The organism is Sinobacterium caligoides (genome assembly GCF_003752585.1).
In the GTDB taxonomy this organism is placed as follows: domain Bacteria; phylum Pseudomonadota; class Gammaproteobacteria; order Pseudomonadales; family Sinobacteriaceae; genus Sinobacterium; species Sinobacterium caligoides.
In genome coordinates, this window is the sequence record NZ_RKHR01000004.1 from 288358 (window position 1) to 403700 (window position 115343).

A 115343-nucleotide genomic window follows, 5' to 3' on the forward strand; every position below is an offset into this window, starting at 1 on the left:
AGCTGGACTGAGTAGAAAATAGCAGCACACCGTAATCTGCTGCCTGTTGATAGCGTTGTGTAGCACTTTGTAGGGACTCATTTTTGCGAGGTAAACTCGCCTCTAGTGGCTGTCGTAGGCGCCTTTGCGAAAACTCCCAGGCGAAGTAATCACCGTATTCAACACAGGCCCAGGCGCCTAGCCAACGACTTCTGTCGGTGCGCAGGTTACCGCCCTTGCGATCGCCATCAATAACCCTGCGTAACCAATAAAGATGCTTAATTTTATCACCGACTTTTTTATAACTGGTTGCTAGGTGATAGCGCGCCTCCATCCGTGTCTCAAATGGCTTTTCGTACGCGTGTGCATAACGCTTGAACAACGTAATGGCCGTCTGATAATCACCGCTATCCTCATACAACTTGGCGGCAATAAACAGCGCTTCACGCCTAACCTCTGCATCGGCATCTTGCTTGCTTAGTCTTAGGTAGCTGCTAGCAGCTTCACTGCTGCTGCCACTCTTCTCATAAGCGTAGGCGAGCTTGCGAGGGAACTCAGTCGCCAACTCGTGTCGAGGGAACTCATCGCTAAGCTGTCGGAGCAGCTCTATTGCCTGTGGCCACTGGGCCTGAGCCAACAACATCGTTGCCGCATCATACTGCGCCACCACACGCACAGAGCTAGTAGGTGCTAACTGACGGATGCTCAGCAACAACTCCAGCGCCGCATCATCGTTGTGCTCACTCTGCTGTTGTTCCGCCTGCTTGTAAACAACCGTTGCTAAACGCTCTGTGACACGCTGATACTGTTCACTGCCAGGCGTAAGCATGTCACGCTGCAGCTGATAGTGAGTACTCGCCTTAGGATAATCATGTAATTGGAAGTAACAGTGCGCGGCAATGCCATAAGCCGTCTGTTGTAACGCATTATCGGTGGCCGTATTGCTATTGAGTAACGAGGCTGTCACATCTAGGGCTCGCTGATACTCATTTAAGGCAAAGAGTAATTCAGCCGCGTTAGTCAGCACGGCAGCAGATCGCTGATCACCGGGGAAGGTTTCGGCAAAACGCAACATACTACTCACCGCCGCCGCCTGTGCTCGCTTTCCTTTTCGAGAATCAGCGCCTAGGGCCTCAACATTCTTTTGGTGGGCAATAATCGCAGCATAACCAGCGTTAGCGGCATACTCACCGCGAGCATCACTCTTATTTTCATCTTCGGGTCGCTCATAGGCAACCTGTTCGTAATGACTGATCGCTTTTTCGTACTGCCCTGCCGAGAAGTAAGTTTCCGCGGTCAAGAAGGTAAACTCGGCGACTTTCTCCCCTGCGGGATAATCATCAATATAGCGCTGATAAAAGCTCGCGGCGGCTGCAAAAGCCTCTACCGCCCGCTGCTCGGTTTGTCGATATTGCTTGCTATCGGTCTTGTTTGCTGCAGTTAACTTCTCCAGTTCTGCTAACTGCGTCTGGCCATCGGCATGGTAACTTGTTGCTAACTGTTCGATATAATCGGCAATATTGCTGTTGATCTTCGCGGCGAAAGCGGTATTACCGGTAACATCATAAGAGGAGCCAACACCATAGTAATCTATGTAATTCGCCTTCTCTAACAATGCCTGCTGAGGAAAGCCTGCGGCAATATAAGTCGCTATTAATTGTTCGTGTAACTCTGGTGCTTTCGTCGTCTTGCGATAATGATCAATATAACGGCGTAACGTTGCCGCTGAGTCCTCAAAACGCTCCTTCTCTAGGAAGTATTCCCCTAGATCCTGATAGATCATCCAGACATAGTCTTGCTTAGCGAGGCCGGGTACATCATCGATAGCCTCACTGCCACCCAACTGCGCTAAGGCCAACGTCATCGAATGGATGGTATCTTTCAACAGTGCCTCATCGGCCTTGCTGGCAACATCACCGTTGCCCTGTAGCACTGCTTTTAACACCACATAGAAAGCGTTAATTGACTCTGTGTAAGCCCCCTGCTTATACAGTGACCAACCCAGCATATAGTGGGCGTTAGCGGCGAGCTTTAGGTCTTCACCTAGCGTCACCTTACGATAGAAGGCCTCCGCCTGACGGTAGTCTTGATCGTTAAAATAAATATCACCTAACCGGAAGTAGGCCTCGGCATTATAGCTAAATGCAGGATGCTTGGTGGTAAGGCGTAGCAGCATATCTCTCGCCTTATACGCATTCCCGTCCATATCATAAGCCTTCGCAAGCTGGTACAAAACCTCAGCGTTATCCGGCGAGTTGGGGTATTTTTCCAGCACCTGTTGATAAGATAGAATCGCTTCTTGGTAATAACTCTTATGCTGACCTGCCGTTACCGCTTGTTGATGAGAGCCTTCGAGCATATAGACATCAGCAATCCGGCGCTCTATTTGTTCTTTCAACTCCTCGTCTTGAAACAGGTCGAGTAACTGTTGATACTCCTCTCTCACCTGGCCGTGATTGAGCTGCTGAAAAGTGATTGGCTGCTCTTTTTCAGCCTTATAATCCAACCCTGCCAGTGTTCCGCCACCACTACAGCCCGCCAAAGCCGAGACAACGGCAACCGCTAATAGGCCTCTATAACTGAATCGATGATTTATCATGCTCAAGGTTCTGGATGTGTAAAGCTGTTTCATTAAGGCTGCTCCCCATTACGCTGCTTTGCCTGATCCAGTGTCATCAACGTGGTATCAAACAATCTTGCCTTCGCTAACCGAGCCTGAGCCCAGTAGTAATTCATACGCTCCTCATGCTTGCTTAGCTCCGCATCGACAAGACCTCTCATCACTGGCTCTAAGTAGGCGATATAATCATTGGTACGCCCGAGTAGGCGCTCTATTTGCCGATGTGTTTGCTCTACTTGCTGCTTCGCACCTGCCGGCTGCAAATAAGGCTTTTTAACCTCTGACAAATGTTTCAAACGATCAGTAAGTAGTGTCATTTCACTATCGACACTCTGCTCTAGAGCGGCAAAACGTCGCTGCTGCTCAGGCTGGAAACTCAGGCTATAAAGGTGTAACTCAGCAAACTGATCCTGCAATTGATCTGTCAGCGCCTCCCCTTGTTCGACAACCTGAGCAATGGATTTATAGGCCTGTAAAGAAGCCTTATTGTTAACCACTAGACGATGCTGTTGACGCTGGCTATGCCAGTAATAAAGGTTATTCTGTATGGCATAAAGATCGGCCAACTCACGCAGTGTTTCCTGAAAAGCATTGCTCGCCATTAAATCAATCAGAAAAGGTGTTAGCTTTTTATAATCCACCGATGGTTGCGACCCGTACCAATCTGACTCATCCATAATCGCTTTGAGGTTAGTCACAAATTCACGGGGAACGTCTTGCCCTGCAATCACCGCCCTAGCCTGTTTCACCATGGCAATACCACGTTCAAACTCCTGCTCCGCAAGGAGGTAGTGCTTTAACGCGCGGCGCGGCGCTTGCTGCTGCTCAAACAAGTAACCGAGTAAAACCTTGGCCTCTTGTACCTCGGCAATAGCAATAGAACGACGGTCAAGCGCCATCAAACCAGCAATGGCGTGCTTAAAGTCTTTTCGTTTAATTGCCGTCCAGGCGTAGCTCAATAAGCCGCGATTGGAGTAGAGGCCAGTGGTACGAATATTTTGTAACGCCAGCCAAGCGCCGCTGAAACTTCCCTGCTGAATGGAGACCTGGGCTATTGCATGTTTCGCTCTATCCGCTAATACCAGTAGCTCATCGCTTTGACCGGAGTAGGCGGCCACAGTCATAAGTTTCTGTAACCCAGCTTCTTGCTCACCCTGCTTGAGTTGCGCTATCGCCAAATTAAATAATAAATAGGGGTAAAACGGCGTCCCCTGCAAGCTCGACTGCAATAACGACTCAGCGGCTACAAGATGCTGTCCCGAAATATTAAGCAGGCTCGCTAGGTAGTGATATTCTGGATGCAGATCTGCCGGTATCTCGCCCTGTACTCGCAACAGCGACGCCAAGGCCTGCTGTGTGTTGCCCTTGTGATATTGCAACTTTGCTAAATAATACCAGGCTCGATTAGCAGTAGATTCTGGCTGTGTCGACGCCAACACCTGATCAAACAAAAGTGCCGACTCACGTGGTAGACCATACGACAACAACATCCCACCTTCGAGTACACGTCCCTCGGCGGAAGTCGCCATGGTGTTGTTCTTACTCGCCACGAAACGCTGACTCACCAATGCGTTGAAGTAATCCTGGCTATAGTAGTCAAACAACACTTCGCCGTAATCCAGTTGCTGACTACGAGGCACCGCAAGCTCACCAGCTACAGCCAGCGGCAACCACACAGCAAGCGTGAGCATGACAGCCATCAGTAACTTTCGCATAACAACCAACAGGGAGGGCAATATTAATAACATACTTATTACCATTGCCGCAGGGCAAATATCGGCTCTTGTATATTCGCATCATCGGCAATAGATATTTCTAGATACTGACCTGCTGGCGACTTCTCAAACTCAAGACTTTTCGCTCTTTTATAGGCGCGCCCGTCAGGTCCAACACCGGTAAAGAAAGCAGTAGCGCTGTGCTTGCCCTGATTAAGATTCGTCACATAGAGCTTCTGTATACCGCCCCGACTAAGCGCCATACGTTGTTTTTCTGAATACAAGTGCGTTGTCACTAATTTTCCGTCTATTTTAAGCTTCACGCTTTCAATCTTAAAATATTCACCGCCAGAAATAGACAAAAACACTGAGTACTTTGTCGTCGTAGGAAATAGAATCCTCTCCTCCATGAGGCGAACATCTTTATTTAAATCTATCACCTCATCTTTTAGCCCTTGAATATCCTCAGATAGTTTTTTAATCGCTACTCGAGCATCCAGCTCAACGCTCTGCACCTTCTCCTTACCAAACTGAAGAGCATCACCATCATCAGACCAACACAATGACGGCAGAAAAAAACAAGCAATTAAAAAACCACCAAGACACAGCCTTAGTAGCATTAACAAGGGAGTTACACCAGACATACCACGCCATCCAAGATCATAATTTGCAACGAGGATTTTCCACAAAACCAACGAAGTTAGATTTATTATTTTCTAATTATGCAAAAAACAAACAGCCCAGTGTTAGAAAACACTGCGTTTTACCAACCTGCTCACAATAAAAACAAAAACAATCAGCCAAAGCATCGACGACGACACAGTTTCGGAATTATATCGCCCACAACAATAGCGACAAGAGCAAAACAGCTTGTTTAGTGAACGAGTTATCAATATCTCTCACTACCAGTTCGCTGAGAAAAAACATTTAACCCTCTACAATGTCTTCATCAAAATTATAAGCACCTCCTGGACAATATAATAATGAACTGTCGCCGCTTTACGCCCGCACTATTTCTAATGCTAACTAGCACCTACTGCATCGCCGAGGAAGGCATAAAAGAGCAAACTATTACCATTATCGAGCCCAAGGAAAGAACACCAAACAAACGAGCTGCCGCCATTGATAGCGAACAATTTGAGTTCGGCATAAGCGTCGGCGCACAATCGGTCGAAGATTTCAGCCCTGCTATCTCTTACGGCCTTAACTTTAGCTACCACCTAACTGATAAAATAATCACTCAGCTAAACTTTTCTCGCGCAAACATCAGCAAAGCTGACTTCGAGACAAACCTCGACAGGGACTTCCTCGAAAAAAAGGATCGAGACTTTCAACAAGCCAGCCTACTAGGCGGCTACAAAATTTTGCCTGGACGCAGCTATCTAAGCAGCAACTACAAATTCAACTCCGCTATCTACCTGCTTGCTGGCGCAAGCTTTGTAGAGTTTGCAGGAGATAAAGGCACTGCAGCCGTGGTAGGCGGAAGTTATCGTCTAGTGCTAACAGACAGCATTACCAGTAGCCTCGACCTAAAAGACTACATCTACGAGCGCAATTTCTTATCAGAGAAAAAACTGAGCCACAATATCGAAGCCAGTATAACAATCAACGCACTTTTTTAGACAGTCAACACTCCGAGTTAGACGACCCAACACAGAACTTTAGCCGATCTAACCAAGCATTTTAGATAGCCAAAATAAAGACGCTCTAGTAAAGTAAGGACGGAACGATGTTTTTATGTAACAAAAAAACGCCCAACGACGATAGATTAACAGCGAGACGAAACGCAGCGCTACTGCTATTTAGCACTCTCGCAAGCCTGCATAGCCCACTTCTCTTTGCTGAAGATGATTTCGGCGAGGCCTGCGAATGCAAATTTAACCACAGCGGCACCAGGACTATTCCAGTAATCATACGTGACTTTAAAAGCTCACATCCTGACTTTGAAACCAACACCGTGATGGATGTAGGTATCGTTGAACCTATTCTTGGTGCCGACGGGCGGCCGATCTACGGTCAACACGGCCCCAACGGCACCGCCACCACCTCCGGAAAAGCTAACTTCGATCAGTGGTACCGCAACAGCGAAGGCATCAATATAGCCGTCCCCCTTTCCATAGAGCTAACTGAAGTATCAACCAATAAATGGCAATACAGTAACTCGTCCTTTTTTCCTATCGACAACGCCGGCTGGAATGCTCCCGATCTAAAAACTAACAACGACGACAACACAAGAAGACAAAACTCCCGCAGAGGCGGCTGGTGGGACTGGCTAAAACCCGACCCCAACAATAACAACAAGCCAGTCGATCCGTCAGACGACCCGATTATCATCGATAACGGCCACAACTATCACTTCACACTTGAGACTCACCTGAAGTTTGACTACAACGGAGGGGAGGTTTTTACTTTCACCGGCGATGACGACCTGTGGGTTTACATCAACGGCGTTCTTGCTATTGATATTGGCGGCATTCACTCCGCCATAAGCCGTACCATTGATTTCGATGAGATGGCCGACGAACTGGGCATCGAAGTAGGAAATAGCTACAGCTTCGACCTATTCTTTGCCGAACGGCATACCACAGAGTCTAACTTCAAGTTCCAAACTAGCCTCAACCTGCAGTGCCTTTAAGCTTAAAGGCGCTTACAGCGATACATAAAACGCGGTAACAGAGAGTCTCTCCGCTACCGCCATGATCACCGCAGAAAAACGTACTAAAACAGATAACTCAAGCCCAACGTCAATTGCATATTATGCTTGAGATCATCCTCCTCCAATAGATCTGAACGATAGAGCCTATCACGCCAATCCAAGCGAACAATATAGCGCCGCACCAACTCTATTTGATAGCCGACACCATAACTGTAAGTGAAATTGGCCTCCCCACCAAACTCACTGTTACCGACACCGGTCAATAGATAGAGCGCGCTCAGGCTTGCGTAATCGTCAGTAACAAAGACCTCACCCTGCAACAGCTTATAGCCCAACAAAAAATCATAATAGTAATAATCACGATCATCATTGACAAACAGAGCCCCCTGACTTTCCTCATAGGATGACAGCTCAACATCGGCAGCGATCGCAGCATTGAACTGTAAAAAAAAGTCTTCCGAGGCCTGAAAGTTAGCCGATAGGCCTGTTAGCCATGCACTCGACGCATTATCAATATTAACCACACCACCGACAACACCAATATCAAACAACTCTTTATCGATATTTGATGGGGTGATTTCGTCACTATCACCAAAGGACAAGGCACTCGCGATACCCGCAGACACTGAGGGTACAGAGGAGAAACCAAGACAAGCCGTTAAAAGAAAGAGTTGAAACCTATTTTCCATGATTCTAAATCCATCGCTTCTGAATCTTCAAATGAGTACCAACGATACTCGGCTCTTATTAGAAAGTTACGCCCTAGATAGTAGTTTGCACCGATACCATAGAGCGCGTAGCGCCCATTATCAGTTAACAGCGGCGTCAATTTCGGCTGTTCTTGCAACCTCATCTCACCGTAGCCCGCAATCAAAAGCGGCGAAAAACGCCATACAGAAAAAGGCTCTAGCAACAAAGAACCATGATAGTAATCACCCTCGACGTCAGCGTTAAACAACTTCCCCCACTCGATCTCTGCAGCCAACCAGTCCATGGCACGATAACCCGCGACAACACCAAAGCTATCGGCAGCATCCAACTTCCCTTTGCTGAGCTGGCCAGCATTAAAGCCTATTCTCAGACGATTTTGTAAGTAATCACCATAACTAACGGTCGGAAGGTCTACCGGCTCCCCTGTCGACTGTAAAGTCCTCGATAACTCTCTAGCACTAATCCAACCATGGCGACCACCGGCATCTCGCACCTCATACCAATCAGGCCGTCTCGTCAACACCTGCACCGTCTCTCCCTGCTCAATCACATTGATAACAGGAAAAGCCTCTGCCGGACCGGTATGCACATCAGCATAAGCATCGATCACCTCCAACAGAAGAAAGGATTCTGCCGACGAACTGCTCAACGAATTGTCCTGCAACACTTCTTGAGCCGTTGCGACAACGGGTAACACAGACAACAGTGCCGCTACCAGCACACGCTTTTCTAACATCATAAGTAAGTATCGGGTAAATTTATTATATAGAGAGAGGTAAAAAGCAAGGCCAAATAGACAAAGCTTTTACTCTTCATAATTTTTATATTAATCGACAATTATAAAGACAAAAAAAATAACTTCAGAAAATGATGGCATTTCTGTGAGAGAGAACCTAACAAAACGAGACCTATCACTCGTTACACAAAATTGGCGAGGAGGTCAGCCCCCTCAATCTACAGAAAGAACATAGGACAGCTCAACCAACACAGAGACAACCCAAAAATACGACTGACCAATCGCCTTTTATTACCCCTCTAACAATCAGTTTCTAAAGTCGAGCGAACAGCCAACAACTGCCACACCTCCCGAAATTAGTCACTTAATGGAGACCTTTCCTCACTGTGAGGCGACTATTTTTGAATAATAGGGACAGCTTGGTAACAGTTGTTACCTATCTGCACGACAAAACCCTCCCCAAGCCACCCTACGCACACTTATCAAAACAATATCGTGAACCAGTACTATTTTTTGACAGAAGACGATAATTGACGCAACATGACATTCATAAGAAAAAAAATACTTCTCTCGTTAGTTATGAAAAATAACGATAAGAATGGAAATCGACAGGGGGTTATGTATGAGTGCAGTACTTGTAGTTGATGCGGGTTGCGATCTACCTAAAAGCTATCTCGACGAGAATAACATTCAAGTTTTACCCATTACCGTGCTCATTGACGGCAAAGAATTTGTAGACAATAAGGACCCAGAAGTACTAAAGAATTTTTTCTCTGAAAAACTGACCAGCCGCGACAGGAAGGGCTACAGCGTCGCCTGGGACAGCGACGAGATGAGCCAGTTCGTACTCGAAAAGCTTGTTCCAAAACATGACTTTGCACTCGTAGAAACCATAACAAAAAGTCGCAGTCCTCTATTTGACAATGCTCGAGAGGCATCTTTTAAAGTGCTTGGTGCATATAAGAACCACCAACCTGATCGACGCATCCCCTCTTTCGCCATGCGCGTCATTAATACTGGCACCCTCTTTGCTGGCCAGGGCTTACTCGCAGTAAAGACCAACCAGCTGATCAAGAGCGGCGTCACCAAGTGTGAGCTAAGACGTAGCGTCGATAAATTTAAAGAGCAGGTTTACAGCTACGCCGTACCACCCGATGTCGCCTATCTGCGTAGCCGAATTAAACTGCGTGGAGACACCAGTATCAGCTGGGCAGCAGCGACGATCGGCAAGGCCCTACATGTCACTCCTATTCTCTGTGGCCGTGAAGATGATACCTTCCCTGTCGCGAAAGTACGCGGACACGCCAAGGCCATCAACCTCATGTTTGACGTCGCCTGTAAACGGATACGCGAAGACAGCCTAACAATGAACACCGTCGTATTAAGCATCGCCGATGAAATCGAGAAACTCGAACAGTTTGAAGGTTACGCTCGCCTCAAGTCCTGCTGTGAACAACATGACGTCGAACTGATCACCTGCATGATGGGGCTTACCGGCTGCGTTAATTTGGGCCCTGGCACCATTAGCATATCAGTCGCCTGTGAAAAGGCACCTCACGAAGAATAACCGGCGGCTGAATACCTCATAGATATTATCGTTAGGCCGATGAAGCAATAATCGCACCACTCAAAGCTCAGTATTGAGCGGCGCGATTAGTCTTTTGTTGTCACGAGTCTCGCGCAACCCATCTCTTTTCAAGCCAGTCCGAGCAACACTGTGGTGCAGTAGAAGTAAATCAACATGCCGCTGATATCGACAATAGTCGTTATGGCTGGGCTTGCCACTACGGCTGGGTCTTTATTGCAGTACTTGGCTAAAATCGGCAAAGAAGCCCCTATCACCGTCGAGCTCACCACCTGAAAAAATAATGATATCGCAATAGCGAAGCCAAGCTGACCAAGCGTTAAGCCCATTGGCAACTCGACGCCATATGAGAGGAGAGTTACCTTAGCCATCGTTGCTACAGCTAACCCCAAGCCAATTAACAACGACACTCGAAACTCTTTCCACACGACCACAAGCCAATCCGATGTTTTAACATTGCCGAGCGCCAGCGCCCGGACCACCACCGTAGCAGCCTGGCTGCCAGCATTGCCCCCTGTATCCGCCACCATCGGCAGATACAGCGCAAGAATTGTCAGGGCGGCAATAGCATCTTCGTAACTTTGAATTATCATGCCAGAAATAATCCCGACAGCCGCCAAGCCAATAATCCATAAAATACGCCCGCGAACATGCGCCAACACCGAGGTTTCGAGGTAGCCTCGTAGATCACTCCCGCCTTGCCGCTCCCCCCTCAACAACGCCTCGCCCTCACTCTGCCCCTGCAGCCTAATAGCAACAGCATCCCTGTACTCCAGTATCGCCGCAGGCTGACCGACAGAGTTAACAACAACCAAATAATCAACATCTTGCTTGAGCAGCATCGAGACTGCCTTTTTGCAATCAAGGCTTGCTTCACAACTCAAGGAAGGCTCTAGAATATCACTAAGTGACTGCTGCTCATCAGCCATCATCAAACCATTTAGCGTCACTACACCCTCGTATTGCTTATCATCATTAAGAACAAAAACGACATTTTTGCGGGCATCTCGATTCATTCTAAAGTAACGCAGCACATCAACCACTTTGTCGTCGGCACAGAACGATACAGGTACCACAGGTGAAGCCATCTCGATAACAGGAGCGCTCATCGCTTCCAGTATTTCTATCTCCCGATATAACGATGGCGGCAAAAGGGATAATAAGCTGATCTTTAACTTCTCTGAGATACTGTTGAAATACTGATAAGACTCCTGCAGTGAGCAATTATCAAACCACTGTTTTATTCCAGAATGATTTCTTGAAACAATTAATTCCGAGAAACGATCAACGTCCTTATCGGGGAAAATATTGCCTAGCGGGAGGTAAATACTATTATCTTTCAACTCTAAATTTTTCATACAACTTACCCTCAAACCATTTAAACGGTTCGATAAAATAAAAACTATAATAAGTTTTTAACTTGTAACTAACGGAAAGATCGAATCTATCAATATTATTAATCGACAGAAAAGCATCAGTCCACATGTGGGCACATTGGGCGATCAGCGAATTGGCACATGTATATTAAGCTATATGCGCGACACAGAATCAGTAAGAAACATTTGTTTCAACGACTTAACAACAAGTTAAACCTGATCAACATGCAGATGTTAAAGTTGATAAAAAAGAGAGAGAAAAGGCAGGAGGGGGAACAGCTTTAGGAAAGTGTTTTTTTAACAGAAGCCCTCACTTTCACCACTCTAACTTTATCAACAAACTACTTCGACTATCTTCATCCATTGTTATTCTCCTAGAAATTTCGTTAGCGAATATTTTACAGACAAAGCAAAATACATTGCAATATTTACTTCTCAAATATGACTAACAACAAAATATAATCAAGCACGCACAATGAGTCCCACCAGCCTCCCCCTCCCTCTAACACCTCACTTACCGCCTTAGCCAACAAGCCTGTCTGCTCACAAATAAAACGACTAAAACATTACACCCACTAGGCAGCACGCCAAGCATGCTCTACGCTTAAAAAAAATGACAGCGCAGCCTTATTGCCGACTTAACACACTGCTGTCTCTTGCCGCTCTATATCAGCGGGGATATCAATATCATGCTACAACAGCTCCGACTGCTAACCATCACACTAGCACTATTACTATCTGCATGTTCAGAGCATACCAACAAGCCATCCGATAGCGACGGCCCTCCACCGAGCGCCTTAAACGATGACCAAGAGAACAACCAACCCTCACACTACACAATATTGCAAACAGAACACATCAGACCGGGCCAGCCGATGAGCCCTTTGGCACTACTCTCTGTTGCACAGTATCAGGTGATCCAGCGTCGATACCTCAGCCAACTTGATATTGATGAGAGCCTCTATGGCGATAACAGCGCTAGCCGGGCCATCCAGCGTGAGATTCAGCGCTCAAGCAACAACAAACAACAGCCTCATAGCCAACCCATCGCTAGACTGCCCTCCTCCTCTCCCCTGGCCTCCAGCTCTTCTCTACCCCAGCACTCTTCTTCCCCCCTCACTGCTCCTTCACCCCGCCCTCTCAAGCTAGAGGCATCGACAAAGCTCACGATTGAAGAGGAGGAAGAGGAGGAACAGAGCCTTACCAACTCCGCCCTGCCAAGTTGGGCCGACCGTAGCGCACTGACTGGCGGCTACAGTGGCGAGCTATCCTGCAGCTACTGCGAGAAGCTTTCCTATGTCATCAATTTATACGATGACTATAGCTATCTACTGAAACTGAACAGCCAACTCAACAACAGCAACCGAGAGACGTTTTCTGTCGGCCTGTGGTCGCACTACCAAGACCTGCTAAGGCTAGAAACCGATGATGAGGCTCCGCTACGCTTTCGCATTCAATACCAGCCAACGTCTACGAATAAGCAGCCTGCAACAGTAGCGCTTTTACTATTAGATCCCGGCGGCCTGGTTATCAATGACCACCGCCTGGTCAGGGAAAACACCTTCCACTCCATGCAAGCCTCTGTTGTGCGCACGGGGCTCTTCAAACCCAACGGCCATGGCGAAGGTGAGTTCATCGACTGCCTAACCGAACAACGCTATCGCGTCAGCGGGGGCTTCGATAGCTGGCGCCTCAACAAGACCTATCGAGCGTTGCAAATACAGGGGGAGCACCCTATCTTGATCAGCATTCGCCTAGTCATCGAGCAGTCACCCTCAACCGCACCGCCACCACAACAAGTACTCGCCGAGCATCTGCTCGCCGCAACCGACACCATACTTTGTCCATACTCAATTCTCTAAGCCTAAGTCATTCTCCGCTCTTGCAATGCTACCGAGGCCCCCTACAATAGCCGGCACGGAACGATTCCCCCACGCCCTCTACTGATGCAGCACTATGAAATCACTCAAACTCACATCGTGTATGGCGAGCAATGCTGATGGCTTTGTAACAGCCTTAACAGAGTATCTTCGCCAGCACCTGTCGCTGCCGCTACAACTGGTGGATGACATTCCCTGGCAACAACGCGAACAAGGCTTCGACAACGGGGATATCCAAATCTGCTGGATCTGTGGCCTTCCCTACGCCTGGAAGAAAGATCGTCCGGGCAGTGCTATCGAATTATTGGCAACACCGGTACTCGAAGCTCGGCGCTACGCCGGCAAAGCCGTCTACCTCTCGGATATTGTGGTTCATCGCGACAGCCCTTTTCAGTGCTTTGACGACCTCGCCGACAGCCGCTGGGCCTACAACGAGCCGCACTCCCACTCCGGTTGCTACGTCGTGCGTAACCACCTCGCTAAACTGGGTAAAGACGGTGACTTTTTTGCTGAGATTATCGAGTCTGGCGCCCACCAAAACTCGCTACAGATGATTCTAGCGGGGAAAATTGACGCCGCCGCAATCGACAGTTGGGTACTAGAGCTGGAACTGCAAAAAATGCCTGAGCAGCGGGAGAAGATCCGCATTATCGATACCCTAGGCCCCAGTGCCTTCCCTCCGTTTATCATCTCTAAGCAAGTACCGCTGCCGCTGCGTCAACAATTACGCAACGCACTACTGGACATGCACAACAACCCGCAGGGCTTGGCGATCCTCCAGGCCGTACAAATCTCCCACTTTGCAGAGAGCCACGACCGTGACTATGACGGCATCCGTCAAATGGCTAAGCAAGCACAGCGTGCGCACTGGACTCAAGACAAGCGTTAGGCGCTATAAGGGCCTCAAACTAAGGCCCTACCTCCCCTGGCTAGGTCACTCGGCCGATCGTTGCCGCCAAAACTCCCTCACCAACATTGCCGCCTGAGCTAGCAATATCAATGTAAAGGGCAAGGCGCCAAAGATAGCGATCTGGTTATTCAATAACACATTATTTTTCAGCACCAGCGCGGTGGTGATCGCCACCAAAGTGACACTCCATATCAACTTAGAGCGCAGGCCTTCACTGCCGGTCAACATTCCCGTCACATAGATCGCCGAGTCCGCACTGGTAATCACAAAGCTCACCAGCAACACCACCGCTAACAATGACAACCATTGACCAAAAGGCAGCACATCAAAAAAGGTGAACAGACCCAGCGTGAAATTATCACCGACGGCGGCAATCACATCATTCAATACCGGTGAGTTAAATACGGCTCCGGCAAAACTGCTGAACCAGATAATCGTCGCCAGCGTAGGAATCAACATGGTGCACAATAAAAACTGTCGCACCGTGCGACCACGACTAATACGAGCAATAAAAGGCCCAACAAAAGGTGCCCAGGCAATCCACCAGACGAAATAAATCACACTCCAAGACTCGCTCCAGCCCCGCGAGGCATTATCAATCGTGAAAGAGAGGCTAGGCAGCATTTCAACATAGCGGGCGCTAGAGGAAGCAATCGTCTCAACGATGGTCAGCGGGTTGGCAAAACTGATGACCAGCACCAAAACCAGCACCATCAACAGTAGGTTGCACTGACTCATATACTTAATACCTGTCTGCAGCCCCGACGCAGAGGACAGGGTAAAAGCCAGCGCGATAAGCAGTAACAAGCCTAGACGAAACCCCACCCCACCAATACCTGCAGCAAAACTATGCTCCACCCCAGTCTGCACAAGCGCAATACTGTTTGCTAACGTGCCTGCCACGCCAAAAATCACCGCGACCACCGCCAGAAAGTCGAAAACCTGCAACTTATTCAGCTGAGTCTTACCGGTAAAGCTCGCCGAAATAGTCATCTGTCGCGAGCGATTGAAGGCAAACCACGCCATGACAAGACCGGATATCGCGTAGATTGCCCAGGCATGTAGGCCCCAGTGAAAGTAGGTCAGTGCCAGCGCTGTATCTGTCGTGTTAGCCGCCGCGACAAAAGCGGGCGGGTTCGCATAGTGCGATATTGGCTCCGCGATTCCCCAGAAAACCAAGCCCGAGCCCATCCCCGCGGCAAACAGCATCGCCGTCCAGCTGACAAAGCTAAACTCCGGTACAGCCTCTGCGCCACCGAGACGCAGACGGCCGAAGGGACTAAAGGCGATAACAAACACCAGCAGCATCAACACCGAGGGTATAACAATAAACGCCAAGCCAAACTGATGGACGGCGTAGCGGGTCACACCGGCAACAAAATTCACCAGCTGATCGGGAAAAATAAGAAACAGGGATGCGGCAACAAGACAGCAGACGAGACCAATGGCCTGTTTAGAGAAGCGCCCCGACGTGGTTTCTGCGGGACTAGATTGTGTGTTCATAAAAGAAAGTCACTACTTAGGTGCCATCGATTATAACACTGCCGATAGTGCAACAATCAACCCTCGGTTTCCTGCCGCATAGCGTGTCGGCAGCGCCCCGGCGAAGGAGCGCTAGCAAAAGCCGCCATCTAGAACACAGCTCGACAAGGTCTACACCTATGCCAAGCCGGCCATCCGCACAACAAAGACTCAGCCCTCGTCGTCGTGATGGCGTACGTTAAACTCGAGGTCATAGGTTTCCTGTGTGTTGGCGTTAACACACAACAACTGCAGTACACCGATATCGGTAAAGTTAGAGCGTAAATCGATCTCAGCCACCTCACCCTTGCGCTCACCGAGCGCCGTCTCGACCGGGTTATGCTCGATCAGCTCCCCCTCATCAAACTCGATTAACTCGCCAGGCTTATCACCCGTCCGAACAGTACTGGAGTAAAACTGAAACTCACCGGGCTCACCGGTATAGATACAGAGGCCTGCCTCGGCACCCGAGATATCGATACTCGTGCCCTCCTCCATTCCATGAGGAACCACACACATCGCGTGCATGGGCGGCTCGAAGCCCGGCACCGCCGGCTCCGCGCTCTCTATGCCAATGTAGTAACTCCGTGCACTACCGCCGCGAATGCGAATGCCCTCGCCTGCCCGCGCTAAACCAAGATAAGCGGCCCCATGCGCTACCGCTAGGTCTAACTTACCCTGCTCCAGCGCCCTCGGCTCCTGAGCACCGACATCTTCCGCCCAGCTGTAAAGTGTCTCCATGACTCTATCGCGTAATACATCGGCGTTGAATACGCCGCCATTGAACAGCACCGCCGTTGGCAGCACGGGCTGGCCTGGCTCCGGCGTCAGCTCCGGCAGCAATTCTGTCACCGCATCGGCATGCTGGTTGAGGAACTTAGCCAGATGGCGTGTAATCCCGGCATCACTAGCGTAGGGCAGCCCCTGCTCTCTAAAGCCGCGGCGTCTGGGCCGCGCCGGCATCTCGTCAGCACTAATCTCCGGGAAGAACCCCTCTAGCAATACCTGCTGTAGCGTCTCTCGCTGCAACTCAATCTTGAGCGCACCACCGATCACCGAGGAGCCTCGCCCGAGGATCGTCAGCTGCTGTGAGGCGATACTGCTATCGGCCAACATCACCTCTTTCGCTTTACGACACTGCTGAACCAGGGCCGCCATCTGCCAATCGTCGAGTTTTTTCGACTTCTCCTGCTTCAGCCTCTGTGCAACGCCATAGGCCAGCGCCAGATCCATGTTGTCGCCGCCGAGCAAAATATGCTCACCCACGGCCACACGACGCAGCTGTAACTCACCCGCTTCTTCTGTAATAGCCACCAACGAAAAGTCACTGGTACCACCGCCAACATCAACAACCAGTACTAGGTCGCCCTTTTTCAATTCTTTGCGCCAGCCATCACCCAGCGCCTCGATCCAGCTATAGATAGCTGCCTGTGGCTCCTCTAATAGATGAAGGTTTTTAAAACCCACGGCCTCGGCCGCGGCGACCGTCAGGTTTCGCGCATTCGCGTCAAAGCTGGCCGGCACACACAGCGTCACCTCTTGATCGATAAGGTCGGCGCTTGCGTCATCGCTTGCAAACTCATGATTCCAAGCCTCGCGGAGATGCGTGAGCAGCATCTTCGCCACCTCGGTCGGCGCGCGCTTGGCATCCTGTTCTGGCGAATTCGCCGGCAGAATGGCACTCTCAGGATCGATACTGTTGTGGCCAAACCAGCTCTTCGCCGAATGAATGAAGCGCGTCGGCACCTTAGCACCCTGATCGCGAGCAAAAGCCCCCAATACAACTTTATCTTCCGAGCGCCACGGTAGGTTCAGCGCACCCGCAACCAACTCCGTACCGGCGCTGATATAGGCCGTCGATGGCAACGTCTTTCTCGCCTCCACGCTCCCCGATGCCACAACTTGCGTAATGGCAAAGGGCTGCACACGCTTATCATCAGCGGCATTATCAACATAGGCCAACGCCGTATTGGTAGTCCCAAGATCGATACCGACGGTATAACGACTCATGCGCCCACCTCAACCTGTGCAGGTGCAACCACCTTTTCATCGGCGCCCTCAGCGACTGTTGGTAATTCCACCTTGCTCGCCAGCCAACCGCCATGCAACAGCGCGCCAGACAAGCTAGCACCACTCTTAATCTCACCTTGCAACTCTATTCTCGACGGGTCGAAGTCGGCGGCGACACTGACCATGCAGCCCTCCTCCTCACTCATGATTCGCTCTAACGCAAAGTGCTTATCAAGCACACCTCGGCAGCCGGCGTGAATATCTCGCACCGCCGCACCGATATCATCATCGCCATAGGCGGCAATGTCTTCTTGCAGGAAGTCGATCAGGCGCCCCTCACTCTGCAACAACGCAAGCACTTGTATGGCTGGCGCCGTGGAGACATGAAATACAGGCTTACTCTCAACCGGTGCCTGCTCTACGGTAGCGACCTCCGGCTCATCCTTCGCGAGCGCCTTATCGCCCATCAATAAAATTTTAAAGAAGTATAGAAAGGCAGTATAGATTCTCATTTTAGGCTCTCCTGGAGGGTCACTGTGCTCAATGCGTGATGCTGGCGCATGATAAGCAAATTACATCGATTTATCGACCGCTCATTACAGCTAAAGCCCACCTAAAACACCCTATCATCAAGAATTTCACCCCTGCCGCTTAACTCCCCCCCTCTGCAAGCTTTAGAAACCCATGGGCACTCTTCCATCAACCGACCAGCCGCACGATAGACAAAACCTATCGCATAAATAAAATCAAACGATTTAAGCAATAGAAAGACTCTCTCTATACTGGCTGCAATTGAACAGATACTGCCTAGGAGCACCGACATGCTAACCGCCGCCATGAAAGAACAACTCAAAACCTACCTTAACAATCTGCAGTCAGATGTCGAGCTACTGGCCTTCACTGATGACGGCCCCAAGTCAAAAGAACTCAATACCCTCGTTAACGACATTGCCACACTATCAGACAAAGTACAGGTCAAAGATGAGGCTCGCATCGATGAGCGTGTGCCCAGCATGATCGTGCGCTCCGCCACGACTGGCACCGAGATTCGCTTCGCTGGCCTGCCCATGGGGCACGAGTTCACCTCACTGGTCCTCGCCCTATTGCACAGCGGCGGACACCCAATGAAAGTGGAGCCCGAGCTCATCGAGCAGGTACGCAACCTCAGCGGCAACTATCGCTTCGAGACTTTTGTCTCCCTGAGCTGCCAGAACTGCCCCGATGTCGTACAAGCCCTCAACATGATGGCCGCCATCAACCCGCAAATCACCAACGTAATGATTGACGGCTCACTCTTCCAAGAAGAGGTCTTCAGCCACGACATTCAATCCGTACCGACGGTACTGCTCAATGGCCAGCCCTTTGCACAAGGCAGAATCAGCCTGCAGCAAATTCTTAACAAGATCGACAGCGGTGCTGAACAACGCCAAGCAGAAGCCCTAGCCGATAAAGCGCCCTACGATGTCTTGGTCGTCGGCGGTGGTGCCGCCGGTGCCTCAGCAGCCATCTACGCTGCGCGTAAAGGTGTACGCACCGGTATCGTCGCCGACCGCTTCGGCGGCCAGATGCTAGACACCGTAGGCATTGAGAACTTCATCTCGGTGAAAGCCACCGAAGGCGCCAAGCTTGTCGCCAATCTGGAGGAGCATGTTCGCGACTACGATGTCGACATCATCACCGACCAACTCGCCAACGACATTACCGAGGCTACCGAGGAAGGGGAAATGGTTACCGTCGAGCTCGCCTCAGGCGCGACACTTTATAGCCGCAGCGTCATCGTCGCCACTGGCGCTCGCTGGCGTAAGATGAACGTTAAGGGCGAAAGCGCTTACCTCAACCATGGCGTGCACTTCTGCCACCATTGCGATGGTAACTTCTATACCGGTAAAAAGGTCGCTGTCATCGGCGGCGGCAACTCTGGCATCGAAGCCGCTATTGATTTGGCCGCTATCACGGAACACGTGACGGTGCTTGAGTTTGCCGACACACTGCGTGCCGATGAGGTGTTACAGCAGCGGGCTAACGATACCGCCAACCTCACTATTATTAAGATGGCCCTCACCACAGAAGTCATCGGCGATGGCAAGAAGATGAACGGCCTACGCTACGAGGACCGCAATAGCGGTGAACAACATCAACTCAATGTTGACGGTGTCTTCGTTCAGATCGGGCTGCAACCCAACAGTGAATTCTTAGTAGATAAGATCGAACGCAACGGGCGCCAGGAAATAATCACCGACAAGAAGGGAGCGACCTCAATGACAGGCGTCTTCGCGGCAGGAGACGTCACCGACAGCCCCTACAAACAAATCATCATTGCCATGGGCTCTGGATCAACAGCAGCACTGACAGCCACCGACTACCTTGTGCGCTTCCCCGCTTCAAAAAAAGAGGTGCAAACAGAGGCGGCATAAGCTGCTGTACGCATGACTAGGGCTGACTCATAGCGAGCCAGCCCTAGCCACCTATCACTCTGACTAGTAGATCCATACGACCCAACGAAAAGCTATGCCACCCTGCTTTATAACGCCCACCAACAAAGTCTCAAAGCCCGAGGCGCGATACTGTATTCAAAGCCATCATATCGGGATGGCCAGCCAGAGCACCAAAAAGTGACGGCCAGCATATAATAACCAAAGAATCGCCCCAACGTTCAAACAAAGTTTTAAGAAGTAAAAACAAATAAAAATCGGCTGATCAACAAACCTACAACAATCCAAAATCACGACAAAAACAACTAAAAAGAGCAAGCCGCAGTAACACTGGACAGGTTATGGCTTGCATATAAACTAACAAACCGTCGGCAGAAGTCAAAACTACTATACGACAACCTGCAAATATAAAATTTATCCCGAGATATTTCCAACCCAACACACAAACCTTAAATCAAGGTTAGCAGAATAAAAATAATATTAGTATTTTTGAATAATCGAAAAACACTCAAGTGATTAGATATAATCATATTCTCCGGACATATAAACAAAGCTATTATTAGCTGGCAATCATACTTGTGACAACAGAGGGGACTCTAAATCTCGCAAGAAAATCTGCCGCCGCTGACGTAAAACGATTCGTTATTATAAGCAGTATTGGTGTGTACGGTTGCAACAGTAAAACACACCATTCCACCCTAATTCCACAGAAAACCCTCATAACACTTATTCAGAGCCAAAATATCAGACTGAGATGGGTTTAAAGTATATCGCTGACAAAACAGGTAGAGGTTGTTATCGTTAGACCGCCTTTCGTTTACGGGCATAATGCTCCGTAAAACCTCTCATCTATCTATGCGCCTGATAAAAACCTCGTCCCTCTTCCTTTTCAGCTAGTAAAAAATAAACGAAACTTCATCGCAGAACGAAGCCTTGTTGACATATTGCTGTGCCGGGCACAAAAATGCACCGGGGCATATTTTTTAGCATCAGACAGCCCAGCAATATCTACTAAATGCTTTACAAACCTAATAGCTAAAGTCTTCGACAAACCAATTATACAACACCCAGTTCCGTTACAAGCATTAAGGTGGTTTTCTTACATCACAGGAAAATCTTCAATGGCAACTCAGCCACTTGATAACCTATAGGTTGAGAGATCAAATCTAAAAATGATTTTAAATCCCCCCCTTATACAACCGAAGAAAGCATAATAACAATAAATCAATAATGTATATTTTTAAAATTCTTCGATCACCTTAGTTATCATCCTTTATATTCCATAACCTACTATTCACGCAGAAGCTATCAAACCATTTTCCAATGATATATAATCGCCCTATCGAATTCATTGTTACATTCACTCCTTTAGCACCTACCATCTACATTAGATTAACCTCAGTGCAGCTAGCTAAGCTTTCTATTAATTAGAGAAAAACAAATGATCCGCATTATCGACTTTTTGGCAGCTCTCTTTGGCCTACTTTTTCTTGGCCCTATTTTACTAATCGTTACCATTATAGGCCTATTCGACACAGGCTCTCCTATATTCATCCAAACCCGCGTCGGAAAAAACCAAAAGCCTTTTAAACTGATCAAGTTTCGCACTATGTCTGTCGAAACCAAATCTGTTGCAAGTCATTTAGCCAACAACGCCTCGATCACTACACTGGGTAGCTTTCTTCGCAAGACTAAAATCGACGAGCTTCCACAGCTAATCAACGTACTCAAGGGTGAAATGAGTCTCGTCGGCCCACGACCGAACCTGTTCAATCAAGAAGAGCTAATCCAGGAGCGTGATTCACTCGGCGTCTACAATGTACTGCCAGGCATCACCGGCTTAGCCCAGGTTCAAAACATCGACATGTCGACTCCGAAGCTGTTAGCTGAAACGGATAAACAAATGATCGACAGACTGAATATCAAAGACTACTTCAAATACATCATCATGACCGCCACGGGCAGCGGATCTGGAGATGCTGTGAAGTAAGCGTTATATTGCCAAGCCATAGCAAAGCCCACTAACCTCAGGCTCTGGGCTTTTTTTCTTTTAAATGACACTACCATACATTCTACCCTCTTCCCCATCCCGTCATTGCCGGGACATTATCTTAGATCCAGCACTAGCACCGGCCGCTTAGCTATGGCAAGCTTTTACTATTGATAACATTTCTATTTAGGCACAACTCATGACCAGTACCGACGACCTCCGGATAAAAGAGATTAAAGAGCTCATCTCACCGGAACAGCTCATCGAACAACTTCCCGTCGACGCCAATGTCGCCGCCGTGGTCGAAGATGCTCGCAGCACCATCCACAACATCCTTCATGGCAACGACGACCGTGTTCTCGCTATCGTCGGCCCCTGCTCTATTCACGACCCCGCCGCCGCGATCGATTACGCTAAACAACTCAAGGCGCTGCGTGACGAGTTAAAGGACGATGTGTTTATCGTCATGCGTGTCTACTTTGAGAAGCCACGCACTACCGTCGGCTGGAAGGGCTTGATTAACGACCCCGATCTCGACGATAGCTTTAAGATTAACAAGGGATTACAGCTCGCCCGCAACCTGCTCCTTGAGCTCAACGCTATGGGCCTGCCCGCCGGCAGTGAGTACCTTGATCTAATCAGCCCCCAATACATAGCCGACCTCATCAGCTGGGGCGCGATCGGCGCACGTACGACCGAAAGCCAGACACACCGCGAGCTCTCCTCCGGCCTGTCCTGCCCCGTTGGCTTCAAGAACGCTACCGACGGTGATATCCAGGTTGCCATCGATGCCATTAACTCCGCCTCACAACCACATAACTTTCTCTCCGTCACCAAGGGTGGTCGCTCCGCTATCTTCACCACTGGCGGCAACGAGGACTGCCACATCATCCTGCGAGGCGGTAAGCACCCGAACTACGACATGTTCTCCGTCGACGATACCTCGGCAATGTTGGAGAAGTCAGGCCTCAAGGCGCGCATCATGATTGACGCCAGCCATGCTAATTGCCGCAAGATCCCTTCGCGCCAAATCGACGTGGCTAACGACATCGCCAGCCAAGTCGCCAAGGGCAGCGAGGCGATCTTCGGCATCATGATTGAAAGCAACCTTGTTGAAGGCCGGCAGAATGTCATTGAGGGTAAGCCCTTGACCTACGGTCAGAGCATTACCGACCCCTGTATTAACATCGATGACACAGCTATCGTATTGCGTCAACTAGCCGCCTCCGTGCGTCAGCGTCGCCAGCGCTAAGCCGCTAATCTTCGCTAGCGCCCTGCGTTAGCGAGATATCCCCCCCTCCACCAAGCTTTTTTTCATATATTTATCGCAGTTAGCCATCTGTTAATATTCTCGACAAACATTCCTAAACAACTGATTGAAAAGGGAATTAGCTGACACCCTCAAGCTATCATTGAGTCTAGGTCAGGCTTTATAGCCCCTGAGTTGCTCTATAGGTAAAAAAAACGATAATAATGTGACGCTACAATTGGTACAATCTGCGCCGAATTTTCTGTATCCAATTTATGAGTAAAACAATGGCTGATTTATCCCTTTATAGAAACATTGGTATCTTCGCCCACGTTGATGCCGGTAAGACGACAACAACTGAGCGTATCCTGAAGCTTACAGGTAAAATCCATAAGACCGGTGAAGTACATGACGGTGAGTCAACCACTGACTTCATGGAACAGGAAGCCGAGCGCGGTATTACTATCCAGTCAGCGGCGACAACCTGCTTCTGGAAAGACCACCGCATGAACATCATCGATACTCCTGGCCACGTTGACTTCACCGTTGAAGTTTATCGTTCGCTGAAAGTATTGGACGGCGGTGTTGGTGTCTTCTGTGGCTCTGGTGGTGTTGAGCCTCAGTCTGAAACCAACTGGCGCTACGCTAACGACTCTGAAGTTGCCCGTATCATCTTCGTCAACAAGCTTGACCGTATGGGTGCTGACTTCCTTCGTGTCGTTGGACAGATTGAGAACGTATTGGGTGCCAACCCAATGGTAATGACGCTACCTATCGGTATCGAAGAGAACTTCACGGGTCTTGTTGACCTGCTTTCTCGCACCGCTTACCAGTGGGATGACTCGGGCCTACCTGAGAACTTCGAGATCATCGATATCCCTGCTGATATGGCTGACCAAGTTGAAGAGTACCGCGAGAAGTTGATCGAGATGGCTGTCGAGCAAGACGACGACCTGATGGAAGCTTACATGGAAGGTGAAGAGCCTTCTATCGATGACATCAAGCGCTGCATCCGTAAGGGTACTCGCACCATGGACTTCTTCCCGACTTACTGTGGTTCTGCTTTCAAGAACAAGGGTGTTCAGCTCATTCTTGACGCTGTTATCGATTACCTTCCTTCACCAACAGAGGTTGACCCACAGCCACTGACTGATGCAGAAGGTACACCTACCGGTGAAGTAGCAAATGTTACTGTCGATGAGCCTTTCCGCGCACTTGCCTTTAAGATCATGGATGACCGTTTCGGTGCCCTGACCTTTATCCGTATCTACTCTGGTGTATTGAACAAGGGTGACACCATCCTTAACTCTTTCACCGGTAAGACTGAGCGTATCGGCCGTATGGTTGAAATGCACGCCGATGAGCGTACTGAGCTAAGTACCGCTCAGGCTGGCGACATTATCGCTATTGTCGGCATGAAGAACGTACAGACAGGTCACACCCTTTGTGATCCAAAGCATGAATGTACACTTGAGCCAATGGTCTTCCCAGAGCCTGTTATCTCTATCGCCGTAACACCAAAAGACAAGGGCGGCGTTGAGAAAATGGGTATCGCTATCGGTAAGATGGTTGCTGAAGATCCTACCTTCCTCGTTCACACCGACGAAGAGTCTGGCCAGACTATCCTCCGCGGCATGGGTGAGCTTCACCTAGACATCAAGGTTGATATCCTGAAGCGTACCTACGGTGTTGATCTTGAGGTTGGCGAGCCAATGGTTGCCTACCGTGAAACCATCACCCTCGAAGTTGATGACAGCTACACACACAAGAAGCAGTCTGGTGGTTCTGGTCAGTTCGGTAAGATCGACTACCGTATCAAGCCCGGCGAGCTGGGTTCTGGTTTCACCTTCGGCTCTAAGGTTGTCGGTGGTAACGTACCTAAGGAATTCTGGCCTGCTGTTGAGAAAGGCTTCAAGAGCATGATGGATACCGGTCCTCTAGCTGGCTTCCCTGTTCTCGATGTTGAGGTTGAGCTTTACGACGGTGGCTTCCACGCCGTTGACTCCTCGGCTATCGCGTTCGAAATCGCTGCAAAAGGTGCCTTCCGTCAGTCTATGCCTAAAGCCGGTCCTCAGTTGATCGAGCCTATCATGGCTGTTGATGTATTCACTCCAGACGACCACGTTGGTGACGTCATCGGCGACCTTAACCGTCGTCGCGGTATGATCAAGGACCAAGAAGCTGGTGTTTCTGGTGTTCGTATCAAGGCTGATGTACCGCTATCTGAGATGTTCGGTTACATCGGACACCTACGTACTATCACCTCTGGTCGTGGTCAGTTCTCTATGGAGTTCGCACACTACAGCCCTTGCCCTCAGAACGTAGCCACCAAGGTTATCGAAGACGAGAAGGCACGTCAGGAAGCTAAGCGTAAGAAGTAATATTCTTACGACTTAATGCTTTACTAAAAAGCCCGCTGGCTCAACCCAGCGGGCTTTTTTGTGCACGCTAGAAATATCTTTATACTATATATACACCTTTATTTGCGCGCCTAAGTCAAAGTGGTATAAAAAACCGACAGTTGCCCGTCTTTTCTAAACGGTGTATTTTATACCAGTCAGTTTTGCGACTATTAAAGGAATAATTAGTATGATTAAAAGACAATTGACCACTCTTACGCTACCCGTTGCCCTCAGCCTATTAATATCAGGCTGTGAATCAATACCGACAATGAGTAAAGATGACAGCAGTAAGAAAAGCAATACAGAGACCGTACAGCAAGAGCAGGCTAAAGCACCCGCTGGAAGCAAATTTGCCAAACTCAGCGTAGGCATGAGTAAAACGCAAGTTACCGACTTGATCGGTATCTGGAGCGACTACGAAGTTTACAGTACTGGCAAAGCCTACATCCCTTTCTATCACGGTAAAGATAAGGTGCGTACAACGCTCTACTACAAGAACGAAGGCATCATTGTTATTGGTGGCAACGATCGTGTTGTGTCAATCAACTATGACGCCAAGGAAGACGGCTACAAATAAAAAGCAAGTTAGCTAAGCACTAGCCCGCCCCAACGCACTCTGCTGGAGCGGTCTTTCTTATCGCGCAAACCTCACCTTCATCTGACTAAAACCACGTACATTGCCAGAGTGCACGCGCACTAATGAATCCTCATCGATGCGGTAGCTTCGATAAGCTTTGAACAACTCCTCCATACAGACCCGCCCCTCTAGTCGCGCCAATGCCGCCCCCAGGCAGAAATGCACCCCTTTGCCAAAGGCAATATTATTACGGAAGTCACGGTCAATATTATATTGCTCAGGCCGCTCAAAAAATGACGGATCGCGATTCGCCGCACCGATCAACAGCGCGACCTTCACTCCTTTGGGGATGGTGACGCCATGCAGCGTGGTATCTTCCATGGTCAGGCGATAGAGGATCTGCGAGGAGCTATCAAAGCGTGTCGTCTCCTCGATCCAGTTCGGTATATTGCCATGGTCCACCTGTACTTTAGAGAATTCACTAGGGTACTTCTGCCCCCAATACAAAGCGTTAGCCAGAAGCTTCGTTGTGGTCTCATTGCCAGCGACACTCATTAAAAACAAGAAGCTGACAATCTCTTCATCGTCTAAACGCTCCCCGTCTAGCTCAGCCGTTAGCATCGAAGTCGTTAGGTCGTCGCCATGACCAGTCTTACGTCGCTCCTTCACCATGTCGCCAAAATATCCCAGTAAGCCGAGAGAACCCTCGATTGCCTTAGGGGGGATATCTGGGGAGCCGTCAACACGCTCAATTAAGTCATTCGCCCAGCCGCGAATCATATCTCGGTCGCAAGCAGGCACACCGATCATTTCGCTGATAAGATCCATAGGGACTTTACCGGCAAACTGCTCGATAAAATCAACCTCACTATCCTCAGGGAAGTCGGCGATATATTGCTGGCACATGCGCTGCAATATCGGTTCCTGTTCGATAATACGGCGTGGCGTGAAGACTTTCCGCACAATGCCTCGAACCGCCTGTTGCCGCGGTGGATCCTGCCCCAGCATCGAGAACACCTTGCTCACATCCGCACTCACATTCTCTAGGGCGACACCGGCGCTGCTTGAGAAGACCGGCCAATTCTTAAAGGCATTCACCACATCTTCATATCGTGACAACGCATAGAAGTTTAACGACGGGTTATGGTAGACCGGGTGCTCTTCACGCAACTGTTGATAGATAGGGTAAGGGTCATCATGAAAAGCCCAGTCATACGGGTTAAATAGTTCAATATTGCTCATAAGACACCTATTGCTCCTTAAATTCTTTCGCTAGCCCCATCAGCGACATCCGCAGCCTGGATGCCTTGGGGTAACCAACATATTGCGTCATGAAACGAATGCCTTCCTCGAGCTGCTCATAACTAAGCTCGCCCCGTGTCATCGCACACTTCGCTTGAATGGTGAAAGTCATCTCCTCTCCCTGGGCAATAATGGCTCCCAGTAACATCAAGCGTCGCTGCTCTATCGATAACGTACTATTAGCCCATAACTCTCCAAACAAGTTTTCTAACATTGCATCGAAGAAACTGTCTTCCCCCTCTGCTGGCGGCTCCGGCAAGGTATTGCAGTAAACCGTTTTATACATCTCCAAACCTATCTGACGTTTCGACACTTGCGCCTCTCCTGTTTTATTTATCTCTGTCGCCACCAACGGATAGCAAATTGCAGCCCAACGCTACACTCTCATATACTGACCGCCATCAACACTCATCACCTGCCCTGTCACCCAGGACGCCTCATCAGAGAGCAAAAATAGCACGGCCTCCGCCAAATCCTCCGGCGTACCTAAACGAGAAATAGGCATACCCTTGGCAATTTCGTCAGCATAATCACCCGCGACATTGCGTAGCGCTTTTGTTTCAGTAGGCCCCGGCGCAATTGCGTTAATACGGATTTTTCGCCAGCCAAGCTCACGTGCTAACGAGCATGTAATACCATTGACGGCGAGTTTAGCTACCCCATAAAACCCCATGTTCATCCAAGCCGCTGTAGACGACTGATTAACAATCGCACCACCACCGCGTTTATCCATATGCGATACCACGGCACGCGTCATAATCAGGCAACCATGGGCATTAACACGCATAAATTTCTCAAGGTAGTCCATGTCCACATCGAGATAACCTTGGACCTTCATCTCACCAAAAATAGCTGCATTATTTACCAGGTAGTCAATGCCACCAAAAGCTTTCACCGCCTGTTCACAGCAAGCCGCTGCCGAGTCTTCACAGCCGACGTCGGTTTTAACAAAAATAGCCTGGCCACCAGCAGCAATAATTTCATCGACGACACGCTGCCCTTCCTCGACATTGAGGTCAGCAACGACAACCTTCATGCCGCGCTGGGCAAAACACCTGGCATAGCCCTCACCAATATCACCACCGGCTCCGGTCACCACGATAACTTTATTATTAAAGTCCATGTTCATTCCTGTATGTATTAAGCAAGGTGATAGTTATTTAAAAAACCACTTTATCGATGCGATGGCTCGGGCGTATTTCCAACAAATCGATAGAGACGCCCTTTGGGCTAGACAGGCAATACAGCACACTCTCGGCGACCTGCTCCGGCGTCATGCCGTCGTAGGTGTACGGGCCAAAATCTTGCCACTCCTTTAACGCCTCACCTAAGTGATCAAAATCAATGCCTGAAGAAAAGTCTGTCTCCATCGAGCCACCTGGCCGCACAATACTGACACCAATATCATCCCCCTGAAGCTCTCGTCTTAAGTCTCGCGAGTAACGCTCAACAGCAGCCTTCGTCGCCGCATAGACAGACATGTGCACCATCTCATCGTGATGGTAAGCTGTCGCCGAAGAGACATTGATAATACGTGCGTTTGCTGCATGACGTAAAAAAGGAATCGCCGCGCGGGTGCAATACACCGTGCCTAGCAAGTTAGTGTTGATCTGTAGTTTGATATCGTCATCGCGCATCTTTTCAGTTTTCGCAACACGGCCTAAGCCAGCATTGTTAACCAGCCCATCAAGCCCGCCAAAGTGCTCGGCAACCTCGGTCACTGCCGCATTCACTTCCTCACTTTCTGCCACATCAGCCCTTGCAGTAAAAAGCCGACCTTGGCGCGAGGAATCTTGTGCACACAAAGCATTAACAGCTTCCTTCATTGCCTCCTCTCCACGCCCCAAAACCCCCACCTTGGCTCCTGCATCCAGCAGCATGGTTGTCATCGCCAAACCAAAGCCCTTCGAGCCACCTGTAACAATAAAGATTTTATCCTGTAATACTCCTTGCACAGCACTCTCCTCAATGTGTCTTTTTATTTTTTAATCGAATCAATACGACATTACGCGCCGATGGCAATCGTCTTCGTCTCTAAGTATTCAGCAAACCCCTCTGCACCCATTTCACGACCGATACCGCTTTGTTTATAGCCACCAAAAGGTACATCGGGAGCCAGAAAGTTACCGTTATTAACGTTCACGATACCGGCACGAATGCCTCGAGCAAATGCGATCGCACGCGCCTCGTCGGCAGAGTTAACCACCGCGCCTAAACCATACTGACTATCGTTGGCAATACGCAGTGCATCCGCTTCGTCGGTATACGGTATGATCGTCAACACCGGCCCAAACACCTCTTCGCGCGCCACACAAGTCGTCGCCGTTTCATCGACGAAGATCGTGGGCTGTACATAGAAGCCCTGCAGTAGTTCGTCTGGAGTTCCCCCGCCTTTAATCAATCGCGCCCCCTCTTGCTTCGCCTGCTCGATCATCGATAGCACACGCTGACGCTGACGCTCATTAATCAACGGCCCCATAATCGCCCCCGGTGCCTCCGGGTCGCCATAACTAATAAAATCGAAGTAACTGCACAGCAACCCTTCAACCTCTTCGAGACGCTGCTGCGGTACAAGCACACGCGTGGCAATCACACAGCCCTGGCCCGCATGAAAACACACGGCGAGACAATTCAATAATGCCGAAGAGAAATCGGCATCGTCTAATAAAATATGCGGTGACTTACCACCAAGCTCTAAAAAGACTCGCTTAACACTACCACTGGCATCACTCATCACCTGCTTGCCGACCGCCGTCGAGCCAGTAAAAGACACTACGTCGATGCGCGGGTCTCGGCACAACAAGCCTCCTAACGTCTTTGCATTATTGGCCGTCAAAACATTAAACACGCCGGCAGGCAGTCCACACCCATGTGCAATACGACCCAACAATGCCGCCGACCATGGGGTATCCGGTGCCGCTTTCAACACCACGGTACAACCCGCCGCCAACGCCGGCATAACCTTAGCGAGAATAATTTGTAGCGGAAAATTCCATGGCGTGATCGCCGCAACCACCCCCGCAGCCTCCTTGCAGACAAGCCGGCGGCTCGTGCTACCGAGCGAGTTCAACGTATACTCACCTAAGTCTTGCTGCCACTCAAATTGCTCCAGGTAATCGAGACACCAAGTTGCCATCTCGACCGGGCCATTGACCTGTACCGTCTCGGCGTTATGGCGTGTCGACCCCGCCTCCGCTACGACTGCATCCTGTAGTGGCTTCAGCTGCCGCAGCATCGCCCGCTGAAAACGACGTAGACACTGTAGGCGAAAGGCGTGGTTCGTCGACCAATCTGTCTGATCAAAAGCGACTCTCGCCGCGACGATGGCAGCCTCGCAATCCTGCGCACTTGCATCTGCAGCAATACCGATGACCTTGCCCGTAGCGGGCGAAATGTTGCTGTAGTGTGAGTCAGCAAACTGCATTTGACCGTTGATATACAGTCTCGCTTCGCCATATAGCGGCTGCTCGACATTACCATCCCTACTGTCCACGCCCATTTTTTTACCTATTCATTAGGTTAATTTTTTATTCAACACTAATCTGTATCGTTAGCAACGTTCTATTCCCGCAAAAAGGTCGCGCGTATCTTCTCTCGTACGAGTTGTGTTGCCGCCAATGGCTGCGAGGATTGTTCCGCGAGGGTTAAGGCATGCTCAAGATCTTTCTCCGCAAGCCCCGCAAACGGGCCCATCAACGCAGCCATATCCTCATCGCTACACCCCTGAGCTAACATCTCTCGATTACTAATAAAACGCTGCATCTGTGCTGTCACCACACCGTTGATTTCACCCACATGCAATAGTTGCTCAAGTTTCAAGCCGTTTGCCTCAACCAGCGCTAGGGCTTCATCAACGGCCACGAAAGCTGCGTAAGTCATCAGGTTATTAGCAAGTTTCAACACGATGCCGCTCCCTACCGGGCCCGCATGCAGAACCTCTTTCGCTGCCGCACCATAGCAACGAGCAAGCAGCCGATAACCCTCCTCCGATGCTCCGACCATATAACATAAGGTGCCATTCTGTGCTCCCTCGGCACCACCGGTGACCGGGGCGTCGACCAGAACAATCCCTCGCTCGGCTGCCTGTGCACTCCATCGTAAAATATTGTCCCGTGTTACCGTGCTGTGGATCGCGATAACAGCGCCCTCGGCTAGGACCGACAGTAAGCCCGACTCCTTCGCTGCGCCATGCAGAAGCGCATCAACATCATCGTCATCGCGAACGCAGACACCCACTAACTGGCAACTAGAAAAGTCTGTTATTCCATCACAAGCTGTTGCGCCCTGTGCTGACAGCGACTTCATTGGTTTAGCTATATAGTCGTAAACCCGTAAGGCCGCGCCTTGCTCAAGCAATGTCTCATGTAATTTTAGTGCCATCGGCTTGCCGATATTACCTAGGCCAATAAAGCCTATTTCTGGGAGCGACTGATTATTCTGCCCTGACATCATTCGATCTCTTATTTATTTTAATGCGTAGCAGTGTAATCAGTCTGCGGGAAATTAGTCAATAAATACTTATTGTCAAAAAGCGTGTTTTCTGTACACTCACCCATAGACTCTAAGCGGCATCCCCAATGACGACAAAACAGCGACAAACACAACAACTCATCGAACTTGATCATCTTTATCGCTGTAATTATATCCGCCATTTATTGGCTCTATCCCACCACTTTCGCTCACAGCTGATGCACCACCTGCGCGAGCAATGCGGTTTCAGCGCCCTGCGCATAAACTGGGAGCCAATGCTTAGCCTTCCCGGGCGCGAAGGCATACAGATAGGCAAGCTGGCCAAAAGCATTGGTATCTCTAAACAAAACTGTGATCAGCAACTACGCGCCATTGAACGGGCGGGATTTTTACGTCGAAGCCAAGATCCAAACGACCGGCGCGCAAAACGTGTAACGCTCACTCAAACTGGCCGCGCCGTCGTCGATCAGGCGCAGCAACAGCTTCACCAACTCGACGCCCAGCTCAATGCGTTACTTTGCAAAGAGCAGCGACAACAACTATGGGACAGTCTCTACGCACTGAACCTTTACTACTTAGAAACAAGCCCTGCCCCCAGAGCAGAAAAACAACTCGCCACTGTCGCACTGTTAATCCGCCTCGCCAGCCACAGCCAGCGCCACCTAATGCAACTGACTCAAGCTGCCGGACACAATCAGCTACAGCTCTCCTACGAGCAAGTACTGAACCATATTGGCTTACAGGGCGCCACCATCACTCAGCTCGCTGAGGTTAACGATGTCAGCCAGCAAGCTATCGTACGCATCGTCAATGAGCTCGAAGGGTTGAGCTATGTCGGACGCATCGCCCACCCCCAACGTGCACGCAGCAAGCTCATCGTGTTAAGTGATCGTGGATTAACACTGCTACGCGATGCGAATAACGCCATGGAGCAGATACAACAGCTATGGCAAACTCGTATCACTGCAACAGACTTTAATAATTTGCAGCAATGCCTACTCAACGGCTATCGCCAGCTCGCACCAAAAGATCTCATCGAGGGCGACGACCATGACATCAATATCTTCGTTAACGACAAGACCAACAGCAATAGCAGCCAACAGCAATTACTCGCCGCTATCCAGTCGATCATCAGCACAGATAGTCCAGTCGATGAAGAGGGTCAAAACTTATTATTACAGCACCTCGGCCACCGTGATGGCCAACAATTTATTCGCCTGCTAGGTCGACTTAGAGACAACAGCAGAGCTGGGTAATAGAATTAAATAACACCGTTCAAATGTCATTTTAATAATGATCGATTACAGGCTAGCACGGACTCTCACTCCGCCTTCAACGCCACCAATACAGCGCCTTCCTCGACCTGCTCACCGACAACAGCATAAAACTGATCAAGCCAACCATCACAATCAGCCTTAATGGTGTATTCCATTTTCATTGCCTCCATCACGAGCAAGCGCTGCCCTTTACAGACGGCCTCGCCAGCCTCAACCAAACACTCAATGATACGCCCCGACATCGGCGCACAGAGCCCAGAAGCCTCCGGCGAAGACACTGCTCCGTCACGCATCAACGGATCAGATAACAAGAAACAATAACTCTCCGTAGCGGCAAATAACTGAATTTTATCAGCCTCAAAAATCAGCTCAATACTCTCAATCACGCCATCGAACGAAGCCTGCAGCCTTGCTTCCGCCCCTTGCCGCCTTGTCCATCGCCCACTCACCAGACAGGGCGTTCCATCCTCCTCTGTAGCCATCAAATAACCGTCATCTCTCTGATCGACCCTTACCACAAACTGCTTTCGCTGCCACCACAGCGAAATTAATTCTGGCTCAGTTCCACCTAACCGAAAACGATCATAACGCTGCCAAGGGTCTGATGACGAGCTCTCTCGGCGCAACATAATCGCCAACACCGCCATAAAAACAATGCGTTTCCAGGCAGTATTATCACGAGCTAACAGCCTTGCTAAATTATCCTCAATAGTATGCGTACTCATCTGCTCATCAACAAAGGCCGGCAAACACAGCAGGCGAGCCAATAGCCGCTTATTATTCTCGACGCCAATCACCTGCCATTCGGCCAACGCCCTTTTCGCTATGCTAATCGCCTGCCTACGATCACTTCCCCAGCAGATCAGCTTCGCCAATAACGGGTCGAAATCACTAGTCACCTCATCACCCGCCTCGACACCGCTGTCCAAGCGCACCCTGCGCCCCAGCGATGGCGGCCGCCAACGGTGCAGCCGACCACAGGCGGGCAGGAATTGTTGCTCGATCTGCTCTGCATACAGCCTCAACTCAACAGCATGCCCCTGATGACTTATCGATGCCTGAGAAAAACCCAAGCACTCTCCCTGTGCAATGCGCAATTGCCATTCAACAATATCGACGCCGGTGATCATCTCTGTCACAGGGTGCTCTACCTGTAATCGCGTATTCATTTCCATAAAATAGAACAACGTCTTGGCGCCACCCTGGTGCATTAAAAACTCCACCGTGCCGGCACCAACATAGCCTACTGCTTCGGCGACGCGCAACGCCGTCTCACCCAACGCTTTCCTCACCGCTGATGTCAAACCCGGCGCCGGCGCCTCTTCGATGACCTTCTGATAGCGACGCTGTAGTGAACAATCACGCTCATAGAGATAGCGACCATGGCCTAACTGATCAAACAGCACCTGCACCTCGACATGGCGAGGGGCTGGTAAATATCGTTCTAGCAACAAGCGATCGTCTGCAAAGCAAGCGCCTGCGACACGTCGAGCCTCCGCCGCCGCCGTCAAGAAATGTTCGAATGAGGTAACAATTTGCATCCCCTTGCCACCACCACCGGCGACGGGCTTGATCAGCAATGGTAAGCCAATGCGTCTCGCCTCAGCCAACAGCCTACGATCAGACTGATCATCACCGTGGTAACCCGGTAGAAGCGGAATGCCCGAGTCCGCCAACAATGCCTTAGCGCGAGACTTATCCCCCATACTGTCGATCGCCTGCGCCGTCGGGCCGATAAAGATTAATCCCGCCGCGCAGACCGCATCGGCAAACGCTGAGTTCTCACTCAACAAACCATAGCCAGGGTGAATTGCATCGGCGCCGGAACGAACCGCCGCAGCAACCACCGCTGCAATATCAAGATACGCAGCAAGCGGAGCTGTCTGCTGCTCGACAATTAACTCTATCGCCTCATCGGCACTGCGCACATGTAGCGCCCCCGCGTCACTGGGGCTGTAGACAGCGACACTAACGACTCCCATTTCTCGCGCTGTTTTCATGATTCTGACCGCAACTTCACCGCGGTTAGCAATCAATAAACGTTCAATTCGTCGGTTACTCACGACGCTCTCCTGCAGCTTGGCGTGATTTTCTATATTCACTGCTCCGGTCAAACTGCGCTGAACGCCCTTCAAGAAAGGCGCTCAACCCCTCTTGCCCCTCCGCCGATACGCGCAGTGTCGCAATCAGCTGGCAACTCTGTTGTGCGTAATTTCTTGCTTCAGTCACCGGATAACGGCCAAGTAATTGCTTCGTCGCGGCAATAGCCTGTGGCCCGCAAGCCAGTATCTGCTGGCAGTAGCCAGCCACCACCTGCTCCAACTCCTCCTCCGCAGCCAGCTGGTGAACCAACTGTAGTTGAAGCGCCTGCTGGGCGTCGATCACCTCCGCACTGAGGCAATAACGCCGCGCCTGGCGCAGGCCGATCGCCTCGATAACATAGCGCGATATCATTGCGGGGCTAATACCCAGCTTCACCTCACTCATACAGAAACGACTATGGTCACTCGCCACCACCATGTCGCAGCAACAAAGTAGACCTAGCCCACCACCATAGGCTGCCCCCTGCACACGGGCGATAGTCGGTACGGGAAAAGCGTTTAACTGTGCTAGCAACGCCGCCAAGCTCTCCGCTACAGCGAGGTTTTCATGGCGCTCTGCGTGTAGCTGCTCACGCATCTCGACAAGGTCTGCACCACTACAAAAGTGACGTCCCTCCCCTTGAAGCACCAAAACACGCACCGTCTCGTCAGCCGCCAGCATCTTCAAGTGCTCACTAAGCTGTTTGACCATCTGCCGGTTCAACGCGTTGTGTTGTGCCTGTCGGACCAAGGTCAAACGCGCCACACCTGTGGCCTCCATATCAAGCCTCACCTCTGCGCTACTCATCAACACTCCCTCCAGCCAACAAAGCTACATACCTACATGCGAAACACGCCAAAGCGGCTTTGCACGCTGTCTCGCCCGCGTGTTGCTGCCAGCGCCAATGCCAGCACCCGACGCGTATCTGCCGGATCAATAATGCCATCGTCCCATAACCTTGCGCTGCTGTAGTAAGCGTCGGACTGCGCAGTGTATTGCTGCTGCAGAGAATCTTTATAGCTCTCTTCCTCAGATTCCCCCCACGCCTCACCACGGGCTATCATCGCCTGGCGCCTAACCAATGCCAACACCCCCGCCGCCTGCTCTGCCCCCATCACGCCGATGCGCGCATTGGGCCACATAAACAGAAAATCCGGATCATAAGCCCTGCCACACATACCGTAATTACCGGCACCAAAACTGCCTCCGATCACCAACGTAATCTTCGCTACTTTCGCGCAGGCAACCGCCATCACCATTTTCGCGCCGTGCCGAGCGATTCCTTCCGCCTCATATTTTGCCCCGACCATAAAACCCGTGATGTTCTGTAAAAATATAAGCGGCGTATTACGCTGCGCACAGAGCTGAATAAAATGCGCACCTTTCTCTGCAGACTGAGCAAACAGCACCCCATTATTGCCGACGATGCCGACCTCCATACCGTGCAAGCGAGCGAAGCCACAGACCAAAGTCGAGCCAAACAATTGCTTAAACTCATCAAAAACAGAGTCGTCGACAAAACGCGCAATCACCTCACGGACATCCAGCGAGCGGCGTAACTGGCGAGGGATCAAACCATAGAGCTCAATAGCGGGGTAACGTGGTGGTTCACTACTCGAAAAGGTTGAGTCACCTTCAGAGGGTGGTAATCTCGCCACCATCCCCCTCAGCAGCTCAAGTGCATGCGCATCATCTTCTGCTAAGTGATCGGCAACACCCGATTCACGGCAGTGCAGCTCACCACCACCGAGTTGCTCCGCACTGACCTCTTCACCCGTCGCCATCTTAACCAGCGGCGGCCCAGCCAAGAAGATTGTGCCTTGGCCACGAACAATAATTGCTTCATCGGACATCGCTGGCATATAAGCTCCACCGGCGGTGCAGGAACCGAGCACCGCCGCCAATTGAGCAATGCCCTTCGCCGACATGTTGGCCTGATTATAAAAGATACGTCCAAAATGCTCTCGGTCCGGAAACACCTCATCCTGACGGGGCAAATTGGCACCACCGGAGTCAACCAGATAGAGGCAAGGTAAACGGTTCTGTTCGGCAACAGCCTGGGCACGAAGATGCTTCTTCACCGTCAAGGGGTAGTAGCTGCCGCCCTTTACCGTCGCATCGTTAGCGATGATCATACACTGTCGACCACAGACTCGGCCGATACCGGTAATTAAACCAGCGCAGGCGACCTCTTCATCATAAACTCCTAGCGCTGCTAAAGCCCCTAGCTCAAGAAAGGCGCTACCGTCATCGAGTAATGTATCGATGCGCTGGCGTGGTGGTAACTTACCCCGCTGTCGATGCCGCCGCATCGATGCCTCACCGCCACCTAACGCAATCCTCGCCAACTTAGCTCGCAGCTCATTAACCAACTGCCGCATAGTTTCTCTACGTTCATCGTAGTGCAGCGGGGGCTGCTGTTCATTCAATTCACTCTTTAATATTGGCATCAGCTAACCCTCCAGGTTAAGCTCGCGACCAATTAACATACGACGTATCTCTGACGTACCGGCACCAATCTCATACAACTTCGCATCGCGTAACAGCCGTCCTGCAGGATAGTCGTTGGTATAACCGTTACCACCCAACAGTTGAATTGTATCGAGGGCGCACTGCGTTGCCTGTTCCGCACAATACAAGATCAAAGCCGCGGCATCTTTACGACTGACACTACCGCCGTCACAGGCTCTTGCCACTGCGTACAGGTAGCTGCGGCAGGCTGAGCAGCGTGCGTAGAGGTCTGCCATTTTGCCTTGCACCAACTGAAACTGCGCAATAGGGCGATCGAATTGACGCCGCTGGTTAACATAGGGAAGAGCAACATCGAGACAAGCTTGCATGATACCAACGGGCCCACCGCTAAGTACCACTCTTTCATAGTCCAACCCGCTCATCAACACGCGGACACCGGCGCTTAACTCACCTAATATTTGCTGCTTAGGTACCCGACAATTTTCGAAGATTAATTCACAGGTATTAGAGCCACGCATACCCAATTTATCGAGCTTATTACCACAACTAAAGCCCGGCATATCTGCGGTAATGATGAAGGCACTGATCCCCTTAGCGCCCCTCCCCGGCTCAGTCTTGGCATAGACAATAAGCACATCGGCATCGGGACCATTAGTAATCCACATCTTCGCACCGTTTAACACATAGTGATCGCCAACGGCTTCTGCCCGTAGCTGCATACTGACCACATCGGAACCAGCCTCTGTCTCACTCATCGCCAACGCACCGACATGTTCACCGCTAATCAACTTTGGCAAGTAGCTGTGGCGCTGCTCCTCGCTGCCATGGCGATATAGCTGATTCACACAAAGATTAGAATGCGCACCATAGGAAAGCCCTACCGAAGCAGAGGCGCGGCTGATCTCTTCCATCGCCACACTGTGGGCCAAATAACCCATGCCAGCGCCACCATATTGCTCATCAACCGTGATACCCAGCAAACCTAACTCCCCCATGCGCCGCCACAGGTGGCGCGGAAAGTCATTTTGTCGATCAATCTCTACTGCCAACGGTGCCAGCTCGGCACTCGCGAAGCGTCGTACCTGCTCCCTCAGCAGATCGGTAGTTTCACCCAGGCAAAAATCCATCTCCCTCATGCTCTCCCTCCGCTCAGTCACTCCCTCAAATTATCGGTTCACCAATTCTACTTACATTGCATACGCTTAGTATCAGCATAGCAGGCCCAAGACACTTGTATGCATCCTGTCTTAAGCAATCGTCACCGATTGCCAGTCACAATGAAATATGCTCTAGTAAGACACTCATCAAGACTGTTTCTATAGGGAAAGTTCATGGATCTAAGTACCATTATCACTCTCGTGATCATTGCCGCGATCGCCTTCTATATTGCCGGCATTTATAACAAGTTAGTCACGCTAAAAAATCGCTATCAAAATGGTTTTGCACAAATTGAAGTGCAGCTAAAGCGACGCTACGACCTCATTCCCAACCTCATCGAAACCGCCAAAGGCTATATGAAACACGAGAGTGAAACGCTTGAGGCCGTTGTTCAGGCTCGTAACGAAGCGGCCTCTATATTAAAAACCGCTGCCTCAGACCCTTCCAACACACAAGCCATGGGTAAGCTTGCTGGTGCCGAGGGCGCATTACAAAGTGCCATGGGCAAACTCAACGTGGTCATGGAAGCCTATCCCGACCTCAAAGCAAACCAAAATATGATGCAGCTTTCTGAAGAGCTCACCAGCACCGAGAACCGCGTCGCTTTCGCCCGCCAAGCTTTCAACGATGCCGTTATGGGTTATAACAGCTATCGTCAATCTTTCCCCCCTGTCGTCTTTGCCACACGCTTTGGTCACCCAAGCGATGCTCAACTACTAGAGTTCGACGATAGCCCACAAATACAAGCTGCACCGAAAGTGTCCTTCTAAAGGGCTCTTTCTATTTTGTTTGTGACAAAGCCAACTTTTTAGCCCAAAAAATCATAATAACGACCAGAAGTACTATGGATTTTTTTACCCAACAAGATCGGGCACGCCGCCACAGTTTTAGGCTAGTGGGTCTGTTTGTGCTCGCCGTTCTTGCCCTCATTCTCATCACTAACCTCGCTGTTGCAGCCACCTTTGGCATGCTGCTAAATAACACCAATAGCGCTACCAACTTTTATGATTACTTTAATTGGCAAAGTTTCATTAATATCAGCCTTGGCGTCAGTGGCGTCATCGGTTGCGCTATCGCTTTCAAGTGGTGGCAGCTAGGTAGTGGTGGTAGAGCTGTAGCTGAGTCCCTTGGCGGCGAACGGATTGCCCCCAACAGCAATGACGATCAACAACGTCGTATCCTCAATGTCGTTGATGAAATGGCCCTCGCCGCCAACATGCCAGTACCACCTGTCTACCTGCTCGCCCACGAGCCCGGCATTAACGCTTTCGCCGCCGGTAATACACCAGCTGATGCTGTTATAGGCATCACCGCAGGTGCCCTACAGCAGTTCAACCGAGACCAACTCCAAGGCGTCATTGCCCACGAGTTTAGCCATATACTTAACGGCGATATGCGACTCAATATCCGCCTTATTGCCCTATTACACGGCATCCTCTTTATCGGTATGATGGGCGAGTTCCTTATTCACGGCAGTGCCTTCAGCTCACGCAATCGCGACAGTGATAACAAAGGCGCACAACTCGGTTTAATATTCATTGTCATCGGCTGGCTCGGCGGCTTCTTCGGACGACTCATTAAAGCCGCAGTAAGCCGTCAACGTGAATTCCTTGCAGACGCCTCGGCGGTACAATTTACACGTAACCCTGATGGTATAGCGGATGCGCTCAAGATCATCGGCGGCTACAGCCCTGGCGCAGAACTCAATAACCCGAACTCCGAACAAGCCAGCCACCTTTTCTTTGGCCAAGCCTTGAAAAAACTACGCCCCAGCTTCGCCACCCACCCCAGCCTCGACGAGCGTATCAAACGTATTCAACCCTACTGGGATGGCCGCTTTATTATCAGAGCGAGCGATACTATTTGCAGTCATGCCGAGAACACTGACAAGAGTAACAGCCATACCGAGAACAGTGGCAAAAGCAGCGATGCCAGTGATCTCATGGGGGGGGCAGCAACATTCATAGTCAACACCGCAGCTCACCAAGCCGGCACTACGGCACAATTGCGGCACCAACTACGGGAACCCTTACACGCGTGCGCTTTCGTCTACGCCCTGTTACTTGACGATAATGCCGATCTCCGACAACAACAACTCAACTACATTCCACGAGCGAATATCGTCGGCCTCGACACGCTTGCTTTACAGCTCAAACCGATTATCAATGCCCTGCCACAGGCCTCGCGCCTACCGTTGATCGAGACTGCCATGCCCGCACTTAAGTGTATGTCACCGGAACAATACCGCACCTATAAAAAGGTCATGCTGCTATTAATCCGCTGTGACCAGCAGTACACAATGCTGGAATGGTGCCTCTTTCAGCTAGTCAATCATTACATGGAAAGTGAGTTCAACAGCAAATCTCAAAGCAAAGCAAAGTACAAACGAGCCGATGACGTCGCCGAGGCCTTCCAGACAGTCCTCTCTGTACTGGCTAAACAGGGCCACGACGATGACAATAGTGCTGAGCAGGCATTTAACCGTGGCGCCAGCACCGCAGGCCTTCACAATATTAAACGTCAGTCGCTGACAAACTTTCAATTCGAAGACTTTATCAAAGCTGCCAATCAGCTCGCCAATTGCTACCCACTGCTAAAGCCAAAGCTCATTAAAGGGTTCGTCGATTGTGCGCGCTACGACACTATCATCAGCGCCGACGAGCAGGAGATTATCGCCGCCCTCAGTGCCGTGATGGACTGCCCCAGTCCCAGCCTGACGTAGAATATTAAATTAAAGAGCCCTTATAATATGCTTAAAGACAGCCGTGACCTTGCGCTCATCATCAACTCTAAAGTCCCACTAATACGCCTAGAGAGCTTCGAAGAGGAGCGTGCCCTACAACTACTAACACGTGTGGGGATCAGCCAGTCACTGCCACTATATTGCTGGTCGGTCACCGAGGGCTTACAGCGGCTTGGTTTCGGCCTTGAGGTTGGAAATCAACAACACCAAGAGCCTGACGAGGTACTCGAGCACATAAAAAAAAGCCGACAGCCCTCACTCTTCGTGCTCTGTGATTTCCACCCTTACTTACATAACACACCGAAGATCTCTCGACTGCTGAAGGACATCGCAATGAGGCATGCAACGACACCTCATACCGTCGTCTTGCTCAGTCACAGCATTGAACTCCCCCCTGAGCTAAATCGTTTTAGTGCTTACTTCAAACTCTCTCTGCCCGATGATGCGGACATCCAAAAACTCATCCGTGCCGAAGCAAAGCATTGGAGCAAACAGAATCCCGGCAGCAGAGTACGTAGTGACAACGCCACTATGCGTAAGTTAGTCAGCAACCTACGAGGCATGACTAACGAAGATACCAAACGTCTCATCCGTGGCGTCATCTACGACGACGGCGCGATCACAGAAGAAGATATCCCCGAGCTCAACAAAGCCAAGTTTGAGCTAATGGATATGCAGGGGGTATTGAGCTTCGAATACGATACTGAGAAATTCTCCGATGTCGGTGGGTTGAATAACCTTAAAAAATGGTTGCAACAACGTCAGCAAGCTTTTCTCAACCAACAAGAGGCCACCATCGACGCCCCACGTGGCATTTTATTACTTGGCATCCAAGGTGGCGGCAAGAGCCTGGCCGCCAAGGCAGTCGCAGGCTTATGGGGACTCCCCTTGCTGCGACTCGACTTTGGTGCCCTCTACAACAAATTTATTGGCGAATCAGAGAAAAACCTTCGCGAAGCACTACAGCAAGCAGGGCTCATGTCGCCCTGCGTACTGTGGCTCGACGAACTTGAAAAAGGGTTGGCCAATAGTGACAGTGACGACGGGGTTAGCCGTCGTATTCTCGGCACCTTATTGACCTGGATGTCTGAGCACAAGGATCCGGTCTTTTTGGTCGCTACCAGCAACGACATCAGCGCCCTCCCCGCCGAACTCGTGCGCAAAGGACGCTTCGATGAAATATTTTTTGTCGACTTACCCGACCACGAAGTGAGGAGAGATATCTTTAATATTCACTTACAACGCCGGCAGCTACCTTTAGACCGTTTCGACCTAGAGGCGCTTAGCGAATTAAGTGAGGGTTTCACAGGCGCCGAGATTGAGCAAGCTGTCGTCTCTGGACTATATAGCGCTGCAGCACGACAGCAGCCTTTAGACACCGACTTGTTAAGCCACGAACTTATTTCCACCAACCCGCTCAGTGTTACCATGGCAGAGCCCATTGCCAAACTGAGACACTGGGCCGAAGAACGAACCGTCATCGCCTAAGCGACGGCTGCACCAACAATACAGCGAGGGAAAGCTTGCGATCACCAGCGTGGGTCGACAAGCTTCTGGCAATAAGCCTCAACTCAGCATAAGTGTTACAGCACAGCAGTCACCACTCTCGACCACTTACTCCCGACGATAGATTGTAGCTTCCGCTTAAAGCGTCCCTACTTTTTCTTTTTATAACTATTGAGCCACCGGTTAAACTGCCCTCTTAATTCAGTTTCGTCATCGCGAAACATAAAGGCTTTTTCACCTTTTTTAAGCAGCCAATTTGGCGCTGCGGCACATAGGCCTGACTGCTGATTTTGCTTATAAGTAGCCTCAATAGAATCAGTAAACATGACATCGGCCTGATGGTTCAACAGATATTCAAAAGGCTGGTGGTTATCCTCTACGACAACAAGCTTCGCGTGGTGAATGATATCTCGAGCTAGCTTCTCGTTGGTGCCACCAGGGTTCTCAACAACAGTAATTCCTGGCCGATCAATCTGTGACAGCTGACTAAACTTTTTCTCTTCACCACAGCGAACAAGCGGCGTCTTGCCAAAGACCCGCAGTGGATCTGAAAAAATAAAAGTCTTCTGACGTTGCTCTGTTATCGTAATCCCTCCGACCGCAAGCTGAAATTTACCCTCAGCAAGGTCGGCAGAGAGATTAGGCCACGTGGTACGCACTATTTTTAATTCATAGCCATATTCTTCAGCGAAAGCTTTAACTAACGCTACAGATTGCCCAGTGTATTGGTCACTTTCTGCGTTATACCAGGTTAGAGGTTTATAGTCTCCCGTTGTTCCCACGGTCAACACCTCTGCTTTCACTGGCAGCGCTCCTACCAACCCAAAAGCTATCATCGCAATCGCTAAATTTTTTCTCATACCACCCCTCGAATACTGCCTTTTTCATAGACACAAGAATAAGCCTCTAGCCAAACACTAGAGAAACTCACACTAACATGGTGACATGACGAAAAATCCTTCAGTAATATTAAATATTTATTATTATTTTGTAACAGAGTTTCATTGAGGTGTATAAACCTTATCAAAATAAGGTCAACATATTCACGGTATAGCCTAGGGCAGCAGTAGCGCTCAACTCTGTTGCGACCAATGAGCTAAAGCGAATAATGCAGCCTCCAGTAACATCAAGAAAACTTATTCACTGACAAACAGGTGTAACATTTCCAGTGCTAATGTTGCACCGGCTAAGGCGGTAATGTCCGACTGGTCATAGCAGGGCGCCACTTCTACCACATCCGCTGCGACAATATTCACCCCTGCCAAGCCGCGAATGATTTTTAGTGCCAAGTCACTCGTTAAGCCACCAATCACCGGTGTCCCAGTACCCGGAGCATAGGCTGGGTCCAAGCAGTCAATATCGAAGGTCAGGTAAACAGGTAAATCGCCGACACGAGCTTTAATTTGCTGAACGATCTGCTCTGCTTGAAGATCATTGGCAGTCGCCGCATCAATCACCGCAAATGGGTGATCGTCATAGCCATACTCCGTGCGAATCCCCACTTGAATAGAATGCTCAGTGTCGATCAGCCTCTCCTTAGGGGCGTGGTAAAACATGGTGCCATGATCGTATTCACTACCATCGGCATAGGTGTCGGTATGCGCATCAAAGTGAATTAGCGCCATCTTGCCGTGTACTTTATGAGCCGCCCGTAACAACGGCAAAGTCACAAAGTGGTCGCCACCAAAACTGACGAGCTTCTTACCCGCCGCTAGAATTCTACCGGCATCATGCTGCACTCGCTTAACCATATCAGCATCGTTGCCCGGCTGAAAGTCCACATCACCATAGTCGACCACTTGTAGACGATCAAATAAAACGAAGCGCCAGGGCCAACGTGCCTCCTCCCAACGCAAGCTAACACTCGCCTGACGGACACCATTAGGCCCAAAGCGTGTTCCAGGGCGACCCGTCGTCGCCATATCGTAGGGAATTCCCAGCACCACAGCATCGATATCGTCGGTCAGCTCTCGCGTTAAACGACGCCCCATATAAGAGAAGTTATTCGCATAAAGTGAAATATCACCAAAGATAGGACTGTCTGACATATCGGCCTCGTCGTCGTTAAAACGCTATCACCTCGTAACGGCACACTATAGCAAAGTTAAAGCTATGCTATTGATAACGGCCCGCTACACCGTGAGCAAAGTTAGCCCTTCGCTAACCTAGGCTAAGTATGTTGCCTACCCTAAGCCGAGGGTATACCACTTTAGTGATATTGTTTTTATGTCAATAAAGGATAGCCTAGGGGAGTTGATCATTTTATTGCATCTCGTCGTCATTTTATGCACTATGCTAACGATCTCGACGTTGAATATATTTTACACTCGTCAATATTATACCGAGACGATAATAACAATGCTATCGCTGCAGCATATACCGCAGCAATGGGAGAGGCTATGACAGATAAGACGAAGGCACAGTGGCAGACGATGGCCGACAAGCTCAAGATAGAGGCGCGCGCCTTTATTAACGGCCACTATGTTGATGCCCACGATGGCGCCACCCGTACCTGCTACAACCCCGCCACAGGCACCAAACTCGCCGACGTTGCCAATTGCGGCATCGACGATGCCGACCGTGCCGTCCAGGGTGCCCGCGACGCGTTTGAATCCGGCATCTGGAGCAAGCGGTCTCCCGATGCACGTCGCGCCGTCATGGTACGCTGGGCGCAGTTGCTGGAAGACAACGCCGACGAACTCGCGCTCCTAGAAACCCTCGATGTCGGCAAGCCAATCCGCGATACCACCGGCTCTGACGTCCCCGGCGCAATTCGCACTATTCGCTGGAGCGGTGAGGCTATCGACAAGATCTATGAGCAAGTCGCACCCACCTCACACGACACCATAGGGCTCGTCACCCGTATTCCTCTCGGCGTAGTCGCCGCCATCGTACCGTGGAACTTTCCACTGTCGACTACCGCCTGGAAATTAGGACCTGCGCTTGCCAGCGGTAACTCCGTTATTCTCAAGCCTGCCTCCAACACCCCGCTCACTGCCATCCGTATCGCAGGCCTAGCCAAAGAGGCCGGGTTGCCCGATGGCGTATTACAGGTGCTTCCTGGTCCTGGCAGCAGCATGGGAGCACACCTGGCGACACACATGGATATCGACGGCCTCACTTTCACCGGCTCGACCCCCATTGGCAAAAAACTACTAGAGTACTCAGGTCAATCTAACCTCAAGCGTGTCTTCAATGAGCTCGGTGGCAAAAGCCCTAACATCGTCTTTGCTGACGCCGACCTAGAAAAAGCGGCAGAAGCTGCTGCAATGGCTTGTTTCTATAACGGTGGCCAAACCTGCACCGCCGGCACCCGGCTGATTGTCGAAGAAAGCATTCACGACCGCTTTGTGGATATGGTCATCGAGGCCGCGAAAGCTTGGCAGCCCGGCGACATAATGGATCCAGCCACGGCCATGGGACCGATGATAGATCAAGGCCAATACGACACGGTAAAGGATTATATTGCCATCGGTGACAGCGAAGGCTGTACCCGCTACGGCGGTGATAGCAATATTTTCCCCGAGAGTGGCGGCCTATTCCTAGAGCCAGTTATATTCACAGGCGTCGACAATAGCATGCGTATTGCTCAAGAGGAGGTCTTTGGCCCAGTACTCGCCGTCATTCCTTTCAAAACGAAAGAAGAGGCTATTAACATCGCTAACGACTCTATCTACGGCCTTGGTGGCGCAATCTGGAGCCGAGATATCAGTAATGCTCTCAGTGTAGCCGAAGAAATTCGTGTCGGTACACTGGGCGTCAACAACTACTTCGGTGGTGACATCACAGTCCCCTTTGGCGGTTTCAAGCAGTCTGGTAACGGTCGCGACAAATCCATCCATGCCTTCGACGACTACACCGAGCTTAAAACCACTTGGATTGAACTCTAAGCCAAAAAGTTACTCCGTCTCACGCCAAGCGTCTCAACTTAGCGGGGAGTGTGTACCATAGATAACGAAAAACCCGCATGACAGTAATCAGGCGGGTTTTTTATAAAAAAAACTAGGTAACCGTAGTTACATGGGAGGCATCGCCCCCATAATCTCTCGATAGAGCTTACTATTTTTACCAATTTGTTTATGCTTTGCAAAAGTTGAAACTGCCATACGCCACGCTTCGTCCTTACCATGGGCATTAATCGAGAAGCTGGTACAGAGAATCTTACTCTCGAGCTCAGAGGCTATGCCTATTTGAAAAATCGGCGTCTTAGTACCGCTCTTCTCGGTTTTCACAAGATAGCTTATTCCCCTGACAGTGCCATCGCCGCGAAAGCAACGCTCTGCACGGTGGCGCTTTTTGGCGCGCTCCTGCTTTAGCTTTAACTCCTCATCACGCGCGATAGCAACCTTCTCAACGCCCTTCATCAGCCGCGGACCAATACGCTTACCGCCTTTCTTTAAAGAAAAGTACTCCTGAAATAGCTTCCCATCCACGGTACGTCGTACCCTATATCCATAGAAGGCATCATTATCTATTAACTTTACACTCATTACATTGCACCTTTTTCTAGCAAACTCAATTAGCTCCCCTGAATTACTCAGCACTATGGCCAAGCTCCTACCGCTCTCCTATAGCGGTCAACGCTTTTTATCTGCGTTGTCTAACATATTAGTAGAGCCAACAAATAAGTCAAAAAATAAATCGGCAATGAAATCAGCAATCAACAGCTGTCATAAAAAACACTCTGACTACATCTACAGAAAACACTTTACTACAGTAGATGAGCAGGACTACCTCCATAAAATGTATAATATGCTACTATACAAGACGTATATAAAGAATGGATTAGGTCGAGACAAGCACTATCAGCACAATAGTGCCGGCAAAGGAGTGCGAAATGATAGGGTCGCCGACTAACATCGGCCATTAGTAGCAGAGAAGTCGCACACGAAGAAGGGAGGTTTGCTGCAACAATTCGCCGAGCTCTCCACCCCTTTTCGCTATTTATCCTGCGGCAAAGCACTGTCCGTATTTTTCTTGCTTTCTACATCAAAGACTCTCTCGAACTTGAAGTTAGGGTCACTCCATGAACCATTGATTGAGTAGACCGCACTCGATAGAGAGTCCAGTTGGCTCTCGAACAACTTACTCGCCAGATAGACCCCTGCCGCTGCAGGTAACGCCGCGCCCCCTGTCGGGATTGCTCCAGCCAAGGCCACCACCCATGGAAGATTCGTCGTTATCGGCAAGGTGACCACTAGCTCCGCATCCACCTGCTCTTCTTTAAGGTCAAATAACCCTGATAACTTGAAGTCGCTCGACGGCCCATGCACCTGTAGCGGCTCATCAATCTGCATCAGCCCTTGCTTAAAATACACCGTGCCATCGACTTTATCGTAACTCAAACCTTTCTTATAAAGGTCGGAGAAATCTAACTGTAAACGCCTTGCAATATTAGCGAAGTTTAAAATCCCAAATAGCTTCAAGGCCTCTACAGGAGAGCCTGCGGTTTGAATAAACTGCCCCTCATCAAGATCCAGCGAAATACTACCATCGTAACGAGGTAGAGCCATTAGTACCGGCGAACCCTGCCAGCCTACCTGCGCATGAAAATCAGCAGATTCACTGGTAATCACCTTAGGTAATCCCCAGGCCTCAAGCACATCGCCTATATCATCAGCGCGCAACGCTCCTTTAAACTGCGTCGAATGATGGTCACCGTCACGCTGCCAGTTCAGCTGAGCTCCCTGCCCCTTTTCCATGCCCGCGATATTAACCCCTCTCAAGCTAGCCTCCAGCCCCTCAACTAAAACCCCCTGCTGAAAAGGCTTAGCATGAAACTTCCAGCGCCCATAATTCTCGCCATTAATGGTGACTGAGTTCATCACTACCTGCATAACAGGGAATCCTGCAGGGTCTATATTCTGCAAGGGATCCGCATCGTCAGCTTTTGTCGCCTCAATCGCTTTGACATCGACTGGATGCGTATCAGGCCCGCTCTGGCTCTCCAAGAATGGGTAGGCCAATCTATCAATATCAATTTTCAATTCATCTGAGTTATCTGACAACAACACCTTTGCCGCTACCTTCTCATTTTCAATCGAGATGTCCCAGCCACTCTCAGTCCTATTGATGATTGTTTCTGCACTCAATAGCGTTTGATTAAACATATTTAGACGATCAATGTTTAGCGCCATTACAAATTGAGCTGAAGGTTTAGTCACCACCTTCGGATTAGCCGCTTGCTCTGAGTGTTGAGCTGCCATGGCACGATAACGCGCTATAGCGTCTAACCAAGGACTTAGCGATAGCATTGGAACATGACCTGTAATGCGCAACCCATGCCGATGGCTCATAGGCTGCCATTGATTGCCTAGCTGTAAACCAGCCCTAGAAATATCCTTGCCTGCATATTGCAGCTGCAGCTGAGCTCTATCCTGTAAACTGAAGACGACTAGGCGTCCTTCACTCGTGACCGGAAGCTTAATTTTTAACGGCCATGATTGCTCTTTTTGCTTATGGTAGGGGGCGGGTAAATCGACCTCGAAGCCCTTGAGGTCACTCTCCACTATCAGTTCGCTCTGTTGTTGGCGTCTCTTACCTGGTGCTAGAGTTAACTCAGAACTAAACGCTGTCTGTCCCGACAAAAAACCCATAATAGGCTGTTTGGTCCATGCTCGCAGTTGCTCTGCACCGACGATGCCATGCCCTTGCAAGATAAAATTCTGCTGTTTCTTACCGTTCTCGCGTACATTTTTCGTCAGTAACACGGCCTCTACTGGCTGTTTCCATAACCGCCCCTTCAACCCCTGACTGCTCAAGCCTCTAACGGAGTTATAGTTTAGCGGGCCGTTAATTTTATCCAAATCCAAACCCAAGGTATCTATCGACACAGCGGTATTCCGAAGCTGTGCGACGACATCGACATAGGGTGACTGCTTGCCTTTAGTAAGCGGTAACGATAAATCTATTGCCGCGACAGTGTTACCACTCGCACGCCAGCCATCAAAGACATGCCCTGTCATCACAGCTAGCGGCGTCTCCTTAAACAAGCGCAATACTGAATGACTCTCTCCCGATAGCTTGCTCTTTACGGCTAGTACCAGATTGTCACGATCAGGCGACACCTTTACTTTAGCATCATGCAATTCAACGCCAAGAAGGCTGGCATGATCAACTCGCATCGCTGTATTATGATTATCGACATCAAGTCGGCCGGCAATACCCTGCAACATTGGCCACTGCTCTTGGAACTCTAACTGGCCACTATCCAGCGCCACCGCCAACTGTATGCTCTTACCAAAACCCGGCGTAAACTCACCGTGATAAATAAAGCCGGCTTCATTAATATGCCCCGCCTTAACCCCACGCTGTAACCAGTCGAGCAACGGCTTTGGCAAAACGTAGGGGATGAAGTTGTCGCGATATGAAGCTTCACTGTCACGTAAGCCCACCAGTAGCGACATCGTCGACGGATCAGGGTCTTCGTGTGTTTTAGCTAGATCAAGATCCAATTGTACCTTTGCCTCACCAAAGTCCGCACTCACGGCGATGGGCCCACTATTCACCGCGACACGATCACCCACATGCCATGCGACGCGCCCCTTTGCCTTGTCAAAAGATAACGCTTCATGATAAATCTTAGGAAAACTAAGCTGCAATGGCGTATCGTCTAAGTCAACAAAACCCGACAGAGTACCGGCCTGCAAATAGCCACTGAGTTGATTGGCACCTGGCGCACCTTTCCAGGACGATACCGCGACACCGCTCAACTCGGCCCTTAACAACAGACGATCAACAATCGCTTGTTTTGGTTGATACTGCCAGTGAAGGTTGTTCAGGTTGCCTTTAGGAGAGAGCGTCGTAAGCGCTTCTTCGGCCTTGCCCGAAAGTAGGCCAGCATCCAACACGGTCTGCGACAACACGCCAAGATCAACCGCCGAAACTGCGCCGGAAAAACCGTTATCAGGAGAGTAGGAGGCGCTAAAACGGTCGATAGCTAAGCTTTCAAACCAGTCTGTTTTTAGGTCACGCACATACAACTGCCATTCACCACCGGGCTTATAAGCTGCCGAAAATGAACCACCGAGCTGCATGATGACAGGCACAGGTTTAGTCGTTAAATTATTAATATCAAGGTGAGTAAAATCAACCTCACTGTTGGCGATCAGCCCTTCTTCGGCATCATAACTTACCAGCACTTTACCGGTGGCTAGCAACGAATTAGGGATATAGTGGGGCGCTAATGGCTGAAAGTAAGCTAGCTGCGCATCATTAAAACTAACCTCTGCGGTCATTTTCAAACGATCAGAGAAAAGGTCTCCATCACCCTCCAACTTGGCGACCAACGGCGTAAAACCATCATCCCCTGTGTTGATGGAAAGCTGCCCTTTTAATAGGTCATCACTTTGATGCACCTCTAATGTGAGATTGCCAAGCTCCAGCTTACGCCCATTATTGGCCAACAACTGAATATGGCTATTTTTAATAGTCAGCTGCTGAGACTCATCTAACATCTCACGTAAAGTCGCCAAACCATCAGAACGCCCTTTTTTAGGCTGCCGCCCTGGTAGAAAGCCTGGTAACCCCCAACTACCGTCAGCACGCTGCTTCAGTACAACCTTTACGCCACTGAGAGATAATCGGTCGAAGATAGGCTGACCATGAGAGAGCGAGGCAAGCGCAGCAAACTGCACAGACAACTCATCAACAACCAGTACTTCCTGCTGACCTGCGTCATTTGCGCCGTATAATCTAAAGCCCTCGACGGTAATGCCCGGTGAAAAAGCCTGCCAGTTACCCGACAGACCGGCAAGATCTATCTTCAAGCCAGTATTATCCGCGACTTGCTCAATAATCCACTGGCGATAATCAGTTAACTTCGGCAGGTAGTAACGACCGAGGCTAACATAGGCAGCCAGCGCAACAATTAAGAAGAACAGCAGCACTTTAAAGGAGCGGTAGGTACCTCCAATAACACGTTTAACCACGTTTAATCACTGTCCTTAACTGAGCTTGAGCCGTCATAACAAAACCACATCATATTGCTCTTGCTGATAGGGCGCCTCAACTTGAAAACGAATACTGGCATCAATAAACTCCTCAAGATCGGCCACGCTAGCCGAATCTTCGTCGAGCAACCGATCAATCACCAATTGCGACGCTAAGACTAAAAAGTCTCGCTTATCATAGGCCCGCGCCTCTCGCAGTATCTCGCGAAAAATCTCATAGCAAACCGTCTCTGCCGACTTCACGTAACCACGTCCTTCACAGACAGGGCAGCTTGAACATAACACGTGCTCTAAGCTCTCACGAGTGCGCTTACGCGTCATCTGTACTAAGCCAAGATCAGAGACACTCGATATCGCAGTCTTAGCATGATCGCGTTCTAAGACCTTTTCCAACGCCCGCAATAATTGTCGGCGATGCTCTTCATCTTTCATATCGATAAAGTCAATGATGATCATACCACCGAGGTTGCGCACACGTAGCTGTCTCGCCAGCGAAGTCGCCGCCTCAAGGTTTGTCTTAAAGATGGTCTCTTCAAGGTTCCTGTGACCAACAAAAGCGCCTGTATTGACATCAACAGTCGTCATCGCCTCAGTTTGATCGATGATCAAATAACCGCCAGATTTAAGCTGCACCTTTCTACTCAGTGCTTTTTGTATCTCATCTTCAACACTATAAAGATCAAAAATTGGCCGCTCCCCCCGATAATGCTCCAGGCGGTCCAATACATCAGGGACAAAATCTTGGCAAAACGCAACGGCAGCAGCGTAGGTTTCAGTCGAGTCGATACGGATCCGCTCAACCTCTGTACGCACCATGTCACGCATCACACGGATAGCCAGTGGTAAGTCTTCATAGATCGGAGAAGGAACTTTTGCCTCTGGCATGCGGCGTTCCAAACTCCCCCACAAGCGATAGAGAAATTGTATATCTGCACGTATCTCATGGTCACCGACACCTTCCGCTACTGTGCGAACAATAAAGCCCCCCTTAGCTTCCGGGTCTATTTCCTGAAGGCAGTCTTTCACTAAATCGCGCAGCCGGTTACGCTCGTCATTATCTTCGATGCGCTGAGATATACCAATGTGATCACTGCTCGGCATATACACCAAATAACGGGATGATACTGATAATTGCGTGGTAACCCGCGCACCCTTCGTACCCAGCGGGTCTTTAGCAACCTGCACGTAGAGTTTCTGCCCATCATGGACTAAGTCACGAATACTTGGCTCATCGCTGCGCTCAGCCGTCGTCAAGCCCCTGCCAACAATATCACTAGCATGAATAAAGCTGGCCCGCTCCAAGCCTATATCGACAAAGGCTGCCTGCATGCCGGGCAAAACCCTCACTACCTTACCGCAATATATGTTACCAACGATGCCACGACTTTCGGCCCGCTCGATGTAGACCTCTTGCAAGACGCCGTTTTCGACGACTGCAGCCCTTGTCTCTGAGGGCGTCACATTGATCAGTATCTCTTCGCTCATAACACTTAACCACCGGCAAACTATTCGATTTATTTCATTATCCAGAGTGCCATAATGCCAACAAGCTATCTCTGATACGACACAATATTTCTCATCACTTAAACTATCCGACTACAAACTGGGCCAACAAGTTATAGCAAACTTAGTCAGTATCTGCTCTGTTTCCAGTAGTGGTAGGCCAACAACACCGGTATAACTACCCTGTAAAGACGCCACAAACAAACTACCTTTGCCCTGGATCGCGTAACTACCCGCTTTATCACAGGGCTCACCGCTGAGCCAATATTGCTCGATCTCATGTTGCTTAATAACTCTAAAACTCACTCGACTTACACTGACGCAACAATGCTCTTGCTTACCATCTAACACCGCGACACTCGTCATCACTTGATGCTCTCGCCCTGATAATAATCGCAACATCCTCTCACTGTCTGCAAAGTCGAGCGGCTTCCCAAGAATCTCACCATCGACCACCACAGCGGTATCCGAGCCCAATACAGGCTTTAGAGGCAACGACTGTTCAAGCTGCATTGCCAAGCCAACACTAGCCTTCGCCAATGCCAGACGCTCGACGTACTGCTGAGCGAGTTCCCCCTCCTTTGGCGTCTCATCAACAGCGCCACTCAGGCGTCTGAAGTCGACACCTGCCTGCTTCAACAACTCACCTCGACGCGGCGAGTTTGAGGCAAGGTACAACTGAAAATCATCATCGGACATATTCAGCTCACCCTAAAGCGACGCCTCAACGCCCGCATAGACAACATAAACCAAGGCCAAATCAGCGCGCTACATAGCGAGGACAGAAGAAACTGCAGTGTTGGCACATCATGATTACTAAAACTCTCCAGCCAACGCGCCAGCATCTCCCCAAGACCGACCAAAATAAAGACCAATCCCGCCTGCTGCCATAGCGAGTAGTTGCGCATACGTTGATACAACATCAGGCAGATATAGGCAACCACCAACAAGGAGAGCGTATTCACTCCGAGAACCACACCCAATAATGCGTCTTGCAACAGCCCGACAATAAACGCTACTCCCAAACCGACACGATGAGGCAGCGCCAACACCCAATAAATCAGCACCAGCATCACCCACTCGGGGCGCGCCCAAACAAGCCACGCGGGCACGGGCATAACGGCCAATATAAAAGCTAGAATAAACGTCAGCGCGATGACCCAGGTACCATTCGAGTCAATCACGGCACCACCACTGGCGGTTTCGTCACTTCCTCAGGCGCCACTTCTTCAGGCTGGTGAAAGACCAACAACACATGGCGAGTACGGTCAAGCTGAGCGATGGGGGTCGCCTTCACTGCCATAAATGAACGACCTGGGTCATGTATCACAGAGCTCACTCGAGCAACCGGATAACCCTGCGGAAAACGATTACCCAAACCAGAACTGACTAACAGGTCACCCTCTTGAATATCGGTGGTAGCCGCTACATGACGTAGCTCTAACTCATCCAGTAGACCATCGCCTTCAGCAACCGCACGCACACCGTTGCGATTAACCTGCACCGGGATTGCATGGGAACTATCGGTAATCATCAACACCCGGCTAGACCATGGTGTCACCTCGATGACCTGACCTAGGACACCCCGTGATTCCAACACTGGCTGCCCGACATAAACACCACCTTCAGCCCCTTTATTTATCACCATTGTGTGACTCTGCGGGTTTGGTGATACACCAATCACCTCTGCCACCACAACATCGTTACGCAGCAACGCTGATGAATTAAGTAGTTCTCGCAGACGAACATTCTCAGCTGCCAATGCCGCTAGTTTTAACACCCTACCTCGTAGAACCAGCGATTCAGCCTTCAGTGCATCATTTTCTTCGATCAGCATCGAACGACTCTTTGTATGCTCCTTACCCCAGCCAGCAAATCGCTTCGGTAAGTCCGTCAACCAATAGGTCGGCGCTGTAGCCGTAGAGAGGACATAACGAACAATACCGAGCTTATCGGTACGGTAATCCATTACCACCAAAACAATTGCGATAATGACCAGTAAAGTGAATCTACCGCGCAGTGATGACTCACTGCCAAATAATGGTTTAATGACGTTACCCATCCCAAACTTAGCCCTAGAACTAAGCTATCGAATTAAGTGAATTTTATAAATATAACTTAGCACTATAAACACAACAAAGGCCGGTATTAAACCAGCCTTTGTTGGGGGACAAACAATGTTAATGGCGAGCTACAACTAATCGTTATTTCAGCTCAGTTACTACAGTTGCCCCGCAGTGACTAATCCGTGGATAGTAGATCTAGACTGTGCAAGTCCATAATCTCTAGCGCTCTACCGCCTCCACGAGCCACACATGTCAATGGTTCATCAGCAACAATAACTGGCAGCCCCGTTTCCTCTGACAGCAATTTATCCAGGTCACGCAATAACGCACCACCACCGGTCAAGACAATACCGGTCTCGGCGATGTCTGAAGCAAGTTCAGGAGGAGATTGCTCGAGCGCGCCCTTAACCGCTTGTACGATACTCGCCAACGGATCGAGCAAGGCATCACGAATTTCATCACTATTCAGCGAGAAGCTGCGCGGTATCCCCTCGGCCAAATTGCGGCCACGAACATCGATCTCGCGAACATCTTCACATGGGAAAGCCGAGCCAATCTCAGTCTTAATACGCTCCGCTGTCGCATCACCAATCAAACTGCCGTATTGGCGACGCACATAGGAAACAATGGCCTCGTCGAAACGGTCACCACCAATACGGACAGACTCCGCATAGACCACTCCATTTAAAGAAAGGATTGCGATTTCAGTCGTACCACCACCGATATCAACAACCATCGAGCCCGTTGCCTCCTCAACACGAAGGCCTGCACCGATGGCTGCCGCCATAGGCTCTTCGATCAAGCGTACCTCGCGAGCGCCAGCACTCAGGGCCGATTCACGAATGGCGCGACGCTCCACTTGTGTTGACTGACAGGGCACGCAAACCAGCACTCGAGGGCTTGGACGCATGAAGCTGTTCTCGTGTACCTTGGCGATGAAGTGCTGCAGCATTTTCTCCGTCACCTGAAAGTCGGCAATAACTCCATCTTTCAGTGGGCGAATCGCCGTAATATTACCAGGGGTACGCCCCAGCATACGCTTGGCATCTGAACCAACAGCCTCGATCATCTTCTGGCCGTTGTGATGACGGATCGCGACGACAGAGGGCTCGTCGAGGACAATGCCCTGATCACGCACGTAAATCAGCGTGTTTGCCGTACCTAAATCAATCGACAAATCGTTAGAGAATAGACCGCGAATTCGCTTTAACATTGCTTTGGTTTACCTTACCTGACTGGGTGGAGCAGCATCAGCGCCACAGGGCCTGAATGCAAAATTAGGGTATTTATCTAGCCGACCACGACCTTTATTGCCTACTTTTTCGCCAGCAACTACTCCATCGGCAGTAACTACACGCCCGGCGAAAGCTACACCTATATTGCCCGTGAAATGTTGGGGCCAGCATGCGAGCAATCTAACGACTAGCGAATGGAGCAAAGAACAATTATGACACTTCTACGAAATAGACAGCAAAATCGTAGGAAAGATCAGTAAATTTTGTCAATTTGCACCATTACTTGCAATAATAGTGGGTCATTACTAGAAACTCCGCCACTTTAGCAACGGCGGGGTTTTTGAGCAAGCCAGAAATATGGTAACTTTAGCGGTTTGTAGCATCGGCACACAGTTTTAAACGATTACGAGAAACAGATCATTACTCATTCAGTTAATGAATGATGATCTTCGTCATGTTTACACGCCACCAGCGAATATCAGCGGAGAAAAGACCCCCATGGCAATCGACCAGAATGAGATCGAAAAAGTTGCCCGCCTATCACGCATCAAGCTCGATGCGGAAATGGCGCAAGATGTCACCAAGAAGGTTGGCAGTATCTTGCAGATGATCGATCAGATGCAGAGTACCGATACCCACAATGTCGAGCCTATGGCCAACCCCTTGGATGCCTGTCAGCGCCTGCGTGCCGACGTCATCACCGAGACCAACCAGCGCGAACGCAATCAAGCTGTAGCACCTAGCGTCGAGAACGGCCTCTATCTGGTCCCCAAGGTGATCGAGTAAACAACTGCTTTTAATGATCAAGACGCCGTTAGCCAACGATTACTTCGGGTCGCGCCTACGCCCACTGAATACTGAGACAGACAGACTATGCATACATTAACCGTCGCCCAAATTATGGCGGGTCTAAAGAGCAAAGCGTTTTCCAGCGTCGAACTCACCCAGCACTATCTACAGCGCATCGCCGCACTCGACGGCCGCTACAACAGCTACATTTCCGTCACGACTGAGCAAGCCCTTGCCCAAGCCAAGGTTGCAGACCAAGCCATCGCCAGCGGTAATGCCGGCCCCCTTACCGGTGTCCCTATCGCCCACAAGGATATTTTCTGCACCGAAGGTGTCCGCACCAGCTGTGGCTCTAAGATGCTCGATAACTTCCTGCCACCTTACAACGCCACCGTCGTCGAAAAATTCAACAACGAGGGGATCGTCACTCTCGGCAAGACCAACATGGATGAGTTCGCTATGGGCTCAACCAACGAGAGCAGCTTCTACGGCGCCAGCAAAAACCCCTGGGACACGAATATGATACCCGGCGGCTCCTCCGGCGGCTCTGCTGCTGCCGTCGCCGCCTTGCTCGCCCCCGCCGCGACAGGCACCGACACCGGCGGCTCGATTCGTCAGCCCGCCGCCATGTGCGGTATCACCGGTCTGAAACCAACCTATGGTCGTGTCTCTCGTTTCGGCATGATTGCTTTCGCCTCAAGCCTTGACCAGGGTGGCCCGATGACCCGTACGGCTGAGGACGCAGCCATTCTGCTCAACGCCATGGCCGGCGTAGACTACAAAGACTCGACGTCTCTAGAGGTACCGACAGAGGATTACACGGTCAAGCTGAACCAGCCTCTTAGTGGTCTAAGAATCGGCCTACCGAAAGAATACTTTAACGCCGCCGGCCTCAACCCTGCTGTTGCAGAGTCGGTACGCCAAGCTATCAAGGTCTATGAGTCGCTAGGCGCTACCGTCAAGGAGATTAGCCTCGGTAACACCGAACTGGCAATTCCAGCCTACTACGTTATCGCCCCCGCCGAGGCCAGCACCAACCTCAGCCGCTTCGACGGCGTCCGCTATGGCCACCGCTGTGACAACCCTGTCGATCTCGAAGACCTTTACACTCGCTCCCGTGCCGAAGGCTTTGGGCCCGAGGTGCAGCGACGCATACTTATCGGCTCCTACGTATTGTCTGCTGGTTTCTACGATGCCTATTATCGCAAGGCACAACAGATTCGTCGCCTGATCAAGGACGACTTCGTCAGCGCCTTTAACGACGTCGACGTGATTATGAGCCCCACTGCCCCCAACCCTGCGTTCAAGATTGGCGAGATGAGCGACGACCCTGTCACCATGTACGCCGAGGACATCTTCACTATCGCCGTCAACATGGCCGGCCTACCGGGCATGTCGATTCCCTGTGGTAACGTCGATGGACTCCCTGTCGGCTTGCAACTCATTGGCAACTACCTCGCTGAGAGCCAATTATTGAACTGTGCTCACATGTTCCAGCAAGCGACAGACTTCCACACTCAAACCGCCGCAGATCTAGACTAGGAAAACACTATGCAATGGGAAACAGTCATCGGCCTTGAGATCCACGTTCAGCTGGCCACGACCACCAAGATATTCTCCGGTTCATCGACCGCCTTCGGCGCCGAACCTAACACCCAGGCGAGCATCGTCGATCTAGCGATGCCCGGCACCCTGCCCGTACTCAACATACAGGCAGTCAAATACGCCGCCATGTTTGGCCTGGCCATCGGCGCAGAGATCAACCAACGCTCAACTTTCGATCGTAAAAACTATTTCTACCCCGATTCTCCCAAGGGCTATCAGACCACACAGATGGACGCCCCCATCGTCGGTGCAGGCACCGTCACCATCGAGCTATCTAATGGTCGCACCAAAGAGATTCGCATCCATCACGCTCACTTAGAGGAAGATGCTGGCAAGTCTCTACACGATCAATTCCCCGGTATGTCGGGTATCGACCTCAATCGCGCTGGCACACCGTTAATAGAGATCGTCAGCGAACCCGACATGAGTAGCGCCGAAGAGGCCGTAGCTTTTGCACGCAAAATCCACGCTATCGTCACCTCGATAGGTATTGGGGATGGCGACATGTCACAGGGTTCACTGCGCTTCGACGTCAACGTCTCCGTCCGCCCAAAGGGGCAGGCCGAATACGGCACCCGCACCGAGACCAAGAACCTCAACTCTTTCCGCTTTATGGAACGCGCCATCCACCAAGAGGTTGCCCGCCAGATCGACCTGATCGAAGACGGTGGCACGATCACCCAGGAAACCCGCCTCTACGACGGCGACAAACATATCGCCAAACCAATGCGTAGCAAGGAAGAGGCTAACGATTACCGCTACTTCCCCTGCCCTGACCTACTACCCGTCGAGCTCGACGATAGCTTCGTCGAGGCTCTACGCAACGACATGCCCGAACTCCCCGATGAGCGCAAGGCGCGCTACATCGGAGACTTTGCGCTATCCAACTACGATGCCGACATCCTCAGTGGCGACCGTGAACAGGCCGTCTACTTTGAAACTGTCGTCGCCCACTGCGATGATGCCAAGCTCGCCGCGAACTGGATCATGGGTGAGCTAGCCGCCCAAATTAACAAGGCCGACCGCAGCATCGGCGACAGCCCCATCAGCGCCGAACAATTGGGCGGCATGATCAAGCTAATCAAAGACGGCACCATCTCCGGTAAGATTGCCAAACAGGTCTTCGAAGCGTTGTGGAGCGGCGAGGCAACAGACGCCAAGAGCTATATCGAAGCCAAGGGGCTGATACAAAACTCCGACGAAGGCGCCATCGAGGCTATGGTTGACGAGGTACTCGCCAACAATCCCGACCAAGTTGCCGCATTCCGCGCCGCCGAAGGGCCTAAACAGAAGAAGATGACCGGCTTCTTCGTCGGCCAGATCATGAAGGCCTCCAAGGGGCAGGCAAACCCCGGTATCATCAACAAAATCTTGATGAAAAAGCTCAACAGCTAAACCAGCCACCTATTGCGGGGGCGACAGCCGTCGCCGCAATAGGTAAGATAACAACAGATTACGACTAGAATAAAGCGCCACAGGACTGCAGTATGTTAAAGAAAGATAAAGAAAAAGTAATAGACGAAGTCTGGACCGAAGACCGTATTCGCGAATTCCTCGACCAGCTTCCACCCGCCGGCGTCAACACCGATTTCCACATGCTGTGGAAGGCCTACCAGGGCATGCGTGCTGAACACTTCGAGATCTTTCTCGGACTATTCAAGGCGCAAAACCGTGACGTCAACGCCACCAATAACGATGATCAGAGCGTGTTAACTATCGCTCTTGAACACAGCCAGTCTGGCGATTATGTGCGCATCTTGCGTGACGCAGGCGCCCAATAAGGATTGACTCGATTGCCAAGGGGCCCCGTGCCCCCGCGCAAGCTCTTTATCGCACTTCGCCACTCTACGACAGCCGGCTCTACACACGCTTTACAACACGCTTTACAACACGCTTTACAACACGCTAAAACTCTTCGAAGCCATCAACTCACCTCGGCTATAGTCATTTTCTTTCATTTTCCACGATATAAGCAGCAATACTGATTCCTTATTTCATTATAAAAGTGTAACATTCGCGCCGGTTTATCGAGTCTGCAGTGTGAAAGCATTACCCCTGACAAATAGCACGGTCGGACATCGCCCTCTCCATCTTTTACTGGGCCGTAAATCTACGTCGCGACTCTATTTTTTCAGCAGACCCAGCAAGGACTGCATATAATGAATAGGTTACTTTTTTCACTCGGCGCCTTCACGCTCGTTTACCTACCGTAATCGACTTTTTGTGCCGTGCCTGTATGGTACTTCCTGTATGTCAGAAACAACGAAAGAAAACATTAAACCGTTTTCAGAACTCGGCCTCGCTGCCCCCCTACTAAAAGCCATCGAAGAGATCGGCTACGAAACTCCCTCGCCGATTCAAGCGGAGAGTATTCCACTACTAATCGAAGGCCACGACTTACTCGGCCAGGCTCAAACCGGTACCGGTAAGACAGCCGCCTTTGCCTTACCGTTGATGGGCAGCCTCGATATATCGGGTAAAGATCCACAAATGCTCGTGCTGGCACCGACACGCGAGCTCGCCATCCAGGTCGCCGAGGCCTTCCAAAGCTACGCAAAATACATCAAAGGCTTCCACGTCCTGCCCATCTACGGCGGGCAAAGCTACGATGGTCAGCTACGCCAACTCAAGCGCGGCGTGCACGTCGTCGTCGGTACACCTGGCCGAGTGATGGACCATATTCGCCGCGGCACACTAAAGCTTGGCAACCTCAAGAGCCTCGTTCTCGACGAAGCCGACGAGATGCTACGCATGGGCTTCATCGATGACGTCGACTGGATTCTTGAGCACACACCTAGCACGCGCCAGATCGCGCTGTTCTCGGCAACCATGCCTGAGGTTATTCGTAAGGTCGCCAAGAAGCACCTCACCAACCCCAAAGAAGTCAAGATCAAGACTAAGACGTCCACCGCCTCGACTATACGCCAGCGCTATACCATTGCCAGCGGCATGAACCAAAAGCTCGACTCATTGACCCGCATTCTTGAAGCCGAAGACTTCGATGGCGTCATTATGTTCGTGCGCACCAAAACAGCCACCGTCGAACTCGCCGAAAAGCTACAGGCTCGCGGCTATGCTGCCGAGGCGATGAACGGTGACATTCCACAGAATCAGCGCGAACGCACCGTCGAAAAGCTCAAACGCGGCCAACTCGATATTCTCGTCGCCACCGACGTCGTCGCCCGCGGCCTTGATGTCGAACGTATCAGCCACGTCATCAACTTCGACATCCCCTACGATAGCGAAGCCTATGTTCACCGTATCGGCCGTACCGGCCGTGCCGGTCGCAACGGTGACGCGATCCTCTTCGTCGCTCCACGCGAGCGCCGTCTATTACGCACCATTGAAAACACCACCGGCCAACCGATCGAACAGATGCAAATGCCCAGCACTGTCGACATCAACGCCAGCCGAGTCTCTCGCTTCAAGCAACGCATCAACGACACGTTGGAAGCCGGTAATAACGAGTTATTCGAGAACTTAGTAAGCGAATTCCAGGCCGAAACCGATATCGATCCACTGCTGATCGCCGCCGCCCTCGCCAAGTTGCTTCAGGGCGACACACCACTGCTAATGACCGATCAACCAAGACGTGAGCGTCGCGAACGCGACGACCGCAGCAGTCAAGAGCGTAGCGATAGACCCCAACGCGATAGCAAACGTAAGCCTCGCAATACGGTACCGGGCACAGAGCCTAAACCACTCAAAGCGCACCCTGACGTAACCATGCAGCGCTACCGCATTGACGTCGGCTACGAGCACGGCGTCAAGCCTGGCAATATCGTCGGCGCCATCGCCAACGAAGCCGAGCTTGAGAGTGATTTCATCGGTCACATTGAGATCTTCGACGACTTCAGCACCATCGATCTTCCTGAAGGTATGCCGAAAGCAACGCATGATGCCTTGAAAAAGACATGGATCTGCAAACAACGCATCAACCTGCGCCCGGTCCAAAAAAAGCAGAAGAACCAGCACGGCAGCAATAACGGTAAGCCAGGTAAAAACGTCGACGACTTCAAGCGTCGAAAGCCGAAGAAGAGCGGCCCAAAGAGCGGCGAGTAACTCCCCGCAACCCAATAAAAAAGCCGGCAATAGCCGGCTTTTTTATTGTCTTTAAGAAAAGGCCTCAAGCCAACACTCTATTAGCGGCCGCTAGGCCTCGCTTGGGGATGCCTCGTCGGCAGACTGCTGCCACGCACCATTCTTATCCGACCACCATAATGCCGCCACATACCACAGCGTCATTGGCACCATCATCATCAACCAACTCCAGTCGTCCACCAGCTGATAATCCTCTGGTATACCCACGCTATTAGACAAATAGACATTCAGGTCTGGAATACAGCCCACAGTGAACAACACACAAACAGTAATCAAAATCAGTGCGCCCTTACGCGTCTCGATGGCACTAAAAGCAAAAAAAACCCACCAGGGGATCCGCTCAGTCTTCAGCATGACATATTCTCCAGCGTCGTAGCCGCCTGCCGGCGGCCTCATTATTATTGTTATCTCAACGACTCAACACCCTTCAGCACAGCAGTAGAAGAAATGAGGCTTGTGATTAAACACAGACTAACAGAATAGCCAGTAACACCTAGAGGTGACATCGGCTGGACTCACTAGCACCTAAATATCAGCCGATACTGCAAGCCAATATACGGCTCATCTGCGCCAACCCCAGACCACTCTCCTGCGCCCAACTATTAAACGCCTCCTGCACCTTGGCTCGATCACGCTTTGAGTTCGCATGTTTATCAATCACACCCGCTCGACGCAACCCAACAACGACATCATCAGTCAACACGAAGCTATCTTTGCCGACCATACGCAGGAAGCGAGCGCCAGAGTTGCCTCCCATACGTTTGCCGTGCTTCTTCAAATAATCCCATAAGCTGATAATATCTTCTGCAGGCCAGTCAGCAATAAAACGTGCGAAACTTCCGTGCTCTCTCGCCAGCCACACCACCATATTGGCGTTTTCACGCACCGTAACAATCTTCGCTAGATGGCGAATGATTTTCTCATTCTGCATCTGCCCCTCCAGCTCTTCGTCGCTCATCATCGCGCAGCGCATTGGCGAAAAATTAAAAAATGCCTGCTCGAATGCTGGCCACTTTGCATCGACCACCGCATGACGAATGCCGGTGCGAAAGACCCGACGACAGAGCTCGGCCAGCATATAACGATCCTCTAGCGCCGCCAGCTGCTCCGTTGTGCGCACCGGGTAACCCATCGAGGCAATCCATTGATCTAAGGCAGCCTTACCACCGTGATGGTCGGCAGCCTGTTGATAGATAGAAGCAAAGCTCTGCATGATATTCTCCGAGCAGTAAATAGGCAGCGATAACAGGTGGCTCAAATTTACTCACCACTATGAGTGAGGCGATAGTCGCCGGGCTGACAGTTTGAGTGTTTTTGACAGCGCGAACGATCGGTTTTGCTATCCGTTTCGCCAATCCCCAGCAGTATAATCGAAGGCATAGAAAAAATAACAATCTAATCATTATTCGTTTAACGAGGAGCGTCACATGCCTGAATATCGTGCCCCCATCCGAGATATCGACTTCGTCCTAAAAGAGCTGCTCAATAGCGAAGAACACTTCGCCAGCCTCGAGGGTGCCGGTGACATGAACGTCGAGCTAATGGACGCCATTCTAGACAGCGGCGCAAAGTTCGCCGAGCAGGTGGTCGCGCCTCTCAATCAGATCGGTGACGAGGTTGGCTGTCACTTTGAGGACGGCAACGTCACCACGCCGCCAGGCTACAAAGAAGCCTTCCAGCAGTATGTTGCTAACGGCTGGCAGGGGCTCAGCGTACCCGAGAGCGATGGGGGCCTTGGTCTGCCCGGCTCCGTCGGCCTAACCCTCACCGAGATGGTCGGCAGCGCCAGCTGGGCCTGGAGCATGTATTCCGGTCTTGCCGGCGCCCCCATCGCCTGCCTCGTCAACGGTGGCAGCGAAGCTCAAAAGCAGCGCTTCCTACCCAAGCTACTCACCGGCGAATGGGCCGGCGCGATGTGCCTGACCGAGGCACACTGCGGCTCCGATGTTGGTATGCTACGCACCAAAGCGATCAAAAATGATGATGACAGCTACACCCTGACCGGCACCAAGATCTTCATCTCCGGCGGCGAACAGGACATCACCGACAACATCATTCACGCCATTTTAGCCCGTGTCGAAGGCGCCCCTGAAGGCAACAAAGGCATCTCGCTATTCATCGCCCCAAAATATCTCGTCAACGATGACGGTAGCCTCGGCGAACACAATAACATCACCGCCGGTAACATCGAAAAGAAAATGGGGCTCAAAGGTAACGCAACCTGTGTGATGAACTACGATGGCGCTAAAGCTTACCTGCTCGGCGAGGAAAACCGCGGCCTAGACATCATGTTTAAACTGATGAATACCGCGCGTATCGGCACGGCAGTACAGGGACTAGCCGGGGCACAAAGCGCCTTTCAAGGTGCGCTCAGCTACGCTAACGAGCGCCTGCAAATGCGCTCGCTCACCGGAACGAAAAACCCTGACGGCCCCGCAGACCCGATTATCGTACACCCCGATGTACGCCGCATGCTGATGACACAGAAGGCCTTTACCGAAGGTAGCCGCGCGCTCTGCTACTGGCTAGCGCAACTGGTCGACCAAACTAAGTTCGGCAAAGATGAGGGCCGAGTCAAAGAGGCCGAAGATCTTCTCGGACTACTCACCCCCGTCGCCAAAGCCTTCTGTACAGAGACCGGTGTTGAGGTGACCAACCTCGGCATGCAGGTATTTGGCGGTCACGGCTATATTCATGAGCACGGCATGGAACAGATTGTCCGCGACACCCGCATCTCGACAGTTTACGAGGGCACTACTGGCATTCAGGCGCTCGACTTAATCGGGCGCAAAGTCATGGGCTCCGGCGGCGAGCTATTACGCGTCTTTACCAAAAAGATCCACAAATACTGTGCCAGCCATGTCGACACCGAGAACATGGTGGAGTTTACCGAGTCACTTGCCTCCCTCAACAAGCAGTGGGGCGAAATCACCATGGATGTCGGCGGCAAGGCGATGGAAAATGCCGATGAGGTAGGCTCCGCCTCCGTCGACTACGCGATGTTCTCTGGCTATGTGACCTTCGCCTACCTGTGGGCACAGATGGCAGAAGTGGCCCAACAGAAGATCACCGAGGGTAGTGATGATGCCTTCTACAAGGCTAAGTTAGCCACCGCACGTTTCTACTTCAAACGAATTCTGCCACGCGCCCAAGTGCATGCCGTTGGTGCCGGTGCCGGGGCAGATACCGTGATGGAGCTAGCTGCCGATGAGTTTGCTTTCTAAGTAAAACGCCTCATGATCCGCCAAAAAGCCGCTGAGGAGAATTCTCCTCAGCGGCTTTTTTTAACCTATAAAGGCACTATTAATCCACTAGCTCAGGGCGTAATACAGCGGTTCTCAATACGCCCGCGACGCTGATAGCATCGGTAATTTTCCCCGCCAACACCCACTCATAGACCTCTTTGAAAGGCATCTTATGTACGCAAAGGTCTGCCTCACTGTCCTCCAATGAAGACTCGCCAAAGCTCAATCCTTCAGCCAAGAACACTCGACCGCTCTCATCACTGACCGAGTTCGTCGTATGTAACGTCATCAACTCCGTCCAACAGTCGGCCGTAATCCCACACTCCTCTTGCAGCTCACGTCGCGCGCCCTCAAGCGGCTCATCATGCAGGGGACAGCCACCCATCGGAATCTCAAAGTGGCGCTGCTCCAAGGTGTAGCGATACTGACTGACCAACCAGGTATTGCCGCACCCGTCGAGCGGGATGATGCCAATAGCGATACTCTTGAAGTGCACAACACCATAGATCCCCTTACTCCCCCCCGGCGTCAACACTTCGTCATGATACAGGCTCAACCACCGATTATCATAGCGCAATTCACGACTCTGACGGCGCCACGGACCTAGCTGCCTTTCATTCATCTTTACTTGCCTCGTCGACATAAATCAACTTATCATTTAATAAACACTATTTTATAAAGCCTATCAATTGACCAGTTGGTCAACAATCAAGGTTGGGATATTCGGGCAATTAATAATCAATATTCACCTGCCTGAGAGCCTACATTCTGTGCCCGAATATGATTTAATAGCCGCCTTTTTTACGATTAACGCATATCCAATCTTCGGGTGGTAGTTCAATGGCTCAAAAAGCACCTAACAACCTCAAGCAAGACTCACTCTATAACCTAGAGAAGAGAGACGACTTCATCAGCCGCCATATCGGGCCTGACGATGGGCAGATTAACGCGATGCTAGCCGCTGTTGGCGCCTCGTCGCTGGATGACTTAATTACCCAGACCGTGCCTGCCAACATCCTCAAGCAGGACCCCATGGACTTGGACGCACCACGCCCAGAACACGAGGTCATCGAAGAGCTCGCCGAGCTCGCCGATAATAATGTGCTCTTTAAGACCTGGATTGGCCTCGGCTACCACGGCACTCTGACACCCAATGTTATTCTGCGCAACGTGTTAGAAAATCCAGGCTGGTACACCGCCTACACCCCCTATCAACCCGAGATTGCCCAGGGCCGCCTTGAAGCTCTACTTAACTTCCAGCAGATGATCCTCGATCTGACGGGAATGGAGCTCGCCAATGCTTCACTCTTAGACGAAGGTACTGCCGCAGCCGAAGCGATGGCTCTGTGCAAGCGCATGGTAAAGAAGAACAAATCCAACGTCTTCTTTATCGATCAGAACTGTCACCCTCAGACCATCGCCGTCGTTAAGACTCGCGCCGAGCACCTTGGCTTTGAAGTGATCGTGGGCGACAACGTAGACGGCCAAGAAGCCGACTACTTTGGCCAGCTACTGCAATACCCTGGCAGCAATGGCGAGGTGAAAGACCTTGGCGCACAGATCGAGCGTGCTCACGCAGCCAACTCATTGGTTGTCGTTGCCGCTGACATCATGAGCCTGATGTTGTTGAAGTCACCCGGAGAGTTGGGCGCCGATGTCGTCGTCGGTAGCACCCAGCGATTCGGTGTCCCTATCGGTTTCGGTGGCCCCCATGCCGCCTTTTTCGCCAGCCGTGAAAAGTTCAAGCGCTCAATCCCCGGTCGCATCATCGGTGTCTCCGTTGATAGCCATGGCGAACCCGCCCTCCGCATGGCCATGCAAACCCGCGAACAACACATCCGCCGGGAAAAGGCCACCAGTAACATCTGTACCGCCCAGGCCCTACTGGCCATCATGGCCGTCAGCTATGCCATCTATCACGGCCCTGATCGCCTAAAGACCATCGCCAGCCGCATTCACCGTCTGAGCTGTTTACTCGAGGCCGGTCTCGACAAACTCGGCTTCAAACAAACGAATGCAGCCTTCTTCGATACCGTCGCCATCAACACCGGTGACGATACCGACAACGTCATGGCTAGAGCACTCGAAGCAGAAATCAACCTGCGCAAGCTTGACGAAAACACCGTTACTATCAGCTTCGATGAAACCACTACCTTGGAAGACGTCGATGACCTATTTGCTGTCTTCGCCGATGCCATCGTGGATTTCAATGCCGCCAGCCTCGACGACAACGCGCTGTGCCGTATTCCTGAGAGCTTACTGCGTGACGACGACGTACTGAGCCACGCAGTGTTTAACAGCTACCACTCAGAGACCGAGATGCTGCGCTACCTAAAGCGCCTCGAGAACAAAGACGTGGCACTGAATCGCTCCATGATTGCACTCGGCTCTTGTACCATGAAGCTGAACGCAACAGCGGAGATGATCCCGATCGCCCAGCCAGGCTTCAACAGGCTACACCCATTTGTGCCGAAGGAGCAGGCGCAGGGTTATCTAGAGATGACCAACAACCTCGAACAGATGCTTGTCGCTTGTACCGGTTACGACGCCGTCTCCTTGCAGCCTAACGCAGGTTCTCAAGGTGAGTACGCGGGCCTCCTCGCGATCAAACGCTTCCACGAAAGCAACGGTGAAGGTCATCGCAACATCGTCCTGATTCCTCGCTCAGCCCACGGCACCAACCCTGCATCGGCCTCATTAGCGAGCCTCAAATCAGTGATTGTCGACTGCGACAGCCTCGGTAACGTTGATCTCGCCGATCTCAATGCTAAGGCGGAACTGCACGCTGACAACCTTGCTGCGATCATGATCACCTACCCCTCGACTCACGGTGTCTTCGAGGAGAGCATTCGCGAGATCTGCGCCACTGTCCACGATCACGGCGGCCAGGTCTATCTCGACGGTGCTAACATGAACGCCATGGTCGGCATCGCCGCACCGGGTAAGTTCGGGGCCGATGTATCGCACTTGAACCTGCACAAGACCTTCGCAATTCCCCACGGGGGCGGTGGCCCCGGTGTCGGTCCTATTGCGGTAGGCAAGCACTTACAGCCTTTCCTTCCGACCAATCCGCTCAGCCCGATTAACGGCCTCGATGAAAACAACGATGTTGTTTCCTCTGCCGCCTTCGGTAGCGCCTCCGTACTGCCGATCAGCTACGCCTACATCGCGTTGCTCGGTGCTGAGGGACTGCGTCGCGCCACACAAGTTGCCATTCTCAACGCCAACTACATGGCGGGCCGCTTGAAAGAGGACTACCCGGTACTTTATACAGGCCGTAATGATCGTGTCGCCCACGAGTGCATCATCGACCTACGACCACTGAAGGAAAGTAGCGGCATCAGCGAAGAAGATATCGCCAAGCGCCTCATGGACTTCGGCTTCCACTCACCCACCATGTCGTTCCCGGTACCCGGTACGCTGATGATTGAGCCAACCGAGTCCGAGTCAAAACGCGAGATCGACCTCTTCTGCGACGCGATGGCACAGATTAAACGCGAAATCGAACTGGTTGAAAACGGTACCTGGTCCCTAGAGGACAACCCGTTGGTTAACGCACCACACAGCTTAAAAGATATTGTCGAGGGTGAGTGGCAGCACAGCTATAGCCGTGAACAGGCAGCCTACCCAATTGCCGCCATTCGCGACAACAAGTATTGGCCACCGGTCAATCGTGTCGATAACGTCTACGGTGACCGCAACCTGATCTGTTCTTGCCCTAGCATTGAAAGCTATGAGGACTAATCACTAAGGCGGCCAAAACACTTTGAATTAAGGCTGCTAGCCTTTTTTTCAAAGTCATATTTAAGCGAGCACTAATAAACCAGTGCTCGCTTTTTTGTTTAAGCAACAGAGAAAATATGAATACACTCGCCACTATCATGCATAAAAAAAGCCATGATAGGGGCTATTATTTTTAACGGAGTACTACATGGAACAGCTAACTATTCGTCAAGCCGCAATACAAGATGCGGCACTGATCTTACATTTCGTTACAGAGCTGGCTATTTACGAAAAAGCCGAGCATGAGGTGTTGGCAACAGAGAAAACAATTGAAAGTAGCATCTTCTCGGACGACAGCCATGTTAACGCACTGATTTGCGAGCAAGCGGGACACCCCGTAGGCATGGCTATTTATTTCTATAATTATTCGACCTGGCTGGCAAAACCAGGCCTCTACTTAGAAGACCTTTATGTGTCGCCTGAACATCGAGGTAACGGTGCAGGAAAGCTTTTACTGAAAAGAATGGCAAAAATCGCCTTACAGAAAGGCTGTGGACGATTTGAATGGAGCTGCCTTGATTGGAATAAACCGTCACGTGATTTTTATGAGTCAATTGGGGCGGAATCGCAGGACGAATGGGTCGGTTACCGCATGTCAGGGAAAACCTTAATAGACTTTGCTGAGCTGGATTAAGACCGCTCGGTAACGGGCTTAATGATTACTTAACCGATGCAATAGTGCCGGCTGCCCCACAACTTCAAGGCACCGGTGCCTATTTTTAGAGCGCCACGTTTAAAACAACCTCCACCCCCAACGGTAGCTATAAAAATTAATCGATCTCCAAAGAACAGTGCGAAACTGATTACAACGCCCAACATTTCACCATAATTATTGCACTATAAACCACCCACACTATCGCCTTTTAATATACTTCTAACCGATCATTCAATACAACCTTCATCGTATAATCCAGCTGCTTTTTAGAAAACTCAGCAACACATGGAAAGGATTGCAGACGATGACAAAAATAGAAAATAGACAGCCAAATAAGTTAACAGCCTATTGCCTACAGGGTGGTGGAGCACTGGGCGCTTACGAACTCGGCGCGATGAAGGGGCTTGCAGAAAAGGGTTACCAGGCGAACGTGGTTACAGGCATTTCTATAGGTGCTATCAACGCCGCTATTTATGCCAGCTACCTCCCTCCGTCTGAAGATAAAGACAATGTAGAGCAGTGGGGTTCGGTAATAGAAAAGCTTGAGTCTTTTTGGCAAGATGTTACCGTCGACGTCGACCTATTTAGGCCGCCGCAATGGTTACGAGAATACCAACCCATAGGCGAGATAACCAAGGCTTTAGAGCCGCTATATCACGGCCTCAACTGGCTCAACCAATGCATCTCTCGTCCTTACAACCCTGGCATGTATACCCTCGACTGGAAAACCTTTCTGCCATTTTCCCCCTTTTTCTGTACGGCACTCTGTGACACCACACGACTACGCAACACCCTTGAAAAGTACATCACCCGCGATAACTTGGCTTATTTAAACAACAAAGATAAGGTCGACAGAGTGCGGCTAACAGTGCTGGCTACGGAAATAAAGAACGGGAAAATTACTCTCTTCTCTAACTTCGATATTAAAGATGATGATGTGAATAGTGCCTGGAATGTTTCCAGCGATGAAATCAGCATAGATAATATACTAGCCAGCGGTGCCTTCCCTCCAGGCTTCCCCATGGTGGAGTGCGATGGTAAAGAGTACTGGGATGGCGGTCTCTTCCAGAATAATTCAACAAGAACAGCCATCCGCTCTCTACACCTAATGGCCGCTGAACTCGATACCCCCAATCTAGAGTTGGAGCTCTTTAACATGTCGCTTTACCCAAGCGGTCAGGAGGTACCACGCAACTTCTTTGAGCTTTATACAACCACTGGCGAGCTTCGTTTCGAAGAGAAAGACTATATCTGGGAGGACATTCATAGAAAGACACTCGAATACCGAAAGTTTGCCGAAATGGTCAAAGAAAAATACCCTAATGATAACGAACTTTTCTCAATGGATGGGTTTAAAAAGCTCAACGCTTACAGGGAGATCAACTTCATTGAAGTCAAACTTGAGGGCCATAATTCTGACCCAACAATGATAGAAAAACTTCTTGACCCCTCCGGCGATTTCACCGTTTTTTCGATCGAGAATAGAATCAAAGACGGTGTTCTCGCGGCGAAAAAAGCCTTGGCCGAGCAGGTAGCCAAAGCACCAAAAGTGACAACAGTAACAACAAAAACGACGAAGGTGAAAAAGACTTCAATAAAAGCCGGAGAGACAGTCAAAGAAAGTTAGTACTTCCGGCGAATAAACGGGGCGGTGAATCTAAACCTCGCCCCAACCTCCTCTCAGCACGATGAAAAACACTATAAAAGGCAACATCAATTCATTAAACGCTGTAGTGATATCGCCTTAATTTCTGGGTGGTATTGTTTCACCGTCGCGACCTGCTCTCGCAACAATGTCATATCTTGCTCGGCGGCAAACAACAGCTCCAGGTGAACACCGTTAGAGAAGTAATGGATATTAAGCTTCAGCGCTCCATCCAATAGGTCGTAGTCTGATAAATAGCCCTCAATATCCTCCCTCAGCGGCAGCAGCACGAAGGACTTATCACTGTCATCTTCCGGATCGATATGTAGGGTAATATCACCGACATTAGCAACATGCTCCTTTACCGCCGCCATCACCCACTCATTAATCTGATGCCCTTCGGAAACACTAATATTCCAATCAACTTGAATGTGTGCATCGAGAAATATCTCGTTTGCCATTAATCGAGAACGCAATAAGTGCAGACTCTTAACGCCAGGAGTACCCTCAATAATCTCACTAATTCTTTTCACTGTTTCCTCGTCAACACCATGATCTACCAACTCTTGCGTAGCACCCCAAGTCAGCGAGAAGCCCATTTTTATAATCAGCACGGCAACGACCAAAGCTGCCACAATCTCCAGCTTTGGGTAGCCCAACATGGAGGCCCCCAAACCCACGAGTACCACCAGCGAAGACAGTGAATCAGAGCGTGAATGCCAAGCATTAGCCTCTAGCATTTTCGACTGCTGTTGTTTGGCGTGACGCATGGTGTAATGAAACAGCCACTCCTTCCCTAGCATCGACACGACAACGACGAGCAGAGCCAGCCAACCTGGGTTAGAGGCAACTTCGTCACTCAATAGTAGCTGCAGGTACTCAACCCCCATGCCAATACCGACTGAAAATAGCACCATCCCTAAAATAACGGTTCCTAGGGTCTCGAAGCGCGCATGACCATAGGGGTGCTCTCGATCCGGCGCCTGATGGGCAATTTTTGCCATCAATAGAATCAAACCATCGCTCACCAAATCACTCAGTGAGTGAATACCGTCGGCGATCAATGCCGTCGACTGTACAGAAAAACCAACAATTAACTTAAGCGCCGATAAAATAGCATCAATCACCGTACCGATTAATGTCACACGCCAGACAACTTTCTCGCGCTCTGATTTCATAGATAGCCTTAATATAATGGGTATATTGATAAGTGTTTATTGCTAGCTGCTGATGATCAAAGACTTCACTGACTATCATTATCACTCGTTGACCGATAATTCTAACATGCCCGCCAGCTTTTACATCACAGCAGAATCTTATCTTACGCAACGACCAACTAAGCCTCTATCGCCCGATTCTTCTCCTTGCTTAATTCTCAACTAGTACGTCAACCACTACGTCAATCAGATAGTTAGCCGTATTTAATATACGACCGTAAAGCCATAGCAGCGCGGCGCAGATAGCTCGTCGTAATTAACGATATATTATTACCTTTTATAAACCTCTGCAGCCCCCTAAATGGCTTACTCTAGTTGCTCATAACTGATATCCTCCCCGCGTCTAATCCACTACTCATTAGAGAGAAACTATGTCTGAAGTACAGCTAGAAACGATCGAACAACAAGCCAGCTATGGCATCGGCCTACAAATGGGGCAGCAACTTGCCGGCAGTGGCTTGCAGGGTATTGATGTTGCAGCCATCGCCAAGGGTATTGCAACCTCTCTAGGTGGTGAGAAGCCAGCAATCGAAGTTGATGTAATCAATAACGCACTGCAAACTCTTCATGCACGCGCCGAAGAGGTACTCGCTGAGAGTGCTAAAGCTGCTGCAGCGGATGGCGAAGCTTTTCTCGCTGAAAACGCCAAGCGCGAAGAAGTAACCGTACTCGAATCAGGCCTACAGTACGAAGTGATCACTGCTGGTGACGGCACTATTCCTAGCGCTGATAACACCGTACGTGTCCACTATCACGGCACACTGACCGATGGCACCGTTTTCGACAGTTCTGTTGAGCGCGGCGAGCCAGCTGAGTTCCCCGTTACCGGTGTCATCAAGGGTTGGGTTGAAGCGCTGCAACTAATGCCTGTTGGCTCTAAGTGGAAGCTAGCGATCCCTCACGACCTCGCCTACGGTGAGCGTGGCGCCGGTGGCGCTATCAAGCCTTTCGCTGCTCTAGTCTTTGAAGTTGAGCTAGTAGCCATCGTTTAATAGCGATAGGAGCCGGTACAACAGCTCTATTTCGCTGTTGTACCGAGCTCACAATATAGCTCCGCTAACGATTAACGCTCCATCAAGTGATGCTTCAGATAGTCAGAAAAAACTCTTACCTTCGGCGTCATATGTTTACGCTGTGGATAAACGAGTGATACCGGGAACGTCTCGACTTCATAGTCACTGAACAACGCCTCTAAACGCCCACTCTGCAACTCTTCTTTAATGGCATAATTAGGCAACAAAGCAATGCCACCACCACGAAGAGCGACCTCACGCACCGCCTGTGCATCGTTACTCGCAAAACAACTATTCACGTTATAGCCGTACTGACGATTACCTTTGCTCATTGTCAGGGTCGAATAGCTCGGCTTAACATTGTAACCATACTGTCGACGCCCCCGCCGTAAATCCAGCGCCAGATAAGCCGGACGATTTGGCGTCACCCAACGCAAATAACGGTGCGACTCGATGTCACCAGGCAACTCAGGACGTCCCGCTTGATCCAGGTAGTCTGGCGAGGCACACAACGTTGATTGCACATTAAATAATCTCACCGCAACCAGGCACGAATCCGCCAACTCACCAACCTGCAAAGACAAATCATAGCCCTTACCAATCAAATCCAGCTGGTGCACCGCATAATCTAACTCTAACTCAACGTTGACTTCAGGGTACTGCTGTTGAAACCCGGCAATCATGGGGGCAATCAATGTACTGCCAAGGAGCTGTGGAACACTGACTCGTAGCGTACCGGAAGGCGTCTCTCTTGATTGACTAATCTCTTGTTTAGCTTGCTCAAGTTCTTCGCGAATTTGCCGACAATGCAGGTAAAGCCCCTCGCCCTCCTCGGTCACGCTAAGTTTACGGGTCGAGCGTTGGATTAACCTGACCCCTAATTCCTTTTCGAGGGTAGTAATACGTTTGCTCACAGACGACTTGGCAATACCTAGTTGCGTTGCAGCCACAGAGAAACTCCCTGTATCTACCACGGTGGCAAAAATCATCATATTTTGCAGTTCTTGCATCGTTCCACCCTATTACAGCAAGCACTTTTGTAGCAGTTAGCTGACCAGTATTTTCATTTACGCGCGTAAGCGCGAAAATACTACAAACAACAAGCCCGCGGCAAGACTCAAGTGACGTGAAACTGCGCCAGATCGCTATGATAGCGGTAATTTTGTACGTTTTTTGATCTAGATCCCTCCGCTTTTTACGCGGCTGCGAAACACAACAATAGCGACATTATTCAACGCCTGTAGCCCCATAAAAAGAATCTCTACGCTATTGCAATAATACCCGAATATACACTGACGAAACCGTCTTAGTGTTAGTCAGTTGTCGTCCGTCAGCGTCGATCGCCACTCCACTAGCCTGCTCTGAGATAGCCCCGACAGCGATCCACTGCCCCAAACCACCACTGACATGACTACGCAGCTGCTGCTTATCCACCCCCCCACCCTGCAAGCTAGCATTCTCCTGCCTAATCGTAAGTAAGACAGTACTCCCATCAAGCCTCGCTGTGACATAAAAGCCTTGCTGCGCCACCACAGGCTCTCGCCATCGGCTGGTAACAGGGGTAGTGAGGCTCTGTCCTGTAGCAATATAAGCAGGGAGCCCCTCCGTCGCACGCACTCCCTGCCCAGTTTCAGCACTGCCCGTAAAATGACGCTCCTGTACTGTTACCCTGGTTTCTATCTCTGTATGTATCCCCCTGTTCACTCTTGTAATCGGCTGATGATGAGGCTGGCCAAAATAACTTCCCCCGCCCTCTTGTTCACCCACTCTCACCGAGATCCATAGCTGCCTTCCCTTGCTATCAAGTTCCGCGACTAAAGCGTGGATTTGCCTCAACTCTGCTGCCGTCGCTCTAATAACCAACGTGTTTTGGTACGTGCTAATCGAGCTTCCGGGTGCCAATGTACTACGCAAAACACGCGCTATCTGCTCTGCCTCAGCTTGATGCAAGCTGATTGTCGTCAACATCCTTTCAGCCCAAGCCTGTGGAACAAACCAACACAATGAGATGGCAAGCAATAGCACCTTCATTCATTCACCTATATTTGCGAGAGACTTCCACTAATGACACGATAAATTATGCGCCAGAATCATATAGCTAAACACGATAAACAGTTAACAAGGCATAAGCCGCGCTATAGGTAAGCTGCAGCTATATAACCTATAGCGCTTCCCAGTATCGCGCCAAGAATAATATCACTGGGATAATGCACACCCAAGATAACCCGAGAAACCCCCACCAACACCGCCCAAACATAAACAATGGCCGCTGCCTTACCAAAAACAATCACCGCAAAAGCCGCCAAAAGGAAAGCTGCCATGGTATGGCCGGAAGGCAGGCTAAACTTATCAAACGCCTTTACCAACGCCTCAATGTGCGGCACCACTGCTGATGGCCGCTGACGACGCAGGGTGTTCTTAAGCAATAGATAAAGCAGCCGCTCGATCGCGAAAGCTGAAATATAAATAGCGAAAAAGTGCCCTCCTACAGCGGAAGAGAAAGCAGCAGCCAGCAACGGAAATAGCATTTGCATATAGCCATCGCCACTTCGCGAAACCATTCGCACCAACGACATAAAAACCGGATATATTCGCGAGCGTTCAAACCACAGCAGCATCCGCAAATCCACCTGCTGTATTCTCTGTAATGCTTTAAGAGGTTTCATAATGATTCATAGCAAGGCAATACGATGACAAGCTCACTCGCGCTATATACCACAGCGATGAACCTCTTAACGTTAATAATGCCCCCCCCCTCAACTAAGTCACGCTCAGCTATAAACTAATTATTGTCAGCCAGATTGACTAAAGACTGCTACTGTACTACATCGCGCCAATTAAGTGGCAATAGCATTTATCCTTAACTCCCCCACTTTAGCTATTAGTTAGAATGAAAGCCATTGTATAGCTCTACCAACGTGGCTATCTTACTTTTCATAATATCGCCTTTGAGGGCAGTATGACACTATCCCCCCCTATGGCTGCCCCCTTTGCAATACTCGAGTGCTTGGTCAATCGCCGCAATAGCGTTTTAATGGTGACAACAAAACAACGACAACGCCCAACACACCGCGATTTCCCCCACGTATCGATGCCGATCATGTAACTATTTCACCTCTGCAAACGAGATAGGGGAAAATTAGATTCATTGACATCTAATGTAGAGGCACAACTGTTCTCCCATCTATTGACCCTCTCACTTGTCGAGCATATTAGACTGCTCTATGATGCTGCCTAATATTGTTATGCCTTTTTTGATAAACCGAGTGCACCGTGAGCGACATGACAAACAACCCTATTGGCATCTTCGACTCTGGCATTGGAGGGCTCTCCATCGCACAGCAGATTCGCCAAGCACTACCTCACGAGAATCTCATCTACCTCGCTGACTCAGCCTACGCGCCCTATGGCGATAAACCCACTGGCTTTATCCAACAACGTTCTAGTAAATTGGCGCAGTTCCTATTAGAACAACATAAAGTCAAAGCTATCGTCGTCGCCTGCAATACCGCCACGGTATCGGCTATCGATGATTTACGCGCCCAGTGCAGTATACCCATTATCGGTGTAGAGCCCGGCATTAAACCCGCTGCAACCGACTCAAATAGCGGTATTATTGGCGTCATCGCCACCACCTGCACCCTCAACAGCACCTCCTTTCAACGACTTTCAGCACAACTAAGCGCAAAAACCACTATTGCGACACAGCCCTGTCCTGGCCTGGTTGAACAAGTAGAGTCCTTGCAGCTACACAACTCGAACACCGAGCAGCTCGTGCGTAAATACCTCTCACCCCTCATTGCCAAGGGCATTGATAGTATCGTATTAGGTTGTACTCACTACGCCTTCCTCGAGCCCATTATACGTAGAGTGGCAGGGCCAGACGTTAGTATTATTAATACCGCAACAGCTATCAGCAAAGAAGTCGGTCGCCGACTCGAGGCATTACAACTGCTCAACCACTCTAAACAGTTAGGTCGCGATGTTTTTTGGAGTAGTAGCGACACTAACTTCGCCTACAAGCAATTTTCTCAACTCTGGGGCCACAACGTCGACGTACTACCACTCAAAGTTTAATTTGGCCTCGATCAAAATCTTTTCATTTAGACAAAAACTCACTAATACGCTACACGCAAGCAGCCCCCACGCCTCTGTCGCAAAACCTTGTGATTGGCAAATATTCCTATTCTTTCCTAGCCTTTAAGAAGGTGAACAATACTGGCAAGGTGAAGGTGATACGCTGCAAAAAGGCATCGTACTCAGTAATAAAGTAGTCAAACTGTAAAGTGAGGCGACTATTCACCGTAATAAAATGACCGCTTTATTACACGACCACTATTTAACTCACAACATTGACCAAGGGGATTAAAGCATGACTGCAACGGGTTTAATTATTTTTTTACTGATTGGCGCTGTCGCTGGCTGGTTAGCCGGCAACATTATGAAAGGGGGTAGTTTCGGTTTAGTCGGTAATATTATTGTCGGTATTGTTGGGGCATTTATCGGTGGCTTCACCTTTAGCCTGCTCGGCATATACACCTCAGGCGGCATTATCAGCACGATTATCACCGCCGTCGTCGGCGCTGTCATCCTGCTCTTCATCGTCGGATTGATAAAAAAATAGACGCTAGGAGCGTTTTTTGAGTGATCGGAGCGGGGGATTCCCCCGCTAAAAAACAGACTAAAAATCAATTAAAAAACCCCCTAATTATTCGAAACAGTTACCGTTTCCTAGAGAGGCTTCCGAGCAAGTTTACTGTTAGCTTTAAATAGCCAAGCTTATTGGAACGCCGCTTTAGCCTTTTCCATATCGACAGATTCTTTAGCCTTATCCATATTTAAAGACTCTTTTGCTTTCTCCTTATCGACAGACTCCAAAGCTTTTTTATGATCAATGCCATCGGCACTGACAGCCTCTTTCAACTTCTCTGCATCGACAGATTCAGTGGCCTTATCGGTATCAACAGACTCAACTGCCTTATCTTTATCAACGGATTCCGTAAGTTTTTTGTAGTCGACGGCGTATGCCGCAGTACTGAGACAGCTTAACGTAAAAAATACTGCTATTAGCTTTTTCATCTTCTATTTGTACCCTTCTCATTATATTAACTTTCATTACAAGATTTTCATCATAGGCTGATAACTAGGCAACTGTCTATATCTTCTCGCAATACTAGTAATAATCAAAGCCTGGGATATACTCTAGCGAAGGCATGAACACAATTGATCAGCAACGATAATAGAGAGTGAAGTTTAACTCGAAAACTAACTTACCAATGCCTTTTTAATGGAGAACAGTTATGGCTTTTTACCTACCAGAACTACCCTATGCGAGGGACGCATTAGAACCACACATTTCCCAAGAAACAATTGATTACCACTATGGAAAGCACCACAACACCTACGTGGTAAAACTGAACGGCTTGGTCGAGAATACCGAGCTAGCCAACAACAGCCTAGAAGAAATTATTCAAAGCTCAAACGGCCCTATCTTCAATAATGCTGCACAGATTTGGAACCACACCTTTTATTGGCACAGCCTCTCACCGGACGGTGGTGGCGACGCTAACGGCCCTATTGCCAAGGCCATTGACGACGCCTTCGGCTCATTCGAAGCCTTCAAGGCTAAATTCAGCGATGCAGCAGTCAATAACTTCGGTAGTGGCTGGACCTGGCTGGTGAAAAATGCTGATGGTTCCGTAGCTATCGTTAATACCAGCAATGCCGCAACACCGCTCACAGATCCAGGCGTTACGCCATTGCTAACCGTTGATGTCTGGGAGCATGCCTATTACATCGATTATCGTAACGTCAGGCCTGACTATCTCGCCCACTTCTGGCAGCTCGTCAATTGGCAGTTCGTCAACGAAAACTTCAGCGCCTAAGCGCTGCTTATTCCCGCCAACCTTAACGGCTGGCGGGTAGCTCTTTGATCAACTGATCTGCTTGTTACGCCCCGCCAGCAATCCAAACATCGCACATAAGGCACAGCTCAACGCGCACACCCACAGAGAGAGCGTCCAGCTGTCTGTCGCATGATGCAATGAACCCGCTAGGATTGGTCCAGTCGCCGCCAGTAAGTAACCTAAACTCTGAGACATGCCCGATAATGCCGCCGCCTGATGCAAGCTATGTGTTCTCAGACCGATGAAAGAAAGCGCCAAGATAATCCCCTCACCAGTACCAAAGCCAAACATAACTGTCCAAATCGTCGCCTGTGCAGGCATAAACAACAAACCAAGAACCCCCAACAATGACAGGGTCGATGCCATAAAGGCTAAAAAGCGCTGATCTTTAATCTTGCTGGCAAAAGGTATTAACAGTAGACCAGGTGCTGCCGTAGAGAGCTGCAGTAAACCGTGTATCACACCAGCGTGCGCCTCAGAAAACCCTGCGTCCTGCAGGATACTTGGCAACCAGCCGGCAACGATATAGTAAACAAAAGAGTTTAAACCAAAAAACAACGTCACCTGCCAAGCTAAAGCGGAGTGCCACACTTTACCGCCATGGGGCAAGGACGCAGTATCTTTCGCTGGCGCTGTATGGTTGCGCATCTGAGGCAACCAAAAAACGATCGCTAACAGAGGGAAAATAAGCATGCTGACTAGCGCGAAAGACCAATCCGACATGAAGCTCATGCCTTCAGCAAACTTAGCGATCGGCACAATTAAACTGGAACCTAACGCAGAAGCGACCCCCATAGTTAAGGCATAGACCGCTGTTAACATCACCATTTTAGTGGGGAAGTCACGCTTCAATAAACTCGGCAGCAGCACATTACCAAATGCCGCACCAATACCGATAACGCCTGTCCCCACATACAGCATGGCGACTGAACCTGTCGAACGCATCATAACACCCACTGCAACAAGCACCATCGCAGCCATCAACGAGCGTTCTAGGCCATATTCTCGTGCGAACACTGTGGCACAAGGTGACAGTAAGGCAAATACCAATAGTGGCAGAGTCGTTAACAGGCCTCCCTCTGTCGCGGTTAAACCAAGACTATCCCTAATCAGCCCCAATATCGGCGCAACAGCAATAATCGGCGCACGCAGGTTTGATGCAATCAACAAGACACCGATCAACAATAATACTGGGTGATCTAACACCACGCTTTTGACTTTCTTCATCTAATTTCACTCCGTTAAATCTCACAATACGATTAGATTAACGTTTCTCATCGACGCAGTATTTAGCTATACTGACAAAATATCATCAAAAACGGTCAAGCTCATGGCTCCGAACACTAACTTCTTTGATTTTGACTCAGACCAATACCCGCAAGCCGCCGTAGCAATAGAGCTATCGGGTAGCGACCAACTCCGTGAGACTCCGCCTCATCAGCATCACAAAGGACAGCTTGTCCTCGCCCTACATGGCTACATCACTTGCAACATCTCTGATGCCATCTGGATAGTACCGCCGCGCTGCGCCGTCTGGATCCCCGGTCAACTGCCACACAGCAATCAATTCTCGGCCGATGCCCACGCCTGTATCCTGTTTATTGATCCTCAGGCCCTCAACATGCCAGTGAAGGGTTGCACACTGTCAATTACCCCGATGTTATGTGAGATGATTAAACACTTAGCCTCGCTCTCTCAGCACTATGCCATAGACAGCCCCACTGCTAAGTTAGTTGAAGTCTTGCTTTACGAGCTGGCACAAATGCCCGCTGAACAGTTCAACTTTCCCATTCCACCCCAGCCGAAGCTTCATCAAATCGCCAACGCCATGCTCGCGAATCCCGCCGACCGCAGCAGCGTCGCAGAGTGGGCAAGTCGATACGCGATGAGCGAGAGAACACTGGCAAGGTTAGTGAAACAACATGTCGGCTTGACCTTCGGACGCTGGAGAGGGCAATTACATATCGTGCTCGCCCTGCAAAAATTATCCTCAGGGGACTCTGTTCAACGCGTTTCCGAAGAGCTCGGTTACGAATCCGTTAGCGCTTTCATCACCAGCTTCAAAAAAGTGTTAGGATGCCCTCCGAAACAGTATATCAAGGCCAGGTGATGCAGCGTCATCGCGAAAATAAACTGCCTTCAAAATACCAAGCGTAACCTGTGCCACCACTCGCAGGAACCTCATAATGTACAAGATATAATAGTTTTTAAAACACAAAAAAGGAGGCTAAATGCCTCCTTTTTTGTGTTTTAAATGCTTAGAGCAACAACTATTTTATTTTAATTCCCTCTACATTAAGCGTTAATTCAACGTGAGTCGATGCAGGGCCAAGATTATTGTTTATATCGATACCGAAATCTTTTAGTGCAATTGTTGTTTTCCCTTCAAAGCCACGACGATAACCTCCCCACGGATCATTTCCGTGACCAATGCCTACGACATCAAGAGTGACACTCTTAGTAACGCCATGCAGAGTCAAATCACCGACAAGAACAGCCTTACCATCGCCTTTATCAGAAAACGAAATACTTTTAAAAGTAGCTTGCGGGTATTTTGCAGTATCAAGAAAATCTTTACTACGTAAATGTTTGTCGCGTTCAGCATGATTGGTGTCGATACTTGTAGTATCAATAAGCACCCTGACCTTTGATGCTGACAAGTCATTTTCATCGTAACTAAACTTTCCGGAGAAAGTGTTAAAACGCCCCGTCAACCAACTATAGCCGAGGTGCTTAATCTTAAACTGAATAGAGGCGTGAGCACCCTTCGTATCAATTTTATAATCGTCAGCTAACAGTGCCGGCGATGTCAATAGCAAGCCTGATAGCAGTAATGGCTTTATACTTCTCATGTTCATCATTAACAAACCTCTCAAGGTAATCATTCTCTATTATGTTTATTCGTTAGTCTCAGCATCCGTGACAAAGTTCCATCTTTGTTGATAAATTGGTGCTTCAAAGCCGCCATACTATGCAACAGCACCAAAAACATCAACGAGCAAGCGCTATACCAATGCACTGCACCCGCAACATCCTCCTGACCCGGTAATTGCTGTAATGTCGCAGGGACTTCTAGCCAACCAAAGACACTAATCGACCGGCCATCTGCTGTAGAGATCAGATAACCGCTGATTACAATCACCAATAACAGCACGTAAAGCAGAAAATGTACCAGCCTCGCTGCCAACAGCTCCCAGCGAGGCTGCGACACCATGGCCAAAGGCACGGGATCCTGCCAGCGCCAAAGCAAACGTAATAACAGCAGCAAAAACACCAGTAAGCCAACGCTTTTATGTATAAACGGTGCCTGCTGGTACCAACTGTCATAATAAGTTAAATCTGTCATCCACCAACCCAACGCAAACAAAGCGAAGACGATAATAGCCACAGACCAATGCATGAATATACTCACAGCCCCCCACCGCTCACTGGTGTTTTTCCACCCCATGGCACCTTCCTCTTGACACGAATATCGCGATTATAAAAACAACTAACAACACACAGTAATGTTGAGCGATCAAGGCTCGTGACGATTATGCCTTCTCCCCTAGACAAGTGGAAGCAATGCCCTGAGAAACCAGTACTAAGCAGCTAAAATCTATCAAAAAGACAAAGTATACTGCTCATCAGAATGAACATAAAACCATCAAAAAACATTCTTTAGCATGAAAAAGTTATCGAAAAACGATAACTAATTATTGACTAACAATAGCTTCGCCCCTAATATACCGCCATCAACTTCAACCAGAGAACAGACAATGTCCAACCTTCAAATTCAAAGTCGGCGGGTTCGCCGCTTCTTCCAATTCCTGCTTATTGCGACTCCTTGCTGTGTCGCCTATTTCTGGTTAACGGTACGCACTCAAGCAGACATCTTTAGTGACAGCGGGCTTATTCAGTTTAGTTTCGATATCGCTAACTACACCCAGCTCCCCCTCTCGATGACGACACGTATGCTCGCCTTAGCCGTCAGCCTATTAATGGCCTGCATACCTTTTTATGCTTTGAGTGTGTTAATTCGGCTATTTCGTAACTATGAAGAGAACAATATATTTTCGCTGCAGAATACCGATTACTACCGAAAACTAGGCTACAGCTTATTCTTCTGGGTCGGTGGTTCGTTGCTCTATGGTGCTTTAATGTCGGTTATTTTATCTTTCAACAATCCACCGGGCGAAAGGGTGCTTAGCATCAGCTTTGTTGGCTTGGATGTCCTCACTATCATACTAGGTCTGTTAGTCTTAATTATTTCTTGGGTGATGAAGGAAGGGCAGAACATTGCCGATGAAAATAAACAGACAATTTAAGGAAGTATGATGAGTATCCATATTAATTTGGACGTGATGATGGCGAAACGAAAACTCCGCCTAAAAACACTCGCTCAACTCGTTGGTATCACCGAACAAAACCTATCTGTATTGAAAAACGGAAAAGCCAAAGCCGTTCGTTTCTCAACACTGAATAAATTATGCATCGCGCTTGAATGCCAACCTGGGGATATTCTTGCCTATAAGGAAGGCCTTGAGAGTGATGACTAATGTTCTTTAAACCACCTTTTACGACGACGCTCAGCTGCCACTAGGCAGCTGAACGAACATCAACAAAAGTATCTCTTAAACGTTATTTTGCCAGAGGGTGTGACTCGGCAGCGAAACTGATATTGATACTTCCAGGCCCCATATTAACTCCGCCCGTTAGACTGCTCACGCAAGATATCAACGTGACCTGATGCTTTTCACAAGCCTCAACAACGAGTTTATAGCCAGGGTAGTTTTCTAAAGTCGCGAGTTCTCCTGCCACACTTACCACTACGAAGGGAAACTTCAACCCCTCCTTCACCTGACCTGCCACTGCCTCAAACATTGCTTGCAGCGCCGCCTCATGACCACGCTTCTTTGCGACAGGGAAAGTCTCATCGTTGCGACAGCACAACACCGGATGAATATCGAGCATCTTACCCGCGAGAGCAGCCCCCAGACTCACACTCTTCTCTCCCTTTTCTAGGGCGCGAGCACGAATATAGTAAATGTCCGAGGGCACCAAATAAGCGGTAATGTACTGTTTAAAGTCCTCAACATTCTTTCTCAGCTCCGACTTACTCAAACCCTTTTTAAGAAGTTCAACGGCATACACTGCCAGCAATCCCTGCCCTGTAAACATATTAGCGCTATTGACCACCCGCATCGCAAAATGCCCTGGTCGCTCTAGGTGATTGTGATATTCATTCATCACACGTCGAGCCGCATCATTCATAAAGTCATAAATAGGGCTACGCAATCTAGTCACGGAAATACACAGTGCAAATTCGTGGCTGTTGACGAGCTTATCCAGAACATAATCCGATGTTTGCTCGCTACTAAATGGCGTTGAAGCCGCCTTTCGCTCACGTGACAGCAGGCCTTGGCTATAAAAATAAGCTAAGCTTTCCGGGTCTTTTTCATCAAGATAGTCTTTATCATCAATCCTAATCGTAATAGGAAGGATGTGGATATTATTGCTTTCAATATAATCAAGTGGCAAATCACAACTAGCATCAACAAGTAGAGCGGTAGACATGGCGCAACCCTTAGATCCGTTTTTTTTGTTATGTCGACATCATCGTTCTAAAACGATATACCTAATGCAATACAACAAGTTTTACACCGAAGTCCGTCACAAAACAACAATTATTAAACAAAAAAGACAGTCTAAAAACCCTCTTGAAAGTATCCTACGTACGAAAAACTCACCCATAAGTGACATAAGTTATTCAGCTTTGGGGGTTTATTGTCTCAACAGTGATTTTCAAGAAGCCCCTCAACTTGTGAAATTTTTTTATGCGGCTGAGAAAGATATTCCTCCTGCTACAAAGAGTGGCTGAGACTAAAACACACAAATCACAACATCGACTGATTGAAAAACGATCAAATTTAATCGGCTAACGGCTATTCCCTGCCTTATGAGACAACGCTAGAAAAGAGTTTATTCGATCACTATCGATCAACATTTCATCACAGACCTCTATGCATTTTTTTATCTCAGTAAGAATAGGTACAATGGGCTGATAACAGACACGGTATCTGCCTCTATGCTCATTTTTAACTGCACAAAAGCTGCCTGCGACTTCTTTAGCAAGACCACCGCCGGCACTCAATTTAGCCCCGTCATTGCCCCGCCCAATCCGAGAATTGAGCAGGACATCCATAACGTTGTCGATGAACAGGGGAATACACCACGCCTATCACAATGGCTCGTTCACGCCATTATTGTCGACCGTAAATACTGTCTCATCGCTATGGAAGTCAATACACGTTTTAGCATGACATTCAGCGACTTGATACGAGGGGATAGCGAAACGTTCGTCAACCTGTTTACCGAAAGGCTACTCAATAATATGTATTGGCTGGGAGAACAACTGGGCATTTTCGATCCCGCCTTCTTCCCCATCATGACCGATAGCTTCCTTTCAGAACACGATGGCATTGCCTTTTTTAAGCGCTCCGACCGTAGCGTACAAGGGCATATTAATGACGTCCTACGCTATTTCCGTGAACAATCCGAAGAGATCGGCCTGCTACCGAATGATCACGAGCAGGCAATGGCCTTCGACGAGATGGTTAATCAGATCCAGCGCAGTAGTAAGGCCAGCACGCAATATTTCTTCCCTGAAGTCGGCATGCTGGGGCAATGGATGCAAGAATACTGTGATGGTAACGCCGAAGACCTCAACATCATCCGTGACAGCTTTCGACAACTGCGTAGTGAGCAGGTATTTGCAGACAACGCTCCTTCCTGCATTGACGACTCGCAGGCACTGCCTCCCCCCGACAACGTTGTATCGCTGTGCGAGTTCCGCAAAAAACAACAAAAGTAATTCTGAAGCCCCTCTCTACGAAGCGCTTATCCTGGCAAGCTCACACCAGCGCCCCAACAATATCAATGCCAACAATATCAATGCCAACAATATCAAAGCACCAAAACAAAAAACCCCGCACTAGGCGGGGTCTTTCTAACAAGCTAGATTAGCGCAGAGGCTGATTACATCATGCCAGGCATGCCACCCATGCCGCCCATGCCACCCATATCAGGCATACCGCCGGCTGCAGCAGCACCACCTTCAACAGGAGCGTCAGCCACCATGCACTCAGTCGTGATCATCAAGCCAGCAACAGAACCCGCAGCCTGTAGTGCAGTACGAGTCACCTTGGCAGGGTCGAGAATACCCATCTCGATCATGTCGCCGTAGACGCCGGTACCCGCGTTATAACCGTAGCTCGCTTCACCGCTAGCGACTTTATCAAGAACCACTGCCGCTTCATCACCTGCGTTAGAGACGATCTGACGTAATGGACCTTCCATTGCACGTAGCGCCGCAGCAATACCGTGGTCCTGGTCTTCGTTGTCACCCTTAAGGCCTTTTATGGCTGCTGCTGCACGAACCAGCGCTACACCACCACCTGCTACAACACCTTCTTCAACGGCAGCGCGTGTCGCATGCAGAGCATCCTCAACGCGGGCCTTCTTCTCTTTCATCTCGATCTCAGTCGCAGCACCGACCTTGATCACGGCAACACCGCCGGCCAATTTAGCCACACGCTCTTGCAGTTTTTCACGATCGTAATCTGAGGTTGTCGCTTCGATTTGTACACGTACTTCGTTCACACGAGCTGAGATGTTAGCTGCGTCGCCCGCACCGTCAACGATGACAGTGTTTTCTTTGTCCATAGTAACGCGCTTAGCCTGACCCAATACTTCAAGGCCAGCCTGCTCTAGGTCCAAGCCGATTTCTTCTGAAATCACGGTTCCGCCAGTCAATACAGCGATATCCTGCAACATTGCCTTACGACGATCACCAAAACCTGGTGCCTTACAAGCAGTCACCTTAACAATGCCGCGCATGTTGTTAACAACCAGTGTCGCCAATGCTTCGCCTTCAACATCTTCGGCAATAATCACCAGCGGACGAGAAGCCTTCGCTACCGCCTCAAGGATCGGCAACAGTTCACGGATGTTAGAGATCTTCTTATCAACTAACAGAATGAACGGGTTCTCTGCTTCGGCGCTCATGCTCTCTTGATTGTTAATGAAGTAAGGAGACAGGTAGCCACGATCAAACTGCATACCTTCAACGACATCGAGGTCATTCTCAAGACCGTTACCTTCTTCAACAGTGATCACGCCTTCCTTACCAACCTTACCCATAGCATCGGCAATAAGATCACCCACTTGGCTATCACTGTTGGCAGAGATAGTACCTACCTGAGCAATAGCGCTAGTATCAGTACAAGGGATCGCTGCAGCTTTAATCTGCTCGACAGCGGCGGCAACCGCCTTATCGATACCGCGCTTTAAGTCCATTGGGTTCATACCCGCTGCAACCGACTTAAGGCCTTCGTTGATGATACTCTGAGTCAGAACCGTCGCAGTCGTAGTACCGTCACCAGCCACGTCAGAAGCCTGTGCCGCAACAGACTTCACCATCTGTGCGCCCATGTTTTCAAACTTATCGCTCAGCTCGATCTCTTTAGCAACAGAGACACCATCTTTAGTGACGGTCGGTGCGCCGAAAGCCTTGTCGAGAACGACATTACGGCCCTTTGGCCCTAGAGTGGTCTTTACTGCGTCAGCTAGAATGTTGACACCATTTAGCATTTTCTGGCGAGCGTCATCACCGAATAGTACGTCTTTAGCCATGATAGAATTCCTTCAATAATTAATCTGTGGATGCGAGCAATAAAATGGCACCGTTAGTTGTGCTACTGCTCGCAGATGAGTCGGTTGTATTAAGCTTCAATTACCGCGAAGATCTCGCTCTCGCTCATAATGATCAGCTCCTCACCCTCGATAGTGATGGCGTTGCCAGAGTATTGACCAAACACGACGGTATCACCGACGTTAACAGCCACTGCACGGCTCTCTCCGCTCTCTAGTAACGCACCATTGCCGACGGCGACGACTTCACCTTGATTTGGCTTCTCCTTTGCGGAGCCTGTCAGCACAATACCACCCGCTGATAGGGTCTCTTCTTCTTTACGGCGAACAACAACACGATCATGTAGTGGACGAAGTTTCATTGTCGATATCTCCAAAGATACTCATATTAAGGCGTCAGTAGCCTTAGGTTTTTACTATTAAATTAATGCCAGGCCTAATTTAAGCCCATACATCCTTATGATGTTTTCTATGTGGGGGAGCGATGCGGTCATTTCAACGTTTAATCGGCAAAAAACTGCAAATTTCTGAAAAAAAATCATCACAACCGCAAGCTAGTCTTCTCGCTTATACTCTCCCTCGATCACATCTTTGTCGTCAACTCCGCGATGCCCGGCTCTATTCCTGTCGCCACCGGGGGTTCCAAAGGGGTTTGCCTCTCCCCCTACATGCATACTGCTGACATGAACCTTACCTCCGGCAGCCACCAAACGCTTGGCGATCAAACTAATGAGGGGCCGACGAATACCGGGGATCAGGCAACAGAAGCCGATCGTATCGGTGACAAAACCTGGTGTAAGTAGTAGTGCACCGCCAACCGCGATCGCAATACCCTCGGCCATTTCCTTCGCCGGAATCTGCCCTGTCTGCATCTTCTGATTAGCACGAAATAGCGTTGACAAGCCCTCTTTACGCAATAACCAAGAGCCAATAACCGCGGTCAATAACACCAAGCCAATGGTTGGCAAGGCCCCTATCACGCCGCTGACCTGAAATAACAGGTACATCTCAACAATAGGAACCACAATAAACATCATAAATAAAAAGCGCATCCAATACCTCGTAGCAGGCTTCTAGTAAATAGTGGTCAGCATCATGCGCCAAACTGCTGAGTCACGCGATACCGATAGTAGTGACAATATGGTGGTGAGCGGCAATAAATTCAAGTAGTGGTCATGTATGGCCCCGCTCAACTGGCTAAAACAGTGATTAATAACGAGATCGACCAACGATTTTGCTCTAAATGGCCGATAACATTATTACTATCATGTCTTGCTTTGGCTTTGCCTTTTATCGTCAAATACGGCAAAATTCACAGCCTTTAACTGCTAAATTCCGCTTTCTTCTCTCAAAAGCGACTACTAACAAAAAGACAAGGCAACAGTATGAACCTTCAAGACAAAGTCATTGCGATTACCGGCGGCGGACAGGGCCTAGGCCGTTCTATGGCTGTCAGCCTCGCGGGCAAAGGCGCCAAACTCGCCCTCATCGACCTCAACCAAGAGCGGATCGACGAGACCATTGCATTGTGTCAAGAAGCTGGTGGCGACGCACAGGGCTTTATCGCCAACATCGCCGACGAAGATGCCGTCATTCAAGCTTTTGATAATATTGTCAAACAAATGGGCAATCTGCATGGCCTAATCAATAACGCGGGCATCCTACGCGATGGTCTGATGGTGAAAGCAAAGAACGGCGAAGTCAGCAAGCGCATGAGCCTCGCAGAATGGCAGGCTGTCATCGATGTCAACCTGACCGGCGTCTTCCTCTGTGGCCGAGAAGCCGCTACCAAGATGATTGAGCTCGGCACCAAGGGCTGCATCATCAATATTTCCAGTGTCTCTAAGGCCGGCAACCTCGGCCAAACCAACTACTCTGCCGCCAAAGCCGGTGTCGCCGCCATGGCCGTCACATGGGCGAAAGAACTATCACGCTACGGTATTCGTGCCGCCGCCATCGCGCCGGGCTTCATCGCCACTGAGATGGTCGCATCCATGAAGCCTGAGGCGCTCGAAAAGATGGCCTCGATGATCCCTATGGGGCGTCTAGGCGAACCGGCAGAAATCGGCCTAACCGCCGCCTATATTCTAGAAAACGATTACTTCACAGGTCGCGTCATCGAGATGGATGGCGGCATTCGCATCTAAACTCTATGCATCTGACGACAAAAAGCCCTGGCAATCGTCGATTGCCAGGGCTTTTTTATCGCGTTATCAAAGCCAACATCGAAGCCTAAAAGGAATTGGCTACCAACCGTAATCGACACCCAACAACCATATCCGGTCACCGGCCTCCTTGGTCGCAGGCGGTTGGCCGTCATAATCAAGCTGCAGGCTAACGAAGGCGCTCAACCTGTCGCTAATCGGGTAGCTGACACCACCGTATGCCGACACTTCCCAATCTGAACTATCGAGCATAGAAACAAAGTACTCGTGCTTATAGAACAGATCCGGTCCCTTATCTCGCCCCTGAAGGTACCAGTGATAATTGGTCGCCCAGCGAAACGCTGGCCGATTACGGTCCTCCTCCGCAATATGGTAGGTTTCACGTAGATAGTTAATACCCGCTTCCATCGACAGCTCGACAAACTCAGTCTCCCAGAACTGATAACCAAAACCCACACCGGCAACATAACGCGATTCAATATCTTTAAAGTCATCACTCGAGACACTGGTATTCGCGGAGAGGAACCACACCGGGGTCAGAAACTTATTGTACTGATAGCTCAATAGCTGACGCTTATCGGTCTGCTCTTCATCATCGGTTTCAATGCGGTATTCACCACTAATAATATGCCGAGTATCGACGAGACGAATACTCTCTTCGGCACTTACGTTAACATCGAGCTCTTCCTTGTTGCCATGCGAGCTCTCCGCCGACAAACGAATAAAGCCAGTATAACTGGTCGGGACCGGCTGTGGTGGCCCGTCCACTGCCGCCGCCGTCGCCTCCTCAATATCCGCAAACGCTAATACGGTCAGCGTATATTGGCTACACTGTAGCCATTGCCTCGAGTCTTCGTAGAAAGGGCGACAGCCATACAGTCGCGGGGAGTCCGTAATATCAACGTCAAAGCGCTCTTCACTACTCACCGCCTTTACGTTGGTCAAGTCGATACTTAACTCACCAAAACTCTCACTGGACCACGATAGAGAATCACCCAGCACAGCCGTCATCTTGCCGCTGATGCGGTCGCCATTTTTCATCCACAACGTATCTGCCATCACCAAGGAAGGTAACAATAGTAGTAATAGAATATATTGCTGCCAGCGCACCACCTAACCTCGCGTTGTGGCGGAGAAGATACCCGCATATAACATTATCAGCACAACCCCAACATCAACCTAATTCGCCTCACCGTCGCCATCTACTAGCTGCTTTTCATCGGCCTCACGCCGTTGCCCCCAGGGAGCAACCCAAAAAAGCAGCACCATACCCGGTACCGCCAACAAGGTACAGATGAAAAAGAAGTGCGTATAGCCAATACCGCCGACCGCTCCGAAGATACTATAGAAAACACCGTCAGTAGGGCTGACCCCTTCAATCAATACACCCGCCAAAAGACCGGCAAAAATCTTGGGGATCGAAAACAACGATGTCAGCAACGCCAGCTGTGTGGCGGTGAAGTTTTTATTGGTGCAAGAAGCAATAAAGGCCATCAGCGCTGCCGATCCGAGCCCAACCCCCAGATACTCGAATGCAACGACGACGCCCAAGGCGTAAACGTTGGCACCAATCTCACTGAGCGCTGCAAACCCTAGGATCGTCGCCATCTGAATAAAACCAAACAGCCATAGCGACTTGTTAATTCCTACACGATACATCACCAAACCACCGATAAAACCGCCAATAATCATTGACCACAAGCCAACGACCTTTGCGACGGTACCGATCACCGACATGCTGAAACCAAGATCAATATAAAAAGGCGTGGATAACGCAGTCGCCACCACGTCACCGAATTTATAGAAGAAGATAAATGCTAGGATCAACAAGCCGGTTTTGAAACCATCACGCTGAAAAAAGTCTTTGAAGGGTTCAACAACGGCCTCACGCAACGACTTCGGCGGCTCGATGTCTTGCTCCACCTCCCGAATAAATAATGTCTGCAACACCCCTACCAGCATAAACAACGAAATAATAATAAACACCATCGGCCACGGCATGAAATCGGCTAATATCAAGCCCAAGCCACCAGGAATGAAGCCCGATAAACGATAAGCGTTGGCGTAGTATGAGTTACCTAAGCCCAACTCTTCATCCGGCAACAGCTCACGTCGATAGGCATCGAGCACAACATCTTGCGAGGCAGAGAAGAATCCCACCATCAACCCCACATAGAGCACAATACGCTCATCGATCCTTGGGTCCAGTAACGCGAGCAGACACATCGAGCCCAGTAGCAGGAACTGTGATATCAGCATCCAGCCCCGTCGCCGCCCTAAAAACGGCGGAATATAACGATCGAGGAAAGGTGCCCAGAGGTACTTAAAGGAAAATGGCAGGAAGACTATCGAGAAAAAACCGATTGTCTTGAGGTCGACCCCTGAATCTCGTAACCAAGCGGGTACCAGCTGAGAAAGAAAATACAACGGCAGGCCAGAGGAAAAACCATTGAAGAGGCAGATCATCATCCTCTTATTTAATAAGAGCTCTTTCAAGCTCAACTTTTTTTCTTTCATAACCTTCCTAGGGGTGCGTAATTGCCGGCTGCATTACGCACCGCCTAATTAATGTAAGCCAATAGCCACTGTTCGCTCAACAACGTTTTACAACCAGCTGCTGTCAAAGCCACTTTTCAGCGCCGCCCTGCGAGGCGGCAAGCCGTTAATCACGGAAATTTTTAAACTGTAATGGCTGATCTAACTCTTCGCCGCGCAATAACGCCATGATCTGCTGCAAGTCATCGCGTTTCTTGCCCTCCACACGCACTTGTTGGTCCTGAATTGTCGACTTCACCTTCATTTTAGTGTCTTTAATCAACTTGCAGATCTTGCGACAGACGTCGGTTTCTAGCCCATCTTTAAAGGTGGCCAGCTGTCGACACGTCATACCAGACTGCGTCATGTCACCCAGTTCCATCGCAGCGGGGTCGATCTTACATTTATGCAGCGTACCAATCAGGATATCGCCCAGCTGTGTCACCTGGAATTCCGCCTCCGCTTGCATGGTCACCACGAGGCCGTCGAGTTGGAAGCTGGCATCCGCCCCCTTAAAATCGAAGCGGGTCTCGATCACCCGTCGAGCCTGATCAACGGCATTGGTTAGCTGGTGCTTATCAACTTCAGAGATAACGTCAAAACTGGGCATATTGTCACACCTTTTCACTGTAATTATCAAAAGATCACCCGCTGCACTGCTGCAACAGGTACTGGCATCGCTCAGTTACTGCCGCTACTATGGCCCCTGCAACATAACCCCGTGAAACGACGGCGGTTACCATCATCGGGCAAGATCAGGGGTAGCATATGCAGCACTGGGTAATTATTGGCGGCGGTGCCATCGGTTGTCTATGGGCCGCCAGTTTACAACAACAGCATATTGCCGCAAGCCTCGTGGTCAGGAATAATGACGCTTTAACGCGCTATCGCACCGCCGGTGGCATTAGCCTACAACGCTCGACGACGACATTTCAATGCCAGCCAACAGCCTACACAGCAGTACAGTACGACCATCCCATCGACCGCCTGATCATCGCCACTAAGGCTCAGCATACCGCCCAAGCACTTGCCAGCGTAGCATCACGCTTAACCGATGACTGCATCATCCTGAGCCTACAGAACGGCATGGGCCAACAGCAGCACATCCTCGACCACTACCCTAATGCTCGACTCTATTGTGGTGTCAGCACCGACGGTGCTTATCTGCAATCGCCCTTTCATGTGGTACATGCCGGCGCAGGTACCACACGCATTGGTCGCTACCCAGAAAACGCTCACGACACCCCAGAGACTAGCGCGCTGATCGCCGAGCTGCCAACCGACGTGTTAACTATCTGCGCCGATCAACACATCGAACGACAGCTGTGGCAGAAGCTGGCCATCAACTGCCTAATCAACCCCCTCACCGCCCTCTATCGCTGCCATAACGGGGAGTTGATCAACCACCCCCAAGCTCGCCCACGACTCGAACAACTCGCTGAAGAGCTCGATCGTATTATCGCCGCCGAAGGCCTTGCAGAGCTCGTTCCCGCCGCTCTATCGACCGCCTTAAACGTGGCGAAGATCACCGCCGCCAATCGCTCATCGATGTTCGCTGACGTACTTGCGGGACGTGACACCGAGATCAACTTTATTACCGGCTACCTCTGCCAACGAGCCGCGCAACACAACATAAAAGTCCCGTGTAACCAAAAGGTGTTAGACGACATCAGATTGCTCAAGCCTAACGCTTAACCCATGTCGCCGACAATTGACCAGAACCGGCACTCCCGGTATAGTCGCCGCCACTGAACGAGGAATTATCCAGTAATCATAGATGACACTGATAATCTCAGGGAAACAGGTACCGGCTTCGCGCCCTCATTCCTGTGCTGCCCCCGCAACGGTAGGCCGATACTCTAATAAGAGTAAAGGCGAGCCCGACACCTGCCCTCGACAGTTATCCATAACGATGACGCGGAGGGCCTCATCGCAGAATTCCACTCCGGTAGTAAGCCGTCAGTGTCTGCCTTTCCCCCGCCCAATCCGTTAGTAACGAATTCGCATCATTAAAGCGAATCACAACACTAGACCTTGATTGGGATTGACCATGAAACACACATTACTTGCTCTACCTTTGGCGATTGTTAGCGCCAATGCCCTGTTAGCCAATACAACCTTAGCCAGCGAAGCTCCAGAAGAAATCATGGAGGAAATGGTCGTCGTCGGCAACCGCATCGCAACCCCCATCAGCAAAGTTTTGGCCCCTGTCACCGTTATTGATAAAGATGATATCAATCGCCGCCAGCCTCCTTCTTTAGGTGCGCTATTGGCCACGACACCTGGTGTCAATATGGTACAGAGTGGTAGTACCGGTGCACAAACGGCACTCATGATTCGCGGCTCGAAAACAGCGCAATCCGTGGTACTACTGGACGGTCTTCGCATTGGCTCCGCAACAACAGGCTCCACAGCCTATCAATATATTGACCCAGAGAGTATCGATCGCGTCGAAATAGTCCGCGGCGCGCGCTCCAGCCTGTATGGTGCCGATGCTGTTGGCGGTGTTATTCAGCTATTTACCAATGATGGCACGGCGAGTGAAGACTATAGTAAAGCCATTATCAAACAGAGCTATGGCTCACATAACACACTCAGTAGCGTCCTCGGTATCAAAGGGCAGCAAGATGATACTTTTTATCAATTATCCGCCTCACATCACGAGGGCGAAGGCTTCGACAGCACGGCTGAAAAGGGCAACGGTAACGATGACAAGGACGCATTTCGCAACACCAGCATAACGGCCTCATTGGGCAAGCACTTCGGCGAAAATTTCACATTGAAGGGTAGCTTCTACCAGTCCAAGGGGAAAAGTGAATACGATATCAATAAACCCACAGACTCTAAGTACAACCCTCTACCGACAAGCACGCATATCAATCCTTATACTGACTACCTTGTTCAAGCTGCCTCAATAAAAGCCTCACTACAAGCCACTGAAAACTGGCGTACAGAATTGGTGTTTGGCGGCAGTAAAGACGGCAACGTTAGCAAAGACAGTTTCTCCGAAGAGAACAATAACGTATTAGCCCTAGCATCAAAGTTCAACACTCAGCGTTACTTTGCCAGCTGGCTCAACGAAATCACCATCACCAATCAGCAACGAATCATCGCCGGTATCGACACCCAATATGACAAGATCGATACAAGCGACAACTACGATAAAGACAATCGATACAACAACGCCGTCTACGCACAATACGAAGTGGATTTTTCACGCAGCCAGCTCTCCCTCTCTGCCCGCAGCGACGACAACAGCACCTACGGACGTAACAACACCGGCCACGCCGAGTTTGGCTTTGACCTGACAGACAACATCAATATCGTCACCAGCGTAGGTACCGCCTTCCGTGCACCGAGCTTCAACGATTTATATTACCCTAATGACGGCGGGTCTAAAGGCAACCCAGACATCACACCAGAGACTTCAACCAATAAAGAATTCTCTATTCGTGGCGACTACGATGTCGTCGACTGGCAGGTCAACCTTTTCCACAACAACGTTGACGACCTGATTGAGTGGGGCTACAACCCCGAGACATTCTACTCTCAACCAGAAAATATCAGTAAAGCAACCCTCAAAGGCTATGAGCTTATCGCTACGACCGAGTTTTATCAGTGGAAATTAAACGCCAACTACACGCGACTGATGGCCGAGAATGACAACACAGGTAAAACCTTACAAAATCGACCAGAGCACTCCGCCGACATCGACTTAAGCCGAACACTGAATGATTGGACGTTCACTATCGAGCAGCAAATTCGCTCCTCATCCTATAGCGATCGTGCAAATAACAACGAACTATCAGGCTACGGCTTGACACACCTACGCCTCAGCTACGCTATCAACCCAGAGTGGCAAGTAACTGCTGCATTAAATAACATTTTTGACAAAGAATATTATACCAATGCTGATTTCTATAATATCAATTACAACAACGACGGTTTCAACACGCTGCTGAGCGTCGCCTACACCCCTAGCTGGTAATCACTGGCACACAACCGCGCCGCTACTGAACTGGCGGCCGGTTTACTCTATACTAAGCCGTCACTGTCATTGTCAGTGGCGGCTTTTCATTTTTCTTCGGGTCCACACTTTATGAGCAAACATCGCTATTCCGATATCGAACGTGACGCCGTCTATAAGGCGATCTTCGAACGCCGCGATATGCGCCACTTCACCTCCGAGGCGGTTGACCCGGCCGTTTTACAGCGTCTACTCGTTGCTGCTCACCATGCCCCAAGCGTCGGCTTCATGCAGCCCTGGCGTTTTATTCGCATCACCGATCGCGCCCTGCGCGGGCAGCTCTACGATGCCTTTGCCGAAGAGGTACAGCGCACCGCCGAGCAGCTCAGCGAGAAATCCCAGGCCGTCAGAGGGCTCAAACTCGAAGGCATTCGCGAAGCCGGGGAGATTCTCGTCGTCACCCTGCAGGATCGCCGCGACCAATATGTACTAGGGCGCCGCACCATGCCGGAGATGGACCTGGCCTCCGCCAGCTGCGCCATCCAAAATATGTGGCTGGCCGCCCGCGCCGAAGGCCTCGGCCTCGGCTGGGTTTCGATCTTCGAGCCCGATACCCTGCGTGAGCTACTGAGCATCCCCGACGGTGCCTCCCCCATCGCCATCCTCTGTATCGGTCATGTCGATGAATTCTACCCCGAGCCGATGCTCGCCACCGAAAACTGGCGACAGCGTCTCGACATCGAACAGGTGGTGATGGAGAACCAATGGCAAGACGATGACTTCGAACAGTGAGCTTAACCCTATCCTGCGGCAGCTAGGCATCTGCGCCTATCTCCTCCGCACACTCAAACACTATGCTGCGCCGCTCCGGCGCCCCGAAACGAGCCAATGACCACCATGCAGGACGCCAACCGTTCTATTCCCACGCTGATGGTACAAGGTACCACCAGCGACGCCGGCAAGAGTGTACTGACGACCGCACTCTGCCGTGCGCTTTACAATCGCGGCTACCGCATCGCACCGTTTAAGCCACAGAATATGGCGCTCAACAGCGCCGTTACTGAAGACGGTGGCGAGATTGGCCGCGCCCAAGCGGTACAGGCCGAAGCCTGTCGGCTCGCCCCGCACACCGACATGAACCCGATTTTACTCAAACCCAATACCGATATCGGTGCCCAGGTCATCATTCACGGCCGCGCCATCGGTGACATGAACGCCCGCCTGTATCATGACTACAAAAAGCAGGCGATGCAGTTCGTACTGGAATCACACCGCCGACTCGGCGAGCACTACCAAGCCGTCATCGTCGAAGGCGCCGGCAGCCCGGCCGAGATCAACCTGCGTCAAAACGATATCGCCAATATGGGCTTTGCCGAGGCCGTCGACTGCCCGGTCATCCTCGTCGCCGACATTGATCGTGGCGGCGTCTTCGCCCACCTCACCGGCACCCTCGAGCTACTCAGCGAGACCGAGCGAGCTCGTGTCAAAGGCATGGTCATCAACCGCTTTCGCGGTGATATTGCGCTACTCACCTCAGGACTCGACTGGCTCGAAGAACGCACAGGCATTCCCGTATTGGGCGTCTTACCTTATCTACAGAACTTCCACCTCGAGGCTGAAGACGCCATCAGCCACAGCCAAGATAACAGCCAGGCCGAGCTCAAAATCATCATCCCGCGCCTGCCGCGCATCAGTAATCACACCGATTTCGACGTGCTTCGCCTGCACCCACAGGTCGACCTACAATACGTCGGCGCTGACGATGTCATCCCCCCCTGCGATCTAATTATTCTCCCTGGCACCAAGAATGTTCGCCACGATTTAGCCTTATTACAACAACACGGCTGGGGAGAGCTGATCAACAAACACCTGCGCTACGGCGGTAAACTATTAGCGATCTGTGGCGGCTATCAGATGCTTGGGAAACACATCCACGACCCCACAGGCATCGAGAGCGCCAGCGGCTCTAGCGACGGCTTCGGTCTGTTCGATATAGAGACCACCCTAGAGCCCGAGAAGCAGCTAAAGCGCGCCGTGGGCAGTCTCTTTGATGGCGCCCGCATTGGCGGCTACGAGATTCACGCTGGCATCACCACCGGCAGCGCCCTCGAGCGCCCCGCTATCCACTTCGATAACGGCAGCACTGATGGCGCCATCAGTGCCGACGGTCAGATCCTCGGCTGCTACCTGCACGGCCTGTTCGATCACAGCGAAGCCCTCGCCAGCCTGCTACGCTGGGCAGGCATCAAAGAAGCACAGAGTATCGATTATCAAGCGAGGCGCGAGTATGACATAGAGCGTCTCAGCGCCTGTGTCGAGGAGCACATGGATATGGAGAAGGTGGTCGATATGTTGGGCTTAGAGCGATGAGTACAGAGCAACCGGGCTATCACATCGAACCCATCGCCTTTGTACGCTCACCCTATCGAGAGAAATTTGGCATTCCGCGACAGCCACAACTCGCCCCGGATGTTGAGGCCATCATCGAGCTCGCCGCCCCCTATGACCGAGGCGAAGCACTGACGGGGTTAGAGCAGTCCAGTCACATCTGGCTACAATTTATCTTCCACCACACCGCCGATAAAGCCTGGAAACCCACAGTGCGGCCGCCAAGGCTCGGCGGCAATCGACGCCTCGGCGTCTTCGCCACGCGCGCCACCCATCGCCCCAACGCACTGGGATTATCCGTCGTCAAACTACTCGAGGTCATCACCAGCCCTAGCCCCGCGCTGCGCATCAGCGGTTGCGACCTATTGGACGGCACGCCTATCGTCGACATCAAGCCCTATATTCCCTATGTCGACCGCGTCGAGGAGGCCCACAATCTAATCGCCAGCGAAGCACCGGCGCTTATTGAAGTGGCTTTGAGTGAACGCGCGAAAGAGGATTGTGCTCGTTTTGAGCAAAACCGAGGCATTGCCCTGGCCAAGCTACTCCGGCAGATACTGGCCCAGGACCCGAAGCCAGCCTACCAGCCCTTCAACGAAAGTCGCATTTACGGTATGAAACTATTCGATCAGAATGTCACTTGGCGATATCGTCAAAACAATCAGCAGTGGCAACTATGGGTCGTCGCCATTAGCCCGCTGGAAGCCTAGACACTTTAGCGTTTAATGTAGCGTGCTATCGATCTCGGTAATCGCCAACAGAAAAAGCTCTAACGCGTCTTGGTTTTGAGCGATGTTGACACCATAGCCATACCCCCCATGCTCGTGTTGCCTTCGAGACTTACCGGATTCAACAAGGCCACTATAGTCGCTGCTAAAAAAAAGTCGGGGGTTTTCCGCTCGATGAGTACGCACGGTGGTGCCCGTTAACTGGTCAAGCATACTGTCCAAGACCTCACCGTCCTCTGCGCTCACCACCACTTTTAGAACATTCTGCTGGCCACCACTGCAACGAGAAATGTACACATAATGTTGCTGGTCCAACACGAGCTCTATCTCGCGGCAACGCTGTTGGCGCAGCGGCGTATCGACGAAACCTAACTCTACGGCAGCCTGACGAATCTCTTTCTCAACTCTTGCCGGCAACCAATCTGCTGACGTCCCCATAAACGGCCCCTACCTGTGATAACAAGGTATGGGGTTGCTCTCAACACAAGGTTGGACAACTGCAAGCCCCCACGCTAACTGATTGTAAGCCTACACCAAAAGCAGGGTTTCGGCGGGTAGTTTGACCAATTTAATGAGTGAGCTTATATTCACTAAACTCGCTATCAAGCTCTTTCTGTAATTTCTCATCAATCTCGTCGAGCCGCTGATGGCGAGGGCGCCCGCACATCGAGTCCACCTGTTCCTCTAGGCACTCCTCGAGATAGAAGCCATCACCATCATGCTCACCTTCAAAATGAGGAGAGTCCTCTAATATACCGTCAAATTCGAAATCATCCATATCAGCCACCTCTGCTCTACATTATTAGTTTTGATAACTCTGTTGATAAACGGAATAACACCATGATATGAAGGTTATTTATTCTCGCCTATCCGCAGTTCTACCTACCTTGTAAACGATTACTTTTAATGACCCACGAGGGAGTTAATATCTGCAATATACTAGAACGAATAACTCTCTCTACGCACATAATATCCATAAATAGAAAAAGCTGTAAAGTGACGATTCGAAAAATTTTTTAAGTTATTATTAATGGTTGAATATGCCTATAAATAGGCATATAAACAGTAGACAGAGAAGTAGATACTACTCCTCTTTTCCATTATTATTATTTTCTTCGTACCAGAAACCCTAGTCCTGCAATTGCCGAGCCAAATAACCAAGCTGCACCCGGTAAAGGGGCCTGTACGAAACCCTGCCGAAATAACAGCTCATCTGGCTCAGCCAACTGAAAGACCTGTACATTTTCGATGACGCCACTCGGTGCCTCCAACAACAACATAAACTCCCCCCAATCACTGGCAGCGAATAAAAAATTATGGACATCGACACGATAACTCCCCATCGACAAGTCCAATAGTAACTTTGAGTTATTATAGCCATAGGCTGACGGTAAACCGCCATCATCATCGGAGGCAAGATAATTTCCCCAGCGGTCAGAAAGATGCATATAAGGATCAAAACCATTGGTCAACGTCTCAATATTAATGCTTGATTCGCTATTCAAATCAAAAGTTATTACCGAAACAATATTCTCCCCCCCATCAATACTTGCATCCACTAATAAGGTATTGGCAAGCACGCCTGAAGAAAACCCAAGCATACCGATGGTCGTTACGATTTTTTTTATATTAAACATAATCATCCCTAATTTGATTGATCGTTTCGTTTTCTAACAAAACATTGTGTTTTCCATAAACAGCCACACAGACAAAGCACAAGCCATGCCAACACAAACAAGACTCTATATTTCAAAAAGATAGAGAAAAGTGACAACAATAAAAAAAGGGAAGTGTAAAAAAGACGGTGATATTTTTCAGGTTTTTCAAAACAACAACACGCGTACCTCAATCATGAGCAACAAAAAATTGTAATAGACCAGGGTCAGGGTCGAGGATAACGCAAAAAGACACTCAATCTTTACCATAAGGGTTATTCAGCAGCGCCAAGTAAAGCGCCTCTATCTTCTCCCGCGCCCAAGGTGTACGACGCAAGAACTTTAATGCCGACTTAACGCTCGGGTCATAACGAAAACAGCGCACATCGACGCGGTCGGCCAAACCATCCCAACCATAATGCTGTTCAAGCTCGGTTACGATCGTCTTTAAGGTAATACCGTGCAGAGGATTGTTCGGCTGTTCGCTCATTGTTTTCTTCACTGACAAGGAATAAGGGGGACTGTAGACACGCTATTTTACGCCAAGCCGCCTACGATAGATATTATCAACAAGAAAACAGCTAAAGTATCCGTCTGTTGACTGCGATACTTTGGTAGAAAACGATTGTTCGGTATGATGCACCCCCATTACATAACCGACACACCGAGCGACTATGACTGCCGATATCGATACACTCGCCGACACTGTCGCCGACGCCCTGGCTAACGATGGCTATATTATTCTGCCGGACGGCCCCGGCAAGCAAATCAGCCACGCGCTCTACCAACGGGCGAGAGAGCTCTCCGACTCACAGTGGCAGGCTGCCGGCATTGGCCGTCACGGCGATCACCTACTTGCCAAAGAGATACGAAGCGACCGACTTCACTGGCTAGACTACGAACATCAGGCAGAGGCTAACTATCTCACCTGGCTGGAACAAATGCGCATCGCTCTTAACCGCCGCCTCTTCCTCGGCTTATTCGACTCTGAAAGCCATTTTGCCGTCTATCAACCCGGTGATTTCTATCGTAGACATATCGATGCCTTCCGTGGCCGCAGCAACCGTACCTTGACCATCGTCTACTACCTCAACCCCGAGTGGGCGCAGGCAGACGGCGGCGAGCTGTGCCTCTACGATACCATCGACAAGCAAAGCGTGAGAGGGCAAGAACCCTTAATAGAAAGTGTTTTACCGAGCTTTGGCAAGATGGTGATCTTCCTCAGCGAAAAGTTTCCCCACGAAGTATTAACGACACAGAAGACTCGCTATAGCATCGCCACCTGGTACCGCATCAACAGCAGCGATCACGGCTTTATCGATACAGCGAAATAACCCATTAATCCATTAGCTTAAGGGCAACACAGCTCGTTTAAGCATCGAATAATCCGTATCGCTGGATAGCTCGCTACTTCTGCCTGTTGACTCAGCCAGATCGGCTGGATGCCGGCGAGCAAGGCTGGCTGCATATCTTTCTGCCAGCTGTCACCGACCATCGCGATAGCAGCCTGCGGTCGACCAAGACGTGCGATGATCGCCGGTAGGAAGTCAGGCAACCCCTTCGCGATGCCAAGATTATCTTGGCAAAAGTAGCCATCAATAAACTGACTCATATTGACCCGCTGAAACGCCTTCTCAATATCATCAGCACTCGATGACGACGCCCCTGTCGCAATATAAATTTTCGCCTGCTGAGACAGCTTTTCTAACACTTCATAAGCGCCAGGCATCGCCTGCACCTCAGACCAATCACACATTTTCCCCGCGGTGTCTTTGCTGTCGACCATCAAGGTGTCACCCCAGTCAAAAAGATAAACCTCAAACATTCCCTTCCCCACTTTCATCACGCGCTACAGTTTATTGAAGCTTATCTTTTTTGGTATCACTCCGACAAACTGTGCCTACAAGCTGTTCCTGCAAGCTGTGCCTACCAGCTAATCCTCTAACTTTTCACCACCGGCGACACACCTTTACCCCAGTCTCGCTGTAGACGCCGATGAAACCAGCGACTGTGTGACAACCACGCTCCTATGCTCACCGACAACAGGCCAACCGTTAAACTCGTCGTTAACGGCTCATCAAAAACGAATAGCGCTGCGACACCGGATAGGATCGGTACGATAGCCATCATCGCGCCCATAGAAGAGGGGCCGATATATTGCACAGCCTTAACATAAAAGATCATCTGGATGATGGTCGCCAAGACACCCTGATAGAAAGCTTGCAGTAAGATATCATGCCAGAGATCGACGGCAATCGCCTTCGGTAACCACAACCAATAAACCGGCAGATACAACACAGAAGTCACTACCGCCAAGCTCACCGTCGCCTGCCAAGGGGTTATATCCCAGCGCTTAATCAATACCGAAAACAACGCCCAGAGCAACGCTGCAGCCGCCAACCAGAGGTGCCCACTAGACAGTTGCTGCGTCTGAGAAAACTGCTCCGCAAACAACACACCGACGCCAAAGGTAATCACTGCTACACCGAACCATTTCGTACCCGGCTGTGGCTCACGATTAATCAACACCGACAGCAGTATAATGAACAGCGGCATCAGCCCCGGCAGCAGCACCGCAGCATGCGAGGCTGGTGCCAGCTGAAAACCACGAAAAACACACAGCGCATAAGCGAGGCCACCCACAATACTCGCCACAATAAGCCGAACGTCAAACAGTGAAAAACGGTATTTAAACCACCAAATCGGCAGCAATATAGCGGCACAAGTCACGTAGCGAATAGCAATCACATCGTAGGGCAGCAAACCACTGACTCCTCCCATACGCGACACTAAAATAAAGCCACTCCAGATTACCACTGCCGCGAGTGCGTAGAGATACCCTTTGTTCATCTCTTCCATTACTTTCATCTCCCCCATTATCAGACCTCATCATCACATCGCACACGCCATCAACATGGCCGATCCATCACCTATCATGAATCGATGACAGAGCTTAACGTCATTGATGATTCCTTAATAATGAATAATAATGACAAATATATTCACAAATAATGAACGACGAGCCTTATGGAGTTATCCGACCTTAATGTTTTCAAAGAAGTCGCTCAATTAGGCGGCATCACCCTCGCCGCGAAAAAACTCAACCGCGTCCCCTCCAACATCACCACACGTATTCAAAAGCTGGAGAGGGAGCTGGGTAAAAAGCTGTTTATCAGGGAGAAGAATCGGTTACGTATATCTACCGCCGGTGAACAGCTGCTGAGTTATGCTGAGCAGATCCTTGATTTAGCCGAACAGGCTGTAACTGACTTGGGGCAAGACCAGCCAAAAGGCCCCCTTAAGCTTGGTGCCATGGAGGCCGTTGCCGCGACACGGTTGGTGGAGCCGTTAATGTGTTTTCATCAGCGCTTTACCGAAGTCAGCCTAAACGTCAAATGTGCCAACACGGGTGAGCTGATTGACTGGGTGCTATCGGGAGAGCTCGACATGGCTTTCGTCGCCGATCCCGTCGCCGACCCCCGGCTCGGCATCCTACCTGCCTATAAGGAGACGCTGGTTTTGGTTTCTGCACTTGGCCACCGCCCCATTCAACAGCCTTGTGATCTCGGGCCAGAAGCCACACTACTCGGCTTTAGTCACCGCTGTGTCTATCGAAATCGACTCACCGAGTGGCTCAATCAAGGTGGTAATATCACCAAGGTCATCGAGATCAATTCCTACCACGCACTACTGAGCTGCGTTGCCGCTGGCATGGGCGTCGGCGTGGTGCCCAAAGCGCTGCTCGAGTACTACCACTTTCGAGAAAATATCCAGATGCACACGCTGCCGCAACCCTGGAGCCAGAGCCAGACCGCGTTAATCTGGCGCCACGACTCACTCAAAGCAAGTATGAGCGCCTTCATCGACTGCTTGAAAAACTAGTTAACAACTCAGTTCTTGTACAAAAGCTATGACTAAGAGCTATTACCACGAACTATTACCAGGAGGCATTATCACGAACAGTGACAATGCACTAAGCTGACAGCTCGGGAATCAGCGGTGCAAACTCATCGAGCATGGGCCAAATGATCTCCGGCTTATCCCAGTTGTCCATACCGATGCCGATCAATGCACGATCAACACCGGCATCACGATAAGCCTTCAACTTGTCTGCGGTTGGGTTATCCATCACCACGATGGTGATTTCCACCTCACTGGGGTCACGGCCAAACTCAGCTACGAGATGCCGAAAGTCTTGTACCGATTGCACCACGTCGGGCAACGCCACATCGGCCGGCATCCAACCATCAGCCCACTGCGCCGCGTGCTTAATACCGACAGGTCCCATCACCCCCAGCAGCGTCTTCGGCCCCCCCCGCTGTAGTGGCTTAGGCTCGAACCAAACCTTATCAAAATCGATTAGACTGCCGTGATACTCCGGCTCCGGCTCACTGAACAAACAGCGCTGCGCCTCGACGGTTTCCTTCAGAGCAGTAAAGCGTCGTTTCCAGGGTAGCTGACTGCAGTTAGAAAACTCTTCCTCATTCCAACCGACACCGGTGCCAATAATCACTCTGCCACCGGAGTGTTGGTCGAGGGTCGCGATAGTCTTCGCCTGAGAAAATAACTCTCGCTCCAACAGCAACGCGATCCCTGTGCCCAGCTTAAGGTTTTTGGTCACACTGGCCGCGGCCATTAGTGAAACATAAGGATCCATCATACCCTTATAGGGTTCTGGCAGCGTGCCACCACCGGGATAGGGCGTCCGCAAAGACATCGGAATATGGCTGTGTTCACCGTACCAGAGCGACTCAAAATCACGCTCTTCAAGCGCCTTCGCCAACGTAAACGGCGAGGGGTCTTTCAGCGTATTCATAGAATTAAAGCCGAGCTTCATCGTTGTTGTCCCGTGTTATTATTATGGTTTCGCAGCTAAAGGCGCCATGCACAACACTGCAAGCCCAGCCTAGCACGCCCGCCACACGTACGACTATCGCCCATAAAGATTAAGGCTGGCAGCATTGTCATCAGCACAGCATTGTTACCAACACCACACTGCTATCAACACAACATCATTATCCGCACAGCATCGTTATCGGCACAGCATCGTTATCGGCACAGCAATATTGTCGTGCTGCTCGCAACCGCTCCACCTCCCCGTTAGACAGATTCATAACAACCACTACCGACACACATAAAGCTAATCGCTTGGCAGCGATGGCATTCAACTTAAAGGTTAGTAATGTGCTTGATGCACATCAAGAATAAGGGGCGATAGCATTGGGGTGAAGGGGGTTTTCCCCTAGAATCGCTATTATCTATACACCCTGCAGTAGGGGTGCGACGATGATCAGTAAGCCTTTGTCGGGTGACTCCAATGACAAGGGCTGAAAGGTATCGCCGCCGAAGAGGCTCGCTGGTCAAAGCAACCCTCTGGAGACTGATCCGAATAGGATAGCCTCTGTCACAGTCATCACTGTGGAGCACTACTGAGTGGTTCGACACCCCTTCCTTATTGGGCTGTCTCTCCCTGGCTCCACTCTAAAATTGAATAACTCAACCTAAGTGGATTTCATGGAACTCATCTCCTATCACGATTCAGCGTTGTCGCTGCTGGCGCCCGTCGTCGCCCTTGGCCTCGTGCTCATTACTCGCCGCGTCGTCCTTTCGCTACTGTGTGGCGCCCTCGTCTCCGCGCTGTTACTTGTTAACGGTGACCCGCTCGCCGCCGCAAAGCTACTTGGGGGCAACCTACTCGCGATATTCTGGGACGATGGAGCGATCAATAGTTGGAACGTCTACATCCTTACCTTCCTGATTCTACTCGGCATACTTTCCGCCCTGCTACATATTAGTGGCGGCACACAGGCCTTTGCTAGCTGGGCACGCAAACACGTCAAGACTAAACGTGGCACCCGCTTGTTCACCACCCTGCTCGGCATCGTCATCTTTATTGACGATTACTTCAACGCCCTCGCCGTTGGTCAAATTGCGCGCCCACTGACCGATCAGCACGGTGTCTCCCGTGCCAAGCTCGCCTACCTGATCGACTCGACCTCCGCTCCCGTCTGCGTGATCTCACCACTATCCAGCTGGGGCGCGTACATCATCGGCCTCATCGCAACCGTACTCGCAGCCCACCATGTCAACGAGGCGAGCGCTTTCAACGCCTTCATCGAAATGATTCCGATGAACCTCTACGCCATCTTTGGCATCATCATGGTTTTCGCCGTCGCCTACTTCAACATCAACATCGGTCAGATGAAGGTACACGAGGCTAACGCAGCCAAAGGCGAGCTCTATAACAAACAATACGGTGAACCCGCCGGTGACCTCAATCTTGATGACGCGCTCACCAACGGCAGTGCCAAAAACCTCCTACTTCCCATTGCCGCCCTCACTGTCAGCGCCTTCTTCTTCCTCATGTACACCGGTGGCGCCAACCTCAGTGCCGCGGGCAAAAGCTTCACCGTCATGGGCGCCTTTGCCGAAACCGATGTACCGTTATCGCTGCTATGGAGTGGCTCGATCTCTGTCGTCGTCGCGATGCTATTAATGCTGCCGCAGGGGCCCAGGTTCAATCACTACACCCAAGCAGTCAAACACGGCGCCAAATCAATGCTACCCGCCGTTATCATCTTAATCTGCGCCTGGTTACTGGTCGGCCTGATCGGCAGCCTTGAAACAGGAAAGTACCTCGCCAGCCTTGTCGACAATACTATTCCGCCAAGCGCCCTACCCGCCATCCTATTTATCGTCGCTGGCTTGATGGCCCTCGCCACCGGCACCAGTTGGGGCACCTTCGGCATCATGCTACCGATCGCCGGCGATATGGCCGCAGCCGCTGATATTGCCATGATATTGCCGATGATGGCTGCCGTATTGGCCGGTGCCGTCTTTGGCGACCACTGCTCCCCCATCTCCGATACCACCATTCTCTCCTCGACCGGTGCCGGCAGTCATCACATTGACCACGTGACGACTCAGCTGCCCTATGCACTACTGACCGCCGCCATCAGTTTCATCGGTTACCTCGTCTTCGGCTTCACCAGCTCTATCAGCGCCAGTCTGATTGCTGGTTTGGTCTGCATGGTCGTTGTCATTCTACTTCTGCGTCAACACCACAGCGACTAACTCGCACACGGTGCCGGCACAGACCGGCACCGCCTCTCTATTCTCGATGTGCCACTCCACTAAACCAGCCGCACAGAACGACCTTTCCAGAATTACACACCCAAAAACATGACCGAATAGACAGCTTTTAGACTGCAAATACAGTCTCTCTAAGCCAATATCCCACTGTCATTATTCGCCCTATTATCGTAGAATGGCGCGCTTCTTTTTGCGCGTGACTATTATTAATCGAGTCACGCCGCCAACCCAGGAGCCGGCTATCAATGAGTCCCTCCAATGCAGTGAGTAGTGTATGAAAGTCGCAATCATTATGGGCTCCAAATCCGACTGGCCCACCATGCAACAGGCCGCCGACATGCTTGACTCCTTCGGCATCGCCTACGAGACCAAGGTGGTCTCTGCCCACCGCACACCGCAACTACTGGCCGACTTTTGCAGCAACGCCCACGCCAACGGCTTCAGCATTATCATCGCTGGCGCTGGCGGTGCCGCTCACTTGCCCGGCATGGCTGCCGCCTTTACCAGCCTTCCCGTACTCGGTGTCCCCGTACGCTCTAAAGCACTGAGTGGCATGGATTCACTACTCTCTATTGCCCAGATGCCCAAGGGCGTTGCCGTCGGCACACTCGCGATCGGCGAAGCCGGTGCCGCCAACGCGGGCCTACTGGCTGCACAGATGCTGGCCACTAGCCGACCAGAGTTGATGACTAAGATTGACGCCTTCCGCGCAAACCAAACCGAGACCATTCTCAACAACCCAGATCCAGCGGCGGAGTAATAACCGATGAAGGCGCTTACGCTCGGCTCAGGCCAACTCTCACGCATGCTCTGCCTAGGCTCGACACCGCTCAACATCGCCACGCTGGCTTACGATGTTCGTGAGCAGCGTGTTGTCTACCCTGTCAGTGGCGACGATACCGGCAAGAGCTTTGCAGAGGCGATCGCCTGGTGCGATGTCATCACCGCAGAGTTTGAGCACATACCGGAAGATGTTCTCAGTCTTGCTGATGCTAGCGGTAAGCTACGCCCCAGTGCCGATGCCATTCGTACCGGTGGCGACCGCCGCCGTGAAAAACAAATGCTCGATAATGCCGGTGTTGCCAGCGCCAGTTACCGCATCATCGACAATAAAGCACAATACCAGCAAGCGATCGACGAACTGGGCCTGCCACTCGTCCTGAAGACCGCAAAAGAAGGCTATGACGGCAAGGGGCAGTGGCGACTGAAGAAAGACACCGACATTGCTACAGCCTGGCCTGAAATTGAGCAGTTGCTCAACAGCAGCCAAGGCCAGCAAGCCATCGTTGCCGAGAAGTTTGTTGATTTCGATCGCGAGCTATCTATGATCGGTGTGCGCCATCCCTGTGGCAAAATCAAAGCCTACCCGCTGACACTAAACCATCATATCGACGGTGTACTCGCCTTGTCTGTCGCCCTCGGCGACAACGCCAACTTACAGCAGCAGGCGACCGAGAAGTTTGCCGCTATCGCAGAGTCACTCGATTATGTCGGCGTGTTAGCAATTGAGTTTTTCGACTGTGACGGTGAGCTGCTGGTCAACGAGATCGCGCCACGTGTACACAACTCTGGGCACTGGACGCAGCAAGGCTGCTACAGCAGCCAGTTCGATAACCATATGCGTGCGATCTTTGATATCCCGATTGGCGACACTCAACTGATCCAGCCAACGGCGATGATCAACATACTCGGCGAAGACCATATCGACAGCGATATCTACTGCCTCGAGGGCGTCAACGTACACTGGTACGGCAAGGGTAAACGCGCCGGTCGCAAGATGGGCCACCTCAACGTCAGTGCCAGCAGCTACCCGCTGCTAATCGACAAAATAGAGCGTATCTGCACGCTATTTCCAGCCGCCAAACTCAGCAATATCAGCGAGCTGTTTAAGCTCTAGGTCGATAGCCCTAGATAAAAAAGGCCGCTTCGAGAAGCGGCCTTTTTTTTCGGCAACGGCAGTGCTATATTTACACCGTCAATGCTATTTTTTACCAAATAGACCCGATGCCATCTTCATCATTCCCGATAGACCACCCGCGGCTTCAATTAGCGAGCCCGCACTGCTAGCCTGATCGACGATCGCCGGCAGCGCCTTGGCCAGACCAGAGGTCGCATCCTCTGTCGAAAGGCCGAGCTGGCCACTAAAGGCCGATAACTTATCGGCTGAGAATATCTTTCCAACCTGTTCGGCACTGACACTAGCATTGGTGCCGTCACCGAGCCAGCTCTGCGCTAATTCAGCTAAACCTGAGCCACTGACATTTTCCAGTAGACCCGCTAGATCGATTTTTCCGCCACTCGATAACAGCCCCGTCATCGCACCGATAATGCTCTGTATATCAAGCCCCTGGGTACTGCTACCTGAGTCTTTAAACAGTTGAGCCCCCATGGCGATCACTTTTTCAATATCCATTACTCAATCCCTCCGGGGGATATTAACGCCGCACTAAAAAGCGGCTAATTGATCAGTGAAAAACGGCGCGAGGCAATGATTTCGCCTGCGTCACCCAGTCCTCGACATTCGATAAACCCGGGGTCTGACGCACTAGGCTCTTCTCGTCGTTTACTTCGATCATCTTCGCGTGCAAATTTTCGGCATTACGCTGTGCAAGTTCTGGCACACTGTCGACACCGGCAAACTCCAATAGGTCGGCATACTGGGTACTCACCCCTTTGATTCGTGCGAGATCTGCTCGGTTCACCCATTTTAGAATCAATGTTTCAGTAATGCCTGAGGATTCTGCAATTTGCTTGCGCCCTTTGCGCTCGCCACCCTGCTCCAATAGAGCCTGCTGAGTTGCCACACCGGCCTTCTCAAGCTTCTGCGAATACACCTCACCAATACCTTCAATATCAGCCAACTTAGTCATTTTTCTACTCCGTTTTGATGTTACTTATTAACAACCACATCACCTTGCGACGAAGGGATAATCTGTGTTCACAATCGCACCATTTCACCTTACTTGATTAATCTTTCTAAAAAAATGCCGTCGATCAAGTACCGTCACGGTTCAACACGGACAGCCTCCCCCACCTTATTCAGACTAGGAAGCATCTAGATTTAACGCAAGTGCTGGAGTCAGGCCTCCCCGTTCCCCCGCGATAGGGTCAGTAGAGTATTGTATAGCGCAGAACAATGGCCTTAGAAAAGGCCCGATGAAGAAATACTATGACGGAGTATAAATAACGCTGAGAGCGAAACTATTCATCTCCGCCAATAATCAAAGACGAAAAAAACAATCATTTTTAAACGAAACATCAAAATCAAAAATCGTCGCACTTGCGCTCAACGTTAGTCTCGCTTGAAAAATACACGATGTATTTACGACCTCGTCTCAACTAACGATCAACCCACATAATTTAAAAACTAGCGGCACTACCTCACTTCAAAAAGTGCGGCCATACGCAAACAACACTAGCCCGTCGTCACGACGGCCCATACGACTGCCGTGATCACTAGGGTACCCAATATATTCAACATAAAGCCCTGCTTAGCCATGTCTCCGGCCGCCAACTGACCGCTAGCCATTACGATCGAATTAGGCGCCGTCGCCACCGGCATCATAAAAGCACAGCTAGCACTCAATACCGCCGGTACCATTAGCACCTCTGGCGCAATATCACTACCCACCGCTGCCGCCGCCAACACAGGCATCAACAATACCGTACTAGCAGTATTACTGGTGGTCTCTGTAATAAATGTCACCGCTAACGCGATCATCGCTACGGCAACGATTATCGGTAGCGATAAAAGACCGTTCAAATAATGCGCCAACATATCGCTAAGACCGGAAACACCAAAGGCGCGCGCCAGACAAACGCCACCACCGAATAACAATAAAATGCCCCAGGGAATAGACTCAGCAGCCTGCCAATCCAGCAGCTTTTTACCTTTATCATCGGGAATAATAAACATCGCCATCACCGCCAGCAGCGCCACAGATGCATCGTTAGCTGGTAAATCTAATAACTCTCTCCAGCCACCGAAGGGTTCTGTTCGTGTCACCCATAACAGCACGGTAAGCGCAAAGACGTACAATACACGACGCTCAAGCACCGTCCATTTACCGACGGCCGGCAGCTCAAAGCCACCCCGGTAATCCAGATCACGTCGTAGCCATAACCAGGCAACCAGTATCATCGAGATAACCGCCGGAATGCCGTAGGCCATCCAGTCACTAAAACCAAGAGTTTGTCCTGTTGTCTCACTGTAGACTTGCATAAAGACGAGATTTGGTGGCGTTCCTACCGGCGTCCCCATACCACCAATACTCGCCGACCAAGCAATACCCAACATCAACGGCAATGCCAATTTAGGGTCTCGACTACTGGCCAATACCGCCATCGCCACCGGCAACATCATCAACGTCGTCGCCGTATTACTGACCCACATACTGAGTACCGCCGTCGACACCATAAACCCCAATAGCAGCCCTGAGCTGCTATCACCACCAAACAGGCGCGTCATAAATAATGCTAAACGACGATGCGCACCGCTGCGCTCCATCGCACGCGAGAGAATAAACCCACCCAATAACAACAATATCAGCGGCGAACCATAAGCAGAACCAATCGCCGTTGGCGACAGCACGCCAAACAACTGAAAAACAGCAAGCGGTAACAGTGAAGTCACTGGAATCGGGATTGGCTCAAACAACCACCAAATCACACAGCAAATAGCCACCGCTGCAGTGACATAAAGCGGTAGAGGATGGCCTGTAGCATAGAGCGAAAACGCACAGAGTAGTGCCAATAATGGCCCCAGAGGAAGAGCCCAACGACGAATATCCATAATCATCTATCTCGAGTTCAGTCATGCTATCCATAGCATGGGAAGTTATTGCTTTCATAATTCGAAAAGATAATAACGTTTACATTGCAGTACTGACAACTAAGAAATGAACAATTTACGCTTAATCTCATCCCCCATAAGGGAGTGACGATTACCGACCCAATGACAAGGTATACAGCAAAAAACATAACCAACAATCACGATTTTTATGTATCAGTTAGTACTGATTAATCATCAGCGCGCTATTCAACAAACCG

At 50.4% G+C, this 115343-nt stretch carries 99 protein-coding genes and 2 riboswitches (1 of these 101 running past the window's edge); of the genes, 43 read left to right on the plus strand and 56 right to left on the minus strand.

The genetic code is table 11. The features are described 5' to 3' along the window. The 3 genes in view from EDC56_RS07990 to EDC56_RS08000 are tightly spaced (at most 32 nt apart) and all read right to left on the minus strand, a layout consistent with a single transcriptional unit that may run on beyond the window. On the minus strand, nucleotides 1–2578 hold the 5' portion of the coding sequence (locus EDC56_RS07990; RefSeq protein WP_211333613.1) for a tetratricopeptide repeat protein. 284 nt of this gene lie to the left of the window's left edge; only the first 2578 of its 2862 coding nucleotides appear in the window; its start codon is at nucleotides 2576–2578; its stop codon lies off the left edge, out of view. A gap of 32 nt (nucleotides 2579–2610) precedes the next feature. After that, nucleotides 2611–4347: a tetratricopeptide repeat protein gene (locus EDC56_RS07995; protein ID WP_245980668.1), complete on the minus strand. Its 1737-nt coding sequence runs from the start codon at nucleotides 4345–4347 to the stop codon at nucleotides 2611–2613. A 5-nt stretch (nucleotides 4348–4352) separates the two neighbouring features. After that, entirely contained in the window at nucleotides 4353–4958 is a 606-nt protein-coding gene (locus EDC56_RS08000; RefSeq protein WP_148059355.1) for an AraC family transcriptional regulator, read from the minus strand. Nucleotides 4959–5297: 339 nt separating this feature from the next. Here EDC56_RS08000 and EDC56_RS08005 point away from each other — a divergent pair, with 339 nt between their 5' ends. Both EDC56_RS08005 and EDC56_RS08010 read left to right on the plus strand, forming a co-directional pair. Beyond that, nucleotides 5298–5936: an outer membrane beta-barrel domain-containing protein gene (locus EDC56_RS08005; RefSeq protein ID WP_123712021.1), complete on the plus strand. Its 639-nt coding sequence runs from the start codon at nucleotides 5298–5300 to the stop codon at nucleotides 5934–5936. Between the two features lie 107 nt (nucleotides 5937–6043). After that, the gene (locus tag EDC56_RS08010) at nucleotides 6044–6949 is read left to right on the plus strand and encodes a fibro-slime domain-containing protein (protein ID WP_123712022.1); all 906 of its coding nucleotides are present in this window, start codon (nucleotides 6044–6046) and stop codon (nucleotides 6947–6949) included. Between the two features lie 83 nt (nucleotides 6950–7032). On the opposite strand, the gene EDC56_RS08015 is transcribed toward EDC56_RS08010, so the two are convergent. Both EDC56_RS08015 and EDC56_RS08020 read right to left on the minus strand, forming a co-directional pair. Beyond that, on the minus strand, nucleotides 7033–7659 hold the full coding sequence (locus EDC56_RS08015) for an outer membrane beta-barrel domain-containing protein (protein WP_123712023.1): 627 nt from the start codon (nucleotides 7657–7659) through the stop codon (nucleotides 7033–7035). Beyond that, a complete protein-coding gene (locus tag EDC56_RS08020; RefSeq protein WP_123712024.1) occupies nucleotides 7629–8420 on the minus strand; it encodes an SH3 domain-containing protein in 792 nt (263 codons plus the stop codon). The genes EDC56_RS08015 and EDC56_RS08020 overlap by 31 nt, the downstream gene beginning before the upstream one ends. A gap of 619 nt (nucleotides 8421–9039) precedes the next feature. On the opposite strand from EDC56_RS08020, the gene EDC56_RS08025 reads away from it, so the two are divergent. Beyond that, nucleotides 9040–9984: a DegV family protein gene (locus EDC56_RS08025; protein ID WP_162844127.1), complete on the plus strand. Its 945-nt coding sequence runs from the start codon at nucleotides 9040–9042 to the stop codon at nucleotides 9982–9984. Between the two features lie 128 nt (nucleotides 9985–10112). Here the strand turns inward: EDC56_RS08025 and EDC56_RS08030 are convergent, their stop codons facing one another. Next, nucleotides 10113–11360: a magnesium transporter gene (locus EDC56_RS08030; protein ID WP_123712026.1), complete on the minus strand. Its 1248-nt coding sequence runs from the start codon at nucleotides 11358–11360 to the stop codon at nucleotides 10113–10115. A 707-nt stretch (nucleotides 11361–12067) separates the two neighbouring features. On the opposite strand from EDC56_RS08030, the gene EDC56_RS08035 reads away from it, so the two are divergent. Together EDC56_RS08035 and EDC56_RS08040 are read left to right on the plus strand one after the other, a co-directional pair. Then, complete coding sequence (locus tag EDC56_RS08035) at nucleotides 12068–13240, plus strand: copper resistance protein NlpE N-terminal domain-containing protein (RefSeq protein WP_123712027.1); 1173 nt, start codon at nucleotides 12068–12070, stop codon at nucleotides 13238–13240. A 94-nt stretch (nucleotides 13241–13334) separates the two neighbouring features. Further along, nucleotides 13335–14147: a phosphate/phosphite/phosphonate ABC transporter substrate-binding protein gene (locus tag EDC56_RS08040; protein ID WP_123712028.1), complete on the plus strand. Its 813-nt coding sequence runs from the start codon at nucleotides 13335–13337 to the stop codon at nucleotides 14145–14147. Nucleotides 14148–14192: 45 nt separating this feature from the next. Here EDC56_RS08040 and EDC56_RS08045 read toward each other — a convergent pair whose 3' ends face one another. The 3 genes from EDC56_RS08045 to EDC56_RS08055 all read right to left on the minus strand — a co-directional run bounded on the left by EDC56_RS08045 (nucleotide 14193) and on the right by EDC56_RS08055 (nucleotide 18211). Then, complete coding sequence (locus EDC56_RS08045; protein WP_123712029.1) at nucleotides 14193–15671, minus strand: BCCT family transporter; 1479 nt, start codon at nucleotides 15669–15671, stop codon at nucleotides 14193–14195. Nucleotides 15672–15860: 189 nt separating this feature from the next. Continuing rightward, nucleotides 15861–17699, minus strand: a complete 1839-nt coding sequence (locus tag EDC56_RS08050) for an Hsp70 family protein (RefSeq protein ID WP_123712030.1) — start codon at nucleotides 17697–17699, stop codon at nucleotides 15861–15863. Further along, nucleotides 17696–18211 carry a DUF2760 domain-containing protein gene (locus EDC56_RS08055; protein WP_123712031.1) on the minus strand — a complete coding sequence of 172 codons (516 nt, stop codon included), beginning with the start codon at nucleotides 18209–18211 and terminating at the stop codon, nucleotides 17696–17698. The genes EDC56_RS08050 and EDC56_RS08055 overlap by 4 nt, the downstream gene beginning before the upstream one ends. A gap of 309 nt (nucleotides 18212–18520) precedes the next feature. Between EDC56_RS08055 and ahpF the strand changes: the two genes are divergently transcribed. From ahpF to EDC56_RS08085, 5 genes are all read left to right on the plus strand, one after another. Beyond that, the gene (gene ahpF, locus EDC56_RS08065; RefSeq protein WP_123712033.1) at nucleotides 18521–20113 is read left to right on the plus strand and encodes an alkyl hydroperoxide reductase subunit F; all 1593 of its coding nucleotides are present in this window, start codon (nucleotides 18521–18523) and stop codon (nucleotides 20111–20113) included. 1459 nt (nucleotides 20114–21572) lie between these two features. After that, complete coding sequence (locus EDC56_RS08070; protein ID WP_123712034.1) at nucleotides 21573–22121, plus strand: sugar transferase; 549 nt, start codon at nucleotides 21573–21575, stop codon at nucleotides 22119–22121. Nucleotides 22122–22320: 199 nt separating this feature from the next. Next, nucleotides 22321–23373 (plus strand): 3-deoxy-7-phosphoheptulonate synthase, encoded by a 1053-nt coding sequence (locus tag EDC56_RS08075; protein WP_123712035.1) that lies wholly within the window; start codon nucleotides 22321–22323, stop codon nucleotides 23371–23373. 284 nt (nucleotides 23374–23657) lie between these two features. Next, entirely contained in the window at nucleotides 23658–25751 is a 2094-nt protein-coding gene (fusA, locus tag EDC56_RS08080) for an elongation factor G (RefSeq protein WP_123712036.1), read from the plus strand. Nucleotides 25752–25959: 208 nt separating this feature from the next. After that, nucleotides 25960–26349 carry a hypothetical protein gene (locus EDC56_RS08085; protein ID WP_148059356.1) on the plus strand — a complete coding sequence of 130 codons (390 nt, stop codon included), beginning with the start codon at nucleotides 25960–25962 and terminating at the stop codon, nucleotides 26347–26349. Nucleotides 26350–26406: 57 nt separating this feature from the next. Here EDC56_RS08085 and EDC56_RS08090 read toward each other — a convergent pair whose 3' ends face one another. The 6 genes from EDC56_RS08090 to EDC56_RS08115 all read right to left on the minus strand — a co-directional run bounded on the left by EDC56_RS08090 (nucleotide 26407) and on the right by EDC56_RS08115 (nucleotide 32103). Next, the gene (locus EDC56_RS08090) at nucleotides 26407–27591 is read right to left on the minus strand and encodes a cytochrome P450 (RefSeq protein ID WP_123712038.1); all 1185 of its coding nucleotides are present in this window, start codon (nucleotides 27589–27591) and stop codon (nucleotides 26407–26409) included. A 7-nt stretch (nucleotides 27592–27598) separates the two neighbouring features. Next, the gene (locus EDC56_RS08095; protein ID WP_148059357.1) at nucleotides 27599–27964 is read right to left on the minus strand and encodes a carboxymuconolactone decarboxylase family protein; all 366 of its coding nucleotides are present in this window, start codon (nucleotides 27962–27964) and stop codon (nucleotides 27599–27601) included. 63 nt (nucleotides 27965–28027) lie between these two features. Further along, nucleotides 28028–28774, minus strand: coding sequence for an SDR family oxidoreductase (locus tag EDC56_RS08100; protein ID WP_123712040.1), 747 nt, complete (start codon nucleotides 28772–28774; stop codon nucleotides 28028–28030). A 37-nt stretch (nucleotides 28775–28811) separates the two neighbouring features. After that, entirely contained in the window at nucleotides 28812–29606 is a 795-nt protein-coding gene (locus tag EDC56_RS08105) for an SDR family oxidoreductase (RefSeq protein WP_123712041.1), read from the minus strand. A gap of 50 nt (nucleotides 29607–29656) precedes the next feature. Next, nucleotides 29657–31150, minus strand: a complete 1494-nt coding sequence (locus tag EDC56_RS08110; protein ID WP_123712042.1) for an aldehyde dehydrogenase family protein — start codon at nucleotides 31148–31150, stop codon at nucleotides 29657–29659. A gap of 62 nt (nucleotides 31151–31212) precedes the next feature. Next, nucleotides 31213–32103, minus strand: a complete 891-nt coding sequence (locus tag EDC56_RS08115) for an NAD(P)-dependent oxidoreductase (RefSeq protein WP_123712043.1) — start codon at nucleotides 32101–32103, stop codon at nucleotides 31213–31215. Nucleotides 32104–32228: 125 nt separating this feature from the next. Here EDC56_RS08115 and EDC56_RS08120 point away from each other — a divergent pair, with 125 nt between their 5' ends. Beyond that, nucleotides 32229–33377, plus strand: coding sequence for a MarR family winged helix-turn-helix transcriptional regulator (locus EDC56_RS08120; RefSeq protein ID WP_123712044.1), 1149 nt, complete (start codon nucleotides 32229–32231; stop codon nucleotides 33375–33377). A gap of 65 nt (nucleotides 33378–33442) precedes the next feature. Here EDC56_RS08120 and EDC56_RS08125 read toward each other — a convergent pair whose 3' ends face one another. Genes EDC56_RS08125 through EDC56_RS08140 form a run of 4 tightly spaced genes read right to left on the minus strand, consistent with a single transcriptional unit; the run spans nucleotide 33443 to nucleotide 39079 of the window. Then, on the minus strand, nucleotides 33443–35461 hold the full coding sequence (locus EDC56_RS08125; protein ID WP_211333614.1) for an acetyl/propionyl/methylcrotonyl-CoA carboxylase subunit alpha: 2019 nt from the start codon (nucleotides 35459–35461) through the stop codon (nucleotides 33443–33445). Next, entirely contained in the window at nucleotides 35454–36287 is an 834-nt protein-coding gene (locus tag EDC56_RS08130) for an enoyl-CoA hydratase-related protein (RefSeq protein WP_123712045.1), read from the minus strand. The genes EDC56_RS08125 and EDC56_RS08130 overlap by 8 nt, the downstream gene beginning before the upstream one ends. A 32-nt stretch (nucleotides 36288–36319) precedes the next feature. Beyond that, on the minus strand, nucleotides 36320–37930 hold the full coding sequence (locus tag EDC56_RS08135) for a carboxyl transferase domain-containing protein (protein ID WP_123712046.1): 1611 nt from the start codon (nucleotides 37928–37930) through the stop codon (nucleotides 36320–36322). Nucleotides 37931–37933: 3 nt separating this feature from the next. Continuing rightward, on the minus strand, nucleotides 37934–39079 hold the full coding sequence (locus tag EDC56_RS08140) for an isovaleryl-CoA dehydrogenase (RefSeq protein WP_425452462.1): 1146 nt from the start codon (nucleotides 39077–39079) through the stop codon (nucleotides 37934–37936). A gap of 204 nt (nucleotides 39080–39283) precedes the next feature. Here EDC56_RS08140 and EDC56_RS08145 point away from each other — a divergent pair, with 204 nt between their 5' ends. The 3 genes from EDC56_RS08145 (at nucleotide 39284) to EDC56_RS08155 (ending at nucleotide 43341) form a co-directional block, all read left to right on the plus strand. Further along, a complete protein-coding gene (locus EDC56_RS08145) occupies nucleotides 39284–39880 on the plus strand; it encodes a LemA family protein (RefSeq protein WP_123712048.1) in 597 nt (198 codons plus the stop codon). 74 nt (nucleotides 39881–39954) lie between these two features. After that, a complete protein-coding gene (locus EDC56_RS08150) occupies nucleotides 39955–41832 on the plus strand; it encodes a M48 family metallopeptidase (protein ID WP_123712049.1) in 1878 nt (625 codons plus the stop codon). A gap of 27 nt (nucleotides 41833–41859) precedes the next feature. Beyond that, nucleotides 41860–43341, plus strand: a complete 1482-nt coding sequence (locus EDC56_RS08155) for an AAA family ATPase (protein ID WP_123712050.1) — start codon at nucleotides 41860–41862, stop codon at nucleotides 43339–43341. Between the two features lie 167 nt (nucleotides 43342–43508). Here the strand turns inward: EDC56_RS08155 and EDC56_RS08160 are convergent, their stop codons facing one another. Continuing rightward, a complete protein-coding gene (locus tag EDC56_RS08160; RefSeq protein ID WP_123712051.1) occupies nucleotides 43509–44219 on the minus strand; it encodes a transporter substrate-binding domain-containing protein in 711 nt (236 codons plus the stop codon). Nucleotides 44220–44495: 276 nt separating this feature from the next. Continuing rightward, the gene (gene speB, locus EDC56_RS08165; protein WP_123712052.1) at nucleotides 44496–45407 is read right to left on the minus strand and encodes an agmatinase; all 912 of its coding nucleotides are present in this window, start codon (nucleotides 45405–45407) and stop codon (nucleotides 44496–44498) included. 351 nt (nucleotides 45408–45758) lie between these two features. On the opposite strand from speB, the gene EDC56_RS08170 reads away from it, so the two are divergent. Then, nucleotides 45759–47249 carry an aldehyde dehydrogenase gene (locus tag EDC56_RS08170; protein ID WP_123712847.1) on the plus strand — a complete coding sequence of 497 codons (1491 nt, stop codon included), beginning with the start codon at nucleotides 45759–45761 and terminating at the stop codon, nucleotides 47247–47249. A 126-nt stretch (nucleotides 47250–47375) separates the two neighbouring features. Here the strand turns inward: EDC56_RS08170 and EDC56_RS08175 are convergent, their stop codons facing one another. The 7 genes from EDC56_RS08175 to EDC56_RS08210 all read right to left on the minus strand — a co-directional run bounded on the left by EDC56_RS08175 (nucleotide 47376) and on the right by EDC56_RS08210 (nucleotide 57092). Then, complete coding sequence (locus tag EDC56_RS08175; protein ID WP_123712848.1) at nucleotides 47376–47849, minus strand: hypothetical protein; 474 nt, start codon at nucleotides 47847–47849, stop codon at nucleotides 47376–47378. Between the two features lie 450 nt (nucleotides 47850–48299). Then, nucleotides 48300–52289, minus strand: a complete 3990-nt coding sequence (locus tag EDC56_RS08185; protein ID WP_123712054.1) for a YhdP family protein — start codon at nucleotides 52287–52289, stop codon at nucleotides 48300–48302. Nucleotides 52290–52322: 33 nt separating this feature from the next. Next, complete coding sequence (rng, locus tag EDC56_RS08190) at nucleotides 52323–53795, minus strand: ribonuclease G (protein ID WP_123712055.1); 1473 nt, start codon at nucleotides 53793–53795, stop codon at nucleotides 52323–52325. Nucleotides 53796–53906: 111 nt separating this feature from the next. Beyond that, nucleotides 53907–54512: a Maf family protein gene (locus EDC56_RS08195; RefSeq protein ID WP_123712056.1), complete on the minus strand. Its 606-nt coding sequence runs from the start codon at nucleotides 54510–54512 to the stop codon at nucleotides 53907–53909. 2 nt (nucleotides 54513–54514) lie between these two features. Then, on the minus strand, nucleotides 54515–54997 hold the full coding sequence (gene mreD / locus EDC56_RS08200; RefSeq protein ID WP_123712057.1) for a rod shape-determining protein MreD: 483 nt from the start codon (nucleotides 54995–54997) through the stop codon (nucleotides 54515–54517). Then, nucleotides 54994–55875, minus strand: a complete 882-nt coding sequence (gene mreC, locus EDC56_RS08205) for a rod shape-determining protein MreC (protein ID WP_123712058.1) — start codon at nucleotides 55873–55875, stop codon at nucleotides 54994–54996. Before mreC ends, mreD begins: the two co-directional genes overlap by 4 nt. A 179-nt stretch (nucleotides 55876–56054) precedes the next feature. Next, the gene (locus EDC56_RS08210) at nucleotides 56055–57092 is read right to left on the minus strand and encodes a rod shape-determining protein (protein WP_123712059.1); all 1038 of its coding nucleotides are present in this window, start codon (nucleotides 57090–57092) and stop codon (nucleotides 56055–56057) included. Nucleotides 57093–57612: 520 nt separating this feature from the next. Here EDC56_RS08210 and gatC point away from each other — a divergent pair. The 5 genes from gatC (at nucleotide 57613) to EDC56_RS08235 (ending at nucleotide 63570) form a co-directional block, all read left to right on the plus strand. Further along, nucleotides 57613–57900, plus strand: coding sequence for an Asp-tRNA(Asn)/Glu-tRNA(Gln) amidotransferase subunit GatC (gene gatC, locus EDC56_RS08215; protein WP_123712849.1), 288 nt, complete (start codon nucleotides 57613–57615; stop codon nucleotides 57898–57900). A gap of 87 nt (nucleotides 57901–57987) precedes the next feature. Beyond that, entirely contained in the window at nucleotides 57988–59445 is a 1458-nt protein-coding gene (gene gatA / locus EDC56_RS08220) for an Asp-tRNA(Asn)/Glu-tRNA(Gln) amidotransferase subunit GatA (protein WP_123712060.1), read from the plus strand. A 9-nt stretch (nucleotides 59446–59454) separates the two neighbouring features. Beyond that, nucleotides 59455–60903: an Asp-tRNA(Asn)/Glu-tRNA(Gln) amidotransferase subunit GatB gene (gatB, locus tag EDC56_RS08225; RefSeq protein ID WP_123712061.1), complete on the plus strand. Its 1449-nt coding sequence runs from the start codon at nucleotides 59455–59457 to the stop codon at nucleotides 60901–60903. Between the two features lie 92 nt (nucleotides 60904–60995). Further along, nucleotides 60996–61289 carry a PA4642 family protein gene (locus EDC56_RS08230; RefSeq protein ID WP_123712062.1) on the plus strand — a complete coding sequence of 98 codons (294 nt, stop codon included), beginning with the start codon at nucleotides 60996–60998 and terminating at the stop codon, nucleotides 61287–61289. A gap of 469 nt (nucleotides 61290–61758) precedes the next feature. Continuing rightward, nucleotides 61759–63570, plus strand: coding sequence for a DEAD/DEAH box helicase (locus EDC56_RS08235; protein ID WP_123712063.1), 1812 nt, complete (start codon nucleotides 61759–61761; stop codon nucleotides 63568–63570). Between the two features lie 90 nt (nucleotides 63571–63660). Here the strand turns inward: EDC56_RS08235 and EDC56_RS08240 are convergent, their stop codons facing one another. Beyond that, entirely contained in the window at nucleotides 63661–64005 is a 345-nt protein-coding gene (locus EDC56_RS08240) for a hypothetical protein (protein WP_211333615.1), read from the minus strand. A 136-nt stretch (nucleotides 64006–64141) separates the two neighbouring features. Further along, a complete protein-coding gene (locus EDC56_RS08245; protein WP_123712851.1) occupies nucleotides 64142–64822 on the minus strand; it encodes a DNA-3-methyladenine glycosylase I in 681 nt (226 codons plus the stop codon). A 214-nt stretch (nucleotides 64823–65036) separates the two neighbouring features. Between EDC56_RS08245 and EDC56_RS08250 the strand changes: the two genes are divergently transcribed. Beyond that, nucleotides 65037–66833, plus strand: coding sequence for an acyl-CoA dehydrogenase C-terminal domain-containing protein (locus EDC56_RS08250; protein WP_123712064.1), 1797 nt, complete (start codon nucleotides 65037–65039; stop codon nucleotides 66831–66833). Nucleotides 66834–66912: 79 nt separating this feature from the next. Here the strand turns inward: EDC56_RS08250 and EDC56_RS08255 are convergent, their stop codons facing one another. After that, nucleotides 66913–67476: an NUDIX domain-containing protein gene (locus tag EDC56_RS08255; protein ID WP_211333616.1), complete on the minus strand. Its 564-nt coding sequence runs from the start codon at nucleotides 67474–67476 to the stop codon at nucleotides 66913–66915. Nucleotides 67477–67694: 218 nt separating this feature from the next. Here EDC56_RS08255 and gcvP point away from each other — a divergent pair, with 218 nt between their 5' ends. The 3 genes from gcvP to EDC56_RS08270 all read left to right on the plus strand — a co-directional run bounded on the left by gcvP (nucleotide 67695) and on the right by EDC56_RS08270 (nucleotide 72919). Next, the gene (gene gcvP, locus EDC56_RS08260) at nucleotides 67695–70598 is read left to right on the plus strand and encodes an aminomethyl-transferring glycine dehydrogenase (RefSeq protein ID WP_123712066.1); all 2904 of its coding nucleotides are present in this window, start codon (nucleotides 67695–67697) and stop codon (nucleotides 70596–70598) included. Nucleotides 70599–70785: 187 nt separating this feature from the next. Then, nucleotides 70786–71271, plus strand: a complete 486-nt coding sequence (locus EDC56_RS08265) for a GNAT family N-acetyltransferase (RefSeq protein ID WP_123712067.1) — start codon at nucleotides 70786–70788, stop codon at nucleotides 71269–71271. Between the two features lie 325 nt (nucleotides 71272–71596). Next, nucleotides 71597–72919: a patatin-like phospholipase family protein gene (locus tag EDC56_RS08270; RefSeq protein WP_123712068.1), complete on the plus strand. Its 1323-nt coding sequence runs from the start codon at nucleotides 71597–71599 to the stop codon at nucleotides 72917–72919. A gap of 86 nt (nucleotides 72920–73005) precedes the next feature. On the opposite strand, the gene EDC56_RS08275 is transcribed toward EDC56_RS08270, so the two are convergent. Next, complete coding sequence (locus EDC56_RS08275; protein WP_123712069.1) at nucleotides 73006–74115, minus strand: cation diffusion facilitator family transporter; 1110 nt, start codon at nucleotides 74113–74115, stop codon at nucleotides 73006–73008. A gap of 410 nt (nucleotides 74116–74525) precedes the next feature. On the opposite strand from EDC56_RS08275, the gene bamJ reads away from it, so the two are divergent. Further along, entirely contained in the window at nucleotides 74526–75146 is a 621-nt protein-coding gene (gene bamJ, locus EDC56_RS08280) for a BamJ family beta-barrel-assembly machinery protein (RefSeq protein WP_123712070.1), read from the plus strand. A gap of 71 nt (nucleotides 75147–75217) precedes the next feature. Here bamJ and EDC56_RS08285 read toward each other — a convergent pair whose 3' ends face one another. The 3 genes from EDC56_RS08285 to EDC56_RS08295 form a co-directional block, all read right to left on the minus strand. After that, nucleotides 75218–76177 carry a LysR family transcriptional regulator gene (locus EDC56_RS08285; protein WP_123712071.1) on the minus strand — a complete coding sequence of 320 codons (960 nt, stop codon included), beginning with the start codon at nucleotides 76175–76177 and terminating at the stop codon, nucleotides 75218–75220. 256 nt (nucleotides 76178–76433) lie between these two features. Further along, nucleotides 76434–77198 (minus strand): secretin N-terminal domain-containing protein, encoded by a 765-nt coding sequence (locus EDC56_RS08290; RefSeq protein ID WP_123712072.1) that lies wholly within the window; start codon nucleotides 77196–77198, stop codon nucleotides 76434–76436. Nucleotides 77199–77302: 104 nt separating this feature from the next. Next, nucleotides 77303–77833, minus strand: coding sequence for a phosphatase PAP2 family protein (locus EDC56_RS08295; RefSeq protein WP_211333617.1), 531 nt, complete (start codon nucleotides 77831–77833; stop codon nucleotides 77303–77305). Between the two features lie 616 nt (nucleotides 77834–78449). Between EDC56_RS08295 and murI the strand changes: the two genes are divergently transcribed. Further along, nucleotides 78450–79244 (plus strand): glutamate racemase, encoded by a 795-nt coding sequence (gene murI, locus EDC56_RS08300; RefSeq protein ID WP_123712074.1) that lies wholly within the window; start codon nucleotides 78450–78452, stop codon nucleotides 79242–79244. Nucleotides 79245–79539: 295 nt separating this feature from the next. Next, nucleotides 79540–79791: a GlsB/YeaQ/YmgE family stress response membrane protein gene (locus tag EDC56_RS08305; RefSeq protein ID WP_123712075.1), complete on the plus strand. Its 252-nt coding sequence runs from the start codon at nucleotides 79540–79542 to the stop codon at nucleotides 79789–79791. Between the two features lie 155 nt (nucleotides 79792–79946). Here EDC56_RS08305 and EDC56_RS08310 read toward each other — a convergent pair whose 3' ends face one another. Beyond that, nucleotides 79947–80246, minus strand: a complete 300-nt coding sequence (locus EDC56_RS08310) for a hypothetical protein (RefSeq protein WP_123712076.1) — start codon at nucleotides 80244–80246, stop codon at nucleotides 79947–79949. 221 nt (nucleotides 80247–80467) lie between these two features. Between EDC56_RS08310 and EDC56_RS08315 the strand changes: the two genes are divergently transcribed. Further along, entirely contained in the window at nucleotides 80468–81052 is a 585-nt protein-coding gene (locus tag EDC56_RS08315) for a superoxide dismutase (protein ID WP_123712077.1), read from the plus strand. A 48-nt stretch (nucleotides 81053–81100) separates the two neighbouring features. Here the strand turns inward: EDC56_RS08315 and EDC56_RS08320 are convergent, their stop codons facing one another. Beyond that, entirely contained in the window at nucleotides 81101–82300 is a 1200-nt protein-coding gene (locus tag EDC56_RS08320; protein ID WP_123712078.1) for an MFS transporter, read from the minus strand. Between the two features lie 103 nt (nucleotides 82301–82403). On the opposite strand from EDC56_RS08320, the gene EDC56_RS08325 reads away from it, so the two are divergent. Beyond that, nucleotides 82404–83183 carry an AraC family transcriptional regulator gene (locus EDC56_RS08325; protein WP_123712079.1) on the plus strand — a complete coding sequence of 260 codons (780 nt, stop codon included), beginning with the start codon at nucleotides 82404–82406 and terminating at the stop codon, nucleotides 83181–83183. Between the two features lie 160 nt (nucleotides 83184–83343). Here EDC56_RS08325 and EDC56_RS08330 read toward each other — a convergent pair whose 3' ends face one another. Together EDC56_RS08330 and EDC56_RS08335 are read right to left on the minus strand one after the other, a co-directional pair. After that, nucleotides 83344–83931, minus strand: coding sequence for a YceI family protein (locus EDC56_RS08330; RefSeq protein WP_123712852.1), 588 nt, complete (start codon nucleotides 83929–83931; stop codon nucleotides 83344–83346). Between the two features lie 23 nt (nucleotides 83932–83954). Next, nucleotides 83955–84521 carry a cytochrome b gene (locus tag EDC56_RS08335; RefSeq protein WP_123712080.1) on the minus strand — a complete coding sequence of 189 codons (567 nt, stop codon included), beginning with the start codon at nucleotides 84519–84521 and terminating at the stop codon, nucleotides 83955–83957. 310 nt (nucleotides 84522–84831) lie between these two features. Here EDC56_RS08335 and EDC56_RS08340 point away from each other — a divergent pair, with 310 nt between their 5' ends. Then, nucleotides 84832–85380, plus strand: coding sequence for a DUF2975 domain-containing protein (locus EDC56_RS08340; protein ID WP_123712081.1), 549 nt, complete (start codon nucleotides 84832–84834; stop codon nucleotides 85378–85380). A gap of 9 nt (nucleotides 85381–85389) precedes the next feature. Beyond that, the gene (locus EDC56_RS08345) at nucleotides 85390–85611 is read left to right on the plus strand and encodes a helix-turn-helix domain-containing protein (protein ID WP_123712853.1); all 222 of its coding nucleotides are present in this window, start codon (nucleotides 85390–85392) and stop codon (nucleotides 85609–85611) included. 82 nt (nucleotides 85612–85693) lie between these two features. Here the strand turns inward: EDC56_RS08345 and EDC56_RS08350 are convergent, their stop codons facing one another. Beyond that, nucleotides 85694–86629, minus strand: coding sequence for a DegV family protein (locus EDC56_RS08350; protein WP_123712082.1), 936 nt, complete (start codon nucleotides 86627–86629; stop codon nucleotides 85694–85696). Between the two features lie 511 nt (nucleotides 86630–87140). On the opposite strand from EDC56_RS08350, the gene EDC56_RS08360 reads away from it, so the two are divergent. Next, nucleotides 87141–87926: a DUF6933 domain-containing protein gene (locus EDC56_RS08360; protein WP_123712084.1), complete on the plus strand. Its 786-nt coding sequence runs from the start codon at nucleotides 87141–87143 to the stop codon at nucleotides 87924–87926. Nucleotides 87927–88090: 164 nt separating this feature from the next. On the opposite strand, the gene groL is transcribed toward EDC56_RS08360, so the two are convergent. From groL to EDC56_RS08375, 3 genes are all read right to left on the minus strand, one after another. After that, a complete protein-coding gene (groL, locus tag EDC56_RS08365; protein ID WP_123712085.1) occupies nucleotides 88091–89749 on the minus strand; it encodes a chaperonin GroEL in 1659 nt (552 codons plus the stop codon). An 86-nt stretch (nucleotides 89750–89835) separates the two neighbouring features. Then, on the minus strand, nucleotides 89836–90126 hold the full coding sequence (locus EDC56_RS08370) for a co-chaperone GroES (protein ID WP_123712086.1): 291 nt from the start codon (nucleotides 90124–90126) through the stop codon (nucleotides 89836–89838). A gap of 192 nt (nucleotides 90127–90318) precedes the next feature. Next, complete coding sequence (locus EDC56_RS08375; protein ID WP_123712087.1) at nucleotides 90319–90816, minus strand: FxsA family protein; 498 nt, start codon at nucleotides 90814–90816, stop codon at nucleotides 90319–90321. A gap of 333 nt (nucleotides 90817–91149) precedes the next feature. Between EDC56_RS08375 and EDC56_RS08380 the strand changes: the two genes are divergently transcribed. Next, the gene (locus EDC56_RS08380; RefSeq protein WP_123712088.1) at nucleotides 91150–91911 is read left to right on the plus strand and encodes an SDR family oxidoreductase; all 762 of its coding nucleotides are present in this window, start codon (nucleotides 91150–91152) and stop codon (nucleotides 91909–91911) included. Between the two features lie 99 nt (nucleotides 91912–92010). Here EDC56_RS08380 and EDC56_RS08385 read toward each other — a convergent pair whose 3' ends face one another. From EDC56_RS08385 to EDC56_RS08395, 3 genes are all read right to left on the minus strand, one after another. Next, the gene (locus EDC56_RS08385) at nucleotides 92011–93039 is read right to left on the minus strand and encodes a DUF481 domain-containing protein (RefSeq protein WP_123712089.1); all 1029 of its coding nucleotides are present in this window, start codon (nucleotides 93037–93039) and stop codon (nucleotides 92011–92013) included. 69 nt (nucleotides 93040–93108) lie between these two features. Continuing rightward, the gene (locus EDC56_RS08390; protein WP_245980669.1) at nucleotides 93109–94446 is read right to left on the minus strand and encodes an AmpG family muropeptide MFS transporter; all 1338 of its coding nucleotides are present in this window, start codon (nucleotides 94444–94446) and stop codon (nucleotides 93109–93111) included. A gap of 145 nt (nucleotides 94447–94591) precedes the next feature. Beyond that, nucleotides 94592–95074 (minus strand): YajQ family cyclic di-GMP-binding protein, encoded by a 483-nt coding sequence (locus EDC56_RS08395; protein ID WP_123712090.1) that lies wholly within the window; start codon nucleotides 95072–95074, stop codon nucleotides 94592–94594. A 158-nt stretch (nucleotides 95075–95232) separates the two neighbouring features. On the opposite strand from EDC56_RS08395, the gene EDC56_RS08400 reads away from it, so the two are divergent. From EDC56_RS08400 to tsaA, 5 genes are all read left to right on the plus strand, one after another. After that, entirely contained in the window at nucleotides 95233–96159 is a 927-nt protein-coding gene (locus EDC56_RS08400; RefSeq protein ID WP_123712091.1) for a ketopantoate reductase family protein, read from the plus strand. Nucleotides 96160–96225: 66 nt separating this feature from the next. Further along, nucleotides 96226–96373: riboswitch (cobalamin riboswitch) on the plus strand. A gap of 141 nt (nucleotides 96374–96514) precedes the next feature. Then, nucleotides 96515–98452, plus strand: a complete 1938-nt coding sequence (locus EDC56_RS08405) for a TonB-dependent receptor plug domain-containing protein (RefSeq protein WP_123712092.1) — start codon at nucleotides 96515–96517, stop codon at nucleotides 98450–98452. Between the two features lie 111 nt (nucleotides 98453–98563). Then, a complete protein-coding gene (bluB, locus tag EDC56_RS08410) occupies nucleotides 98564–99223 on the plus strand; it encodes a 5,6-dimethylbenzimidazole synthase (RefSeq protein ID WP_123712093.1) in 660 nt (219 codons plus the stop codon). Between the two features lie 96 nt (nucleotides 99224–99319). Further along, nucleotides 99320–100801 (plus strand): cobyric acid synthase, encoded by a 1482-nt coding sequence (locus EDC56_RS08415; RefSeq protein ID WP_245980670.1) that lies wholly within the window; start codon nucleotides 99320–99322, stop codon nucleotides 100799–100801. Continuing rightward, nucleotides 100798–101529 (plus strand): tRNA (N6-threonylcarbamoyladenosine(37)-N6)-methyltransferase TrmO, encoded by a 732-nt coding sequence (gene tsaA, locus EDC56_RS08420; protein ID WP_123712095.1) that lies wholly within the window; start codon nucleotides 100798–100800, stop codon nucleotides 101527–101529. Before EDC56_RS08415 ends, tsaA begins: the two co-directional genes overlap by 4 nt. A gap of 12 nt (nucleotides 101530–101541) precedes the next feature. Here tsaA and EDC56_RS08425 read toward each other — a convergent pair whose 3' ends face one another. From EDC56_RS08425 to EDC56_RS08440, 4 genes are all read right to left on the minus strand, one after another. Further along, nucleotides 101542–101985, minus strand: coding sequence for a hypothetical protein (locus EDC56_RS08425; RefSeq protein WP_123712096.1), 444 nt, complete (start codon nucleotides 101983–101985; stop codon nucleotides 101542–101544). A gap of 130 nt (nucleotides 101986–102115) precedes the next feature. Then, the gene (locus EDC56_RS08430; protein ID WP_123712097.1) at nucleotides 102116–102325 is read right to left on the minus strand and encodes a hypothetical protein; all 210 of its coding nucleotides are present in this window, start codon (nucleotides 102323–102325) and stop codon (nucleotides 102116–102118) included. Between the two features lie 328 nt (nucleotides 102326–102653). Continuing rightward, nucleotides 102654–103184, minus strand: coding sequence for a hypothetical protein (locus EDC56_RS08435; RefSeq protein WP_148059358.1), 531 nt, complete (start codon nucleotides 103182–103184; stop codon nucleotides 102654–102656). 274 nt (nucleotides 103185–103458) lie between these two features. Further along, the gene (locus tag EDC56_RS08440; RefSeq protein WP_123712099.1) at nucleotides 103459–103692 is read right to left on the minus strand and encodes a VF530 family protein; all 234 of its coding nucleotides are present in this window, start codon (nucleotides 103690–103692) and stop codon (nucleotides 103459–103461) included. A gap of 184 nt (nucleotides 103693–103876) precedes the next feature. Here EDC56_RS08440 and EDC56_RS08445 point away from each other — a divergent pair, with 184 nt between their 5' ends. Next, a complete protein-coding gene (locus tag EDC56_RS08445) occupies nucleotides 103877–104536 on the plus strand; it encodes a 2OG-Fe(II) oxygenase (RefSeq protein WP_123712100.1) in 660 nt (219 codons plus the stop codon). A 17-nt stretch (nucleotides 104537–104553) separates the two neighbouring features. On the opposite strand, the gene EDC56_RS08450 is transcribed toward EDC56_RS08445, so the two are convergent. Both EDC56_RS08450 and EDC56_RS08455 read right to left on the minus strand, forming a co-directional pair. After that, complete coding sequence (locus EDC56_RS08450; protein WP_123712101.1) at nucleotides 104554–105027, minus strand: HAD family hydrolase; 474 nt, start codon at nucleotides 105025–105027, stop codon at nucleotides 104554–104556. A gap of 116 nt (nucleotides 105028–105143) precedes the next feature. Then, on the minus strand, nucleotides 105144–106079 hold the full coding sequence (locus tag EDC56_RS08455; RefSeq protein WP_211333619.1) for a DMT family transporter: 936 nt from the start codon (nucleotides 106077–106079) through the stop codon (nucleotides 105144–105146). A 150-nt stretch (nucleotides 106080–106229) separates the two neighbouring features. Here EDC56_RS08455 and EDC56_RS08460 point away from each other — a divergent pair, with 150 nt between their 5' ends. Next, on the plus strand, nucleotides 106230–107084 hold the full coding sequence (locus tag EDC56_RS08460; RefSeq protein WP_123712103.1) for a LysR family transcriptional regulator: 855 nt from the start codon (nucleotides 106230–106232) through the stop codon (nucleotides 107082–107084). A gap of 91 nt (nucleotides 107085–107175) precedes the next feature. Here EDC56_RS08460 and EDC56_RS08465 read toward each other — a convergent pair whose 3' ends face one another. Next, nucleotides 107176–108039 (minus strand): TIGR03619 family F420-dependent LLM class oxidoreductase, encoded by an 864-nt coding sequence (locus EDC56_RS08465; protein WP_123712104.1) that lies wholly within the window; start codon nucleotides 108037–108039, stop codon nucleotides 107176–107178. Nucleotides 108040–108467: 428 nt separating this feature from the next. Next, a riboswitch (Lysine riboswitch) is annotated at nucleotides 108468–108639 on the plus strand. Between the two features lie 77 nt (nucleotides 108640–108716). Between EDC56_RS08465 and EDC56_RS08470 the strand changes: the two genes are divergently transcribed. The 3 genes from EDC56_RS08470 to EDC56_RS08480 all read left to right on the plus strand — a co-directional run bounded on the left by EDC56_RS08470 (nucleotide 108717) and on the right by EDC56_RS08480 (nucleotide 112191). Further along, the gene (locus EDC56_RS08470; protein ID WP_123712105.1) at nucleotides 108717–110276 is read left to right on the plus strand and encodes a Na+/H+ antiporter NhaC family protein; all 1560 of its coding nucleotides are present in this window, start codon (nucleotides 108717–108719) and stop codon (nucleotides 110274–110276) included. Nucleotides 110277–110568: 292 nt separating this feature from the next. After that, entirely contained in the window at nucleotides 110569–111054 is a 486-nt protein-coding gene (gene purE / locus EDC56_RS08475) for a 5-(carboxyamino)imidazole ribonucleotide mutase (RefSeq protein ID WP_123712106.1), read from the plus strand. Nucleotides 111055–111060: 6 nt separating this feature from the next. After that, entirely contained in the window at nucleotides 111061–112191 is a 1131-nt protein-coding gene (locus tag EDC56_RS08480; protein WP_123712107.1) for a 5-(carboxyamino)imidazole ribonucleotide synthase, read from the plus strand. A gap of 84 nt (nucleotides 112192–112275) precedes the next feature. On the opposite strand, the gene EDC56_RS08485 is transcribed toward EDC56_RS08480, so the two are convergent. The 3 genes from EDC56_RS08485 to EDC56_RS08495 all read right to left on the minus strand — a co-directional run bounded on the left by EDC56_RS08485 (nucleotide 112276) and on the right by EDC56_RS08495 (nucleotide 115086). After that, on the minus strand, nucleotides 112276–112707 hold the full coding sequence (locus EDC56_RS08485; RefSeq protein WP_123712108.1) for a YidB family protein: 432 nt from the start codon (nucleotides 112705–112707) through the stop codon (nucleotides 112276–112278). Between the two features lie 52 nt (nucleotides 112708–112759). Beyond that, nucleotides 112760–113164, minus strand: coding sequence for a DUF4332 domain-containing protein (locus tag EDC56_RS08490; protein ID WP_123712109.1), 405 nt, complete (start codon nucleotides 113162–113164; stop codon nucleotides 112760–112762). Nucleotides 113165–113709: 545 nt separating this feature from the next. Beyond that, nucleotides 113710–115086 carry an SLC13 family permease gene (locus tag EDC56_RS08495; RefSeq protein WP_245980671.1) on the minus strand — a complete coding sequence of 459 codons (1377 nt, stop codon included), beginning with the start codon at nucleotides 115084–115086 and terminating at the stop codon, nucleotides 113710–113712. Nucleotides 115087–115343: the final 257 nt, after the last annotated feature.

Coding starts and splice junctions, on each gene's coding strand:
- EDC56_RS07995 (WP_245980668.1), bottom strand. CDS start 4,347: ATGTTATTAATATTGCCCTCCCTGTTGGTTGTTATGCGAAAGTTACTG.
- EDC56_RS08000 (WP_148059355.1), bottom strand. CDS start 4,958: ATGTCTGGTGTAACTCCCTTGTTAATGCTACTAAGGCTGTGTCTTGGT.
- EDC56_RS08005 (WP_123712021.1), top strand. CDS start 5,298: ATGAACTGTCGCCGCTTTACGCCCGCACTATTTCTAATGCTAACTAGC.
- EDC56_RS08010 (WP_123712022.1), top strand. CDS start 6,044: ATGTTTTTATGTAACAAAAAAACGCCCAACGACGATAGATTAACAGCG.
- EDC56_RS08015 (WP_123712023.1), bottom strand. CDS start 7,659: ATGGAAAATAGGTTTCAACTCTTTCTTTTAACGGCTTGTCTTGGTTTC.
- EDC56_RS08020 (WP_123712024.1), bottom strand. CDS start 8,420: ATGATGTTAGAAAAGCGTGTGCTGGTAGCGGCACTGTTGTCTGTGTTA.
- EDC56_RS08025 (WP_162844127.1), top strand. CDS start 9,040: ATGAGTGCAGTACTTGTAGTTGATGCGGGTTGCGATCTACCTAAAAGC.
- EDC56_RS08030 (WP_123712026.1), bottom strand. CDS start 11,360: ATGAAAAATTTAGAGTTGAAAGATAATAGTATTTACCTCCCGCTAGGC.
- EDC56_RS08035 (WP_123712027.1), top strand. CDS start 12,068: ATGCTACAACAGCTCCGACTGCTAACCATCACACTAGCACTATTACTA.
- EDC56_RS08040 (WP_123712028.1), top strand. CDS start 13,335: ATGAAATCACTCAAACTCACATCGTGTATGGCGAGCAATGCTGATGGC.
- EDC56_RS08045 (WP_123712029.1), bottom strand. CDS start 15,671: ATGAACACACAATCTAGTCCCGCAGAAACCACGTCGGGGCGCTTCTCT.
- EDC56_RS08050 (WP_123712030.1), bottom strand. CDS start 17,699: ATGAGTCGTTATACCGTCGGTATCGATCTTGGGACTACCAATACGGCG.
- EDC56_RS08055 (WP_123712031.1), bottom strand. CDS start 18,211: ATGAGAATCTATACTGCCTTTCTATACTTCTTTAAAATTTTATTGATG.
- ahpF (WP_123712033.1), top strand. CDS start 18,521: ATGCTAACCGCCGCCATGAAAGAACAACTCAAAACCTACCTTAACAAT.
- EDC56_RS08070 (WP_123712034.1), top strand. CDS start 21,573: ATGATCCGCATTATCGACTTTTTGGCAGCTCTCTTTGGCCTACTTTTT.
- EDC56_RS08075 (WP_123712035.1), top strand. CDS start 22,321: ATGACCAGTACCGACGACCTCCGGATAAAAGAGATTAAAGAGCTCATC.
- fusA (WP_123712036.1), top strand. CDS start 23,658: ATGGCTGATTTATCCCTTTATAGAAACATTGGTATCTTCGCCCACGTT.
- EDC56_RS08085 (WP_148059356.1), top strand. CDS start 25,960: ATGATTAAAAGACAATTGACCACTCTTACGCTACCCGTTGCCCTCAGC.
- EDC56_RS08090 (WP_123712038.1), bottom strand. CDS start 27,591: ATGAGCAATATTGAACTATTTAACCCGTATGACTGGGCTTTTCATGAT.
- EDC56_RS08100 (WP_123712040.1), bottom strand. CDS start 28,774: ATGGACTTTAATAATAAAGTTATCGTGGTGACCGGAGCCGGTGGTGAT.
- EDC56_RS08110 (WP_123712042.1), bottom strand. CDS start 31,150: ATGGGCGTGGACAGTAGGGATGGTAATGTCGAGCAGCCGCTATATGGC.
- EDC56_RS08115 (WP_123712043.1), bottom strand. CDS start 32,103: ATGATGTCAGGGCAGAATAATCAGTCGCTCCCAGAAATAGGCTTTATT.
- EDC56_RS08120 (WP_123712044.1), top strand. CDS start 32,229: ATGACGACAAAACAGCGACAAACACAACAACTCATCGAACTTGATCAT.
- EDC56_RS08130 (WP_123712045.1), bottom strand. CDS start 36,287: ATGAGTAGCGCAGAGGTGAGGCTTGATATGGAGGCCACAGGTGTGGCG.
- EDC56_RS08135 (WP_123712046.1), bottom strand. CDS start 37,930: ATGCCAATATTAAAGAGTGAATTGAATGAACAGCAGCCCCCGCTGCAC.
- EDC56_RS08140 (WP_425452462.1), bottom strand. CDS start 39,079: ATGGATTTTTGCCTGGGTGAAACTACCGATCTGCTGAGGGAGCAGGTA.
- EDC56_RS08145 (WP_123712048.1), top strand. CDS start 39,284: ATGGATCTAAGTACCATTATCACTCTCGTGATCATTGCCGCGATCGCC.
- EDC56_RS08150 (WP_123712049.1), top strand. CDS start 39,955: ATGGATTTTTTTACCCAACAAGATCGGGCACGCCGCCACAGTTTTAGG.
- EDC56_RS08155 (WP_123712050.1), top strand. CDS start 41,860: ATGCTTAAAGACAGCCGTGACCTTGCGCTCATCATCAACTCTAAAGTC.
- EDC56_RS08160 (WP_123712051.1), bottom strand. CDS start 44,219: ATGAGAAAAAATTTAGCGATTGCGATGATAGCTTTTGGGTTGGTAGGA.
- speB (WP_123712052.1), bottom strand. CDS start 45,407: ATGTCAGACAGTCCTATCTTTGGTGATATTTCACTTTATGCGAATAAC.
- EDC56_RS08170 (WP_123712847.1), top strand. CDS start 45,759: ATGACAGATAAGACGAAGGCACAGTGGCAGACGATGGCCGACAAGCTC.
- EDC56_RS08175 (WP_123712848.1), bottom strand. CDS start 47,849: ATGAGTGTAAAGTTAATAGATAATGATGCCTTCTATGGATATAGGGTA.
- rng (WP_123712055.1), bottom strand. CDS start 53,795: ATGAGCGAAGAGATACTGATCAATGTGACGCCCTCAGAGACAAGGGCT.
- EDC56_RS08195 (WP_123712056.1), bottom strand. CDS start 54,512: ATGTCCGATGATGATTTTCAGTTGTACCTTGCCTCAAACTCGCCGCGT.
- mreC (WP_123712058.1), bottom strand. CDS start 55,875: ATGGGTAACGTCATTAAACCATTATTTGGCAGTGAGTCATCACTGCGC.
- EDC56_RS08210 (WP_123712059.1), bottom strand. CDS start 57,092: ATGTTAAAGCGAATTCGCGGTCTATTCTCTAACGATTTGTCGATTGAT.
- gatC (WP_123712849.1), top strand. CDS start 57,613: ATGGCAATCGACCAGAATGAGATCGAAAAAGTTGCCCGCCTATCACGC.
- gatA (WP_123712060.1), top strand. CDS start 57,988: ATGCATACATTAACCGTCGCCCAAATTATGGCGGGTCTAAAGAGCAAA.
- gatB (WP_123712061.1), top strand. CDS start 59,455: ATGCAATGGGAAACAGTCATCGGCCTTGAGATCCACGTTCAGCTGGCC.
- EDC56_RS08230 (WP_123712062.1), top strand. CDS start 60,996: ATGTTAAAGAAAGATAAAGAAAAAGTAATAGACGAAGTCTGGACCGAA.
- EDC56_RS08235 (WP_123712063.1), top strand. CDS start 61,759: ATGTCAGAAACAACGAAAGAAAACATTAAACCGTTTTCAGAACTCGGC.
- EDC56_RS08240 (WP_211333615.1), bottom strand. CDS start 64,005: ATGAGGCCGCCGGCAGGCGGCTACGACGCTGGAGAATATGTCATGCTG.
- EDC56_RS08245 (WP_123712851.1), bottom strand. CDS start 64,822: ATGCAGAGCTTTGCTTCTATCTATCAACAGGCTGCCGACCATCACGGT.
- EDC56_RS08250 (WP_123712064.1), top strand. CDS start 65,037: ATGCCTGAATATCGTGCCCCCATCCGAGATATCGACTTCGTCCTAAAA.
- EDC56_RS08255 (WP_211333616.1), bottom strand. CDS start 67,476: ATGAATGAAAGGCAGCTAGGTCCGTGGCGCCGTCAGAGTCGTGAATTG.
- gcvP (WP_123712066.1), top strand. CDS start 67,695: ATGGCTCAAAAAGCACCTAACAACCTCAAGCAAGACTCACTCTATAAC.
- EDC56_RS08265 (WP_123712067.1), top strand. CDS start 70,786: ATGGAACAGCTAACTATTCGTCAAGCCGCAATACAAGATGCGGCACTG.
- EDC56_RS08270 (WP_123712068.1), top strand. CDS start 71,597: ATGACAAAAATAGAAAATAGACAGCCAAATAAGTTAACAGCCTATTGC.
- EDC56_RS08275 (WP_123712069.1), bottom strand. CDS start 74,115: ATGAAATCAGAGCGCGAGAAAGTTGTCTGGCGTGTGACATTAATCGGT.
- bamJ (WP_123712070.1), top strand. CDS start 74,526: ATGTCTGAAGTACAGCTAGAAACGATCGAACAACAAGCCAGCTATGGC.
- EDC56_RS08285 (WP_123712071.1), bottom strand. CDS start 76,177: ATGCAAGAACTGCAAAATATGATGATTTTTGCCACCGTGGTAGATACA.
- EDC56_RS08290 (WP_123712072.1), bottom strand. CDS start 77,198: ATGAAGGTGCTATTGCTTGCCATCTCATTGTGTTGGTTTGTTCCACAG.
- EDC56_RS08295 (WP_211333617.1), bottom strand. CDS start 77,833: ATGAAACCTCTTAAAGCATTACAGAGAATACAGCAGGTGGATTTGCGG.
- murI (WP_123712074.1), top strand. CDS start 78,450: ATGACAAACAACCCTATTGGCATCTTCGACTCTGGCATTGGAGGGCTC.
- EDC56_RS08305 (WP_123712075.1), top strand. CDS start 79,540: ATGACTGCAACGGGTTTAATTATTTTTTTACTGATTGGCGCTGTCGCT.
- EDC56_RS08310 (WP_123712076.1), bottom strand. CDS start 80,246: ATGAAAAAGCTAATAGCAGTATTTTTTACGTTAAGCTGTCTCAGTACT.
- EDC56_RS08315 (WP_123712077.1), top strand. CDS start 80,468: ATGGCTTTTTACCTACCAGAACTACCCTATGCGAGGGACGCATTAGAA.
- EDC56_RS08320 (WP_123712078.1), bottom strand. CDS start 82,300: ATGAAGAAAGTCAAAAGCGTGGTGTTAGATCACCCAGTATTATTGTTG.
- EDC56_RS08325 (WP_123712079.1), top strand. CDS start 82,404: ATGGCTCCGAACACTAACTTCTTTGATTTTGACTCAGACCAATACCCG.
- EDC56_RS08330 (WP_123712852.1), bottom strand. CDS start 83,931: ATGAACATGAGAAGTATAAAGCCATTACTGCTATCAGGCTTGCTATTG.
- EDC56_RS08335 (WP_123712080.1), bottom strand. CDS start 84,521: ATGGGGTGGAAAAACACCAGTGAGCGGTGGGGGGCTGTGAGTATATTC.
- EDC56_RS08340 (WP_123712081.1), top strand. CDS start 84,832: ATGTCCAACCTTCAAATTCAAAGTCGGCGGGTTCGCCGCTTCTTCCAA.
- EDC56_RS08345 (WP_123712853.1), top strand. CDS start 85,390: ATGAGTATCCATATTAATTTGGACGTGATGATGGCGAAACGAAAACTC.
- EDC56_RS08350 (WP_123712082.1), bottom strand. CDS start 86,629: ATGTCTACCGCTCTACTTGTTGATGCTAGTTGTGATTTGCCACTTGAT.
- EDC56_RS08360 (WP_123712084.1), top strand. CDS start 87,141: ATGCTCATTTTTAACTGCACAAAAGCTGCCTGCGACTTCTTTAGCAAG.
- EDC56_RS08370 (WP_123712086.1), bottom strand. CDS start 90,126: ATGAAACTTCGTCCACTACATGATCGTGTTGTTGTTCGCCGTAAAGAA.
- EDC56_RS08375 (WP_123712087.1), bottom strand. CDS start 90,816: ATGCGCTTTTTATTTATGATGTTTATTGTGGTTCCTATTGTTGAGATG.
- EDC56_RS08380 (WP_123712088.1), top strand. CDS start 91,150: ATGAACCTTCAAGACAAAGTCATTGCGATTACCGGCGGCGGACAGGGC.
- EDC56_RS08390 (WP_245980669.1), bottom strand. CDS start 94,446: ATGAAAGAAAAAAAGTTGAGCTTGAAAGAGCTCTTATTAAATAAGAGG.
- EDC56_RS08395 (WP_123712090.1), bottom strand. CDS start 95,074: ATGCCCAGTTTTGACGTTATCTCTGAAGTTGATAAGCACCAGCTAACC.
- EDC56_RS08400 (WP_123712091.1), top strand. CDS start 95,233: ATGCAGCACTGGGTAATTATTGGCGGCGGTGCCATCGGTTGTCTATGG.
- EDC56_RS08405 (WP_123712092.1), top strand. CDS start 96,515: ATGAAACACACATTACTTGCTCTACCTTTGGCGATTGTTAGCGCCAAT.
- bluB (WP_123712093.1), top strand. CDS start 98,564: ATGAGCAAACATCGCTATTCCGATATCGAACGTGACGCCGTCTATAAG.
- EDC56_RS08415 (WP_245980670.1), top strand. CDS start 99,320: ATGACCACCATGCAGGACGCCAACCGTTCTATTCCCACGCTGATGGTA.
- tsaA (WP_123712095.1), top strand. CDS start 100,798: ATGAGTACAGAGCAACCGGGCTATCACATCGAACCCATCGCCTTTGTA.
- EDC56_RS08425 (WP_123712096.1), bottom strand. CDS start 101,985: ATGGGGACGTCAGCAGATTGGTTGCCGGCAAGAGTTGAGAAAGAGATT.
- EDC56_RS08430 (WP_123712097.1), bottom strand. CDS start 102,325: ATGGATGATTTCGAATTTGACGGTATATTAGAGGACTCTCCTCATTTT.
- EDC56_RS08435 (WP_148059358.1), bottom strand. CDS start 103,184: ATGTTTAATATAAAAAAAATCGTAACGACCATCGGTATGCTTGGGTTT.
- EDC56_RS08440 (WP_123712099.1), bottom strand. CDS start 103,692: ATGAGCGAACAGCCGAACAATCCTCTGCACGGTATTACCTTAAAGACG.
- EDC56_RS08445 (WP_123712100.1), top strand. CDS start 103,877: ATGACTGCCGATATCGATACACTCGCCGACACTGTCGCCGACGCCCTG.
- EDC56_RS08450 (WP_123712101.1), bottom strand. CDS start 105,027: ATGTTTGAGGTTTATCTTTTTGACTGGGGTGACACCTTGATGGTCGAC.
- EDC56_RS08455 (WP_211333619.1), bottom strand. CDS start 106,079: ATGGGGGAGATGAAAGTAATGGAAGAGATGAACAAAGGGTATCTCTAC.
- EDC56_RS08460 (WP_123712103.1), top strand. CDS start 106,230: ATGGAGTTATCCGACCTTAATGTTTTCAAAGAAGTCGCTCAATTAGGC.
- EDC56_RS08465 (WP_123712104.1), bottom strand. CDS start 108,039: ATGAAGCTCGGCTTTAATTCTATGAATACGCTGAAAGACCCCTCGCCG.
- EDC56_RS08470 (WP_123712105.1), top strand. CDS start 108,717: ATGGAACTCATCTCCTATCACGATTCAGCGTTGTCGCTGCTGGCGCCC.
- purE (WP_123712106.1), top strand. CDS start 110,569: ATGAAAGTCGCAATCATTATGGGCTCCAAATCCGACTGGCCCACCATG.
- EDC56_RS08480 (WP_123712107.1), top strand. CDS start 111,061: ATGAAGGCGCTTACGCTCGGCTCAGGCCAACTCTCACGCATGCTCTGC.
- EDC56_RS08485 (WP_123712108.1), bottom strand. CDS start 112,707: ATGGATATTGAAAAAGTGATCGCCATGGGGGCTCAACTGTTTAAAGAC.
- EDC56_RS08490 (WP_123712109.1), bottom strand. CDS start 113,164: ATGACTAAGTTGGCTGATATTGAAGGTATTGGTGAGGTGTATTCGCAG.
- EDC56_RS08495 (WP_245980671.1), bottom strand. CDS start 115,086: ATGGATATTCGTCGTTGGGCTCTTCCTCTGGGGCCATTATTGGCACTA.